This is a genomic window from Microbacterium cucumeris, from assembly GCF_058349845.2.
In genome coordinates, this window is record NZ_JBYRIZ020000001.1 from 1 (window position 1) to 113002 (window position 113002).

At 69.6% G+C, this 113002-nt stretch carries 111 protein-coding genes and 1 tRNA gene (1 of these 112 cut by a window edge); 74 read left to right on the top strand and 38 right to left on the bottom strand.

What is annotated here, in order from left to right:
* The coding region (locus tag AC3RXZ_RS00005) for a hypothetical protein (protein WP_491492781.1) at positions 1–1137 on the bottom strand (1137 nt) is incomplete at its 3' end.
* A gap of 6 nt (positions 1138–1143) precedes the next feature.
* Between AC3RXZ_RS00005 and AC3RXZ_RS00010 the strand changes: the two genes are divergently transcribed.
* From AC3RXZ_RS00010 to AC3RXZ_RS00090, 17 genes are all read left to right on the top strand, one after another.
* Positions 1144–1971 (top strand): hypothetical protein, encoded by an 828-nt coding sequence (locus AC3RXZ_RS00010; RefSeq protein WP_491492782.1) that lies wholly within the window; start codon positions 1144–1146, stop codon positions 1969–1971.
* Entirely contained in the window at positions 1971–3002 is a 1032-nt protein-coding gene (locus AC3RXZ_RS00015; protein WP_243226129.1) for an HAD-IIA family hydrolase, read from the top strand. Before AC3RXZ_RS00010 ends, AC3RXZ_RS00015 begins: the two co-directional genes overlap by 1 nt.
* A 9-nt stretch (positions 3003–3011) precedes the next feature.
* Positions 3012–3188, top strand: coding sequence for a hypothetical protein (locus AC3RXZ_RS00020; RefSeq protein WP_243226127.1), 177 nt, complete (start codon positions 3012–3014; stop codon positions 3186–3188).
* Positions 3185–3982, top strand: coding sequence for a TlyA family RNA methyltransferase (locus AC3RXZ_RS00025; protein ID WP_243226126.1), 798 nt, complete (start codon positions 3185–3187; stop codon positions 3980–3982). Before AC3RXZ_RS00020 ends, AC3RXZ_RS00025 begins: the two co-directional genes overlap by 4 nt.
* A complete protein-coding gene (locus tag AC3RXZ_RS00030) occupies positions 3979–4899 on the top strand; it encodes an NAD kinase (protein WP_243226125.1) in 921 nt (306 codons plus the stop codon). The genes AC3RXZ_RS00025 and AC3RXZ_RS00030 overlap by 4 nt, the downstream gene beginning before the upstream one ends.
* On the top strand, positions 4896–6596 hold the full coding sequence (recN, locus tag AC3RXZ_RS00035) for a DNA repair protein RecN (RefSeq protein ID WP_491492783.1): 1701 nt from the start codon (positions 4896–4898) through the stop codon (positions 6594–6596). Before AC3RXZ_RS00030 ends, recN begins: the two co-directional genes overlap by 4 nt.
* Before the next feature lie 9 nt (positions 6597–6605).
* A complete protein-coding gene (gene pyrG, locus AC3RXZ_RS00040; RefSeq protein ID WP_243226123.1) occupies positions 6606–8300 on the top strand; it encodes a CTP synthase in 1695 nt (564 codons plus the stop codon).
* A complete protein-coding gene (locus AC3RXZ_RS00045) occupies positions 8293–8916 on the top strand; it encodes an NUDIX domain-containing protein (RefSeq protein ID WP_243226122.1) in 624 nt (207 codons plus the stop codon). Before pyrG ends, AC3RXZ_RS00045 begins: the two co-directional genes overlap by 8 nt.
* 2 nt (positions 8917–8918) lie before the next feature.
* Complete coding sequence (gene xerD / locus AC3RXZ_RS00050; RefSeq protein ID WP_491492784.1) at positions 8919–9821, top strand: site-specific tyrosine recombinase XerD; 903 nt, start codon at positions 8919–8921, stop codon at positions 9819–9821.
* A gap of 88 nt (positions 9822–9909) precedes the next feature.
* Positions 9910–10800 carry a ParA family protein gene (locus AC3RXZ_RS00055; RefSeq protein ID WP_243226120.1) on the top strand — a complete coding sequence of 297 codons (891 nt, stop codon included), beginning with the start codon at positions 9910–9912 and terminating at the stop codon, positions 10798–10800.
* Entirely contained in the window at positions 10784–11650 is an 867-nt protein-coding gene (locus tag AC3RXZ_RS00060) for a segregation and condensation protein A (protein ID WP_243226119.1), read from the top strand. Before AC3RXZ_RS00055 ends, AC3RXZ_RS00060 begins: the two co-directional genes overlap by 17 nt.
* On the top strand, positions 11640–12239 hold the full coding sequence (scpB, locus tag AC3RXZ_RS00065) for an SMC-Scp complex subunit ScpB (RefSeq protein WP_243226118.1): 600 nt from the start codon (positions 11640–11642) through the stop codon (positions 12237–12239). Before AC3RXZ_RS00060 ends, scpB begins: the two co-directional genes overlap by 11 nt.
* Entirely contained in the window at positions 12236–13030 is a 795-nt protein-coding gene (locus tag AC3RXZ_RS00070) for a pseudouridine synthase (protein ID WP_491492785.1), read from the top strand. Before scpB ends, AC3RXZ_RS00070 begins: the two co-directional genes overlap by 4 nt.
* Positions 13027–14145 (top strand): prephenate dehydrogenase, encoded by a 1119-nt coding sequence (locus tag AC3RXZ_RS00075; protein ID WP_243226116.1) that lies wholly within the window; start codon positions 13027–13029, stop codon positions 14143–14145. The genes AC3RXZ_RS00070 and AC3RXZ_RS00075 overlap by 4 nt, the downstream gene beginning before the upstream one ends.
* Positions 14138–14824: a (d)CMP kinase gene (gene cmk, locus AC3RXZ_RS00080; protein WP_491492786.1), complete on the top strand. Its 687-nt coding sequence runs from the start codon at positions 14138–14140 to the stop codon at positions 14822–14824. The genes AC3RXZ_RS00075 and cmk overlap by 8 nt, the downstream gene beginning before the upstream one ends.
* Entirely contained in the window at positions 14814–16337 is a 1524-nt protein-coding gene (gene der / locus AC3RXZ_RS00085; protein WP_243226113.1) for a ribosome biogenesis GTPase Der, read from the top strand. Before cmk ends, der begins: the two co-directional genes overlap by 11 nt.
* Before the next feature lie 106 nt (positions 16338–16443).
* The gene (locus tag AC3RXZ_RS00090; RefSeq protein WP_491492787.1) at positions 16444–17520 is read left to right on the top strand and encodes a Glu/Leu/Phe/Val dehydrogenase family protein; all 1077 of its coding nucleotides are present in this window, start codon (positions 16444–16446) and stop codon (positions 17518–17520) included.
* A 22-nt stretch (positions 17521–17542) separates the two neighbouring features.
* Here AC3RXZ_RS00090 and AC3RXZ_RS00095 read toward each other — a convergent pair whose 3' ends face one another.
* A complete protein-coding gene (locus tag AC3RXZ_RS00095) occupies positions 17543–18097 on the bottom strand; it encodes a phosphorylase family protein (protein ID WP_491492788.1) in 555 nt (184 codons plus the stop codon).
* 77 nt (positions 18098–18174) lie between these two features.
* On the opposite strand from AC3RXZ_RS00095, the gene AC3RXZ_RS00100 reads away from it, so the two are divergent.
* On the top strand, positions 18175–19071 hold the full coding sequence (locus AC3RXZ_RS00100) for an NUDIX domain-containing protein (protein WP_491492789.1): 897 nt from the start codon (positions 18175–18177) through the stop codon (positions 19069–19071).
* A 28-nt stretch (positions 19072–19099) separates the two neighbouring features.
* Here AC3RXZ_RS00100 and AC3RXZ_RS00105 read toward each other — a convergent pair whose 3' ends face one another.
* The 3 genes from AC3RXZ_RS00105 to AC3RXZ_RS00115 are packed head-to-tail and all read right to left on the bottom strand — an operon-like array spanning position 19100 to position 20758.
* Positions 19100–19465 carry an RNA-binding S4 domain-containing protein gene (locus tag AC3RXZ_RS00105; RefSeq protein WP_491492790.1) on the bottom strand — a complete coding sequence of 122 codons (366 nt, stop codon included), beginning with the start codon at positions 19463–19465 and terminating at the stop codon, positions 19100–19102.
* A complete protein-coding gene (locus AC3RXZ_RS00110; RefSeq protein ID WP_491492791.1) occupies positions 19462–20139 on the bottom strand; it encodes a lysoplasmalogenase family protein in 678 nt (225 codons plus the stop codon). The genes AC3RXZ_RS00105 and AC3RXZ_RS00110 overlap by 4 nt, the downstream gene beginning before the upstream one ends.
* 40 nt (positions 20140–20179) lie before the next feature.
* The gene (locus AC3RXZ_RS00115) at positions 20180–20758 is read right to left on the bottom strand and encodes a GNAT family N-acetyltransferase (RefSeq protein ID WP_491492792.1); all 579 of its coding nucleotides are present in this window, start codon (positions 20756–20758) and stop codon (positions 20180–20182) included.
* Positions 20759–20864: 106 nt separating this feature from the next.
* Here AC3RXZ_RS00115 and AC3RXZ_RS00120 point away from each other — a divergent pair.
* A tRNA-Pro gene (locus tag AC3RXZ_RS00120) sits at positions 20865–20938 on the top strand.
* A gap of 1064 nt (positions 20939–22002) precedes the next feature.
* Positions 22003–22566, top strand: a complete 564-nt coding sequence (locus AC3RXZ_RS00125; protein WP_491492793.1) for a hypothetical protein — start codon at positions 22003–22005, stop codon at positions 22564–22566.
* A gap of 143 nt (positions 22567–22709) precedes the next feature.
* Here AC3RXZ_RS00125 and AC3RXZ_RS00130 read toward each other — a convergent pair whose 3' ends face one another.
* The 8 genes from AC3RXZ_RS00130 to AC3RXZ_RS00165 are packed head-to-tail and all read right to left on the bottom strand — an operon-like array spanning position 22710 to position 32692.
* Positions 22710–24185: a glycoside hydrolase family 5 protein gene (locus tag AC3RXZ_RS00130; RefSeq protein ID WP_491492794.1), complete on the bottom strand. Its 1476-nt coding sequence runs from the start codon at positions 24183–24185 to the stop codon at positions 22710–22712.
* Between the two features lie 52 nt (positions 24186–24237).
* Positions 24238–25869, bottom strand: a complete 1632-nt coding sequence (locus tag AC3RXZ_RS00135) for an FAD-dependent oxidoreductase (protein ID WP_491492795.1) — start codon at positions 25867–25869, stop codon at positions 24238–24240.
* Positions 25866–26951, bottom strand: coding sequence for a LacI family DNA-binding transcriptional regulator (locus AC3RXZ_RS00140; protein ID WP_491492796.1), 1086 nt, complete (start codon positions 26949–26951; stop codon positions 25866–25868). The genes AC3RXZ_RS00135 and AC3RXZ_RS00140 overlap by 4 nt, the downstream gene beginning before the upstream one ends.
* Positions 26948–28021, bottom strand: a complete 1074-nt coding sequence (locus AC3RXZ_RS00145; protein ID WP_491492797.1) for an ABC transporter ATP-binding protein — start codon at positions 28019–28021, stop codon at positions 26948–26950. Before AC3RXZ_RS00145 ends, AC3RXZ_RS00140 begins: the two co-directional genes overlap by 4 nt.
* Complete coding sequence (locus AC3RXZ_RS00150) at positions 28021–29058, bottom strand: ABC transporter ATP-binding protein (RefSeq protein WP_243226096.1); 1038 nt, start codon at positions 29056–29058, stop codon at positions 28021–28023. The genes AC3RXZ_RS00145 and AC3RXZ_RS00150 overlap by 1 nt, the downstream gene beginning before the upstream one ends.
* A gap of 1 nt (position 29059) precedes the next feature.
* Positions 29060–29968: an ABC transporter permease gene (locus AC3RXZ_RS00155; RefSeq protein WP_243226095.1), complete on the bottom strand. Its 909-nt coding sequence runs from the start codon at positions 29966–29968 to the stop codon at positions 29060–29062.
* A gap of 4 nt (positions 29969–29972) precedes the next feature.
* Positions 29973–31052, bottom strand: a complete 1080-nt coding sequence (locus tag AC3RXZ_RS00160) for an ABC transporter permease (protein WP_243226094.1) — start codon at positions 31050–31052, stop codon at positions 29973–29975.
* Positions 31049–32692 carry an ABC transporter substrate-binding protein gene (locus tag AC3RXZ_RS00165; RefSeq protein ID WP_243226092.1) on the bottom strand — a complete coding sequence of 548 codons (1644 nt, stop codon included), beginning with the start codon at positions 32690–32692 and terminating at the stop codon, positions 31049–31051. The genes AC3RXZ_RS00160 and AC3RXZ_RS00165 overlap by 4 nt, the downstream gene beginning before the upstream one ends.
* A gap of 226 nt (positions 32693–32918) precedes the next feature.
* On the opposite strand from AC3RXZ_RS00165, the gene AC3RXZ_RS00170 reads away from it, so the two are divergent.
* On the top strand, positions 32919–33356 hold the full coding sequence (locus tag AC3RXZ_RS00170; protein ID WP_491492798.1) for a hypothetical protein: 438 nt from the start codon (positions 32919–32921) through the stop codon (positions 33354–33356).
* A gap of 54 nt (positions 33357–33410) precedes the next feature.
* On the opposite strand, the gene AC3RXZ_RS00175 is transcribed toward AC3RXZ_RS00170, so the two are convergent.
* Together AC3RXZ_RS00175 and AC3RXZ_RS00180 are read right to left on the bottom strand one after the other, a co-directional pair.
* On the bottom strand, positions 33411–33776 hold the full coding sequence (locus tag AC3RXZ_RS00175; protein ID WP_491492799.1) for a nuclear transport factor 2 family protein: 366 nt from the start codon (positions 33774–33776) through the stop codon (positions 33411–33413).
* A 54-nt stretch (positions 33777–33830) separates the two neighbouring features.
* Positions 33831–34133 carry an antibiotic biosynthesis monooxygenase family protein gene (locus AC3RXZ_RS00180; protein ID WP_491492800.1) on the bottom strand — a complete coding sequence of 101 codons (303 nt, stop codon included), beginning with the start codon at positions 34131–34133 and terminating at the stop codon, positions 33831–33833.
* A 185-nt stretch (positions 34134–34318) separates the two neighbouring features.
* Here AC3RXZ_RS00180 and qcrB point away from each other — a divergent pair, with 185 nt between their 5' ends.
* Together qcrB and sigJ are read left to right on the top strand one after the other, a co-directional pair.
* Positions 34319–35941 carry a cytochrome bc1 complex cytochrome b subunit gene (gene qcrB, locus AC3RXZ_RS00185; RefSeq protein ID WP_491492801.1) on the top strand — a complete coding sequence of 541 codons (1623 nt, stop codon included), beginning with the start codon at positions 34319–34321 and terminating at the stop codon, positions 35939–35941.
* 126 nt (positions 35942–36067) lie between these two features.
* Positions 36068–37024 (top strand): RNA polymerase sigma factor SigJ, encoded by a 957-nt coding sequence (gene sigJ / locus AC3RXZ_RS00190; protein WP_491492802.1) that lies wholly within the window; start codon positions 36068–36070, stop codon positions 37022–37024.
* Between the two features lie 5 nt (positions 37025–37029).
* Here sigJ and AC3RXZ_RS00195 read toward each other — a convergent pair whose 3' ends face one another.
* Positions 37030–37194 (bottom strand): hypothetical protein, encoded by a 165-nt coding sequence (locus tag AC3RXZ_RS00195; RefSeq protein ID WP_243226086.1) that lies wholly within the window; start codon positions 37192–37194, stop codon positions 37030–37032.
* 143 nt (positions 37195–37337) lie between these two features.
* Between AC3RXZ_RS00195 and AC3RXZ_RS00200 the strand changes: the two genes are divergently transcribed.
* Positions 37338–37982 carry a UdgX family uracil-DNA binding protein gene (locus AC3RXZ_RS00200; RefSeq protein ID WP_491492803.1) on the top strand — a complete coding sequence of 215 codons (645 nt, stop codon included), beginning with the start codon at positions 37338–37340 and terminating at the stop codon, positions 37980–37982.
* A gap of 9 nt (positions 37983–37991) precedes the next feature.
* Positions 37992–38303, top strand: a complete 312-nt coding sequence (locus AC3RXZ_RS00205; RefSeq protein ID WP_243226083.1) for a DUF7882 family protein — start codon at positions 37992–37994, stop codon at positions 38301–38303.
* 9 nt (positions 38304–38312) lie between these two features.
* Here AC3RXZ_RS00205 and AC3RXZ_RS00210 read toward each other — a convergent pair whose 3' ends face one another.
* The gene (locus AC3RXZ_RS00210) at positions 38313–38822 is read right to left on the bottom strand and encodes an O-acetyl-ADP-ribose deacetylase (RefSeq protein WP_491492804.1); all 510 of its coding nucleotides are present in this window, start codon (positions 38820–38822) and stop codon (positions 38313–38315) included.
* A gap of 43 nt (positions 38823–38865) precedes the next feature.
* Positions 38866–39507: a DedA family protein gene (locus AC3RXZ_RS00215; RefSeq protein ID WP_491492805.1), complete on the bottom strand. Its 642-nt coding sequence runs from the start codon at positions 39505–39507 to the stop codon at positions 38866–38868.
* A 122-nt stretch (positions 39508–39629) separates the two neighbouring features.
* On the opposite strand from AC3RXZ_RS00215, the gene AC3RXZ_RS00220 reads away from it, so the two are divergent.
* Positions 39630–40256 carry an SGNH/GDSL hydrolase family protein gene (locus AC3RXZ_RS00220; protein ID WP_243226079.1) on the top strand — a complete coding sequence of 209 codons (627 nt, stop codon included), beginning with the start codon at positions 39630–39632 and terminating at the stop codon, positions 40254–40256.
* Positions 40257–40259: 3 nt separating this feature from the next.
* Here the strand turns inward: AC3RXZ_RS00220 and AC3RXZ_RS00225 are convergent, their stop codons facing one another.
* Entirely contained in the window at positions 40260–41378 is a 1119-nt protein-coding gene (locus tag AC3RXZ_RS00225) for a baeRF2 domain-containing protein (protein ID WP_491492806.1), read from the bottom strand.
* Positions 41371–41574 (bottom strand): hypothetical protein, encoded by a 204-nt coding sequence (locus AC3RXZ_RS00230; protein WP_491492807.1) that lies wholly within the window; start codon positions 41572–41574, stop codon positions 41371–41373. Before AC3RXZ_RS00230 ends, AC3RXZ_RS00225 begins: the two co-directional genes overlap by 8 nt.
* A gap of 147 nt (positions 41575–41721) precedes the next feature.
* On the opposite strand from AC3RXZ_RS00230, the gene AC3RXZ_RS00235 reads away from it, so the two are divergent.
* A complete protein-coding gene (locus tag AC3RXZ_RS00235) occupies positions 41722–41928 on the top strand; it encodes a hypothetical protein (protein ID WP_491492808.1) in 207 nt (68 codons plus the stop codon).
* A 3-nt stretch (positions 41929–41931) separates the two neighbouring features.
* Here AC3RXZ_RS00235 and AC3RXZ_RS00240 read toward each other — a convergent pair whose 3' ends face one another.
* From AC3RXZ_RS00240 to fepB, 6 genes are read right to left on the bottom strand one after another with little or no spacing between them, the layout of a single operon-like run.
* On the bottom strand, positions 41932–43077 hold the full coding sequence (locus AC3RXZ_RS00240) for an enterochelin esterase domain-containing protein (RefSeq protein ID WP_491492809.1): 1146 nt from the start codon (positions 43075–43077) through the stop codon (positions 41932–41934).
* Positions 43077–44153 (bottom strand): LLM class flavin-dependent oxidoreductase, encoded by a 1077-nt coding sequence (locus AC3RXZ_RS00245; protein ID WP_491492810.1) that lies wholly within the window; start codon positions 44151–44153, stop codon positions 43077–43079. Before AC3RXZ_RS00245 ends, AC3RXZ_RS00240 begins: the two co-directional genes overlap by 1 nt.
* The gene (locus AC3RXZ_RS00250; protein WP_491493484.1) at positions 44153–44956 is read right to left on the bottom strand and encodes an ABC transporter ATP-binding protein; all 804 of its coding nucleotides are present in this window, start codon (positions 44954–44956) and stop codon (positions 44153–44155) included. Before AC3RXZ_RS00250 ends, AC3RXZ_RS00245 begins: the two co-directional genes overlap by 1 nt.
* Positions 44957–44972: 16 nt before the next feature.
* Positions 44973–46016: a FecCD family ABC transporter permease gene (locus AC3RXZ_RS00255; protein WP_491492811.1), complete on the bottom strand. Its 1044-nt coding sequence runs from the start codon at positions 46014–46016 to the stop codon at positions 44973–44975.
* Positions 46013–47080, bottom strand: a complete 1068-nt coding sequence (locus tag AC3RXZ_RS00260) for a FecCD family ABC transporter permease (protein ID WP_491492812.1) — start codon at positions 47078–47080, stop codon at positions 46013–46015. The genes AC3RXZ_RS00255 and AC3RXZ_RS00260 overlap by 4 nt, the downstream gene beginning before the upstream one ends.
* Entirely contained in the window at positions 47077–48075 is a 999-nt protein-coding gene (gene fepB, locus AC3RXZ_RS00265; RefSeq protein WP_491492813.1) for a Fe2+-enterobactin ABC transporter substrate-binding protein, read from the bottom strand. Before fepB ends, AC3RXZ_RS00260 begins: the two co-directional genes overlap by 4 nt.
* A gap of 107 nt (positions 48076–48182) precedes the next feature.
* Here fepB and AC3RXZ_RS00270 point away from each other — a divergent pair, with 107 nt between their 5' ends.
* A complete protein-coding gene (locus AC3RXZ_RS00270) occupies positions 48183–48563 on the top strand; it encodes a hypothetical protein (RefSeq protein WP_491492814.1) in 381 nt (126 codons plus the stop codon).
* Between the two features lie 25 nt (positions 48564–48588).
* Here AC3RXZ_RS00270 and AC3RXZ_RS00275 read toward each other — a convergent pair whose 3' ends face one another.
* From AC3RXZ_RS00275 to imuA', 3 genes are read right to left on the bottom strand one after another with little or no spacing between them, the layout of a single operon-like run.
* Positions 48589–51978 carry an error-prone DNA polymerase gene (locus tag AC3RXZ_RS00275; RefSeq protein ID WP_491492815.1) on the bottom strand — a complete coding sequence of 1130 codons (3390 nt, stop codon included), beginning with the start codon at positions 51976–51978 and terminating at the stop codon, positions 48589–48591.
* Positions 51978–53504: a DNA polymerase Y family protein gene (locus AC3RXZ_RS00280; protein ID WP_243226066.1), complete on the bottom strand. Its 1527-nt coding sequence runs from the start codon at positions 53502–53504 to the stop codon at positions 51978–51980. Before AC3RXZ_RS00280 ends, AC3RXZ_RS00275 begins: the two co-directional genes overlap by 1 nt.
* Positions 53501–54259 (bottom strand): DnaE2-dependent mutagenesis accessory factor ImuA', encoded by a 759-nt coding sequence (gene imuA', locus AC3RXZ_RS00285; protein ID WP_243226065.1) that lies wholly within the window; start codon positions 54257–54259, stop codon positions 53501–53503. The genes AC3RXZ_RS00280 and imuA' overlap by 4 nt, the downstream gene beginning before the upstream one ends.
* 133 nt (positions 54260–54392) lie before the next feature.
* Between imuA' and AC3RXZ_RS00290 the strand changes: the two genes are divergently transcribed.
* The 6 genes from AC3RXZ_RS00290 (at position 54393) to AC3RXZ_RS00315 (ending at position 58784) form a co-directional block, all read left to right on the top strand.
* A complete protein-coding gene (locus tag AC3RXZ_RS00290; protein WP_243226064.1) occupies positions 54393–54869 on the top strand; it encodes a prepilin peptidase in 477 nt (158 codons plus the stop codon).
* Positions 54870–54887: 18 nt separating this feature from the next.
* Positions 54888–55103 (top strand): response regulator, encoded by a 216-nt coding sequence (locus tag AC3RXZ_RS00295; RefSeq protein WP_243226063.1) that lies wholly within the window; start codon positions 54888–54890, stop codon positions 55101–55103.
* Entirely contained in the window at positions 55096–55746 is a 651-nt protein-coding gene (locus AC3RXZ_RS00300) for a CYTH domain-containing protein (RefSeq protein ID WP_491492816.1), read from the top strand. Before AC3RXZ_RS00295 ends, AC3RXZ_RS00300 begins: the two co-directional genes overlap by 8 nt.
* Before the next feature lie 75 nt (positions 55747–55821).
* Positions 55822–56979: a type III polyketide synthase gene (locus AC3RXZ_RS00305; RefSeq protein ID WP_491492817.1), complete on the top strand. Its 1158-nt coding sequence runs from the start codon at positions 55822–55824 to the stop codon at positions 56977–56979.
* Positions 56972–57679, top strand: a complete 708-nt coding sequence (locus AC3RXZ_RS00310; protein ID WP_491492818.1) for a methyltransferase domain-containing protein — start codon at positions 56972–56974, stop codon at positions 57677–57679. Before AC3RXZ_RS00305 ends, AC3RXZ_RS00310 begins: the two co-directional genes overlap by 8 nt.
* Positions 57672–58784 (top strand): FAD-dependent oxidoreductase, encoded by a 1113-nt coding sequence (locus AC3RXZ_RS00315; protein ID WP_491492819.1) that lies wholly within the window; start codon positions 57672–57674, stop codon positions 58782–58784. The genes AC3RXZ_RS00310 and AC3RXZ_RS00315 overlap by 8 nt, the downstream gene beginning before the upstream one ends.
* A gap of 76 nt (positions 58785–58860) precedes the next feature.
* Here the strand turns inward: AC3RXZ_RS00315 and lpdA are convergent, their stop codons facing one another.
* Both lpdA and AC3RXZ_RS00325 read right to left on the bottom strand, forming a co-directional pair.
* Positions 58861–60258, bottom strand: coding sequence for a dihydrolipoyl dehydrogenase (lpdA, locus tag AC3RXZ_RS00320; RefSeq protein WP_491492820.1), 1398 nt, complete (start codon positions 60256–60258; stop codon positions 58861–58863).
* Between the two features lie 9 nt (positions 60259–60267).
* A complete protein-coding gene (locus tag AC3RXZ_RS00325; protein WP_491492821.1) occupies positions 60268–60921 on the bottom strand; it encodes a copper resistance CopC family protein in 654 nt (217 codons plus the stop codon).
* Positions 60922–61024: 103 nt separating this feature from the next.
* Here AC3RXZ_RS00325 and AC3RXZ_RS00330 point away from each other — a divergent pair, with 103 nt between their 5' ends.
* From AC3RXZ_RS00330 to AC3RXZ_RS00340, 3 genes are all read left to right on the top strand, one after another.
* Complete coding sequence (locus AC3RXZ_RS00330) at positions 61025–61510, top strand: FHA domain-containing protein (RefSeq protein WP_243226056.1); 486 nt, start codon at positions 61025–61027, stop codon at positions 61508–61510.
* A complete protein-coding gene (ftsR, locus tag AC3RXZ_RS00335; RefSeq protein ID WP_491492822.1) occupies positions 61510–62202 on the top strand; it encodes a transcriptional regulator FtsR in 693 nt (230 codons plus the stop codon). Before AC3RXZ_RS00330 ends, ftsR begins: the two co-directional genes overlap by 1 nt.
* Positions 62203–62301: 99 nt before the next feature.
* Complete coding sequence (locus AC3RXZ_RS00340; RefSeq protein ID WP_283818074.1) at positions 62302–62847, top strand: MerR family transcriptional regulator; 546 nt, start codon at positions 62302–62304, stop codon at positions 62845–62847.
* A gap of 183 nt (positions 62848–63030) precedes the next feature.
* On the opposite strand, the gene AC3RXZ_RS00345 is transcribed toward AC3RXZ_RS00340, so the two are convergent.
* Positions 63031–63843, bottom strand: coding sequence for a ParA family protein (locus tag AC3RXZ_RS00345; RefSeq protein WP_243226054.1), 813 nt, complete (start codon positions 63841–63843; stop codon positions 63031–63033).
* 92 nt (positions 63844–63935) lie between these two features.
* On the opposite strand from AC3RXZ_RS00345, the gene AC3RXZ_RS00350 reads away from it, so the two are divergent.
* From AC3RXZ_RS00350 to AC3RXZ_RS00360, 3 genes are read left to right on the top strand one after another with little or no spacing between them, the layout of a single operon-like run.
* Entirely contained in the window at positions 63936–67343 is a 3408-nt protein-coding gene (locus tag AC3RXZ_RS00350; RefSeq protein WP_491492823.1) for a pyruvate carboxylase, read from the top strand.
* A 39-nt stretch (positions 67344–67382) separates the two neighbouring features.
* Positions 67383–69479 (top strand): MinD/ParA family ATP-binding protein, encoded by a 2097-nt coding sequence (locus AC3RXZ_RS00355; protein WP_491492824.1) that lies wholly within the window; start codon positions 67383–67385, stop codon positions 69477–69479.
* A complete protein-coding gene (locus AC3RXZ_RS00360; protein WP_491492825.1) occupies positions 69479–69970 on the top strand; it encodes a peptide deformylase in 492 nt (163 codons plus the stop codon). The genes AC3RXZ_RS00355 and AC3RXZ_RS00360 overlap by 1 nt, the downstream gene beginning before the upstream one ends.
* Before the next feature lie 244 nt (positions 69971–70214).
* Here the strand turns inward: AC3RXZ_RS00360 and AC3RXZ_RS00365 are convergent, their stop codons facing one another.
* Positions 70215–72044: an AMP-dependent synthetase/ligase gene (locus AC3RXZ_RS00365; protein ID WP_243226050.1), complete on the bottom strand. Its 1830-nt coding sequence runs from the start codon at positions 72042–72044 to the stop codon at positions 70215–70217.
* A 118-nt stretch (positions 72045–72162) separates the two neighbouring features.
* Between AC3RXZ_RS00365 and AC3RXZ_RS00370 the strand changes: the two genes are divergently transcribed.
* Together AC3RXZ_RS00370 and AC3RXZ_RS00375 are read left to right on the top strand one after the other, a co-directional pair.
* A complete protein-coding gene (locus AC3RXZ_RS00370) occupies positions 72163–72861 on the top strand; it encodes a lysophospholipid acyltransferase family protein (RefSeq protein ID WP_243226049.1) in 699 nt (232 codons plus the stop codon).
* A gap of 38 nt (positions 72862–72899) precedes the next feature.
* A complete protein-coding gene (locus tag AC3RXZ_RS00375; RefSeq protein WP_491492826.1) occupies positions 72900–74240 on the top strand; it encodes a class II 3-deoxy-7-phosphoheptulonate synthase in 1341 nt (446 codons plus the stop codon).
* A gap of 39 nt (positions 74241–74279) precedes the next feature.
* On the opposite strand, the gene pknB is transcribed toward AC3RXZ_RS00375, so the two are convergent.
* Together pknB and AC3RXZ_RS00385 are read right to left on the bottom strand one after the other, a co-directional pair.
* Positions 74280–76220, bottom strand: coding sequence for a Stk1 family PASTA domain-containing Ser/Thr kinase (gene pknB / locus AC3RXZ_RS00380; RefSeq protein ID WP_491492827.1), 1941 nt, complete (start codon positions 76218–76220; stop codon positions 74280–74282).
* Between the two features lie 79 nt (positions 76221–76299).
* Complete coding sequence (locus AC3RXZ_RS00385; protein ID WP_491492828.1) at positions 76300–77469, bottom strand: LysM peptidoglycan-binding domain-containing protein; 1170 nt, start codon at positions 77467–77469, stop codon at positions 76300–76302.
* Positions 77470–77591: 122 nt separating this feature from the next.
* On the opposite strand from AC3RXZ_RS00385, the gene AC3RXZ_RS00390 reads away from it, so the two are divergent.
* Positions 77592–77951, top strand: a complete 360-nt coding sequence (locus AC3RXZ_RS00390) for an Rv2175c family DNA-binding protein (RefSeq protein WP_491492829.1) — start codon at positions 77592–77594, stop codon at positions 77949–77951.
* Here AC3RXZ_RS00390 and AC3RXZ_RS00395 read toward each other — a convergent pair whose 3' ends face one another.
* Complete coding sequence (locus tag AC3RXZ_RS00395) at positions 77952–79040, bottom strand: polyprenyl synthetase family protein (protein WP_491492830.1); 1089 nt, start codon at positions 79038–79040, stop codon at positions 77952–77954.
* 102 nt (positions 79041–79142) lie between these two features.
* On the opposite strand from AC3RXZ_RS00395, the gene AC3RXZ_RS00400 reads away from it, so the two are divergent.
* From AC3RXZ_RS00400 to AC3RXZ_RS00525, 26 genes are all read left to right on the top strand, one after another.
* Positions 79143–79526 carry an SCO2097 family morphological protein gene (locus AC3RXZ_RS00400; protein ID WP_491492831.1) on the top strand — a complete coding sequence of 128 codons (384 nt, stop codon included), beginning with the start codon at positions 79143–79145 and terminating at the stop codon, positions 79524–79526.
* Between the two features lie 283 nt (positions 79527–79809).
* Positions 79810–80241 (top strand): division/cell wall cluster transcriptional repressor MraZ, encoded by a 432-nt coding sequence (gene mraZ, locus AC3RXZ_RS00405; protein WP_243226042.1) that lies wholly within the window; start codon positions 79810–79812, stop codon positions 80239–80241.
* Positions 80242–80341: 100 nt separating this feature from the next.
* A complete protein-coding gene (gene rsmH, locus AC3RXZ_RS00410; RefSeq protein ID WP_491492832.1) occupies positions 80342–81280 on the top strand; it encodes a 16S rRNA (cytosine(1402)-N(4))-methyltransferase RsmH in 939 nt (312 codons plus the stop codon).
* On the top strand, positions 81277–81858 hold the full coding sequence (gene ftsL, locus AC3RXZ_RS00415) for a cell division protein FtsL (RefSeq protein ID WP_491492833.1): 582 nt from the start codon (positions 81277–81279) through the stop codon (positions 81856–81858). Before rsmH ends, ftsL begins: the two co-directional genes overlap by 4 nt.
* A 13-nt stretch (positions 81859–81871) precedes the next feature.
* Positions 81872–83668 (top strand): peptidoglycan D,D-transpeptidase FtsI family protein, encoded by a 1797-nt coding sequence (locus AC3RXZ_RS00420; RefSeq protein WP_491492834.1) that lies wholly within the window; start codon positions 81872–81874, stop codon positions 83666–83668.
* A gap of 30 nt (positions 83669–83698) precedes the next feature.
* Positions 83699–85114 carry a UDP-N-acetylmuramoyl-tripeptide--D-alanyl-D-alanine ligase gene (locus AC3RXZ_RS00425; RefSeq protein WP_491492835.1) on the top strand — a complete coding sequence of 472 codons (1416 nt, stop codon included), beginning with the start codon at positions 83699–83701 and terminating at the stop codon, positions 85112–85114.
* Positions 85111–86223, top strand: coding sequence for a phospho-N-acetylmuramoyl-pentapeptide-transferase (gene mraY / locus AC3RXZ_RS00430; protein WP_243226036.1), 1113 nt, complete (start codon positions 85111–85113; stop codon positions 86221–86223). Before AC3RXZ_RS00425 ends, mraY begins: the two co-directional genes overlap by 4 nt.
* A complete protein-coding gene (murD, locus tag AC3RXZ_RS00435) occupies positions 86216–87751 on the top strand; it encodes a UDP-N-acetylmuramoyl-L-alanine--D-glutamate ligase (protein WP_491492836.1) in 1536 nt (511 codons plus the stop codon). The genes mraY and murD overlap by 8 nt, the downstream gene beginning before the upstream one ends.
* Positions 87720–88922: an FtsW/RodA/SpoVE family cell cycle protein gene (locus tag AC3RXZ_RS00440; RefSeq protein WP_491492837.1), complete on the top strand. Its 1203-nt coding sequence runs from the start codon at positions 87720–87722 to the stop codon at positions 88920–88922. Before murD ends, AC3RXZ_RS00440 begins: the two co-directional genes overlap by 32 nt.
* Complete coding sequence (locus AC3RXZ_RS00445) at positions 88919–89998, top strand: UDP-N-acetylglucosamine--N-acetylmuramyl-(pentapeptide) pyrophosphoryl-undecaprenol N-acetylglucosamine transferase (RefSeq protein WP_243226033.1); 1080 nt, start codon at positions 88919–88921, stop codon at positions 89996–89998. The genes AC3RXZ_RS00440 and AC3RXZ_RS00445 overlap by 4 nt, the downstream gene beginning before the upstream one ends.
* Before the next feature lie 12 nt (positions 89999–90010).
* The gene (murC, locus tag AC3RXZ_RS00450; RefSeq protein WP_491492838.1) at positions 90011–91411 is read left to right on the top strand and encodes a UDP-N-acetylmuramate--L-alanine ligase; all 1401 of its coding nucleotides are present in this window, start codon (positions 90011–90013) and stop codon (positions 91409–91411) included.
* Between the two features lie 3 nt (positions 91412–91414).
* A complete protein-coding gene (locus tag AC3RXZ_RS00455; protein ID WP_491492839.1) occupies positions 91415–92350 on the top strand; it encodes a cell division protein FtsQ/DivIB in 936 nt (311 codons plus the stop codon).
* Positions 92351–92539: 189 nt separating this feature from the next.
* Positions 92540–93685, top strand: a complete 1146-nt coding sequence (ftsZ, locus tag AC3RXZ_RS00460; protein WP_243226029.1) for a cell division protein FtsZ — start codon at positions 92540–92542, stop codon at positions 93683–93685.
* A 19-nt stretch (positions 93686–93704) separates the two neighbouring features.
* On the top strand, positions 93705–94382 hold the full coding sequence (locus AC3RXZ_RS00465) for a YggS family pyridoxal phosphate-dependent enzyme (protein ID WP_243226027.1): 678 nt from the start codon (positions 93705–93707) through the stop codon (positions 94380–94382).
* A 45-nt stretch (positions 94383–94427) separates the two neighbouring features.
* A complete protein-coding gene (locus AC3RXZ_RS00470; protein WP_243226026.1) occupies positions 94428–94904 on the top strand; it encodes a cell division protein SepF in 477 nt (158 codons plus the stop codon).
* Positions 94905–94907: 3 nt separating this feature from the next.
* Complete coding sequence (locus AC3RXZ_RS00475) at positions 94908–95219, top strand: YggT family protein (protein ID WP_491492840.1); 312 nt, start codon at positions 94908–94910, stop codon at positions 95217–95219.
* Between the two features lie 157 nt (positions 95220–95376).
* Positions 95377–95967 (top strand): DivIVA domain-containing protein, encoded by a 591-nt coding sequence (locus AC3RXZ_RS00480; protein ID WP_243226022.1) that lies wholly within the window; start codon positions 95377–95379, stop codon positions 95965–95967.
* A gap of 8 nt (positions 95968–95975) precedes the next feature.
* The gene (gene lspA / locus AC3RXZ_RS00485) at positions 95976–96656 is read left to right on the top strand and encodes a signal peptidase II (protein ID WP_491492841.1); all 681 of its coding nucleotides are present in this window, start codon (positions 95976–95978) and stop codon (positions 96654–96656) included.
* Between the two features lie 2 nt (positions 96657–96658).
* Positions 96659–97579, top strand: a complete 921-nt coding sequence (locus tag AC3RXZ_RS00490; RefSeq protein WP_491492842.1) for an RluA family pseudouridine synthase — start codon at positions 96659–96661, stop codon at positions 97577–97579.
* A 189-nt stretch (positions 97580–97768) separates the two neighbouring features.
* Positions 97769–98449, top strand: coding sequence for a DUF4287 domain-containing protein (locus tag AC3RXZ_RS00495; protein WP_491492843.1), 681 nt, complete (start codon positions 97769–97771; stop codon positions 98447–98449).
* Positions 98450–98500: 51 nt separating this feature from the next.
* Positions 98501–99088, top strand: a complete 588-nt coding sequence (locus AC3RXZ_RS00500) for a GNAT family N-acetyltransferase (RefSeq protein ID WP_491492844.1) — start codon at positions 98501–98503, stop codon at positions 99086–99088.
* Positions 99089–99097: 9 nt separating this feature from the next.
* On the top strand, positions 99098–102616 hold the full coding sequence (dnaE, locus tag AC3RXZ_RS00505; RefSeq protein ID WP_491492845.1) for a DNA polymerase III subunit alpha: 3519 nt from the start codon (positions 99098–99100) through the stop codon (positions 102614–102616).
* Between the two features lie 126 nt (positions 102617–102742).
* The gene (locus AC3RXZ_RS00510; RefSeq protein ID WP_491492846.1) at positions 102743–103942 is read left to right on the top strand and encodes a hypothetical protein; all 1200 of its coding nucleotides are present in this window, start codon (positions 102743–102745) and stop codon (positions 103940–103942) included.
* Between the two features lie 4 nt (positions 103943–103946).
* Complete coding sequence (gene hisD, locus AC3RXZ_RS00515) at positions 103947–105266, top strand: histidinol dehydrogenase (protein WP_491492847.1); 1320 nt, start codon at positions 103947–103949, stop codon at positions 105264–105266.
* 18 nt (positions 105267–105284) lie between these two features.
* Entirely contained in the window at positions 105285–105761 is a 477-nt protein-coding gene (nrdR, locus tag AC3RXZ_RS00520; RefSeq protein WP_243226011.1) for a transcriptional regulator NrdR, read from the top strand.
* A 10-nt stretch (positions 105762–105771) separates the two neighbouring features.
* Positions 105772–106797: a quinone-dependent dihydroorotate dehydrogenase gene (locus tag AC3RXZ_RS00525; RefSeq protein WP_491492848.1), complete on the top strand. Its 1026-nt coding sequence runs from the start codon at positions 105772–105774 to the stop codon at positions 106795–106797.
* A 253-nt stretch (positions 106798–107050) separates the two neighbouring features.
* Here the strand turns inward: AC3RXZ_RS00525 and AC3RXZ_RS00530 are convergent, their stop codons facing one another.
* Positions 107051–107614, bottom strand: coding sequence for a DUF3043 domain-containing protein (locus AC3RXZ_RS00530; RefSeq protein WP_491492849.1), 564 nt, complete (start codon positions 107612–107614; stop codon positions 107051–107053).
* A gap of 46 nt (positions 107615–107660) precedes the next feature.
* Here AC3RXZ_RS00530 and AC3RXZ_RS00535 point away from each other — a divergent pair, with 46 nt between their 5' ends.
* The 5 genes from AC3RXZ_RS00535 to AC3RXZ_RS00555 all read left to right on the top strand — a co-directional run bounded on the left by AC3RXZ_RS00535 (position 107661) and on the right by AC3RXZ_RS00555 (position 112696).
* On the top strand, positions 107661–109076 hold the full coding sequence (locus AC3RXZ_RS00535) for a dipeptidase (RefSeq protein WP_243226008.1): 1416 nt from the start codon (positions 107661–107663) through the stop codon (positions 109074–109076).
* A gap of 74 nt (positions 109077–109150) precedes the next feature.
* The gene (gene erpA, locus AC3RXZ_RS00540) at positions 109151–109513 is read left to right on the top strand and encodes an iron-sulfur cluster insertion protein ErpA (RefSeq protein WP_243226007.1); all 363 of its coding nucleotides are present in this window, start codon (positions 109151–109153) and stop codon (positions 109511–109513) included.
* A gap of 95 nt (positions 109514–109608) precedes the next feature.
* Entirely contained in the window at positions 109609–110514 is a 906-nt protein-coding gene (gene ctaC, locus AC3RXZ_RS00545) for an aa3-type cytochrome oxidase subunit II (RefSeq protein ID WP_243226006.1), read from the top strand.
* Positions 110515–110517: 3 nt separating this feature from the next.
* A complete protein-coding gene (gene ctaD, locus AC3RXZ_RS00550; RefSeq protein WP_243226005.1) occupies positions 110518–112260 on the top strand; it encodes an aa3-type cytochrome oxidase subunit I in 1743 nt (580 codons plus the stop codon).
* A 1-nt stretch (position 112261) separates the two neighbouring features.
* The gene (locus tag AC3RXZ_RS00555; protein WP_243226004.1) at positions 112262–112696 is read left to right on the top strand and encodes a cytochrome c oxidase subunit 4; all 435 of its coding nucleotides are present in this window, start codon (positions 112262–112264) and stop codon (positions 112694–112696) included.
* A 69-nt stretch (positions 112697–112765) separates the two neighbouring features.
* Here AC3RXZ_RS00555 and AC3RXZ_RS00560 read toward each other — a convergent pair whose 3' ends face one another.
* Positions 112766–113002, bottom strand: partial view of a rhodanese-like domain-containing protein gene (locus tag AC3RXZ_RS00560; protein WP_243226003.1) — the 3' portion only. Its footprint extends 183 nt past the window's final position; the window shows 237 of its 420 coding nt (coding positions 184–420); its start codon lies beyond the right edge, outside the window; its stop codon occupies positions 112766–112768.

The window sequence follows — 113002 nt, forward strand, 5'->3', positions numbered from 1 at the left end:
TGGCCACCCAACGTTGGGTGGCCATTTCGCGTTAACGGGAAGTGGGAGAGAGCAGAGATCATGCCGGAAGAGGAAGAGCGTCGTTCGCGACGCCAGAACGACGACCGTTCCACTGGTTCGAGAGACGATCGTCGAGACCGTCCGCGCACGGACCGATCCGGCTCGCGCCCCACCTACCGAGACAGCTCTTCGCGTGATCGAGGGCAGCGTCGCGAGGGCGATCAGCGTCGTGACGAGGATCGCCGCGGTTCCGGCTACCAGGGCAGGGATGCCGGGCAGCGTCGCGAGGGCGGCTACCAGAAGCGCGACGGAGACCGTCGGGATGGCGCCTCCCCGCGCCGCGATGGAGGCCCGCATCGTGACGGCGCTCGGCGTGACGGGGATCGCCGCGGCGGTGGCTACCAGAGCAGGGATGCGGCTCCGCGTCGTGAGGGCGGTTACCAGAAGCGCGACGGAGATGGTCAGGGCGGCGGATATCAGCGCCGGGACGGCGATCGTCGCGAAGGATTCCGGCCCCGCGAGGGTGGTCACCCCCGCCGAGATGGCGGCTTCGACCGCCGTGACGGAGGTGACCAGCGTGCCGACGGACGCCGTCGCGAAGGCGGGTACCAGCGGCGCGACGATGAACGCCGTGACGGCGGATTCCGGAACAGCGACGGCGGATACCAGCGCCGCGATGGTGACCGGCAGGGCGCTGGGTATCAGCGTCGTGACGGCGACTCCCGCGATGGTGGGTACCAGCGTCGTGACGGTGACCGCCGAGGCGGTGGGTATGAGCGCCGTGAGGGCGGTTCCCGAGACAGCGGGTACCAGCGCCGGGACAGCGGGTACCAGCGCCGCGACGGAGCCCCACGCGAAGGCGGATATCAGCGTCGCGACGGCGACCGCCGTACGAGCGGGTACCAGAACCGCGACGGCGGTGCGCCGCGCCGCGACGCGCGTGACGACCGCCGCAGCTCCTTCCCTCAGCGCGGTGGCGCAGATCGTCCGCGGGGCGACCGGCTGTACGACGACCGGCCGCGCCCCGAGCGCGGCCCGGACATCCCCGAGGAGATCACCGCTCGCTCCCTTCCCGCGGCGGCCCGCAACGAACTCAAGACCCTGAGCAAGGAGAACGCCGAGCAGGTCGCGCGCCATCTGGCGATGGCAGCGCAGCTCATCGATGAGGATCCCGCACTGGCCCACGAGCACGCTCTCGCGGCATCCCGTCGCGCCGGCCGTATAGCCATCGTGCGGGAGACCCTGGGCATCACGGCGTATGCCACCGGGGACTTCGCTCTGGCGCTGCGCGAACTGCGCACTTATCGGCGCATCTCCGGCAAGGAGGACCAGATCGCTCTGATGGTCGACAGCGAGCGCGGCGTCGGTCGTCCCGACCGTGCCCTCGAGACCGGCCGCGCCGTCGACCGGGACGCTCTTCCCGTCGAGGTCCGCGTCGCGCTGGCCATCGCCATGTCCGGTGCTCGTCTGGACCAGGGAGAGCTGGAGCTCGCGCTGGGCGAACTGGAGATCCCCGAGCTGGATCCGGACCGCGCCTTCAGCTGGAGCCCCGCGCTCTTCGCGGCCCGCGCGGCCGTCCTCGAGGACCTCGGCCGCGACGAGGAGGCGGAGTTCTGGACCCACCGCGCCGAGGTGGCTCTCGAAGCGCTCGGTCTCGACGAGTCCGGCGACGAGGAGATCATCGTCGAGGACGGACTCATCGAGGACGACACCGACGACTCCGCGTCGAGCGAGGCATCCGCTGCCGAGAACGCACCGGACGAGACGGAGCTGGCCGCGGACGAGCCCGGCGATCAGCAAGCCGACTCCGCCCCGGAGTCCGCGCCCTCCGAACCGCGCGCGGACGCCGCCGACGAGTCCGTCGAAGAGCACCCGAACTCCGCCCCCGAGCCCTCCGAGCACGACGCCATCGCACAGGAGGTCGCCGAGCTTCTGGGTGAGGACGAGGCGGACGAGGAGGGCCGCGCCTGATGGGCCTGTTCGCCAAGAAGCGTCCGACCCCGCTCGACGGCATCGACGTCGTGCTGGCGGATCTCGACGGTGTGGTCTACGCCGGACCTGGCGCGCTGCCGCACGCCGTCGACAGTCTCAACGCGGTCGCGGGCGAGCGTCGTCTCGGCTACATCACGAACAACGCCTCCCGCACCGACGCCTCCGTCGCCGAGCACCTGACCGAACTCGGTCTCTCGGTCGCGCCCGATGAGGTCGTCACGAGCCCGCAGGCGGCCATGCGCCTGCTCGCTAGCGTCGTCCCCGCGCCGGCCACCCTCCTCATCGTGGGCGGCGAAGGGCTCGTGGTCGAAGCGGAGAAGGCCGGGTACACCGTGACGCGCAGCGCCGAGGATGCTCCCGACGCCGTCGTTCAGGGCTTCGCGCCCGACGTCGCCTGGACCGACCTCGCCGAAGCCGCCTTCGCCCTGAAGGTGCCGGAGGAAGAGGGCGGGATCCCCTGGATCGCGACCAACAACGACTGGACCATTCCCCGAGAGCGCGGTGTGGCCCCGGGAAACGGGACCCTCGTGTCCGCGGTCCACACGGCGATCGGTCGTCTCGCGACGGTCGCAGGCAAGCCCGAGGTCCCGATCTTCGAAGAGGCGATCGCGCGATTCGGCGGTCGGCGCGCACTGTTCATCGGGGACCGGCTGGACACCGACATCCTCGGCGCGAACCGCGCGGGCATCGACTCCGCACTCGTGCTCACCGGCATCGACCGTCCCAAGCACGTCCTGGCCGCGCCCGAGGGCTCGCGCCCCACGTTCGTGCTCTCCGACCTCCGTGAGCTCCACGAACCGTATCCGCAGGCCGTCCGCAAGGACGGAGCGGTCACGGTCGGCGCATCGACCGTCCGCGTGAACGGGGGCGACGTCGAGATCCTCGCCGAGGGTTCGCGTCAGATCGATCTGCTGCGCGCCGGAGCCCTGGCGATCTGGGAGTCCGGCACGCCGATCTTCGTGCTGCGGGTGCCCGAGCGCCTCTACGAGGATCCGTTCCATCGGCCGTAGGCTGGTGGGGTGAGCGACGACAGCACCACCGGCCCCACGGACGGGCTCTGGAGCCGCCTGCGCCTGATCGAGGGTCAGCCCCTCGCGGCGAGGGCCGACGCGTATTCCAGCCTGCACGATGAACTGTCGCGCCGTCTCGAGGCCGGCGCGCGCCTGGATCAGCGAGAGAAGCCGTCGGAGCGGTGACCCGACTCGACGCCGCCCTCGCGGAGCGCGGACTGGCCCGTTCCCGGACGCATGCCGCGACGCTCATCTCCGACGGCCTCGTCCAGGTCGCCGGCCGCACGGTCGTCAAGGCCTCGACGCCGGTCGCGGATGACACCGAGATCACGGTGGCGGGGTCCGATCACTACGTCAGCCGAGCCGCGCACAAGCTGATCGCCGCACTGGATGGATTCGACGTCGACGTCTCGGGGCGCCTCGCTCTCGACATGGGAGCCTCCACCGGGGGATTCACGCAGGTGCTGCGCGAGCGCGGCGCCGAGCGCGTCCTCGCCGTCGATGTCGGGCACGATCAGCTCTCGCCGACGGTCGCCGCCGACCCCGGAGTGACGGTCGTCGAAGGGTTCAACGTGCGGCACATGACCGCCGAGAACCTCGCCCAGGCGACGGGGGAGCGGCGCCGCCCTGACGTGATCGTCGGCGACCTGTCCTTCATCTCGCTGGAGCTCGTCTTCGGGGCGATCGCGCTGGTCGCGGCATCCGACGCCGACATCATCCTGCTCGTCAAACCCCAGTTCGAGGTCGGCCGCACCGCAGTGCGGGGCGGTCTCGTGACCAATCCCGTCATCCGTGCCGACGCGGTCGCCCGCACGGTGTGGAGCGCCTGGGATGCCGGATTCGGGATGCAGGGGATCCTGCCCTCCCCGATCCTCGGAACCCACGGCAACGCCGAGTACCTTGTCCACATGGCGCCCGGCCGCGGGACCTCTCCGGCAGAATGGACGCAGCGGATCGACGAACTGGCAGGAGGACGATGAACGAGCGCAGCATCCTGGTCGTCGCCCACGCCGGCCGGGACGATACGGTCGCCGCCGCCCGTCGAGTCGTCGAGGCGCTCCGAAGCGCCGGAGCCCGTCCCGTGCTGGCCGGTGACGACCGGGCGGAGCTCTCGGCGGTCGATCCGGGATTCGCCGACGTCGATGTGCTCGGCGACACGATCCCGGTCGACGATCTGGAACTCGCGATCGTGCTCGGCGGGGACGGGACGATCCTGCGGGCCGCCGAACTCGTCCGCGACAGCGGGGCACCCGTGCTCGGCATCAACATGGGCCACGTCGGCTTCCTCGCCGAGATCGAGCGCGACGACATGGACGACGCCGTGCGACGGGTCATCGAGCGCGACTACGCGGTCGAGGAGCGCCTCGCTCTTGCCGTGCGCGTGAAGGACGTCGCCGGCGATGTCGTGTACGAGACCTGGGCGCTCAACGAGGCGACCGTCGAGAAGGCGAGCCGCGAGCGCATGATCGAGGTCGTCGTCGAGATCGACGGGCGTCCGCTCACGAGCTACGGATGCGACGGCATGGTGGTCTCCACCCCGACCGGCTCGACCGCGTACAACTTCTCGGCCGGAGGCCCGGTGATCTGGCCCGGCGTCGAGGCGATCGCCGTGGTGCCGCTGTCCGCGCACGCGCTGTTCGCCAAGCCCCTCGTCGTCAGCCCGCACGCCTCCGTCGCGATCGAGATGCTCGAGCGCACGAGCGGAACCGGCATCCTGTGGTGCGACGGCCGCCGCTCCCACGAGCTTCCTCCCGGAGCCCGCGTCGTGGTGCGCCGCTCCTCGCGCCCCGTGCGCCTTGCTCGGCTCCACCCCGCACCGTTCACGGACCGCCTGGTCCGCAAGTTCCGCCTGCCGGTGGCCGGGTGGCGCGGCAACGGGACGGAGGCGACGGCATGATCGAGGAGATCCGGATGCAGCACCTCGGCGTGATCGCCGACGCCGTGCTGCCCCTGGGCAAGGGCTTCACCGCGATCACCGGCGAGACCGGCGCGGGCAAGACCATGGTCGTCACCGGCCTCGGGCTGCTGCTCGGTCAACGCGCCGACTCCGGCGCCGTCCGTGCCGGAGCGCCCCAGGCCTCGGTCGCCGGCGTCTGGGTCGTTCCCGAGGAGGGCGCCGTCGCCGACATCGTGGAGGATGCCGGAGGGGAGCTGGAGCCCGCGGGCTCGGGACAGGCCGAGCTCTACGTCTCGCGAACGCTCAGCGCGGAGGGCCGCAGTCGCGCCAGCGTCGGCGGGCGGGCCGCGCCCGCCGGAGTGCTGTCGGCCCTCGCCGAGGAGCTCGTCGTCGTCCACGGCCAGTCCGAGCAGCTGCGGCTGAAGTCCGCCGTCGCGCAGCGGGACGCGCTCGATCGCTTCGGCGGCGAGCCGGTGGCGGATGCCCTGCGCGCATACACCGGTGCCTGGGAGCGGTGGCGCATCCTCGACGCCGAACTGCGCGAGCTCACCGAGAACCGCGACCGGCGCGCCGAGGAGGCCGCGCGGCTGCGTGAGGCTCTCGCCCTGATCGAGGCGACCGCGCCCGAGCCCGGTGAGGACGAGGCCCTCGCCGAGCGCGCCGAGCGCCTCGCCAACGCCGAGGAGCTGCGGCAGGCCGCCGCGCTCGCGCACGGTGCGCTGTCCGCCGAGGACGGGGACACCGACGCCTCGGCTCTCGTCGCCGATGCACGGCGTCAGCTCGAACGCGCGTCCGATCCGGCGCTCTCCGGCATCGCGGAGTCGCTCGCGGACCTCGGCTACCGCATCACCGACATCGCCGGTCAGCTCGCCGGTTACCTCGCCGACCTCGACGAGGCGGGTCCGCACGAACTGGCCGCGGTCGAGGAGCGCCGGGCCGCTCTCGGAACGCTGGTGCGCGCACACGGCTCGCTCGACGAGGCACTCGCCCTGTGGGAGACCGGCTCCGCGCGACTGGCCGAGCTGGACGACGACACGGACCGCGTCTCGCGGCTCGACGCCGAACGCGAGCAGGCCCGTGCCGAGCTGGACTCCGCGGCCGAGACTCTCACCGCGGTGCGCACCGAGGCCGCGGCGCGGCTGGGCGCAGCGGTCACCGAGGAACTGCACGCGCTCGCGATGCCCGACGCCCGGCTCGAGGTCGCGGTGACGGCCGGCACGGAGAGCGCGCACGGGCGCGACGACGTCGCCATCCTGCTCGCTCCGCACCCCGGAGCAGAGCCCCGATCCGTCGCCCGGGGCGCCTCGGGAGGCGAACTGTCGCGGGTCATGCTGGCGATCGAGGTCGTCATCGCGGGCACCGACCCGGTTCCGACCTTCGTCTTCGACGAAGTGGATGCCGGGATCGGAGGCGCCGCCGCGATCGAGGTGGGCAGGCGACTTGCTCGACTCGCTGAACGGTCCCAGGTGATCGCCGTCACGCACCTCGCCCAGGTCGCCGCCTTCGCCGGGAATCACCTGTCCGTCGTCAAGGCCAGCGACGGCGCCGTCACGGCATCCAGCGTCCGACGCCTCGAGGGCGCCGAGCGCGAAGCCGAGATGGCGCGCCTGCTGTCGGGCCTCGCCGATTCGGACGCCGCGCTGACGCATGCCAGAGAACTGCTCGACCTCGGGGTCTCCCGCGAACTGTTAGGATAGAAGCCCGTGATGAACTCTTCTTCTGCGGGGCCCAAGAACGACACCACCAAGCACATCTTCGTGACCGGCGGTGTCGTTTCGTCTTTGGGCAAGGGGCTCACCGCCGCGAGCCTCGGCAATCTCCTCACCGCCCGCGGACTGCGCGTCGTCATGCAGAAGCTCGACCCGTATCTCAACGTGGACCCGGGCACGATGAACCCGTTCCAGCACGGCGAGGTGTTCGTCACCGACGACGGCGCCGAGACGGACCTGGACATCGGCCACTACGAGCGCTTCCTCGACATCAACCTGTCGCAGGCCGCCAACGTCACGACCGGGCAGATCTATTCGCAGGTCATCGCACGCGAGCGGCGCGGCGAGTACCTCGGCGACACGGTGCAGGTCATCCCGCACATCACCGACGAGATCAAGCGGCGCATGCGGCTGCAGGCGGACGAGACGCCCAAGCCCGACGTCATCATCACCGAGGTCGGCGGCACGGTCGGCGACATCGAGTCCCAGCCGTTCCTCGAGTCCGCCCGTCAGCTGCGCCACGAGCTCGGCCGCGACAGCGTCTTCTTCGTCCACGTGTCGCTGGTGCCGTTCATGGGCGCGTCGGGGGAGCAGAAGACCAAGCCCACCCAGCATTCCGTCGCGGCCCTGCGCCAGGTCGGCATCCAGCCGGATGCGCTCGTGCTCCGCAGCGATCGTCCCGTCAGCGAGTCGAACCGCAACAAGATCGCCCTGATGTGCGACGTGGACGCCGAGGGCGTCATCAACACGGTCGACCTGCCGAGCATCTACGACATCCCGTCCACGCTGAACGAACAGGGCCTGGACTCCTACATCGTGCGCCGGCTCGGGCTCGACCAGAAGGCCGCCGACGTCGACTGGACGCGCTGGAACAAGGTCCTGCACGCCGTGCACAACCCCAAGCATGAGGTCACGATCGGACTCGTCGGCAAGTACATCGACCTGCCGGACGCCTACCTCTCCGTGACCGAGGCGCTCAAGGCCGGCGGTTTCGCGCAGGAGACGAAGGTCAACATCCGCTGGATCCCGTCCGACCTGTGCGAGACGCCGGAGGGCGCCAAGGAGCAGCTCGGACAGCTGGACGGCATCTGCGTGCCTGGCGGCTTCGGCATCCGGGGCATCGAGGGAAAGCTCGGTGCGCTGACCTTCGCCCGCGAGCAGGGCATCCCGACGCTCGGACTCTGCCTCGGCCTGCAGTGCATGGTCATCGAGTACTCGCGCAACGTCGCGGGGATCGACGGCGCCTCGTCGAGCGAGTTCGACCCGGAGACGCCGGCTCCGGTCATCGCGACGATGGCCGAGCAGGTCGACATCATCGACCACGGCGACCTGGGCGGCACGATGCGTCTGGGACTGTACCCCGCTCGCCTCGCCGAGGGCTCGATCGCGGCTGAGGTCTACGGCTCGACGGAGGTCGAGGAGCGTCACCGTCACCGCTACGAGGTCAACAACGCCTACCGCGACCGCATCGCCGAGGCCGGCCTGGTGTTCTCCGGCATCAACCCCGAGCTCGACCTCGTGGAGTTCGTCGAGCTGCCGCGCGACGTGCACCCGTACTACATCGCCACGCAGGCGCACCCCGAGCTGCGTTCGCGTCCGACCGATCCGCACCCGCTGTTCCGCGGTCTCGTGGGGGCGGCGATCGACCGTCATCGGGCGAGCGAGCTGTTCGACGTGGAAGCCGATGCCTGATCTCACGTCCGCTCAGGACGTCGGCCCCCGCTCCGGGGAGGGGGCCGACGCGGCCGCCCTGCGCGATGAGCGGTTCGATCCGGAGATCCTCGCATCGGAGCTCGCGTTCCGCGGTGCGGTGTGGGACATCCGCGACGACCGACTCCGGTACGGCGACGGCGAGCTGCGACGTCAGTACGTCGATCACCCCGGGGCTGCGGCGATCGTCGCGATGGACGCCTCGGACCGGGTGCTGCTGATCCAGCAGTACCGGCATCCGATCCGGCATCGCGACTGGGAGCTGCCCGCGGGACTCCTGGACGTCGAGGGGGAGGACCCGCTCGACGCCGCGCGCCGTGAGCTCGCCGAGGAGGCCGACCTGGTCGCCGGGGCGTGGGAGCCCCTGCTTTCGACGTTCACGACGCCGGGCGGCAGCAACGAGATCGTGCACTTCTTCCTCGCAACGGAGCTCTCGGATGCTCCGGACGTGCATGCCCGTGAGGACGAGGAGGCCGACATCTCCCTGGTCTGGGTTCCGCTGCAGGATGCCGTGGACGCCGTGCTCGCCGGACGACTGCGCAACGCGCTGCTCGCCAACGGGCTGCTGGCCGTGGCGGCGAGGCGCGCCAGGGGCTGACCGTGCAGGTCGAGCGCGCGGTCGACGCCTATCTCCGGCACATCACGATCGAGCGGGGCCTCTCCACGCACACGGTCGGCGCCTATCGCCGTGATCTCGAGGTCTATCGCGCCTGGCTCGCGGACGTCGGGGTCGACGACACGGCGGCGATCAGCAGCTCGATCGTCAGCCGGTTCATCGCCGACCGATCCGCGCTCGTCCCGCCGCCGGCGGCCACGAGCCTGGCCAGGCTCCAGTCGTCTGTGCGCGGCCTGCACCGGTTCCTCGTGCGGGAGGGGATCGCGCCGGAGGACCCGACGGGTCGGCTCCGCCCGCCGAAGACGCCGCAGCGACTGCCCAAGGCGCTGACGATCGACCAGGTCGAGGCGCTGCTGGCCGCCCCCTCGCCGGATGAGCCGATGGGGATCCGGGATCGCGCCCTGCTCGAACTGCTCTACGCCACGGGTGCGCGCGTGTCCGAGGCGATCGGGCTGGACGTGGACGATCTGTCGCACGGCGAGGTGCTGCGGTTGCGGGGCAAGGGTGCGAAGGAGCGCATCGTGCCGATCGGCTCGTACGCGCGCTCTGCGGTCGACGCCTACCTCACGCGGGTGCGGCCCGATCTCGCGGCGAAGGGACGCGCGACCGCCCGGCTCTTCCTCGGGGCCCGCGGCGCGCCCCTGTCCCGGCAGAGCGCCTGGCTGATCATCCGGCAGGCCGCCGACACCGCACAGATCACGGCGGACGTGTCTCCGCACACGCTGCGCCACTCCTTCGCCACGCACCTGCTGCAGGGCGGAGCCGACGTGCGCGTCGTGCAGGAGCTTCTGGGGCACGCGTCGGTCGCGACGACCCAGATCTACACCCACGTCTCGGTCGACGCGCTGCGCGACATCTACGCGACGTCGCATCCGCGCGCCCGGTAGCGCGATTCCCCGGGATCGCCGGGTGCGGGCCGCGCGTTCGCGCCCCTGGTGACTAGAATCGAGCGAGCACGAGGGAGCAGGAGAACCGGTGGCTGACAAAGCGGCGAAGTCCAAGGGCAGGGCGTCGAAGGGCGACGAGACCCCGATCGGACCCACCGGTCGTCCCTATCACGGCTTCCCGACGCCAGCGCCGCTCGAATCCCACGGGCCGGCGCGGATCATCGCGCTGTGCAACCAGAAGGGCGGGGTCGGCAAGACCACGACGTCGATCAATCTCGCCGCCGCTCTCGCCGAGTACGGCCGCAAGGTGCTCGCGGTCGATTTCGACCCGCAGGGTGCGCTCTCCGCGGGCCTCGGCATCCAGACGCACGACGTGCCGACGATCTACGATCTGCTGCTGGACACCAAGCGCGACGCGCACGAGGCGATCGTGCACAGCTCCGTCGACGGCCTCGACGTGATCCCGGCGAACATCGACCTCTCCGCGGCCGAGGTGCACCTCGTCAACGAGGTGGCGCGCGAGACCATCCTGTCGCGCGTGCTCCGTCAGGTCGCGGGGGAGTACGACGTCATCCTCATCGACTGCCAGCCGTCGCTGGGGCTGCTGACCGTGAACGCGCTCACCGCCAGCCACGGCGTCCTCATCCCGCTGGAGTGCGAGTTCTTCGCTCTGCGCGGCGTCGCGCTGCTCATCGAGACGATCGACAAGGTGCGCGATCGCCTGAACCCCGCCATCCAGCTCGACGGCCTGCTCGCCACGATGTACGACCCGCGGACGCTGCACTCCCGTGAGGTGCTCGAGCGCGTCGTAGAGGCGTTCGGAGACGACGTCCTGGAGACCGTGATCGGCCGCACCGTGAAGTTCCCGGACGCTTCGGTCTCCGGCGTCCCCATCACCGAGTTCGCACCGGAGCACGCCGCCGCACAGGCGTACCTGCGGCTGGCGCGGGAGCTGGTCGCCCGTGGCGCCGTCGCCTGACGAGACCGATCCGTCGGTCGTCGAGCAAACCGATCCCTCACCCGCGCTCGATGAAGGAGGGCGGGACGACTCCGGTTTCCGCGTGTCGCTCGGGAACTTCGACGGACCGTTCGACCTGCTGCTGAACCTGATCTCCAAGCACGAGCTCGACATCACCGAGGTGTCGCTGAGCAAGGTCACGGACGAGTTCATCGCGTATCTGAAGGAGCTCGGACCCGAGGAGGAGCTGGATCAGGCATCCGAGTTCCTCGTCGTGGCAGCGACGTTGCTGGACATGAAGGTGGCCGGCCTCCTGCCGCAGGGCGAGCTGGTGGATGCCGAGTCCGTCGCGCTCCTCGAGGCGCGGGACCTGCTGTTCGCGCGTCTCCTGCAGTACCGCGCGTTCAAGGAGGTCTCCGCCTGGTTCGCGCGGAGCCTGCAGCGGGAGGATCGTCGTCACGTGCGCAGCGTGAGGCTGGACGAGAAGCACCGCCGTCAGACACCCGAGCTGGTCTGGACGCTCAGCGCCGACGACTTCGCGGCGCTGGCCCTCCTCGCGTTCGCGCCGAAGGAGATCCCGCACGTCGGGCTGGACCACCTGCACGCGCCGCTCGTGAGCATCCGGGAGCAGGCTGCGATCGTGGTGACGCTGTTGCGCGGCACGGAGTCGCTGACGTTCCGCGAGCTCGTCTCCGGTGTGACCGAGCCGGGCATCGTGGTGGCGCGGTTCATCTCGGTGCTCGAGCTGTACCGGCACGCCGCGCTGTCCTTCGAACAACTGGAACCGCTCGGCGAGCTGACGCTGCGCTGGGCCGCCGACACCTGGTCGGATGAGATGCTCGCGACCCTGGGGGCCGACTATGACCGATGACATGACCGAGACCATCGACGAGCGGGCGATCGACGCTCCGCTGACCGAGAAGCTCGAGGCGATCCTGCTGATCCTCGAGGAACCGCTGGGCCTCGTCGCGCTGGCGGCCGCGGTCGGCGCCCCGGTACCGGCGGTGCGCCAGGCGATCGAGACGCTCGTGGACGACTACGACGGACGCGGCAGCGGCCCGCGGCGCGGCTTCGAGCTGCGCGAGGTGGGCGGAGGCTGGCGGCTGTACGTCCGGGACGACCACGACGACCTCGTCGCCGAGTTCGTCGGCGGTCAGGCGCCCGCGCGGCTGTCGCAGGCGGCGCTGGAGACGCTCGCCGTGATCGCGTACAAGCAGCCGGTCACGCGCGGCCAGGTGGCCTCGATCCGCGCCGTGAACGTCGACTCGGTGGTGCGCACCCTCCTGGCGCGCGGGCTGATCACCGAGCTGTTCGCCGACTCGGAGACGGGCGCGATCAACTACGGCACCACGGATGCCCTGCTGCAGAACCTCGGCATCAACTCCCTCGACGAGCTGCCTCCCATCTCTCCGCTGCTCGACGACGGTTCGAACGGCTTCGACGAATCGAGCATCCGATGACCCCCGAGACAGACTCTTCGCCCGAGGGCGTCCGGCTGCAGAAGGTCCTCGCGAACGCGGGCGTCGCCTCGCGGCGCGTCATCGAGCAGTACATCGTCGAGGGGCGCATCCGCGTCAACGGGCAGATCGTGACCGAGCTCGGCACGCGCATCGACCCCGACAAGGACCTCGTCGACGTCGACGGCACCGCCGTGCAGCTGGACGTGTCCAAGCGCTACGTGATGCTGAACAAGCCGACCGGCGTCGTCAGCACGATGCGCGACGAGAACGGCCGCCCGGATCTGCGGCGCTTCACGAAGGACTACCCCGAGCGCCTGTACAACGTCGGCCGCCTGGATGCCGAGACCAGCGGCCTGCTGGTGCTCACGAACGACGGCGAGCTGGCGCACGTGCTCGCGCACCCGTCGTTCGGCGTGACGAAGGTGTACATCGCCAAGGTCGACGGCACGGTCACGGCCCAGACCATCGCGAGGCTGACGGCGGGGATCGAGCTCGAGGACGGGCCGATCGCGGCCGACAAGGCCCGGCTGCTGGACACGTCCCGCGGCTCGAGCCTGGTGGAGCTCACGCTGCACTCCGGGCGCAACCGCATCGTGCGCCGCATGATGGCGGCGGTCGGCCACCCCGTTCTCGAACTCGTCCGCCGGCAGTTCGGCCCGCTGCACCTGGGAACCCTCCCGGCGGGGAAGTCGCGGGAACTGACTAAAATCGAACTCGGCGCGCTGCTGACTCTGTCGCGCCAGGATTCCCCTGCGGATACGACGCCGGGAGACGTGCAGGAGAAGCAGTGAGCGAACAGTCCCGTGGTGCCGCGGTGCCCCCGCGGCTGTCGGGGACCGTCCGGATCGTCGGGTCCGGCCTGCTCGGCGCCAGCATCGGACACGCGCTGCGGGTGAAGGGCGTGGACGTGGTCCTCGCCGACGCGTCACCCGCGCAGCTCCGGCTCGCGATCGACTACGGCGCCGGGCGCGCCGAGAAGGACGACGATCGACCCGTCCTCACCGTCGTCGCCGTTCCGCCGGACGTCACCGCCGATGTCATCCAGGCGGAACTGGATCGCTACCCGGATGCGGTGGTCACGGATGTCGCGAGCGTCAAGCTGGAGCCGTTGAACGCCCTGCGCCGGCGCGGCGTCGATCTCACGCGCTACATCGGCTCCCATCCGCTCGCGGGACGCGAGCGCGGCGGAGCGATCTCGGCGCGCGCCGATCTGTTCGTCGGGCGCCCGTGGGTCGTGTGCCGCGACGAGGAGACGCGTCCGGCCGACCTGGCGCTCGTCGAGGCGCTCGCGCTGGATGTCGGGGCGATGCCGCTCGAGATGACGCCCGAGGAGCACGACCGCTCGGTCGCCCTGACCTCGCATGTCCCGCAGGTCGTGGCGAGCCTGCTCGCGGGCCGGTTCGCGTCGGCGGACGAGGGATCCCTGCGCCTGGCAGGTCAAGGCGTGCGGGACACCACGCGCATCGCCGCCTCCGCCCCCGAACTGTGGGTCCAGATCCTGGGCGCCAACGCTCAGCCCGTGGTCGACATCCTCGACGCGCTGGCGGACGACCTCCGCGACGTGGCCGCAGCGCTGCGGGATCCGGCCGCGCCCGGTGCGCGCCGCACGGTCGCCGACGCCATCCGGCAGGGCAACGAGGGAGTCGAGCGGCTTCCCGGCAAGCACGGGCAGAACCGCCGCTACGAGCAGCTGGTCGTCATGGTCGACGACACTCCCGGTCAGCTCGGGCGGCTCTTCGGCGAGCTCGGTGAGCTCGGCGTGAACGTGGAGGATCTGCGCCTGGAGCACTCGCCGGGCGCGCAGTTCGGCCTCGCCGAGATCAGCGTGGCCCCGGCCGCGCTGCACGGCGCGATCACCGGTCTGCAGGAACGCGGGTGGCGGATTGCAGGGACCACGAATGACTGACGCGCACAAGTTCATCGCGATCGACGGGCCGGCCGGCTCCGGCAAGTCCAGCGTCTCCAAGGCCGTCGCGCGCAGCCGGGGATACGGCTATCTCGACACGGGAGCCGCGTACCGCGCGCTCGCCTGGCACGTGCTCGACCGCGGGGCCGACACGGCGGACGCGGATGCGGTGCGCGCCGCGGCATCCGACTTCGATCTGCGCATCGGACTCGACCCCGACGACCGATCCGTGCGGGTCGGAGACGTCGACGTGACCGCGGCGATCCGCGAACCGCGCGTGTCGGGCGCCGTGAGCGGTGTCGCGCGCGTTCCCGAGGTGCGGACGGGCGTCAACGAACTGTTCCGGTCCCTCGTCGCGGAGGCCGCGTTCGACGCCGTCGTCGTGGAGGGCCGCGACATCACCACAGTCGTCGCGCCCGACGCGCCGGTGCGGATCCTGCTCACCGCGGCCCCCGAGGTGCGCGCCGCGCGACGCGCCGGCGAACTCGCCGGCGAGAACGCCGCCGCGGTCGCTGAGGCGCTGCACCGGCGCGACGCCGCCGACAGCACGGTCGTCGACTTCCTCAACGCCGCGGAGGGCGTGGAGGTCGTGGACTCGACCGCGCTCGATTTCTCTCAGACCATCGACGCCGTGCTCGCGGTGATCGACCGAAAGCAAGGAGCGGAACATGCCCGCTGAAGACGAGTACGAGGGCGGCCCTGACCACCTCGAGGAGAAGCTGAACGACCTCGACGAGGCGCTCGCGGACCAGAGGGCCGAGGCGCTGCGCGCCGGTCTCGCCGAGTACGACCTGGACGAGGAGGATGCCGCGCTCCTGGCCGGTCTCTCCGGCGGCGAGGACGGCATCGAGTTCCTCCCGGCGCTGCCTGTCGTCGCGATCGTGGGGCGCCCGAACGTCGGCAAGTCCGCGCTCGTGAACCGCATCCTGGGCCGCCGTGAGGCCGTGGTCGAGGACACTCCCGGCGTGACGCGCGACCGCGTCACCTACAAGGCGGAGTGGAACGACCGGCGCTTCTCGCTGGTCGACACGGGCGGCTGGGAACCGGACGCCAAGGGCATCGACCGCTCGGTCGCCGCTCAGGCCGAGGTCGCGATCGACCTGTCCGACGTCGTCCTGTTCGTCGTCGACGCGATGGTCGGTGCCACCTCGACCGACGAGCACGTCGTGCGCCTGCTGCGCAAGAGCGGCAAGCCGGTGTTCCTCGTCGCCAACAAGATCGACGACACGCGTCAGGAGCCGGAGGCGGCGGCGCTGTGGAACCTCGGCCTCGGCGAGCCGTACCCGACGTCCGCGATCCACGGACGCGGCGTCGCCGACCTGCTGGATGCCGTGCTCGCGAAGCTTCCCGAGGTCTCGGCCGTCGCGAAGCAGGAGATCGGCGGACCGCGCCGCGTCGCGATCCTCGGTCGGCCGAACGTCGGCAAGTCCTCGCTGCTGAACAAGGCGGCGGGGGAGGAGCGCGTGGTCGTGAACGATCTCGCCGGCACGACCCGCGACCCCGTGGACGAGGTCGTGGAGCTCGGCGGCAAGCTGTGGCGCCTGGTGGACACGGCCGGCATCCGTCGCCGCGTGCACCTGCAGCAGGGCGCGGACTTCTACGCCTCCCTGCGCACGTCCGCGGCGCTGGAGAAGGCCGAGGTCGCCGTCGTCGTGCTCGATGTGTCCGAGAAGATCAGCGAGCAGGACATCCGCATCATCGACCTCGTGCTGGAGTCCGGCCGGGCGCTCGTGCTGGCGTTCAACAAGTGGGACCGCCTGAACGACGACGACATGGAGAACCAGGATCGTCGCCGCTACCTCGAGCGCGAGATCGAGCAGGACCTCGCGCATGTGGCGTGGGCCCCGCGCGTCAACATCTCCGCGAAGACCGGGCGGCACCTCGACAAGCTCGTGCCGGCGCTGGAGACGGCGCTGGAGAACTGGGACCGCCGCATCCCGACCGGGAAGTTCAACGCGTTCCTGTCCGAGCTCGTCGCCGAGCATCCGCACCCGCTGCGCGGCGGCAAGCAGCCGCGCATCCTGTTCGGCACGCAGGCGTCCACGCGCCCGCCGACGTTCGTGCTGTTCACGACCGGCTTCCTGGACCCCGGCTACCGCCGGTTCATCCAGCGGCGCCTGCGCGAGCTGTACGACTTCGAGGGCACGCCGATCGTCATCAACATGCGGGTGAGGGAGCGGCGACAGCGCTGAGCACCGCTCACCGCTCGTGAGGCGGCGGAGGTACCATGGAAGGTGGATGCCGCAACGCCGTGGCATCCACCGAGCACGCCCACAAGGCCCGCCGAAAGAGGATGCGATGACGCACACCCTGCCCCTGCCCGATTTCACCCACGAGCGCGTGGAGGTGATCACGGGACGGCGCAGCGGTCTGTTCATCGCGGTCGCCCTGCATTCCTCCGCGCTCGGCTCCGCCCTCGGCGGGGCGCGGCTGTGGACGTATCCGCACTGGAGCGACGCGCTCGGCGACGCACTGCGGCTGTCGGCCGCCATGACGCTGAAGAACGCGGCCGCGGGTCTGGACGCCGGGGGCGGGAAGTCCGTCATCGGCCTGCCGGAGGGGACAAGTCTGGATTCGGAGCGCCGCCGCGCGGCCTTCCTCGATCTCGGGGACGCCGTCGAGGCGCTCGGCGGCCTGTATCGCACGGCCGAGGACGTCGGCTCGACCACTGAGGACATGCTGACGGTCAGCGAGCGGACGGCGCACGTGGTCGGCCTGCCGGACGCGGTCGGAGGATCCGGTGAGCCGGCCGGGCCCACCAGCCTGGGTGTGTACGAGTCGCTGCGCGCCGTGCTGGAGCGCGTGACGGGATCTCCGGACGTCGCCGGCCGCCGGATCACGATCTCGGGCCTCGGTCAGGTCGGCGGACGCCTCGCCGTCCGGCTGTCCGCAGAGGGCGCCGTGCTCACCGCCACCGACGTCAACCCGTCGCGGCGTCAGCTCGCCGCCGATCTGGGGATGACGTGGGCGGAACCGGGAACGGAGCACCTGATTCCCTCCGACGTGTTCGTCCCCGCGGGGATCGGCGGTCTGCTGACCGACGAGGTCATCGACCAGCTCGACACCCGCGCGGTGTGCGGTCCGGCGAACAACCCTCTCGCGGCGCACGACGGCGCGGACCGGTTGGCCGGCCGTGGCATCCTGTACGCGCCGGACTTCGTCGTCAACGCCGGCGGGGTGATCTACCTGGATCTCGAGGCGAAGCGGCTGGGGACGAAGCAGGAGATCATGCAGCGCGTCTCTCAGATCGGCGGCACGCTGCGCGGCATCCTGGACGCCGCGCAGGAGCGTGCGATCACGCCGCTGCAGGCCGCGGAGGAGCTCGCCGAAGCGCGGCTGCGCGCGGCGCAGGCGTCGGAGAGCGTACTGTCCTGACCTCCGCCGGCGCGGGGAAGGGTCAGTCGAGCTCGGACTGCAGACGCTCCCAGAGCTGACGGCTGCAGTCCGCGACGGCCGCTTCCCAGGTCTGGTTCGCGCCGTCCTGGGCGGTGTCCGACACCGCCTTCCAGATGCGGATGGGGACGCCGAACTCGCCGGCCACCCAGGTGTACACGTACGCCTCCATGTCGACGAGGTGACCGCCGAGCGCGTGGATGGCACGCACGGTGTCGGCGTCGTCGACGAAGCTGTCCCCGGTGGCGATGACGACGTCGCCGTCGCCGAGACGCAGATTCTGCGGCATCGAGACGTGGTGACCGGCGACGCCCTTGTCGTCGATGACGTCGTACTGGAACACCCGGTCTATGGCGTGGATGCCGGGGGCGATGTCGGGGTCGATCGCGCCGGCCGTGCCGACCACGAGGATCTCCTCGTAGGCGGTGGTGCACAGGGCGCGCGTGAGCGCGGACGCGGCCATGATCTTCCCCGGTCCGGTCACGAGCCGGTCGTACCCGGGCACCTGCTCCGGGAACGCGACGAGTTCGGATTCGAGGGCGGCGACGAGAAGCTTCACGGGACCATCTTCGCAGAGCCGTGACGTCCGAGGTCGCGTCGCGCACGACGGCGCGGATGCTGTGACAGGGTGGAGGGGTGACCATCGTTCCCCCGACACCCGGTGAACCGCGTCGCCCCGAGGGCCCGCGGGACCCGGGAGACGCGTGGGTCGTCGCCGAGACGGGTGAACGGTACTGGGGGCGGTTCGGCGCGGCCGGGCTGCTCGCCGTAGACCCTGACCGCGGTGTGCTGCTGCAGCACCGGGTCTCCTGGAGCCACTTCGGCGGCACCTGGGGGCTGCCGGGTGGCGCGCTGCACGAGGGCGAGTCCGCGATCGTCGGTGCCGAGCGCGAGGCGACCGAAGAGGCCGGGGTGCCGGACGGGGCCGTGCGGTCGCGGTTCACGAGCGTGCTCGACCTGCGCATCTGGTCGTACACGACGGTGGTCGCCGACGTGCTCGTGCCGTTCGATCCGGTCATCAGCGATCCCGAGAGCATCGCGCTCGAATGGGTGCCGGTGGAGGACGTGGATGACCGGCCGCTGCATCCCGGATTCGCCGACGCGTGGCCGCGACTGCGCGCGCTGCTGGATGCGCGTCCTGCGCTCGTGGTGGATGCCGCGAACGTCGTCGGCTCCGTGCCAGACGGCTGGTGGCGCGATCGCGCCGGTGCCGCCGGACGGCTGGCTTCGGCGCTGGCCGGGCTGGCCGTCCCGGCCGGGGAGCTCGGCCTGGGCGGAGACGAGTGGTTCCCCGAGATCTCGTTCGTCGTGGAGGGGCAGGCGAAGGCGATCGCCGCGGATGCCGGGGGAGAGCGCGTGCGGATCGTGCCGGCTCCAGGGGAGGGCGACGACGCGATCCTCGCGGAGGCCGAGCGCCTCGTGCGCGACGGCAGGGCGGTGATCGTGGTCACGAGCGATCGCGGGCTGCAGGAGCGTGTGAATGCGTCGGGCGCGGACGTGCGTTCGGCGGGGTGGCTGCGCGGCTTGATCTGACGTGTCGTGACGCGCGCCGTGCGGCGGATCAGGCGTCCCGGCCTCGGAGTCGGTCGATCTCGCGCCGTTCGCGCTTGGTCGGCCGACCGGCGCCGCGGTCGCGGACGGCGAGAGCGGCCGTCGGCTCGCGGGGCGGCGTGCGCTCCTCGTAGGCGAGTGCGGCGAGGGGCGCCCCGACGCGTTTGACGAGGGTCTGGCGCACGATGAGGATGCGGTCGAAGCCGCTGATGCGGACCCGCAGTTCGTCTCCAGGCCTGACGGTCTGCGCCGCCTTCGCCTTGTCTCCGTTCACGCGCACGTGCCCGGCCCGGCAGGCCGTGGTGGCGGCGGAACGCGTCTTGTACACCCGGACGGCCCACAGCCAACTGTCCACGCGGACCGGTGAATCGCTCATCGTGGTGTCTTCCCTTCGCGGAGGGTCGCGAGCGCGCCGGCCACGATCAGGCCCTGACCCAGCGTGTAGGTCGCCATCACGGCGGGGCTCGTCCAGTCCGGCATGGCGTCGGGGAGGAAGAGGCGGAAAGCGAGGATGGTGTCGCTCACCAGGAAGAAGGCGCCGCCGACGGTGACGAGCGGGCGGCAGCGGGTGGCGAGCGCCGCGGTGGCGCCCAGGACGAGTCCGTAGGCGCCGACGGCGAGCAGGAGACCGCCGGTGTGCGGGCCGAGGATCACGATCATGGCCACCCACCAGACGGCGTAGACCAGTGCCCACCACGGCATCCCTCGGCGGCGACGGAGGACCCGGAGGAACAGCACGATGTAGGCGATGTGCGCGAGTCCGAAGAATCCGAGCATGAGCGGAAGCTCCGGTGCCGCCGGGAAGAGGAAGCCTGTGCCGTCGCCGAGCCACGAGAACAGCAAGGCGGCGAGCAACAGGACGATCGCGAGTCTCGGCTTCAGACGTGCGGAGATCAGCACCGGGATCGCCAGTAAGGGCATGAGCCAGAGCTTCGTGGGACCGGCGAGATCGCTGCCGACGGCCAGGGCGCCGACGTGCAGGACCGACATCAGGGCGAAGGGGACGAACGTCCACCAGATGGTGGGGCGACCGAAGACGCTTCGTTGCATCCCTCCATCGTAGGTTCGCGCGCGCGGTGTCGCGCCGCGGTCAGAGGGCGAGTGCGACGATCGGGCGCCCCGGCTTGGGGGCTGCTGATTCGGAGAATCCGACCGAGAGGAAGGTCGACAGCGCGCCGTGGAAGAGGTCGTTCGATCGGACGCGCCCCGGGGAGGTGTCGACGGGATACCCCTCGACGACCCGGGCTCCGGATGAGCGGGCGAAGGCCACCGCGGCATCGAGGAGGCGGGCGTTCAGGCCGAGGCCGCGATACTCCTTCCGCACGACGAAGCACGTGATGGCCCAGACGGACTCGTCGTCGAGCGGCTCCGGGGTGCTCGTGACGATCGCGCGGGTACGGGCGATGCGCCGCTGGACGGTGCGCGGACCGACGCGGACCCAGCCGGCCGGCTCGCCGTCGACGTACGCGATGAGGCCGGGAGGGGGACCGGCGTCGACCTCGTCGTGCAGGAGCTCGCGTCGTTCCTCGGCCGTGGTCCGGTTGAATTCGGCGTTCGTGAGCGTGAACCACGCGCACTGGCAGCTGCGTCCGTCGCCTCCGCCGGAGAAGGTGTGCTGCACGTCTTCCCAACGCTGGGGCGTGGCCGGCTCGGTGGTGATCTCGGGCATGTGGGCACGGTACGCCACGGTTCCGACACGGGCAAGGGATGCTGGTTCGCGAACGCGTGATCGTGCGGCTAAGATAGGGGAGTTGCCTGCGCGAGAGCGGAGGCGGCGGGCTGTGGCGCAGCTTGGTAGCGCACTTGACTGGGGGTCAAGGGGTCGCAGGTTCAAATCCTGTCAGCCCGACCGAGAGGTCCCGGAAACTCAAGGGTTTCCGGGACTTTTCTGTAGGTGGATGTGATCCGGTCATCGAGAACCCATCACTTACACGCCCTTCTGGGAGGCCGGACGCTCGGTCTCCGGTCCGAAGCCCGACTGCCAGCTCGGCGCGATCGTCGAGGTCATGCTCGGCACCTCCGCCCGCATCGGCGAGGTTCTCGCCATCCGCCGCCGTGACATCGACGTCACCAGCCCGACACCATCGATTCGTATCGCGGGCACGATCGTCAGCCACCGCGGAGAGCCGACCAATCGCGGATGTCAGCGCCCAACATGCCGTTGTTCGCGAGTCGGTCGCTGAACGTGCGTGGGCTCATTTATGTTACGGGTTCGTCAGCCGCAACCTCGGCTCGGTCGACGAGTGGCGGGTGCTCGTATATGGCGCCCGATGCAGTGCACGATCTTCGCCCCTCATTCGTATAATGGCTAGCCTTCTACCGGAGGTCTCGCGAGCGTTCGGCAGTCGACGGGTGCGTCACGGAATCTAGGGACGCTCGAACGGCCGTGATTTGGACCAGATTAGTGACCAGAAACCCCCAGATTGGCCGACATCAGCCGGTGGTTACCGGTAGTATCGTTGCCGTGAGAACCGCAGAATTCCGCGGATTCTCGCCCGATCGGCGCCGTGGCGCCCCCTGGTCCGAGCCCGTCAGTTGTTTCTGGTTCGGGTCGTGCGCCCGGCCTATCAGGAACCCACCTAAATCACCTCCCACAGACCGCAATCGACCGGCTACACTCGGACCAAGCGAACCGCTCGGTTCCCTGTAAACACAAGGGAATCCGCGAGTTCCCGAGACGATCGGCGGAGACCGGAGATTGCCCGGACCCTCCAAGGGGTCGCAAGTTCAAATCCTGTCAGCCCGACAGAACAGCACGACAAAGGGACCGGCCCAACGCTGGTCCCTTTGACGTTCCGAAAAGCTCGCAGTGGGGCAGGGCATGTCACCCGCGTCGTGCCCGTCCGAGACCTAGTCGGCGCAGTGGTTCCTGACCGCGCAGCAACGGCAGCGCCGCTGGCTACGCTCGGAGTCATGGAAGCCTTCGAGCAGTTCGTCGCCCTCGCCCTGGAAGCCGAGGGGCTGGTCGTCTCGAGTGCGCTCAAGTTCCCCGTCAAGCGCCGCACACGAAAGGTCGCATATGAGGAGTGGCAGACACACGGATTCGAGGTGGACCTCGTCGCGGCTCGCGCCGACAAGCTCGTGCTCGCGACCGTGAAGTCCTTCTTCGGCTCGCGTGGAGTCGTGGCTGCACACGTCAGGGGAGAGAGCGAGAATCGCACCTGGAACGCCGCATACGCGCTCCTCAACGATGAACAGATCCGTTCCACTGTCGTGACGGCCGCCGCAGAGCGGTTCGGCTTCGAGCTCGACCAGGTCGAGCTGCGGCTCTACGTCGGCAAGTTCGCCGGGGGCGGGAGCGAGGCCGCCGTGCGCGAGTGGTGTGCACGACAGGTCGTCGGAGTCGGACCGATCGCGGTAATCGGTGCCGCTGAAGTCGTGGAGACCGTGCGCGAGGTGGCGGGCTCGAAGCAGTATCGCGACAACGCCGTACTGGCGACGATGAAGGTGCTGGACGCAGCGGGTGCGCTCGTCTAGTCATGCCAACGCCCGGCACGCCCATTCCTGTACGCCCCGATCAGTAGACCTGACCGGAACCAGCGGACCCGGTGAAGAACGGCACGGCCCGGAGACTCGCAGGTCTCCGGGCCTGACCAGTCCCGGGGCTCACCCGAACAGGATCAACCGCGCACCGCCACTTCGTAGACGCGCGCGATCTTCGCCTCTGTGGTGGAAGCGGACGGGTTCGTGACGAGGAGGCGGATCTGGTCCACGCCGCTCACACCGACCGGCACGTCACGAGCAGCTTGCGTGTTGCCTGTGATCGCCGCTACCTGCTGCCATCCGGCCGACGTGTGGACCTCGACCGTGAAGTCCACGAGCACGACGCCGGTCCCGCCACTGTAGCCGCTGTAGACCCCGACGGACGAGACGTCCTGGGCCGTCGCCAGCGTGACGGTCGCCGTCGGTGTCGTGTCGCCGACCGCTGAGATCCAGCGCCCGGCATTCGTGCAGTCTCCGTCGGTGAGGTTGTCGCCGGTGAAGGTCTGGTACACCGAGGACACCTGAACGCTCGCGCCGACCGCGTCATGGGTCTGACACGGTGACACATTCGGATCACCGGCGAGCCAGGACTTGATGAACTGGCCCTGGTGCTCACCGCCCATGAGGTTCCAGTCGTAATCGAACATCTGCGGTTTCCAGAAGTTGTCGAGGATCCACGCCTGCCACCCGATCCACGGGTGCGCGTCCACGTACTCGCGGAACGGTACGCCCCAGTTGGACGTCGTGCCGCGCGTGACGGCATCGGAGAACTCGCCTTCGGGGTTCCACCCGAACTCGGTGATGACCACAGGGATCTGGTCGGCGGCGTTGCCGAACTTCGCGTCGAGCAGCGCTTCGGTCGGGGAGCCCTGGTTGGGGTAGATGTGGTACACGTAAGCGAGGTTGTCGTCCTCGACGGGGTTCGCGATCGCCCCGTTGAGCATGGTGCTCCATTGCGGCGAGCCCATCAGCAGCAGCGTGTCCGGGGCGGTCGTGCGGATCGAGTCCACCACCGGCTGGATGTAGTTCTTCCAGGTGTTCCAGTCGGCGGGATTGATGGGCTCGTTGAACACCTCGAAGATCACGTTCGACGTGCTGCCGTAGATCGGAGCGATGTAATCCCAGAACCGCTTCACCATCGACTGAGGGACTGCGCCGGCCGCGTCCCCGTAGTCTCGCACGAGGTGCAGGTCGATGATGATGTAGATGCCGAGATCCACGGCCTGATCGACGTACGGCGCGATGTACTGCGCGTCGTACGCGGCGAGGTCTGTCGTCGAGCTGATCTCGGTGACCGGAAGGCGCACCACATCGGAGTTCCAGCCGGCCTCGGCATCAGCCGCCAAGTCGATGAGCTCGGAGGTCGGCCGGGAATTGCAGTACTCGCACACGTCGTTCTGTTCGGGTGCGAGGACGGAGACGCCCTGGAGCGTCACGCCGTCGCCGTTCGCATCGCGGATCCAGTTGCCATCCACCTGAAGTGCCGGCGCGCTCCCGAGCGCGGCTTCCGGTACCGCGGCCGCCGCCGCGGGGATCGCCGCGAGTGCGAGCGCCGCCGCGACGAGGCCAGTCAGCGCGATGGCCGTCCGGCGAGACCGATGTGGTCTGAACATTGTTCTCCCTCTCGTCCGTCCGCCGCCTCGTTGCGGCGGACGAGTCCCGGTCTCAGCGGACCGGAACGTCCTCGGCATCCACCGGATCGGGTCTCCAGTGATGCGTGCGCACCTCCTCGGGCCACCGCAGCGTGACACCGAGACGATCGGTGAGCAGTCGTCGATAGTCGTCCAGCAGATCGGCGTCCGCGCGTACGGCGCGCGGCGGAAGACCGCGTTCGAGTGCGAACGACGCGAGCGCACCCACGGCCTCGCCGATGGCCCACTCGACGGGATGCAGCCGGTAGCAGCCGTTCGTGATGTGCGTCGTGCCGATGTTCTTCGCAGTCGGCAGCAGGTTGTCCACCCGCACAGGCAGGAGCGCGCCCAGTGGGATCTGGAAGGGGTAGGCCTCGATGTCCACATAGGTGCGCCCCGAAGTGCTCGGGTGCAGGTCGATGCGGTAGTGGCCGATTCCGACGCTGTCGGCGAAGATCTCGCTGCCGATCCCGGGACCCCGCGCTTCCACGCCCACGTGCTGCTCGAGGACACGGAACTCCGTGATCGCTCGACGCGCTTCGCGGATGTACGGCGCCTTGGCATAGCCGTCGTCGGTGCCGGTCACATCGCCACGCAGGCGCAGGCCCCGGTATCCGGTGCCCCCGTCTTCGCGGGGAGCCTCTGTCTGCATCCAGTAGAGGAACGACGCGGACAGCTCCCGGCTGGCCGTCAGCGCACGTGCGGCGGCGTCCTCATCGACCCCGAGGATCGGCGCCTCCCAGTAGTCGATCTGCGGCCAGTTCACGATGGTGACATCCGCGTCGATCGTCCCCTCGCGGAAGTTCTCTGCCGCGAGGATCCGACGGAAGCGCCAGAGGTCGAACGGCACGTCCGGGGTCGGCCGCAACTGGAAGAGCGGGCGCGTGTTCACGCGCAGGCTGATCGGATTCACGTCGGTCCACGAGAGCTGCGGGCCCGGCCAGAAGGGGGACACATGCGTGCGCCAGTGCTCGTACCGTGCCGGGCGATCGCCGACGTGGTCCTCGCCCGGGCGGTGCTCGAGTGCGAAGCACCAGGAGATCGCCTGCTGATCGAGAGGATCGGCAGCCTCGGGCGCGTGCAGCTCGCCGGTGTCGCCGCGCCCCTCCGCACCGATCACGTGCTCGACGTCTCCGAGCGCCAGGAGATCACCGAGTTCCGTCGCGTCGACGATGATCGGAGCAGACAGCTCCCGCTCGGTTCCGTCGGCGCGGCGGACGATCACGGACCGTGCCCGGTCGCCATCCACCTCCACGGCGACGGGACGATGCCGCAACAGCACCTCGAGTCGGCCCGATGCGATCCAGGGTGCGAGCATCTCCTCGATCACAGCCAGAGCCACGCGCGGCTCATGGCACAACCGGCTGACGACGCCGAGCCCCGGATTGAGGATCGGCGCTGCCGCGGCGGCGGACGTGAGGGGATAGTTCCGGCGATAGTAATCGCGGATGCGTCGGCGGAACTCGGCGTAACCCGGGCTCGTGGACGGCTCTTCGATCCACGCGTTCTCGTCCGGAGGGACGGCTTGGCTCGTCAGCTGCCCGCCGAGCCAGTCGGTCTCCTCCGTCAGGATGACACGGCGACCCAGCCGGGCAGCGGTGAGTGCGGCAGCGACACCTCCGACGCCGCCGCCGACGACGAGGAGGTCGGGTACGGCCGGGGTCATCGTTGCGTCCCATCAGACGTAGACGGTGCGGTTCGCAGCACCGAGCCGCGAGGGGCGGCGATCGTCTCGCCCGGCATCACGGTGCACGCCACGAGCACGCTCTCCCGCGGAGCATCCGGATCATCGACCATCTCGATCAGCCGTTCGACCGCGATCCGTCCGATCTCCTTACGCGGGATGCGCAGGTCGTCCCATCGCACGCCGGCGCCGGAGGTGTCCTCGAGGACCGCGACGGACACATCGGCTGGAATCGACAGGCCGAGGGCGGTGAGCTTCCCGCGGAGAGTCTCCGCGATCCGCTCGCTCTCCACGACGGCGGCCGTGACGGTGCCGTCGACGAAGCTCTCGATGACGGCATCCGACAGTCCGCTCTCGTCGGAGACGAATCCGGGAGAGGAATCGTGGATGCCGAGCTCGGCGACTGCAGAACGATAACCGTCGCGACGGTCCTCGTACGGTTCGCCCTCGATCGACTCGCGGATGAAGGCGAAGGATCGGTGTCCATGGTCGTGCAACCGGCGGACGATCTCGGCGGACGCTCGTCGGTAATCCGGAATGATGCACGGGAACGGGGCGCCGAGCACTTCGCGCCGACCGATGTGGACGAAGGGATAGCCCTCGTGCCAGAGCCGGGCGAGCTCGTCGCGATCAGGGGACATGCCCAACAGCACGCTGCCGTCGGCGATCGTGAGTCGATTGGTCTCGTCGCGGTAGATCTTCCGCGCCCCGCCGCCGTCACCGGTCGAGCTGAACAGCACGAGGTCGTGCCGGGTCTCCTCCGCACGCTCTTCGATGCCGAGGAGGAACTCGAAGTAGAAGCTCTCGCGAGCGTTGGGGAAGAGCGCCTCGAACGTGTGCACACCGAGCAGTTGTGTGCGCTTCCCACGCAGGTTCCGTGCGATCGGATTCGGCACGTACCCGAGCGTCGCGATCGCGTCGAGGACCCGACGGCGCGTCTCCTCGGGGATCCGGGAGTCGGCGTCACCGCTGATCACGCGGGACACGGCCGATTGGGAAACCCCGGCGAGCGCCGCGACATCCGATTGCCTGGCCGCGCGTTGGCGTCCGTTCGTGCTGGTCATCGGGGTTCCTCCGTCAGTCTTCCTGTGATGCGTTCCGTCATCGTGGCCTGGGCGAGTTCATCGGCCCGTCCCTCTTCGTGAAGCCAGCAGTCCGCCCACCGGCCGTCGGCGAGTCCCGTGCGTGGCGGGGGAGTGGTGCGGCACTTCTCCATCGCGAAGGGGCAGCGCGGATGAAAGCGGCAGCCCGACGGCGGATCGATGAGGCTCGGCGGCTCGCCGAGTTCGTCCGCGGCCCCGAAGATCTCGTCGCGGTCCACGGCGGAGCTGCGGTGCGGATCGGGCGAGGATTCGACGAGCAGCTTCGTGTAAGGATGCTGCGGGTTTGAGATGACCGCGTCCTTCGGTCCTGCTTCGACCATCTGGCCCGCATACATCACGACGATGTCGTCGCAGAGGTAGCGCGCGCTGGCGATGTCGTGCGTGATGTACAGGAGTGCGAGTCCGTCCTCGCGCCGCAGCTTGTCGAGCAGGTTCAGCATCTCGAGCCGGATGGACACGTCGAGCATCGAGATCGGCTCGTCCCCGAGGAGGACGCGCGGCTCGACCGCCAGGGCGCGTGCGATGACGACGCGTTGGCGCTGACCGCCGGAGAGCTCGTGCGGGAACTTGTCCAGATACTCGCTCGCCGGCGTGAGGCTCACGCGTTCGAGCAGGCTCGCCAGTCGCCGATCGATCTCCGTCCGGCCCAGACCCCGGTGGTGCAGGCGCACGGCGCGCTCCAGGTTGTGGCGCACGCGATGGAGCGGGTTCAGCGACCCGAACGGGTCCTGGAAGATCAGTTGAACCGCCTTCCGATACGACTTCGGCACCGTCTTGGCGCGGATGCCGTCCCCGACGACGGGCACGCCGTCGAGTCGGATCTGTCCGGAGGTCGGTTCGTAGAAGCGGGCGAGCAGGCGGGCCAGGGTCGTCTTGCCGCTGCCGCTCTCGCCGACGACGGCGGTGATGCGCCCCGGCTCGAGCCGGATGCTGGCACCCTCCACAGCCCGCACGACGGAGGAGTCGCCGACGGAGTTGGAGACGGCGAAGTGCTTCGCCACGTCGACGGCTTCGAGGACGGGCTCGGTCATCAGATGAACTCCTCGTCATGGAGATGGCAGGCGACCGAGCGGTCGCCATGCGCGGTCAGGCGGGGGAGCGCTTCGTGGCATCCATCCATCACCGCGGGGCAGCGCGGTGCGAAGGGACACCCCGAAGGCAAGGCACGGAGGTCGGGCGGCGTCCCAGGGATGCCTTCAAGGCGCTCGAGCCGCGCGTGCAGGGGAGGGAACGAGTCGCGCAGGCCCTTCGTGTACGGGTGCATCGGCGTCCGATAGAGGTCCTCGGCCGAGGCGAGTTCGACGATCCGTCCGGCGTACATCACCGCGATCCGATCTGCCAGTTCGAGGAGCAGCGACAGATCATGCGTCACGAAGACCACGGCGAAACCGAACTCTCGTCGCAGCCGCAGCACCTGGGCGAGAATCTGCCGCTGCATGACGACGTCGACGGCGGTCGTCGGCTCGTCCATGACCACGAGCTCGGGGCGGCACGCCAGCGCGAGCGCGATCGTGGCGCGCTGGCGCATGCCGCCGGAGAGCTCATGCGGGTAGCTCCGGGCGCGGTCGGCGGAGATTCCGACGAGGCCGAGCAGCCGTCTGGCCTCCGTCCACGCGGCTGCGCGGCTCATCGAGCGGTCGTGGACGCGGAGAACATCGACGAACTGCTCGCCCACACGCATGACGGGGTTGAGCGCGTCCATCGCACTCTGCAGGACGATCGAGAGGCTGGTCCAGCGCAGCGCTCGCAGTGCGTGCGGCGGGAGCTTCAGGAGGTCGATGCCGGGACGCCCTGATTGGGGATGGAACACGATCCGACCGCTCGTCGTCACTGCCGGCGGTCGTTGCAGGCGGGTCAGCGCGGTGATGAGTGTGGACTTCCCCGAGCCGGACTCGCCGACGACGCCGAGAATCTCCCCGCGTCGCAGCTGGAAGGTCACGTCGGTGCATGCGAGTACGGGCGCCCCGGCGCTCGCGTACTCCACGGACAGGCCGTCGACTTCGAGCACGATCTCGGATGCCGTCGTGAGGGCGGGCTCGTCGTCGCGCATCGTCTGAGCGATCGTCACGTCAGACTCCTTCCGGTACGAGGGCGGCGCGACGCACGGCGGCCGTGCGCTTCACGACGCGGCGGGATGCAGAGCGGAGCTTCGGGTTCGCGAGCTCGTCCACACCGAAGTTGATGAGTGCCGCTGCGGTTCCGACCAGTGCGATGCACAGGCCCGGCGGCACGAACCACCACCACAGCCCGCGAAGCACGGCGCTCTGCTGCTGTGCGGCCTGGATCATCGTTCCCCAGCTGATCGCGGATGAGTCGGAGACGCCGAGGAATGCGAGGCCTGCTTCGGCCATCACGGCTCCGATCAGCCCGCCGAGGAACATCGAAGCGATCCAGCCGTACAGGTGCGGCATCACCTCGGTGAAGATGAGGCGGCGGTCGGACTCACCGAGCATGCGCATGGCCTGCACGAAGTCACGATTGCTCACGCTCATGGCCTGAGCGCGCAACGTGCGCGCTCCGCCGGCCCAGCCGAAAACGCCGATGATGAACGCGATCATGACAAGACCGGTTCCCTGCAGGTAGCCGGCGAGCACGAAGATGAGTGGCAGCACGGGCATCACGAGGAAGAGGTTCGTCAGGAAGTTCAGGACGTTACCGGTGGTGCCGCCGAAGTAACCGGCGGGAACACCGACGAGCACCGCGATCGCGGTACCGATGATCGCCCCGAGGAAGCCGACGAACATCGAGCCGCGCGCACCTTCGATCACCTGCGCGAGCACGTCCTGGCCGAACTGCGTCGTGCCGAACGGATGATCGGCGCTGGGCGGAGCCGCGATGGCGGAGATGTCGTTGGCGCGGGCATCCAGACCCAGCACGGAACTGGTGAACCACGGACCGAGGACCGCGAGGAGCACGAAGAAGGAGAGCAGGGCCACACCGAAGGCCACCTTGCCGTTTCCGAAGATGTTGTACTTCATGACCTCAGCGCTCCTCTCGGACACGGGGATCGAGCCAGACATACACGGAATCGGCGATGAGGTTCGCGACGAGCACAGTGAAAGTGACGAGCAGGAACACACCTTGCATCACGGGATAGTCGCGTTTCTGCAACGCGGAGAACAGCAGGTACCCGATGCCGGGATAACTGAAGACGATCTCCGTGAGGAGCGCGCCGCCGACCACTCCGCCCAGCGCCATCGCGAAGCCGGTGAACTGGGGCAGCATCGCGTTGCGGGCGGCGTAACGCCAGCGCACTCGGGCCGGCGAGAGACCCTTCGCCTGGGCGAGGAGGACGTAGTCCTCTCCCACGGTCGTGACGGTCATGTTGCGCATCCCGAGCATCCAGCCGCCGAAGGCGGAGAACACGATCGTCGCTGCAGGCAGGGCGCCGTACTGCAGCACGCTCGCGAGGAAGGCCGGGTCGAACGAGATCGGGATGTTCGGGTCGTAGCCGCCGGCGAGCGGGAACCACCCGAGGACGAAGCCGAACGCCCAGAGGGCGAGCAGGGCCACCCAGAAATAGGGGACGGACGAGAGGAACGTCGTCAGCGGGGTGACGATCGCGTCGAAGCGTGTGCCGGCACGCCATCCCGCTGCGACCCCGAGGGCGGTTCCGAGCACGAACGCGACGACCGTGGTGGTGCCGACGAGCAGGAGCGTCCATGGCAGACCCGCCGCCACGAGCTCGGCGACGGGCACCGGGAAGTTGACGATGGACACGCCGAGATCGAAACGGGCCAGCTGGCCGAGGTAGGCCACGTACTGCTCGAACAGATTGTCGTCCGGGTTGCCGAAGAGACTCTGAATCGAGACGAGTGTCTCCGGTGGCAGCGACTGCCCGCTCACCCGCTCGAGCTGATCGATGATGGCGGCCGACGGATCCCCGGGCATGAGGCGCGGGATCACGAAGTTGAGGGTGATCGCGGACCAGGCTGCGACGAGGTAGAAGCCGAGGCGGCGGGCGAGGAACCTGCCCCGCTTGCGTGCTTTGGGCTTCCCGGATGCCGGCGTGGGCGCGACGTCGGCTGCCCCCACCCCGGCCTCGCTGGCGGTCGTCGTCATGATGCGGGCTCGAGCGAGAGCAGCGTGAGGATCGTGTCGGGGCCGAGACTGGGGAAGGGGACGGCGGTGAAGTCCTCCGGGGTTGGCCAGCCCGTCCAGTTCGAGGCGTTCACGTCGACGAACCAGTAGGAGTTGTAAAGCGGGGTGAAGGGGACCTCGTTCACGACGATCCTCTGCATCTCGAGTGCGAGCGACTTCATCGTCTCCTCATCGGCGGCCTGAGTCATGCCTGCGAGGACTTCGTCGGTCTCGGGGTCGTTCCAACGGCCGATGTTCGTCGCGGCGGGCGTCCCGATCGGCTCGACGTAGCGGCTGTCGAGGAAGCTGTAGACGCCGTACACGCCTGCACCGCCCGTCGTTGCGATCGTGAGATCGAAATCGCCTGCCTTCTGCTGCTCGTAGAGCGTGGCGCCCGGAGCGCCGGCGGGGGTCACCGTGATGCCGAGGACCTTCTTCCAGCTGTTGATCATGATGTCCGCATAGGCGTTCCAGCCGAAGTCCTGATTGAAGGAGAGACGCGGCGTGTAGGTCTTCCCGTCCTTCACGAGGGCGCCGTCGACCACGTCGTAGCCGCTCGCGGCAAGCGCGGCCTGGGCGGCATCTTCGTCCACCTCCTGCACGACGCCGAGGTACTCGGGGGCGATCCAGTCCTTGTAGATCTGATCGACGAGACCTGTCGGACCCGCTTCGGTGCCGGGGCGGTTGAGCGTCGCGGTGATGTCGGAGCGTGGGATCGACAGCGCGAGCGCCGTCCGGAGATCCGCGTCGTCGAAGGGCGCCTGTGCGGTGTTGTACATCATCGAGTACGCGCCGCCGGTGGCATAGAGCTGGTAGAGGTTGGTCTCCGGGTTCTTCGCGACGAATTCGTCCTCGGCGCCGGGCCAGCCGGTGGGTGCCCAGTCGACGTCGCCGCGGAGCAGCTGCGCCTTCACGGTCTCGCCGTTCGTCGCGAGGATCTTGAAGTACGTCATGGGCATCTTGCCTCCCCAGTACCCGTCGCGCGCCTTGAGCGTGACCTGCTGCGCCGCGAAGGCGTCGAGCGTGAACGGCCCGGTCCCGATGGGATCGGGATTCGTCCAGGTCATGAGGTCCTGCTCTTCCCAGATGTGCTTCGGCACCATCGGCAGCGAACTCGACGCGAACTGGTTCAGTGCGGCGAAGGACGGCGAGTCGAACGCGACGGCGACGGTGTGTTCGTCGACCTTCTCGACTGACGTGTACGTGACCCCGGCGAGATTCAGTGCGGGGTTGTCGAGCGGGAGGGAGAGAGAGTACGCGGCGTCGTCGGCATCGAACGCCTCGCCGTCGGAGAACGTCACGTCGTCGCGCAGGGTGATCGTGAGCGTGGTGCCGGCGGCGTCGAAGTCGAGCGACTCCGCGAGCCACGGTTTCACGAGGGCGCCGTCGCTGTAGTCGACCCGCGCGAGCGGCTCGTAGATGAGCTCGGCGTTCGGAGCCTTCTCCGTGGCCGGGCCGAGCACGTTGTAATTGCGGACGTAGGTCGTACCGCCGTCTGACTTGCCGTAGACGATCGTGTCGGTCCGGGCGCTCGAGTTGGCTGTCCCGGGCGAGCACGCGCTCAGTCCCACGACGAGTGCAAGCGCTGCGGCCACGGCGAGGGTGCGTGACGTTCTGGACATTCCTGTCTCCCTTGACTGGATGCGGTGCTGTCGGCGTTTTCGGGTCGTGCTCATACGTATGAATAGCAAGGCTCAGAGAAAGTCTCGGATGCTTCTACGTATGAGCACGACGATAGCCAGCGCCTTCCCGCGGTGTCAAGAGTGGAATCGATCAGGAATGAAGAAGACGTCCCCGGCTGTGATTCGTAGCCTGGGAGGACCGGTCTCCGACAGAAAGGGAAGGGCCATGGCCGACAACGGAACGGGCGGATTCAGCGATGCGGAGCGCGCCGCGATCAAGGAGCGCGCTGCCGAGCTGCGCGCGGAGAAGGGTGGCAAGAAGGCGGCTGCCGGCCTCGAGGACCTGCTGACGAGCATCGCTGCGATGCCCGATGATCAGCGCGTCATCGCCGAGCGCATCCACGCGATCGTCACCCGGGTCGCCCCGGCACTGACCGCCAAGACCTGGTACGGGCAGCCGGCCTGGGTCAACGCCGACGGCAAGGTCGTCGTCTTCTTCCACTCCGCCCAGAAGTACGGCACGGCCTACAACACCCTCGGTTCGGAAGCGGGGGCGAAGCTCGAAGACGGCGTCATGTGGCCCAGCTCGTACTCCATCAAGGGCCCTCTCGGCATCGAGGAGGAGAAGCTGATCGCCGCCTGGGTGGCCAAGGCCGCCGGCTGACCGCCCCTGCGCGTGGGACGCGACGAGGCGGGTGAGCGCCGGTCGGCGTGACTCCTATGGGGCGGGAACAGGCGTCTGCTGATACAGGGCGAGTCGCCAGTTCCCGTCCCGGCGGGTGTAGACGCTGGACATGAGCGCGACGAACGCCGGTTCCTCCCCGTCGCGATACGCGCGACCGGTGTAGACGAGGATCGCGTGATCGTCGCCCAGCCCGATGAGTCGCGCCTCGGCGATGTCGTACGTCCGCCACGCCGGAGCGTCGTTCAGCGAGTCGACGACGGCGCGGCGATCCAGGATCTGGCCGTGGGCCAGCACCATCACGCCGTCACTCGTCATGATGTCGCCGTAGAACTCCGCTCCTGTGCCGTCGCAGAGTGATCTCCAGCCCTGGTGTTCGAGGTCGAGCAGCTCATCGAGCACAGTCTTCTCCTTCGGTCGCTGGGCATTCCACCCTACGAAAGGACCCGGCGGTCGTCACGCGGTGACTTCGCCCACCACCGCGAAGAGCCCGGGCCGCGGCTGCGCGATCGCAGCGGTCCGTGTGGCGTAGGCGGCCGCTTCCGGATCGGCCTGGGTGGCTTTCACATCGTCGCTGCTCTCCCAGCGCGCGAGGGTGACGACCCGTGTCTTGTCGAGACTCGCGAGCAGCGTCGCCGAGATGAATCCGGGACGTCGGGAGATCACCAGCTCGGTGCCTTCGACCAGCAGGTCCACCAGCTCCTGGTGGCGGGCGGGGTCGACGTCGACGACGTTGATGAATGTGACGGGGTGGGACATTTCTTCCTCCTTCTGTTGAGCGACGCACGATCAGACGCGATCGGCGGTGCTGCGGAGGAGACGAGACAGGGCAGTGATCTGTCAGGCGATCAGCCGGTGCCGACTCCCGCCTGACGCTCGGCGGGTCTGCGTCGTCCTCCTCCCGAGCCGGTCGAGACGACCGGCCGTGCGAGGAAGGGACACCGGTGATTCGCTCGGAGCATCGAGGAACGCAGCGCATAGACCAGCTGGCGCAGTGGTGGGAGCAGCGCACCGGGCTCGGCACGCGCGTCCTCGCCTGGCGGCAACGGGTGGTCCCGGATCACTGGTCGCTGCTGTTCGGGCAGATCGCCGTGGCGAGCCTCGTCGTGTGCATCCTCACCGGTGTCTTCCTGATGCTCTTCTACACCCCGTCCACGGCGACGGTCACGTATCAGGGGATCTACGAGCCTTTACGAGGCATCGAGATGTCGCGCGCGTTGGAGTCGACTCTCGCGATCTCCTTCGAGATCCGCGGTGGCCTGCTGATCCGCCAGCTTCACCACTGGAGCTCTTCGGCGATGGTCGCCGCCATTATGCTGCACCTCCTGCGCCTGTTCTTCACCGCCGCGTTCCGACGTCCGCGCGAACTGACATGGCTGCTGTGGTTCGGCGTCCTCCTCGTCACGATGGCCGCCGGGCTGACCGGCCACCTCCTTCCCGACGATGCCCTGTCCGGCACGAGCCTGATGGTCATGGACGGGTTGCTCAAGGCCGTGCCCGTCCTCGGAACCTGGCTCTCCTTCCTCGTCTTCCAGGGGCGTTTCCCCAGTGGTGCGATCGAGACCTTGTATCCGCTGCACGTGATCATCCTCCCCGCCGTCACCGTGCTGATGATCGTGGTGATCGGCCTGCTTCACGTCGTCCAGCGCCCCGCCCAGTTCCCCGGGCCGGGGCGGACCGAGCACACTGTCGTCGGTCGACCGGTCACGGTCGCCGCCGTCCGGTCCGGTGGTCTGTTCGCGGTCGTGTTCGGCGCGCTGACCGTGACCGCGGCCACCGTCACGGTGAATCCGATCTGGCTGTACGGCCCGTCCGATCCTGCCGTCGCCTCGGCAGGCGGCGGGGCCTTGTGGTACCTCGCCGCGCTGGACGGTGCGCAGCGCCTCGTGCCGCCGGGCTGGGAGGTCGTCCTGTTCGGCCGCACGTGGACAATCGCGGTCCTGGTGCCGATCGGGCTCGTGACGCTGTTCTTCCTCACGGCGATGATCTACCCCTTCATCGAAGGATGGATCACAGGGGAGAGGAAGGATCAGCACTGGCTCGCGCGACCACGGAACGCGCCGACGCGCACCGGACTGGGCGTCGCCGGAATGGTGTTCTACGGGGTCCTCTGGACAGCCGGTGGGAGCGACGTGATCGCGCTGCACCTGTCGCTGAGCAACGAGGGCCTGATCATGGCGCTTCGTGCGGCCCTCTTCCTGGGCTCCGTCGTCGCATTCCTGCTGACGAAGCGGGTCTGCCTCGGCTTGCAGCGCCGGGACCGCGACATCCTGCTGCACGGCTACGAGACCGGCAGAATCGTCCGCATTCCGGGAGGCCGGTACGTCGAGGTGCACGCGCCGGTCAGCTCCTACGAGCGGTGGAGGCTGCTTGACCACGAATCGCCCATGCCCGCGATGGTCCGTCCCGACGCGCACGGCAGGATCCGGTGGAGCGAGCGTGCGCGTGCGCGCCTGTCCCGCTGGTTCTTCGAGGACCGCATCCTCCCCGTCACGACATCCGTCTCCGGCTCCCCGGCGTCGGAGGCGCCGCGCGACATCGCGACGATGCCGGCGGAGCACCGATGATCGCCCCCCGGTCCGGTTCGCGCACCGCCACCTCACACTTCGCCAGGACATCTCGTCCTCCTTTCGACGTACCGTGATCTGGTCGGGTCTCCAGCCACGGATGCTCCGACGACAGGAACGAGGACGATGTCGGAAATCGCACCACGCCCCGGCGAGCCGCCGGAGATCGGAGACGCCATCCGTGAACGAAGCGTCCTTCTGGGCCTGAGCTATCGTCTCCTCGGCTCCCTCGCGGATGCCGAGGATGCGGTGCAGGAGACCTACATCCGGTGGTATCGACTCAGCGACGAGGAGCGTCGCAGCATCGCGCATCCGCGTGCCTGGCTCATCAAGACCGCCAGCAGGGTCGGTCTGGACATGCTCGGCAGCGCTCGCGCCCGTCGTGAGCAGTACGTCGGCGAATGGCTCCCCGAACCCGTCCCGGCGGCGAACCGATGGAGCAGCCAAGACGGATCCACGACGCTCGATCCGGCCGAGCGCGTCACCCTGGACGATTCGGTGTCCATGGCCCTGCTGATCGTCCTGGAGTCCATGACGCCCGCCGAGCGGGTCGCGTTCATCCTCCACGACGTCTTCCGCTACACGTTCGGCGAGATCGCGGAGATCGTCGGTCGGTCGCCCGCCGCGTGCCGGCAGCTCGCATCGTCGGCACGTCGGCGCGTGCGCGAGCAGCAGCGGACTCCTGTCCCACGCGCCGAGCACGCGGCGGCCGTGCAGTCCTTCAAACTCGCGTGGCAGACCGGAGATCTCGCCGGACTCATCGAGGTGCTCGATCCCGACGCCACCGCCATCACCGACGGCGGTGGTCTGGTCTCCGCGTCGCTCGAACCGCTGCACCGCCCTGAGGCGATCGCGACCTTCTTCCTGGGCGTTCTCGAGCGACAGCCCGACGTCGTCATCCGCGAGGAGGTCGTCAACGGCGAGCTCGGACTGGTCGCGGCCGACAGTCGGGACCGCACGCTGGCCGTCGTCAGCTTCGTGACGACGGAGGACGGGAGGATCAGTCGGGTGTGGGCCGTGCGCAACCCGCGGAAACTGGACCGCTGGCGTCCGCCGTCACCTCCGTCAGTGCCCGGACGATGACCCGCTCACGGCAGGTCCTCGACCTCGATCCGGTCGTCGTCCTCGTCCTCCTCTTCGCCGGGTGACGTGTCGTCCGGGTCGGGACGGCCGCCCGTCGTCGGGATGTCGGGATCGACGCCCTCGGCGTCCACGCGCCGCTCGTCGTCCGGGAGGGCCTGGGGGTCGGACATGATCGTCTCCTCTCGTGGATGGCTTCAGCCTGGACGCTCCGCGAGGATCCGTCTCGCCCGTTGACACCGCGGGCGCCGGCCAGGAGAATCCTCGCCGGCGCAACCCCCTGGTCGAAGCCGGAGCGTGTGAGCAGGGTGGCGTCATGGCTGAGGATCCCGAGCGCCCAGGCGCCGAGCACTGGCTGCCGCGCTCCACCGAGATCGATGAGCTGCGCTCAGCGGCGTCCGAGTGCCGCGGGTGCGAGCTGTGGAAGGACGCCACGCAGGTCGTGTTCTCCGAGGGAAGCTCCTCCGCACGGATCATGCTGGTCGGCGAGCAGCCCGGTGACCGCGAGGACCTCGCCGGAGAGCCCTTCGTCGGTCCCGCCGGCCGCGTCCTCGCCGATGCCCTGGAGGCCGCCCGCATCGACAGGACGGAGACCTACATCACCAACGCCGTCAAGCACTTCCGCTTCGAGCCGCGCGGGAAGCGCCGCATCCATCAGAAGCCCGGTGTCGCGCACATCGTGGCGTGCCACCCCTGGCTGGACGCCGAGATCCGCGAGGTGAAGCCCGAGATCATCGTCGGCATGGGCGCGACCGCGGCCCGTTCGCTGTTCGGTCGGAGCGTCACGATCGGGGATGCCCGAGGGCACGTCATCGAGGAGCCCGAGCGCCTCCTCGCCCCCGTCGTCGTGACCGTGCATCCGTCCAGCATCCTGCGGGTGCGGGACTCCTCGGCGAGGGAGGCCGCGTTCGACGCGTTCATCGCCGATCTTCGGGTCGCGGCCAGGGGGCCGAGGGCGTAGCGTTCCTGCATGGGCAAGCTCATCTACGACAGCGAGGACCACCCGATCGTCCTCGACGATCGGGCACTCGCGCACCTCAAGGTCGTCATCACCACGAAGCTGCGTCGTCAGGAGGGGTTCACGCTGTCCTGGCGGCATCCGGACGGCCAACCGCCCGGGCGCTCGACGATCTGGCTGCACCCGTCGATCCCTATGCAGTTCATCTTCGACGAGCCCGAGCCGCCCGAGCTCAACGCCCGCTGGATCCAGGACCTGATGAACTCCGCCAACACCTCGGGAGGCATCGCCCTGGTCGACGAGGTCATCGACGGGCCGGAGTGACGCCGAGCCTCAGCCGGTCTGTGCGGAGAGCTCGCGTTCGATGAGTGCCCGCGCCGCGTCGTCGAACGCGACGAGGCGCGCTTCGCTCACGCGCGTCGGCGTGCCCAGGATGGTCCGGACGGCGATCGCCGCAGCATCCTGACGGGGCCATCCGAAGATCCCCGCGCTGATCAGCGGGAAGGCGATCGTGCGCACGCCCAGCTCGTCGGCCATCGCGAGCGCGCGTCGATAGCACGACTCCAGCAGCGCCGGATCGGTCTGCCCCGCACGCGTATCCGGCCCGACCGTGTGGATCACCCAACGCGCCGGCAGCTCGCCCGCCGTGGTCCATCCGGCGTCTCCCGTTCGCAGTCCGTCGGGAAACCGCCGGATGCAGTCCGCCAGGATGCCGGGGCCGCCGGCACGATGGATCGCCCCGTCCACGCCTCCACCACCGCGCATCGCCGTGCTGGCGGCGTTGACGATCGCATCGACATCCTGGGTCGTGATGTCGCCGAGAACCGCCGTCAGATGGACCACGGCCTCATTCTGCCGCGTTCGCGGCGCGAGCGGTGGGGAGCGTTCAGACCGCGGCGCGGTCGCGCCGGATCTGGCGGACACGCAGCACGACCCAGACGACGACCGCGATCACGACAGCCGCGATGACGACTTTCTGGAAGATGCCGGCGTAGTCCTCGACGATGTGCCAGTTCGCGCCCAGCAGGTACCCGGCCATCACGAAGATCGTGTTCCAGATGGCGCTGCCCGCCGTCGTGAGCAGGGTGAAGCGGATCAGCGGCATCCGCTCGATGCCGGCCGGGATCGAGATCAGGCTGCGGAAGATCGGGATCATGCGCCCGAAGAACACGGCCTTCGAGCCGTGCTTGAGGAACCACGCCTCGGCACGCTCCACGTCCTCGATCTTGATCAGCGGCATCCGCTCGGCGATCGCGTACAGCCGGCGACGACCCAGCCACGCCCCGAGGCCGTAGAGGGCGAGGGCACCGACGATCGAGCCGACCGTCGTCCAGATGAGCACCGCGACGAGACTCAGCGACCCCTGGTGCGCCGTGAACCCTGCGAGCGGCAGGATGATCTCACTCGGCAGCGGCGGGAACAGGTTCTCCAGGGCGATCGCGAGGCCGGCTCCGGGGCCGCCCAGCGTCTCCATCAGCGAGACCGCCCACGCGGCGATGGCGTTGAGGTTCTCGGCGCTCGACGTCATGTCGACAACGCTAGGGGAGCCAAGCTGAGTGATCGCAGAGCGCCGCCGGTGAATCGATAGGATGGCGCGCGGTGCCTGTGCCGGCACCGAAGCGAATCCCGACAGGAACGGAATCCCCAGACATGAGCAGCGACGCTCGCCCCCGCACCATCCTCTTCTACGGCGACAGCATCACGGATGCCGGCCGCCGCACGGACCCGCAGGAGCTGGGGGACGGCTACGTCCGCGTGATCGCGGAGCACCTGGCGCAGGAGCACCCCGAGATCCGCGTCGTCAACCGCGGGATCGGAGGCAACCGCACGGGAGACCTCATCGACCGCCTCGACGCGGACTGCATCGACGAGAACCCGGACGTCGTGACCATCATGATCGGCATCAACGACGTGTGGCGCCGCTACGACGACGACGACGCGACGAGTCCCGAGCAGTTCGAGGCGAACCTGCGGACGATCCTGACCGGCATCCGCGACCGCGCGGGGGCATCGCTCGTGATCCTCGAACCGTTCCTGCTCCCCGTCGCCGACAAGCTGCGCTTCCGCGAGGATCTCGATCCGAAGATCGCGATCGAGCGGCGCCTCGCGGCGGAGTTCGGCGCGACCTTCATCCCGCTCGACGATCTGCTGGCCCGCCACGGCGAGCAGAGCAGCCCCGAGGCGATCGCCGGCGACGGCATCCACCCGTCGCCGGACGGTCACCGCATCATCGCCGAGGCGTGGCTGGACGGGGCCTCCGCCCTGCTGCGGGCCTGACGCTCACGCGGCGGGCCGGCGCAGCACGGCGAGAGGCTCCCTGACCGGCCGCTGCTCGCGCGCCTCGTCCTCCGCCGCGTACTCGTCCTGTTCGACGAGCACGTCGGCGTCGGTCAGCAGGGCGGCACGGGCCAGCGCCTCGGCCGCGGGAACGCGGCCGAGAGAGCCGACTCCCAGCGCATCCCCGTCGTCGACCCACGGGACATCCGCCAGAGCATCCAGCGTCCGCTCGTCGTCCCACATCCGCTCATCCAGCACGAGCGTGTCGACCGCGGCCTCCTGGAGAGCACGCAGGACCGGCTCAACCCCTTCGACCCCGTGGCTGCCGTGATCGACGCGCGCCCGGCTCCTGGAGGTCGAGAGATCCTCCGTCTCGAGCTCGGCCAGTCGCCGGGCGATCGCATCCTCGAGGGCGGAGTCGTCGGCGCCGTCGGCCCGCGTGTGCGCGTCGACGTCGAGGACGAGCGCCCTGCTCGCGTCGGCGAGGTCGTCCCGAAGGAGCTGCCGTGCGCGGACGTCGCCGGCGAGCGCGACGAACGCGGGCTGACGCTCGCGGACGACGGTGTCGACGGCCTCGGCCACCTCGCGCTGATTGAGCTTCCAGATCTCCTCCGAGGCGCGCTGGTGCTTCGCGTGCGACCACCCGCCGGCCTGCACCTTGGGTAGAGCGTCCGTGCGGCCCTCCACCTCCTGCGGTGGCTCGGGGGAGCGCTCCGCGCGCTCCCAGCGCAGCTGAGCGCCTTCTCGTCCCGCCTCGACCACGAGGTACCCGACATCGGCCGAGCCGTGCAGCAGGAGCGGTCGCAACGGCGGCACGGGGCCGTGGGTCAGGATCTCCTCGCCGTGACGCCGTCCGCTCAGCGCGCTGTCCAGGACCACGGCTCCATCGACGACCACGATGTAGCGCGACGACGGCGACGGCAGACCCGCCCCGTCGCGCAGCGCCGTCGCGACCGCCTCGACGTCCGCGGGCGGGGCGCCCTCTTCGTCCAGCCGGCGTCGGACCGAGTCCTGCTTCTTCTCCTCGATCACCTGCGGCTCATCGCCCGCCCCGTCCACGTAGGCGACCGTCCATGGTCCCGAATCCCGCAGCAGAGAGGCCATCCGCGTGAGATCAGTCATGCTCGGCATCCGGATCCTCGTGGGTGAAGGCCCGCTCCACGTCGTCGCGATCGGTGTCGTCCGGGAGGGGCTCGGTCCCGCGGAACTCCTCCGCATGAGGCCGGCCGTGTCCTTGAACGAGTCCGCGCGTCTCCTGCTCCATCTGGTCATCGAGGGCGGGACCGTGCTTCGTGTTCCCGCGTTCTGCGTCACTCATCTCTGCTCCCTTCATCGTCTCCGGCAACCGTAGGTCGGGCTCCGTCGAAAACGGACCCGGTTGACGCCGCCGCCGGTCCGCGCTACCCCTCGCGGATCCCGTCGGCACGGGGCATCCTGGAAGCACAGACCGTGAGGGGAGGAAGCGATGCGCGATCCATATGACTCCATCGACGAGGAGGCTCCGCTGCCGGACCGCTGGGAGCAGGAGCGTGAGCTGGTGGACGACCCGGAGGATGCCGAGGAGCCGGTCGACGACCGGTATCCGGATGCCGCGAGCACCGATGCGGACATCGTCGACGCCCTGGAGCAGTCCATCGACGTTCCCGACGAGGAGCGCTGGGACGACGACTGAGCGTCAGCGCGGCAGCAGGTGCCGGATGCCGTCCGCCCACAGAACGCGCCACCACGCGATGTCGTGGCCGCCGTTGAACTCGAGGAAGACGTGCTCGTGCGCGAGCGAGCCCAGGTGCGCGACGAGGACGCGGTTCGGCTCGATCAGCCCGTCCTCGTGACGTCCGGCAGTGAGGAACAGACGCACGGGCGTCGCGTTCGTCGCCCGCTCGAGCATGTCGTGCATCCACAGCGAGGAGGACTGCGCCAGTGCCGCACCCGCGACGTCGGGGTGATCGAAGACCGTCTTCAGCGCGGTCAGACCTCCCAGGCTCTCACCCGAGACGATCACATCGGAGGGGTCATCACTGACCGGCACCGTCGACCGCGCCCAGGGCACCAGCACCTCGGCGATCTCGGTGCTCATGTCCCCGTCGATGTGCAGATCCGTCATGCGGCGCGCACCCTCGGCGTCGACGAGCAGCAGATACGGCGTGCGGATCGACCCAGCCGCGTGCAGCGCGTCCACGGCGGTAGCCGCGTCCCCACCGCGCTGCCAGATCTCGCCGTCCAGCATCACGACGAGCGGGCGAGCCACCGAGCCGTCGTCGCCGGCAGGACGGTGCAGCCATACCCGGCGGCCGTTGGGCAGCCGATGCTCGGTGGACGTTCCGCGACGGTCGGGCACGGCATCCGTCCACTCCGCCGCCCGTGCCTGCGGGAGCTCGGCGACGGACGCCGCCCCGCCGTGCGTGCCGATCGTGAGCGGGTTGCGCGGATCTGTCCGGCCCTGCTCGCGCACGGTGCGCATCGCCCACCGCGATTCCATCTCCTCGAGCTCTGCGAGCCCCGCGGCATCCAGCGGCAGGATCGTGTAACTGCCGTGCCAGTCCGAGCCGAGCCGGAAGGTGCGGAACCACACGTCGGTGCCGTGGATGCGCTCCATCAGCCCGTCCGCCGCGCTCAGGGTGATCTTGTTCACCGTCAGCAGCACTGCGTGGGCGTCGGCGTCCCGCCACAGGAAGGTGACCTGCCGTTCGTCCGGATGCTCGGGCACCTCCTCGACGATCGGCGTGCGCCGTGCGGGGCCGGCCCAGAACGCGTCGACGAGGGCCGATCGGTCTCCGGGCGCCGCTGCGACGGCTGAGCGCAGGCTGTCGAGGGTGCTCATCATCGGTTCTCCTGAAGGTGGCCGCGCAGTGTCGTCGCGGAGTAGTGCGTTCGGAATGCCCCGGCTGCGGCGAGCTCGGGCACGACTTCTCGGCAGAACAGCTCGAGTGACCGCCATGATCCGGTCGGCAGCGCGATGAATCCGTCGATCGCGCCGGTTCCGTGCCAGCGCAGGATGGCATCGACCGCGTCCTGCGGCGTGCCGACGATGCTCCAGTGCCGCACGTGAGCGGGGGAGTCTCCCGTGTCCTCGGCGAGCGCTCGGGCCCGAGCGCGGGTGTCGGCGAGGCACAGCGAGAGCCCCGGGAGGATGCGGACCTTCCGATCGGCGTCTCCTGCGTTCAGCGCGGCGCGGAGAGCGGCCGCCTCGGCGGGGTACGCCGTCATCGCGAACACCGCGTCGGCGTGCGCCCGTGCGAAGGCGTGGGAGGACGGCGACCCGCCGGCGTGCAGCAGCGGCCACGGGGCGTCCCCGACGGCCGCCACGGTCAGGGGACCCGCCGAGTCGTACCGGCCCCGCGGGGCGACGCGGGACAGGCGCTCCGGATCGGCGAAGCGGCCGTGCTCCCGGTCGATCAGCAGAGCGTCGGCGGGGAAGGTCTGCCGCAGCTGCTCCACCACGGCGACGAAGTCCGCGGCGTTCGCGTAGACGTCGTCCGGTCGTGCCTGCTCCCCGAAGTTCTCCGCGCCGCCGAGCGAGGTCACGACGTTCCATCCGACGCGCCCGCCGGTCATCCGGTCCAGAGACTGCAGCTGACGCGCGACGGTGTGCGGGTGCGCGTAGGTCGCCGAGACGGTCGGCACGAGCCCGATGCGCCGGGTCGCCGACGCGATCAGCGCCAGGAGGACGACCGGGTCGAGCGAGCTGAATCCGGGGCCGTTCTCGACCGTCGCCGGGTCGAGGCTGAGGGCGTCCGGCTTGAACAGGAAGTCCAGGTGGGCCTCTTCGGTCAGACGGGCGGCGTCGAGGAAGGGACCGGCGGAGAACAGCTCCTCGGCTCGGCTCGACGCCGCCCGCCACGCCCCGCCGCGCAGCCACGTGGCCGACAGGGAGAGACCGATCGTGAGCGGCGGCATCAGCGGTGCTCCGCGGAGCTGGAGATGGGGATGACCATCGGCGTTCCGAAGACCGGGTCCGCCAGCACGCGGGCGGTGAGCCCGAAGACGTCGGCGAGGAGCTCCTCGGTCAGGACGTCGGCCGGTCGACCGGATGCCGCGAGCGCGCCGTCCTTCATGACGACGAGGTGGTCGGCGTACCGCGCCGCCTGGTTCAGATCGTGCAGGACGAGCACCATCGTCCGGCCCTCCTCGCGGTTGAGTCTGCGGCACAGCTCGAGGACGTCGAGCTGATGCGCGATGTCGAGGAAGGTCGTCGGCTCGTCCAGCAGCATGACCGGGGCGTCCTGCGCCAGCAGCAGCGCGATCCACACCCGTTGGCGCTGGCCTCCGGAGAGCTCCTCGACGGCGCGGTCGGCGAGATCCGCCGTCCCGGTCGCCGCCATTGCTCGGCGCACCGCCTCCTCGTCCTCGAGCGACCACTGCTGCAGCATCCGCTGATGCGGGAAGCGGCCGCGGCCCACGAGGTCGGCGACCGTGATCCCGAACGGCGCGGTGGAGGACTGCGGCAGAAGCCCCAGCCGCCGGGCCAGCTCCTTCGGCGAGAACGAGCGGACGTCCGCGTCGCCGAGGAGCACACGGCCTGTCGAGGGCGTGAGCAGATGCGACAGGGCACGCAGCAGCGTGGACTTGCCGCACGCGTTCGGCCCGATGATGACGGTGACCTCGCCTGCCGGGATCTCGACGTCGAGGCCCTGCGACACGCGCCGCGAATCGTAGGAGAGCGTGATGTCCTGCGCGTGCAGGGCGGATGCCGTGGTCATGTCGTCCTTTCGCACGTCACACCTGCTTCGAGCGGGTGAGCAGCCAGATCAGATACAGGCCGCCGATGATCCCGGTCATCCGGCCGATTGGGACGGACGCCGTGATCGGCAGCACCTGGGTGAGGATGTCCGCCAGCACCAGGAGGCACGCCCCCATCGCGGCGGCGCTCAGCACCGGCATCCCGCGCGACGCGGTCAGCCGGATGACGAGCTGGGGAGCGGCGAGCGCGATGAACGCGATCGGGCCCGCGGCTCCCGTGGCGAGGCCCGCCAGCGCGACGGCGGCCAGCATAAGCAGCACCCGCGTGCGCTCCACGCGCACCCCGAGCTGCTGGGCCAGGTCGTCGCCCATCTCCATGAGGGAGGCACGGCGCGCCAGCGCCCCGACGAGCGGGACGATCACGAGAGTGCCGATCATGACCGGGAGGGCGTGGCCCCAGTTGCGGGCGTCCAGCGATCCGGAGAGCCACAGGTTGGCGGCGATGGCGTTGTCCAGGTCACCGGTCACGAGCAGCAGCCCGTTCAGCGCGCCCAGGACGGCGCCCACGCCGATGCCGATCAGGATCAGCCGATAGCCGCCGGTGACTCCGCCCTTGCGGGACAGGACGTAGACCACGGCCGCGGTCAGCAGCCCGCCGATCACGGCGCCGAAGGACACCTGCAGCGGCGGGGCCTGGAACACGACGATCTGCACGATGGCTCCGGTGGCGGCTCCCGTCGTGAAGCCGATCACGTCCGGGGATCCGAGCGCGTTGCGCGACACCGACTGGAACACGGCGCCGGAGACGCCCAGCGCCGCCCCCGCGAAGATCGCCGTGATGACGCGGGGGAGACGCAGGCCTCGGACCACCTGTTCCTGCTGCACGGTCTCGGCGCCGCCGAACAGGGCGGCGACGACGTCCCCGAACGGGATCGGCAGGGTGCCCACGGTCATCCCGACGACGCCGAGAACGAGTACGAGCGCGATCAGCGCCGACGTGACGGCGATCGCCCGGGGCTGCAGGACGATGGACAGCCGGCCGAAGCGCCGCACGCGTCCGGCGATCACGGGGGCGCTCACAGCTGGACCATCCGGCGACGACGGACGAGGAAGACGAAGAACGGACCGCCGAGCAGCGCCACCATGATGCCGACGCTGATCTCGCCGCGCGGCGGGATGATGCGGCCCAGCGTGTCGGCGACGACGATGAGGAGCGAGGCGATGAGAGCGGAGTACGGCACCACCCACCGGTGATCCACCCCGGCCACGAGACGCGCGAGGTGGGGCGCGGCGAGTCCGAGGAAGGCGATCGGTCCTGCGGCGGCCGTGGCCGTGCCGGCCAGGACGATGACCACGATGCCGGCGAGCGCCCACACCCGTCCAGGGCTGCCGCCGAGGGAGCGGCTGAGATCCTCGCCGAGCAGGGCGGAGTCCAGCGGGCGCGCCAGCACCAGCGCCAGCAGGAGTCCGGCGGCGGCGAGCAGCCCGATCGAGGCGAGCACCTCGTACCCGCGGCCCGCGAGCGAGCCGACCATCCAATGCCGGTAGCGGTCGAAGACCTGATCGGGACTGTTGACGAGCACAAGCTGGGTGAGCGCTCCCAGCACGACCGTGAGCGCGGCGCCGGCGAGCACGAGCCGGACCGGGTTCGTGCCGCGGCGCACGCCGCCCAGGAGGTACACGGCGACGCCGGCGACGGCGGCTCCGACCAGTCCGAGCCACATGTACCCGGACACGTCGGTGATCCCGAAGAAGGCGATCCCGACCGCGATCGCCACCGCGGCCCCGGCGTTCACGCCCAGGATGCCGGGTTCGGCCAGCGGATTGCGGGTCAGCGCCTGCATGACGGCACCGGCGACGCCGAGGCACAGGCCGACGACGACGGCGAGCAGTGCGCGCGGGATGCGCTGGTGCACGACGAGCAGGTGCTCCGAGTCGGTGGGGTCGAACGAGAACACGGCGTTCCAGGTGCTCTCGAGAGAGATGTCGCGGGTGCCGACGCACGCGCTGACGAAGACGCCCACGGTGATGAGGACGAGAAGGACGATGAGGCCGATCCGGCGTCGGGCGGATCGAGGGGATTCGGGGCGCATGACAGCGCGGACGGCACCGGGCAGAGGACCCGATGCCGTCCGGTGGATCACTTCGCGAAGGTCGCGACGATGCCGTCGACGATCTCGGTGGCCGAGTACTTATCGATGCGGAACGAGTTCAGGCCGAGCCCGTGCACCTGTCCGGCCTGAACCGACGGCAGGTTCGCCAGCACCGGGTCATCCGCGAACGCCTGGGCGCCCGCGTCGTCCTGACTGAGGATGAAGGTCGTATCGGCGGTCAGCTCGGTGAGGTTCTCGTAGGAGGCCCACACGAAGTCCTCGCGCAGGGCGTCCTGCGTGTGCCACGCAGTGTCGGGGTCCTCGATCGTGAAGCCGAGGGAAGCGAGCAGCTCGCCCTGTGCCGAACCGGCGCGCGCGATCGGGTTGCTCTCGCCGGCGCCGTTGTAGGAGATCACGTTGGCGAGTCCCTCGGGGACGGTGATCCGATCCGCCGCGTCCGCGACGTAGGCGTCGAAGTCGGCGACCGTCTGCTCCGCCTCGGCCTCGAGTCCGGTGGCCTCACCGAGCTCGGTGGCGAGCTCCTGCCAGGTCTGCCCGCCGTAGTCGACGACGATGGTGGGGGCGATCTGCTGCAGCTCGGCGACCTGGTCGGCGACGGAGTCGGCGCCCGAGGCCGAGACGACGATGAGGTCCGGCTCGTAGGCGTAGACGGCCTCGAGGTCGACATCGCCCGCGGTCCACAGGTTCGCGACCTCGCGCTCCTCGGCGACGTCGGCCCACTGGGCGAAGAACTGGCCGTTGCCGGCGGAACCGGACGCCACGACGGGCGCGTCGAAGGCCAGCAGCGTGCCCGCGACCGACACCGATGTGGACACGATGCTCTCGGGCTGCGCCGGGATCTCGGTGGTGGTGCCGTCGGCGTTCTCGAAGGTGCGCGGCCAGCCGGAGTCGGACGACTCCGACTCGGACGGCGCGCTCTCCTGCGCCTCGGTGGCGGACGTGCAGCCGGCCAGGGCGATGGCGCCGGCGGCGAGCAGGGCGGCGCCGGTGAGAAGGCGGGAGCGCTGGGCGAACGCGTGAGGCATGGGTGTTCCTTTCGGGAGCAGGAGGGGATGGTGGTAAGCCTAACCTAACCATTGTCTGATCTGTCAATCCGAGTGCGCTCCTCGGGTGGAGTTCCTAGAGTGGTGTCATGGACAGAACGCTCGTGCTGGCGGCATCCGCACCGATCCCGGTCGGCCACCGTGTCGAGGTCGCCGAACAGCTCGATCTCGTCGGCGGGACGAGCGCGGTGGTCGCGATCACCGATCTCGAGACCGGCGTGCGGTATCAGCGCGCCGAGGAGCCGTCCGGAGAGCTCTCGGTCTGGCAAGGGGTCGTGCTCACCACGACCGTCACCTCGACGGCGGACGGTCCGCGCACGGCCATGAAGATCGATGCCGTGCGCAGCGGTGCGGCGGGCGCGGACATCGCTCTGCGCGATGCGGATGCCGCAGCGGACGCGGCCAGGGCGGAAGCCGACCGCTGGGGGTCGGACCCGTTCCCGGAGAGCGAGCCGGATCGCTTCTGGTGAGGTGACGCAGCGCTTCTCCTCGACGTCACCGGAAGTCGCGCGAGCGGTGCTCGATGCCGGTGCGGAGGTCCTCGAAGGCGTCGGCGAGCACGTTCACGACGCCCTCGGTCGACCGTTCCAGGATGCCGCGCACGATGAGTGCCGGCGAGTCGCGGGCGATGCGCTGATACCTCTTCCAGACCCCCGGCGAGCAGACCACGTTGACCAGACCGTGCTCGTCCTCGAGGTTGAGGAATGTGATGCCGGATGCCGTCGCGGGGCGCTGCCGATGGGTGACCAGGCCGGCCACCTCGATGCGGCGACCGACCTCGTGCTCGGGCAGCCGTGCCGAGGCGAGGACCCCCCGTTCGTCCAGCTGCGCGCGGAAGTGCGCCAGAGGGTGGTCATCTGTGGCGATGCCGGTGGCCCAGAGATCGGCGGACAGGCGCTCGTACCCGGTCTGGTCGGGGAACAGCGGCGGCTGCACGGCGATCACGGTACCGGGGAGATAGCGGGCGCGGTCCTCGGCGGCGTTCCCCGCCAGCCACACCGCCTCCCGGCGCTTCAACCCCATGCTCTCGAAGGTCCCGGCCGTCGCCAGCGCCTCCACCTGCGCCGCCGTCGCATCCGTCCGGCGCACCAGGTCGTTGAGGTCGCGGAACGGACCGTTCTCCTCGCGTTCGCGCACGATCCTCTCGGCGAACGGCACCCCGATGCCGCGGACGTCGGAGAGTCCCAACCGGACGGCCGACCCGCCGTCACGGCGATGGGCTGCCGACTCGTCCGGCGCCGAGCGGTCGAAGCGCACCGCGGCAGCCGGATCCCCGTCGATCAGGCACGACGCCAGGCCGGTGGGCCCACGGTCATCGCCGAGGGGCTCGAGCGACGCCTGCGCCTCAGAGGCGTGCAGGTCGGGCCTGCGCACCTCGACGCCGTGCCGGCGCGCATCCGAGGTGAGCGTCGCCGCCGAATAGAAGCCCATCGGCTGGGAGCGCAGGAGTCCGGCCAGGAAAGCGGCCGGATAGTGCAGCTTCAACCATGAGCTCGCGTACACGAGCAGCGCGAACGACAGCGAATGCGATTCGGCGAAGCCGAAGTTCGAGAACGCCTGGATCTGCGCGTAGATCCGATCGGCGCTCGCCTCGTCGAGCCCGTGGCGCGCCATGCCGGCGTACAGCTTCTCGCGAATGCGCTCGATCTTCTCGAGTCCGCGCTTGGACCCCATCGCCCGGCGCAGCAGGTCGGCCTCATCGGCCGTGCAGTCGCCGAGGGTCGTCGCCATCTGGATGAGCTGCTCCTGGAACACCGGGATGCCCAGCGTGCGATGCAGGATCGGCTCGAGGGCCGGGTGGGCATAGGTGACCTCTTCGTCCCCGAGCTTGCGGCGCACGAACGGGTGCACCGCGCCGCCCTGGATCGGGCCGGGACGGATGAGGGCGATCTGGATGACGAGGTCGTAGAACTCCCGCGGCTGCAGACGCGGGAGCAGTCCCATCTGCGCCCGGGACTCGACCTGGAACACGCCGATCGAATCGGCCCGGCACAGCATGTCGTACACCGCAGGCTCCTCCTTCGGGAGGGACTGCAGCGTCCATCGCTCCCCGGTGGCCGCGGCGACGAGGTCGAAGCAGTGCTGCAGAGCGGCGAGCATCCCCAGGCCGAGCAGGTCGAACTTCACCAGCCCCATCCACGCCGCGTCATCCTTGTCCCACTGGATGACCGTGCGGTTCTCCATCCTGGCGTGCTCGACCGGCACCACCTCCCCGACCGGACGCGCGGTGAGCACCATGCCGCCGGAGTGGATGCCGAGATGCCGGGGAGCCTTGAGCAGGTCCGCCGCGTACGCCAGCACCGGTGCGGGGATGTCATGCCCCTCGGCAGGCTGCAGATCGGCGCCCCAGCCCTCGACCTGCTTGGACCAGGCGTCCTGTTGACCGGGGGAATGCCCCAGCGCTCTCGCCATGTCGCGCACGGCGTTCTTCGGACGGTACTGGATGACGTTCGCCACCTGCGCGGCGCGCTCTCGTCCGTACTGGTCGTACACCCACTGGATGATCTCCTCGCGGCGGTCGGAGTCGAAGTCCACGTCGATGTCCGGCTCCTCCTCCCGCGTGGTGGCGAGGAAGCGCTCGAAGGGGAGGCGGTACAGGATCGGGTCGACGGCGGTGATCCCGAGCAGATAGCAGACCGCGCTCGCCGCGGCCGATCCCCGTCCCTGGCAGAGGATGCCGCGCCGTCGCGCCTCGGTCACGATGCCGTGCACGATGAGGAAGTACCCCGGAAAGTCCTTCTCCTCGATCACGTTCAGCTCCCGCTCGATGCGTGCGCGGCCGTCGTCGTCCAGTCGGGGATAGATCCGGGGGACGGCTCCCCAGACCAGCTCGCGCAGGTGACCCATGGGGGTCTGCCCGTCGGGGAACGTCATCCGCGGAAGAGCGGGCCTGGCGCGGCGCAGCTCGAACGCGCTGTCGCGGGCGATGGCGAGCCCGTGGCTGATCGCGCCGGGGAATCGGCGGAAGCGCTCGGTCATCTCCGCCCCGCTGCGCAGATGCGCCGAACCGTGCACGGGCAGCCAGCCGTCCAGCTCGTCCATGCCTCGGGTGGCGCGCACCGCGGCGACGGCCTCGGCCATGCCGACGCGCTCGGGCACCGCGTAATGCACGTTGTTCGTCGCGACCACCGGCAGCCGCTCGGCGCGGGCGAGGTCGGCCAGGGCGTCGTTGCGGCTCGAGTCCCTCGGGTCGCCGTGGTCGATGAGCTCGACCGCCACATGATCCCTGCCGAACAGATCGACGAGGCGGCGAACCGGGGTGACGGCGTCACCGGCGGCGAGTCCGCGTCGCACGGCGCCCTTGCGGCATCCGGTGAGGATCGTCCAGTGCCCGTCGGCGCTCGCGGCGAGCTCGTCGAGGTCGTAACGGGGACGACCCTTCTCGCCGCCTCGCAGCTGGGCGCGGGTGATCGCTCCGGAGAGACGGTGGTACCCGTCCATCCCGCGGGCGAGGACCAGCAGATGCTCGCCGACCGGGTCCGGGGCACCCGTGCGCGGTGCCGTGAGGTTCAGTGAGAGCTCAGCGCCGAACACGGTCTGCACGCCGAACCCGCCGACGTCGGCGGCCTCCGCGAAGCGCGCCGCACCGTAGAAGCCGTCGTGGTCCGTGATCGCCAGGGCGGTGAGCCCGAGCCGCTCGGCCTCGAGGAGCAGATCCTCGGGGGAGGAGGCGCCGTCCAGGAAGGAGAACGTGGAGTGCGCGTGCAGCTCGGCGTAGGGAACGGCGTCCTTCGGACGGGTGACCGCGATCGGCGGGTCCGTCCGCCGCTTCCGGCTGGTCGGACCGGGATCGGGGCGAACCGGGACGCCCGCGGGCGGCTCGCGGGCGCTCAGGGTCTCCTCCAGCTCGCGCCAGCTCATGCCCGGATGGTTCTGCCAGCCCATCAGGCGTACCTCCCCTCGGCCCACCAGGCCTGGTCCTCCCACAGCACGAGCCAGGCGCGCTGCGCCTCGTCGACGATCTGGAAGCGGTGCGCGCTGTGCGCGGCATCCGGATCCCAGCCGTGCTCGCGCAGCGGCCAGGGACCGGCCCAGGACAGCACAGGGGAGTCCGCGATGAACGCCGGTGCCGCCGACATCCGCCCCCGCGCGTCGACGGAGGGGATCGAATGGTCCGCCGCCGCGACGGCGATGGGGCGCGGCGGAGTGAAGACCTCGGCGGGGTGCGGGGCAGGCAGGCTTCCCGGCCAGGGCAGGGCAGGGTCGCGTTCGAGCGGAGCCCGATCTCCCCAGGGCTGCAGCTGCTGACGATCGGCCATCCGCCTCCCGCCGATGATCATCGGCGTCACGACGCCGCGGTGGCCGAGCAGTGCCTGGACGCGGGAGACCGCATGGTGCAGCCGCTCTTCGGGCCCCTGGCCGAACAGGCCGGGCTGGTGGTTTCGGGAGTCGTCCGTGCGGGTCGGGATGATCCGCACGGACACGATCCCGGCGGGGACGCGATCGGAGTCATCCGGTCGCGCGGGGCGGAGCGTCTCCAGCTGCCAGCGGACCCGGTCGACGAGGTCGGCCGCCTCGAAGCAGGTCGGATGCATCCACACCCGGGACGAGACGGCGCCGTCGTCGTCGGTGAACTCGATGCGCACCTCGGTGCAGACGAGGGAGGCGTCGGCCAGACCTGCGAAGACGGCGTCCGCGGTCTGCCGCACGGCGAACGCCACCTGGTCGGCCTGGCCGAGCGGCGTCTCGAACACCACCTCGCGCGAGAGCTCCGGTGGAGGGGAGCCGGTGGGGAGGGGACGGGAGTCCGCTCCCGCCGCGAGGGCGTGCAGGCGCACGCCGCGCTCGCCGAAGCGGTCGCGGATCATGCCCTCGTCGAGCCGGGCGAAGTCGGCGAGCGTGCGCACTCCGAGCCGGTCGAGCAGGGCGGTGATCTCTCCGTCTCCGAGGACCTGCACCGGCAGCGGTGCGAGGAAGGAACGCGCGCCGCCCGGAGGCACGACGAAGGCGGGGTCGGCCAGTCGCGCCGCCTGTTCGGCGGTGAACAGGCCGTCGGCGACGCCCGCCCTCGCCCCGGGATGCCCATGGTCCGCGAGCACGCCGATGAGCACGCTCGCGGCCTCGACCTCTCCGCCGTAGTACCGGGCAGCTCCGCGAGCGCGGAGGGCGGCGAGTCCGGGGCGCAGCGGCTGGACACCGGGGACCTGCTCCTCGAGCAGCCGCAGCACGGGGAGGAAGGCGCTCTCATCGCGCAGCGGATCCGCGTTCAGCAGGCGCAGCGCAGGGGAGCGGGACTGGGCCAGGCGGCGGCGCTGACCGCGGCGCACCCCCTGTGCGCGCGCCTCTGCGGAGCAGGCGACGATCGTGTTCGCCTGCACGACGGCCACCGGACCGTACGGCGGTGGGGCGCCGACCGCCGCGCGCACCGGCCAGTCCGGCAGCCACAGCACGAGATGTCGGGGAGGCATCATCCGGCGACCGCCCAGTGCTCGGTGCCGGTGCCCTCGTCGGCCGGCAGACGCAGCGGCGCCACCGGACGCAGCGCGGCGGGGGCGGCATCCACCCGCCCCAGCGCACCGGGAAGCCGCACCCGGATGCGCCGGGGCGTCTCCAGTCGGCGGGATGTGGAGCTGAGCGTGACCGTGCGGTCGGCCAGCAGACCCCAGCCGTCGCCGAGGCCGTGCCATTCGGTCTCCTCCACCCGCAGCGTCGCCTCGCTCTGCGGCCATCGGGCGGTGACCAGGAGCGTGCAGGCGCGATCGCGCAGGCGTGCGTTCATGCGCTGGATGTCGGCATCCGACACCCGGCTGCGCGGATGGACGGCGATGAGGGGGACGACCTCGGACAGCGCAGAGGCCACGGTGAGCCAGCGCGGACCGGGATCCGGCACGAGGATGAGCCGCGACAGCTCGACGCCGAAGCCCGCCATCGCCTCGATGCCGAGGGTGGGCATGCCGATGACGGCGCACCAGGACCCCTTCTGCGACGGAGCGGAGAGCAGGGCGCCCAGCAGGCTCGGAGACGGCATGAGGGAGTAGGCGGCGCCGGTGCGCAGCCCGTCGTCGGGCAGCAGCCCCTCCAGTGCGGGGTCGATGGGGAGGAGGGGGACGTCGCTGCGCCGACGCTGCATGCGCGAGATCTCGCTGCGCAGGCGGTGCAGCTCCTGCGCGCGGGAGGGGGTGCTCTCGGCGTGCAGAGCGGTCGGGGCGGAGAGTGCGATGCCCATGGAACCATCCTCGAAGATATCTACTAATAAATCAAGTGATGCCCTGAGGCTAATTCGGACATCGGACATCCGGGTGCCCGGAGTTGTCCACAGGCCGGAAACGCCCGGCTCCCCGATCGAATAACCTTCGGACATGTCTTCGCCGTCCGTGCACGATGCGCTCGTCGTCGTGGCGCACGCGGGGCTGATCGGCGTCGGCATCTGGCTGATCGTCGTCGACGCGCGCACCCACCGCCTGCCGAACCGGATCGTCCTTCCCACCGGCGGCGCACTCCTCGTCCTCGTGGGCATCGAGGCGCTCGTCACGGGGGAGGCATCGGTGCTCCTGCGCTCCCTCGCCGGCCTCGTGATCCTCGGCGGCGTCTACGCCGTCATGCATCTCGCCGGCGGAGGCGTCGGCGGCGGCGACGTGAAGCTGGCGGCCGTGATCGGACTCGTCCTGGCGTGGCACGGCTGGCAGACGCTCCTGATCGGCGCGGCGGCGGCCTTCGTCCTCGGCGCGCTCTACGTGCTCGTCCTGATGACGCTGCGCCGGGCGCAGCGCAGCACCCGCATCGCCTTCGGCCCGTGGATGATCGTCGGGGCGGCATTGGGCGTCGCCGTGGGGTGAGGGGTCTATGGTGAACTCATGGCACTCGCACGACTCCACGGCGGCCCGCTGGACGGGCAGATCCTTCCGCTCGAGGCGGACGCCGACGACAAGCTGATCGTCCCGTACAGCGAGACCCAGGTGGTCTACACCCGGCGCGGCCAGCCGCAGAACACCGGCCAAGACGACGGGCCCACCGAGGTGGACTACTGGTACGAGGAGTCCCTCGAGGACCTCAATCCGTCGGATGACTGAACCACGGCGGACGGCCGGCGCCTCGGCCGGATCCGAGCCTTCGCGCGCCGTCGAGGTCGAGCGCAAGTACGACGTCGACCCGGGCACGCCGCTGCCCGCCTGGGAGGACATCCCCGGCGTCGACGTCGTCACGGCGGGGGAGCATCGCGCCCTCGACGCCCGCTACCTCGACACCGCGGATGCCGCGCTCGCGCGCGCCGGCGTCGCACTGCGCCGCCGGACGGGCGGACCCGACGCGGGCTGGCACATCAAGGGTCCGCGCGACGGCGACGGGAGAGTGGAGATCGGCTGGCCGCTGGGCGAGGGCGACGAGGTCCCGGACGCCGTGACCGCGGCTCTCGCACGCTGGACCACCGAGCCGCTGATTCCGCTCGCCCGGATCGAGAACGCGCGCACGGCCTACCTGCTGACCGGACCGGCCGGAGTCGTCGCCGAGTTCGTCGACGACGACGTCCGCGCGACGGATCTGCGGCAGGGCACGCAGCGCTCCTGGCGCGAGTGGGAGTTCGAACTGGGACCCGCTGCGCCCGCCGATCCGGCGGGGAGGGAGCTCCTCTTCGCGGCGGCCGAGCGGGCGATCTTCGCCGCGGGCGGACGGCACGCGGCATCCGGATCCAAGCTCGCGCGCGCCCTCGGATTCTGACGCGGCCCGATAGTCGCACCGGGAAGCGCTGACAAGCCCCTGGTGCTGGGCGGCCCGACGTGCCAGCGTGTGCTCATGAGCGCCTACCTCCGAGTGCCGCAGACCGTCCTTCCGCAGACACCGCTGGATCAGGAGCAGGTGCGCGACGTCTTCGCAACCCAGCCGGAACGGGATCGCCGTGCCGTGCGGATCGTGAACGCCTCGTTCACCGGCTCGGGCATCGACACCCGTTACACGGCGATCGCCGAGCTGGGCGCCGAGTACGACGGAGAGGCCACGTTCTACGATCGCTCGTCGAACCTGCTCCTCTCGCCAGGCACGGCCGAGCGCAACGAGCTGTACGTCCGCGCGGCCACGCCGATGTTCGTCGAGGCCGCCCGGCAGGCGCTGGACGCCTCCGACGACATCCGGCCGGAGGACGTCACGCACCTCATCACGGTGTCCTGCACCGGCTTCCACGCGCCGGGGCCGGACTTCCAGATCGTGACGCAGCTGGGCCTGCGCCCCGGCGTCGAGCGGTACCACTTCGGGTTCATGGGCTGCTACGCGTCGATCCCTGCTCTGCGGGCCGCAGCCCAGTTCTGCCACGCGGACGCCGCGGCGGTCGTCCTCGTGGTCAGCGCCGAGCTGTGCACGTTGCATCTGCGCTCGTCCGACGACCCGGACACGATCATCGCGTCCTCGCTCTTCGCCGACGGCGCCGCGGGCGCACTCGTGACGGGGCGTCCGCCGGCTCCCGGCGTCCCCGGTGCGGAACTGGACTCCTTCGCCACGGCCATCGCACCGGACTCCGTGGAGCACATGGCGTGGACGATCGGCGACCACGGCTTCGAGATGATCCTCTCCACCGCCGTGCCGAAGGTCATCGAGGCGAACATCGACGACGCGCTCGGAGCGCTCTGCGCGGCGGACGAGGAACTGGCCTTCGCCCGCTCCTGCGACGATCTCGCCGGTACGGTCACGCACTGGGCCGTGCATCCCGGAGGCCGGGACATCCTCGATCGCGTGCAGCACAGGGTCGGGCTGGCGGACACCCAGCTGGATGCCGCCCGCGAGGTGCTGCGCACATGCGGCAACATGTCCAGCGCAACGGTCCTGTTCGTGATCCGACGCATTCTGCTCGACCCGTCGTCGCGCACGGGGGAGCGGCTGCTCGCAATGGCGTTCGGCCCGGGGCTCACGATGGAGGGCGGCGTCATGACCGTGCTCGGCGGTACGGAGGGCGGTGCCTGACCTGAGCTCGCGCGACACCGGGGCGCGCGAGCTCATGGATGCCTCCGACGCCGATCGCGTCGCGCTCGAGCGCACCTACGAGCTGTTCCGCCTGGTCAATCCTGTCGTCGGCGGCTGGCGCCGCATCTACCGGCAGCGTCTGCGACCGCGGGTACGGGGTGGGGATGTGCGGATCCTGGACATCGGCTCGGGAGGCGGCGACGTCACCCGCCGGATCGCGCGGTGGGCGGCACGGGACGCCTCGCGGGCCCGCGTGGTCGCCCTGGACGCCGATCCGAGGGCGACGGCCTGGGCGGCGAGACACCGTGCTCAGGCGAACGTCGAGTACCGCACCGGCACCTCCTCCGAGCTCGCAGCGGACGGCGAGCGCTTCGATGCGGTCGTGTCGAACCATCTGCTGCACCACCTCGACGACCTGCCCGGACTGTTGCGCGACACGGAGACGCTGCTGGAGCCCGACGGTGTCGCTGTGCACGCCGACATCGCCCGAAGCCCTCGCGCCTACGCGCTCTTCGATGCCCTGACGCGGCCGTTCCAGCCGAATCTGCTCGCGGGGTCTTTCATCCGCGCGGACGGACTCACGAGCATCCGTCGGTCGTACACCGTCGCCGAGCTCGCCGAGCTGGCTCCGCCCGGCTGGTCCGCGAAACCGGCGGCTCCGTGCCGCGTCCTGCTGGTCCGGGGAGGCGGGCGTGCCTGAGTGCGATGTCGCCGTGGTCGGCGCGGGGCCTGCCGGACTCCTGCTGGCGTGCGTGCTCGCGCGACGCGGCGTCTCCGTGATCGTGCTCGAGAAGACGTCGGGGCGCGACGACCGGTCGCGGGCGATCGGCATCCATCCGCCCGGGGTCGCCGCCCTGAGCACAGCCGGCGTCGCCGATGCGTTCCGCGCCGAGGCGCTGGCGCTGACCGGGGGCACGGTGACCTCACGGGGCCGGGTCCTCGCCGACCTCGACTTCGTTCCGGGTCAGGAGGTGCTGACGCTGCCGCAGGCACGGACCCAGGCGCTGCTCGCGGATCGGCTGGCCGCGGTGGCTCCGGGCGCCCTGCGCACGGGCATCCTCGTGCGCAATGTGCTCCCCGAAGGGCACGCGGCGCGGGCGCTCATCGAGCGGGACGGCCGTGAGGACGAGGTCTCGGCGAGACGGATCGTCATCGCGGACGGCGTGCACAGCGGCATCCGGGACCTGCTGGCGTTCGGCTGGCGACGGGTCCCCGGGGAGGCCGACTACACGATGCTCGACGTCGGCGGAGCCGCCGGCGACGACAGGGCTCGACTTCACCTCGAGCCGGGCGGCGTCGTCGAGTCCTTCCCGCTTCCCGGGGGAGGGCGTCGCTGGGTGATCCGAGCCGACGCGCCGCTTCGTTCCACGGCGGCGTTCGCCGACATGGTCCGGCAGCGCACCGGCGAGGACATCGGCGACACCGGCGACGCCCTGCCGCAGAGCTTCCGTGCCGGCCAGCACCGCGCGGGTCGCCTCGTGTACGGCCCGCTCGTGCTCCTCGGAGACGCCGCCCATGAGATCAGCCCGATCGGCGGGCAGGGCATGAACCTCGCCTGGATCGCCGCCTGCCGCCTCGCTGCCGCGTTGACGCGGCCCGGCGATCGAGATGCCGCGCTCGAGGCCTACGCGCGCGTGTCGCTGCGGGCGGCCGCGACTGCGCAGCGGCGCGCGCGGTTCAACATGGCGATGGGGGCGCCGATGGACGCCGCGCGACGATCCGCCAGGGACGCCGCGATCCGGACTCTCGCCCGGGGCGGCAGCGGACGCCGGCTGTTGGGGACCATGACCATGAGCGGGCTGTGAACGACGACGGCCCGGCCGCCGAAAGGCGGACCGGGCCGTCGTGCGGAGGAGCCGGATCCCGGCTCGTCGCGTTCGATCAGAAGTTGATCATGTGCCCCGCGAGGCCGTGGAAGCCCTCCTGCAGAGCCTCCGACAGCGTCGGGTGCGTGTGGACGTTGCGAGCGAGCTCGAGAGCGGTGAGGTCCCACTTCTGCGCGAGCGTCAGCTCCGGCAGCAGCTCCGAGACGTCAGGGCCGATCATATGCGCGCCGAGGAGCTCGAGGTGTTCGGCATCCGCGATCATCTTCACGAAGCCGACCGGCTCGCCCAGGCCGTGCGCCTTGCCGTTCGCCATGAACGGGAAGGAGACCACCTTGATCTCGCGACCGGTCTCCTTGGCCTGCGCCTCGGTGAGGCCGAACGACGCGACCTGCGGAGAGCAGAACGTGGCGCGCGGCATCATGCGGTAGTCGCCCAGCGTCTGGGTCTCCGCCCCGCCGATCGTCTCGGCGGCCACGACGCCCTGCGCCTCGGCGACGTGCGCCAGCTGCAGCTTCGCCGTGACGTCGCCGATCGCGTAGATGCCCTCGACGTTCGTGCGCATGTGGTCGTCGATGTCGATGGCGCCGCGCTCGGTGAGCTTCACGCCGGTGTTCTCCAGACCGAAGCCCTCGACGTTCGGCGCGAAGCCGACGGACATGAGGACCTTGCCTGCCTCGATCGAGCCCGCCTGACCGTCCTTGCCGGTGTAGCTGACGGTGACCGAGGATCCGTTGTCGACGATCGTCTCGACCTTGGTGGAGGTGAGGATGTCGACGCCGTAGTTCTTGTACTGCTTGGTGATCTCCTTCGACACGTCCGCGTCCTCGTTGGGAAGCGCGCGGTCGAGGAACTCGATGATCGTGACCTTGACGCCGTAGTTGGTCAGGACGTACGCGAACTCCATGCCGATCGCGCCGGCGCCGACGATGACGATCGACTCGGGCAGCTCGCGCGAGAGGATCTGCTCCTCGTAGGTCACGACGTTCTCGCTGAGCGTGACGCCCGGCAGCAGTCGCACCTTCGAGCCGGTGGCGATGATGACGTTGTCGAACGTGACCTCTTCGGTCGTCCCGTCGGCCTTCGCGACCGAGATCGCCTTGGGGCCGGTGAAGGTGCCGCGACCGTTGTACTCGGTCACCTTGTTCTTCTTCATCAGGAAGTGGATGCCCTTGACGCGGCCGTCCGCGACCTCGCGCGACCGGTCCCAGGCCTTGCCGAAGTCGATCGTGAAGTCACCGGAGATGCCGAAGAAGTCGGCCTTGTGCTTCAGCGTGTGCGCCAGCTCCGCGTTCTTCAGCAGCGCCTTGGAGGGGATGCAGCCGACGTTGAGGCACACGCCTCCCCAGTACTTCTCTTCGATGATGGCGGTGGACAGCCCGAGCTGTGCACTGCGGACGGCGGCGACGTAGCCGCCGGGGCCCGCACCGAGGATGACGACATCGTAATGTGGCATGGCTCCAGCCTATCGCTCTGCGGGTGCGTCGGAATCGGAGTCGCCGGCACCTCGGCGACTGCGCAGGACCAGCCAGGTGACGATCCCTGCGGCGATGAGGACACCGGCGATCGAGAGCACCCAGATCCACACGGACGCCGCGGACGAGTCCTCCTCGTCAGGGGCCGGCGTGGCCGTCTCCTCGGGGCTCGCCGCCGTGGTGGCCTCGGTGGCGGTCTCCTCCGGTGCCGGAGCGGTGCTCGGCGTCGTGGTCGGAGTCGAGCCGCTCGCCACGGTGAACGTGAACTCCCCGTCGGTGGGGTGCCCGTCGCTGGAGACGACCTGCCACAGCACGGTGTACTCCCCGGCGATCGCGGCGTCGGGGGACAGCTTCTGGATCACCACGGCGCCGTCGATCTCGGGGGCGCCGTCGGCGACGTCGTTGCCCTCGGCATCCGTCACGACGACCGCCGTCCCACCCTCGGACGCGATGAGCGCCGCGCTGAAGGTGAGCGTGAGCTCCTCGGGCAGGGTCTCGACGGTCGAGCCGGCGGCCGGATCGGAGGAGACCAATTCGTCGTGCGCTGACGCACGGCCCGTCGGGACGAGAACCAGCAGGGCGGTCAGCAGGGCTGCGGCTATGGCGATGGGCAGGACAGGGCGTCTCAGGGCGGAGGCATGCACGTCCTCCACCCTACGCGTGAGCCCTCCGGGAGGTCCGAACGCGGATTCGCCCTCCCGGTGGACCCGCTCGATCGGTTAGGCTGGGACGTCTAGGGAGGGCACCGTGACAGACAGCGAGAGCCGACACATCGGGAACGCCGCGATCCACCGCGACGGAGAGCAGAAGAACGATGTGACGCAGACGTTCGGACATGACTCCGATCTGTCCTTCGTGCCCTTCGGCGTGGAACTGAGCGAGGCGGAGCAGGCGGCCATCGCGGCGCTGCCGTCCGGATCGGCGCTGCTCCTGGTGCGCTCCGGCGCGCTGGCGGGCGCACGGTACCTGCTGGACACCGACGTCACCACGGTCGGGCGCCACCCCGAGGCCGACATCTTCTTCGACGACGTGACCGTGTCTCGTCGTCACGCCGAGATCACGCGCAACGGCACCTCCTTCGAGATCATCGACCAGCGCTCGCTGAACGGCACCTATGTCAACGGCGAACGCGCCGATCGCAGTGCCCTCGCCAACGGCTACGAGGTGCGCGTCGGCAAGTTCCGCCTGAACTTCTTCGCCTCACCCGTCGACCTCGCGGCGGCGAACGACTGATGGCGGCTGCCACCCCCGCCCGGGAACGCACAGCGTCCCCGGGTCTTCTGAGCATCGGTCAGGTGCTGGCCAGGCTTACCCCCGAGTTCCCCGATGTGTCCGCGAGCAAGCTGCGCTTCCTCGAGATGCGCGGCATCGTCACGCCGGCGCGCACGGATTCCGGGTACCGCAAGTTCTCCGCGGCGGACGTCGAGCGCCTGCGCCTCGCGCTCACCCTGCAGCGCGATCACTACCTGCCGCTGAACGTCATCCGTGAGCAGCTCGACGAGGCCGAGGCGAACGGCGACCTGTCCGGAGCGCTCACTCCGCCGCCCTCGATCACGCCCGCCGCCCGACGCTATCGTCGCGACGAGCTGCTGGCGGCCGCCGGTGCCGGCCCTCAGCTGCTCAACGACGCCATCAGCACGGGGATCATCGCGGCGGGGGAGACCTATCCGGAGTCGACGGTCACCCTGATGCGCGGCCTGGTCGCGCTGGACCGGCACGGCATCGAGCCGCGTCACCTGCGTTCAGTGCGCCAGAGCGCGGAACGCGACGTCGCGCTGATCGAGTCGGCCATGTCCGCTCTGCTGCGACGCACGGATGCCGCCTCCCGCGGCAAGGCGAACGAGCTCGGACCGGAGCTGGCGGGCCAGATCGACGAGGTGCGCGCGCTGTTCATGAAGGACGCGCTCGGCCGCATCCTTTCGTAACGAACTGGTTGCGACACACCTTCGCCGCGGCGCGGATGTCGTTGCCGGGCGAGGGGCACTGCTCTAGCGTGGAAGTAAGCGCTCCAGGGAGGATTTCAGATGAATGCGGACGAGCTTGCAGGCGACCCGCGGTTCGTGACCGAACTCCTCTTCACGGACGGTCTGCCCGCCATGGACGACGAGGTCGGCTACCGCGGTGCAGTCGCCGCTCGCGCCGCGGGCATCACCTACCGGCAGCTGGACTACTGGGCCCGCACCGAGCTGGTCGTGCCGACCGTACGCGGAGCGAACGGGTCCGGCTCGCAGCGCCTGTACGGCTTCCGCGACATCCTGGTGCTCAAGCTCGTCAAGCGCCTGCTCGACACCGGCATCTCGCTTCAGCAGATCCGCACGGCCGTCGACCAGCTCCGCGCCGCCGGCATCCGCGACCTCGCCGGAACGACCCTCATGAGCGACGGTGCATCGGTGTACCTCTGCACATCCAACGACGAGGTCATCGACCTGGTGAGCCGCGGTCAGGGCGTGTTCGGCATCGCCGTGGGCAAGGTGCTGCGCGAGGTCGAGTCCACGCTGGTCGAGTTCGACCCGACCGCGCCGGACCCCGTCGACGAGCTCGCGGCCCGCCGCAGCAAGCGCTCCGCCTGATCCTCATCCGTTTCGTCTGGCGGCATCCTGACCCGCCGTCCCCGTCCGAGACCTCTCCTCACCCGCAGGAGACCTCTCGGAATTGACGAGACCCCGCATCATTCACGCGAATGACACGGGGTCTCGTAAGCAGGGAGAGGTCTCGGCGGTTGTGCGAGAGGTCTGGACGGATGTGAGAGGCGCTCAGGCCTGAGGGCCCTTCTCCGGCACCGGGATGCGGCCGGTGCGGACGATGCGGTCCAGCAGCAGGTCGAAGTCCGCGGCGAGCTCCTGGGCGGAGTCGCCCGGCCAGATGTGCAGGGGCTTGGCCGCGCCCTGCGCCTGCTGCAGGGAGGTGCGCTCCGGCAGCTGCGGCGACAGCACAAGGGGGCCGAACATGTCGCGCAGCTCCTTGATGCGGAACTGGTGCTCGATCGACTGCGGACGCACGCGGTTCACGACGATGCCGAGCGGCTGAAGGCGGGGGGACAGTCCGCGACGGATCTCCTCGATGGCGCGCAGGGCGCGGTCGGCGGCGGCGACCGAAAAAAGTCCCGGCTCGGTGACGACCATGACGCGGTCGCTGGCGGCCCACGCGGTGCGCGTGAGCGCGTTCAGCGACGGGGCGCAGTCGATCAGCACGAGGTCGTAGTCGGCTTCGACGGCGGCCAGGGCCTCTTCGAGCTTCCAGACGTCGCGCACGCTCGGGTGGGGGCCGTCGAAGTTGATGGCCGAGGGGCTGCCGATCAGCACGTCGATCGTCCCGGGGTGCACCTTCGCCCAGCCGCTGGCGGTGATCGCCTGACGGACCACCTTCTCCTTGGGGTTCGCCAGGACGTCGGCGACGTTGAGCCGCCCCGCGACCTGGATGTCCATTCCGGTGGAGACGTCGGACTGCGGGTCGAGGTCGACGACGAGGGTCCGGACGCCCCGGGCGAAGGCCGCGGAGGCCAGGCCGAGGGTCACGGTCGTCTTGCCGACGCCTCCCTTGAGAGAGCTGACGCTGAGTACGTGCACGGACTACACGTTACATTGCCCTAGTCTGGACAGACACTCAGCCCCGCCCTTGTGCGCGGATCGTCGCGCGCATCGAGCATCCAGAGGTGTGCATGTTCCAGAAGATCCTTGTGGCCAATCGTGGCGAGATCGCGATCCGGGCCTTCCGCGCGGCGTTCGAGGTGGGGGCTAGGACGGTCGCCGTCTTCCCGCACGAGGACCGCGGCTCGCTGCATCGGTTGAAGGCCGACGAGGCCTATGTGATCGGCGAGCGGGGTCATCCGGTGCGCGCCTATCTCGACGTGGACGAGATCATCCGCGTCGCTCTCGAGTCCGGCGCCGATGCGATCTATCCCGGCTACGGCTTCCTCTCCGAGAACCCGGAACTGGCCGAGAAGGCCGCGGCCAACGGCATCGTCTTCATCGGCCCGCCCGCCGCCGTGCTCGAGATGGCGGGAAACAAGGTCGAGGCCAAGCGCCACGCCATCGAGGCGGGGGTGCCGGTTCTGCGGTCCACCGAGGCCTCGGACGACGTGGACGCCCTGCTCGCGCAGGCGGACGAGATCGGATTCCCCCTGTTCGCGAAGGCCGTCGCCGGAGGCGGCGGACGCGGCATGCGCCGGGTCGAGACGAAGGCCGAGCTGGCCCCGGCCCTCGCCGAGGCGATGCGCGAGGCGGCCAGCGCCTTCGGCGATCCGCGGATGTTCCTCGAGCAGGCCGTCGTGCGCCCGCGCCACATCGAGGTGCAGGTCCTGGCAGACAAGACCGGCGAGACCGTGCACCTGTTCGAGCGGGACTGCTCGGTCCAGCGCCGCCACCAGAAGGTGGTCGAGATCGCTCCCGCACCGAACCTCGACGACGACATCCGCGAGGCGCTGCACGGATACGCGACGGCGTTCGCTCGCTCGATCGGCTACGAGAACGCCGGAACCGTCGAGTTCCTCCTCGAGACCGCGGGAGAACGCGCCGGCGAGGTCGTCTTCATCGAGATGAATCCCCGCATCCAGGTCGAGCACACGGTCACGGAGGAGGTCACCGACGTCGACCTCGTCCAGACCCAGATGCGCATCGCGGCCGGCGAGACGCTGGCCGACCTCGGGCTGACCCAGGACCGCATCCACCTGCGCGGCGCCGCCCTGCAGTGCCGCATCACGACCGAGGATCCGACGCAGGGCTTCCGCCCGGACACCGGCAAGATCACCACCTACCGCTCGCCCGGCGGCGCCGGCATCCGCCTCGACGGCGGCACGGTGCACCAGGGGGCACAGATCAGCCCGCACTTCGACTCCATGCTGTCGAAGCTGACGTGTCGCGGACGCGACTTCCCGGCGGCCGTCGCGCGTGCCCGGCGTGCGCTGGCGGAGTTCCGCATCCGCGGCGTCTCGACGAACATCCCGTTCCTTCAGGCGCTGCTCGAGGACGAGGCGTTCATCGCCGGGGACGTCAGCACGGCCTTCATCGACGAACGCCCGGAGCTGCTGAAGGGCCGCGTCTCGAAGGACCGCGGGACGAAGATCCTGAACTGGCTCGTCGACGTCACGGTGAACAAGCCGAACGGCGCGCACCCCGGCACGGCGGATCCGCGCACCAAGCTCCCGGAGCTCGACCTCTCGTCGGCGCCGCCGGCCGGGTCCCGGCAGCGCCTCCTGGAGCTGGGTCCGGATGCCTTCGCCGCCGAACTGCGCCGGCAGAAGGCCCTCGCGGTCACCGACACGACGTTCCGCGACGCGCACCAATCGCTGCTGGCGACCCGCGTGCGCACGCGCGACCTCGTCGCCGTCGCCCCGTATCTCGCGCGCCTGACGCCCGGTCTGCTGTCCGTGGAGGCCTGGGGAGGAGCGACCTACGATGTGGCGCTGCGCTTCCTCGGCGAGGACCCGTGGGAGCGGCTCGACAAGCTGCGTGCGGCGCTTCCGAACGTCGCCATCCAGATGCTGCTGCGCGGGCGCAACACCGTGGGGTACACGCCCTATCCCACGGCCGTCACCGACGCGTTCGTGCACGAGGCCGCCTCCAGCGGGGTGGATGTCTTCCGCATCTTCGACGCCCTCAACGACGTCTCCCAGATGCGTCCCGCGATCGACGCCGTCCGCTCCACAGGCACGGCCGTGGCCGAGGTCGCGCTGTGTTACACGGGCGACCTGCTGAACCCCGACGAGGATCTGTACACCCTCGACTACTACCTGCGTCTCGCCGAGCAGATCGTGGACTCGGGCGCACATGTGCTCGCGATCAAGGACATGGCGGGGCTCCTGCGTCCCGCGGCGGCGGCTCGTCTCGTGTCGGCGCTGCGCGAGCGCTTCGAGCTTCCGGTGCATCTGCACACGCACGACACCCCCGGAGGTCAGCTCGCCACGCTGCTCGCGGCCAGTGCCGCCGGCGTCGACGCCGTGGACGCGGCATCCGCACCGCTGTCCGGGACGACCAGCCAGCCCTCGCTGTCCTCGCTGATCGCGGCCCTGGCACACACCGAGCGCGACACCGGGATCGACCTCGCCGGAGTCAGCGACCTCGAGCCGTACTGGGAGGCCGTGCGCAACACCTACGCCCCCTTCGAATCGGGGCTGCCCGGACCCACCGGACGCGTCTACCATCACGAGATCCCCGGCGGCCAGCTCTCCAACCTGCGCCAGCAGGCCAAGGCGCTGGGCCTGGCGGACGACTTCGAGCTCATCGAGAACATGTACGCCGCTGCCGACCGCATCCTCGGGCGTGTTCCGAAGGTCACGCCCTCGTCCAAGGTCGTCGGCGATCTCGCGCTGCACCTCGCCGCCGTGAAGGCCGATCCCGCCGACTTCGAGGCGCATCCCGAGAAGTACGACGTCCCGGACTCGGTGGTCGGGTTCATGGCGGGCGAGCTCGGCGACCTGCCCGGCGGGTGGCCGGAGCCGTTCCGCTCCAAGGTGCTCGCCGGACGCACCGTGCGTCCGGCTCTCACCGACATCACGGCCGAGGACGAGCGCGAGCTCGCCGGCACGAGCGCCCAGCGCCGGGCACGCCTGAACACTCTGCTGTTCCCTGCTCCGACCCGCGAGTTCGCGCAGATGAGGGAGTTGTTCGGAGACCTCTCCGTCCTCGACACCGGGGACTATCTGTTCGGCCTCGTGCCCGGTCAGGAGCACCTCGTGGAGATCGATCGCGGTGTGCAGCTGTATGTCGGACTCGAGGCGATCGGAGAGGCGGATGAACGCGGCATGCGCACGGTCATGACGACGCTGAACGGTCAGCTCCGCCCGGTCTTCGTGCGCGATCGCTCCATCGCGGTGGAGGCGCACGAGGTCGAGAAGGCGGACACTTCCAAGCCCGGTCAGGTCGCCGCTCCGTTCTCGGGCGTGGTCACGCTCAAGACCGAGGTCGGGGCGTCCGTGCGCGCCGGGGAGCCGGTCGCCTCGATCGAGGCGATGAAGATGGAGGCTGCGATCACGGCGCCCGTGGACGGGGTGGTCGACCGCCTCGCGATCGCCGCGACCGCCCAGGTGGACGCCGGCGACCTTTTGGTCGTCATCCGCCCGGCCCAGTAATCTTGTCCGGCGTGCATTCCGCACGGCTGGGAGTGAGAAATGACCGCGAAGAACACCGCTCGACCCGACGACGATGATTCGCTCGGGGTGCTGGATGACGCCGCGTCCCTGGACACGGCGGGCATCGGCATCCTCGGCGGCACCGCCCAGGTCCGCGTGGCGATCCCGACCGGAGACGAGGACGACCTGCTCGACGACGGCGTCATCGACGGCGAGGTGGCGGCCGATCTGATCATCGAGCCCGCCCCGGAACCCGCGCCGGAGCCCGAAGTCGGACGCATCCAGGACGGCAGCATCGACATCGTGATCGAGGTGCCTGCCGAGGAGCGGACCTACGAGCCCGTCGCGGACTCCGAGGACGCGGTCACCGCCGAGGTGGTCCTCGACCAGGACGAGCTGGCCGAGCGGATCGCCGCGAAGGAGTCGGCGGACGCCGCCGAGGACATCATCGTCGAACAGGATGCTGTTCCGGCGACCCCCGTCGCGAAGAAGTCCGCGCCCGCCGGAGGTGCCAAGCCGGCGGCCCCGGTGAAGAAGGCCTCCGCCGCATCCAAGGCCGGCAAGGCGACGAAGACGACCGCGGCGAAGCCCGCGACGGCGAAGAAGGCACGGACGACCGAGCCCGTCGCCCCTCGATCCGCCGAGCCCGAGCCGATCGAGGATAGTGCACCTGCCGGACCCGCGGAGTCCGCCGAACCTTCCGTGCCGGAGTCGGCGACCGCCGAGCCGGCGGCCGAAGAGTCGGCGACTGTGCAGTCCGAGACTGCGAAGGCCGAAGCCGCGAAGGCCGAGACGATCGCGTCCGAGACTGAGACCGCAACCGAGGGCGCGTCCGAGACCGGGAACGCGGAGCCGGATGCCGAGGAGCTGACCGCGGCCGCTCAGCCGACGGCCTCCGCACAGCCGGCGGCCGCTCCGGCCGTCGGCGAGTCCGCATCCGCGGCCCCGCGGACAGAGCCTGCACGAACCGCCGTCGAGCGTTCCCGCTCTCCCTGGGTCGCCACGGTGGAGCGGGCGGCGGCCGGCGGAGCATCCGACCCCGCAGAAGAAGAGGACGAGACCGTGAGCACCGAGAAGGATGCCGAGAAGGCGTCGACCGACACCTCGCTCGCACCCCGGACGGCGGCCGCGCCGGCGAGGAGCGACGTCGAGCTGACCTCGAAGCGGCTCGGCGACCAGCTGGGACAGGCGTCCCGCGAGTCGGCGGACCTGCTGACCGCCGACCGCCTGCTGGATCCGCACCAGGTGACCAAGCCCGAGCCGGAAGGGGCCTGGAGCCACTTCCTGTACACCGTCTCGGGCCGCCGCATCAACATCGGCGACGGGAAGAAGGCCAAGGCGCGGAAGGCGCTGACCGCGAAGATCGCCTCGCCCTTGAGCGGCGGTGCGCGCTTCGTCCCGGTGCTCTCCCGCAAGGGCGGTGTAGGCAAGACGACCGTCACCGCACTGCTCGGCATGGCGCTCGCGGATGCCAGGGACGACCGGGTCATCGCCGTGGACGCGAACCCCGACCGCGGCACCCTGGCCGAACGCATCGTGCGCTCGCACACCCGATCCGTGCGCGACCTCGTCCGCATCCACGACGAGGTGCGCGGCTACCACGACATCTCCGCGATCGTCGCGCGGGACACGACGCGCCTCGACGTGCTCGCCTCGGACGCCGACCCGCGCATCGCCGACGCGTTCGGCGATGCCGACTACCGCGACGTCGCGGACGTCGCGGCGCACTACTATTCCCTCGTGCTCACCGACACGGGCACCGGCATCGTGCACTCGGTCATGGGAGCGACCCTCGAACTGGCCGATCAGCTCGTGATCGTGTCGGGGCTGAGCGTGGACGAGGCCCGCCTGGCCTCGGAGACGCTGACCTGGCTCGAGACCAACGGGTACGCGGCTCAGGCGCGCGACGCGATCGTGGTGCTCAACCAGTCGACGCCGGGAGCCCCGCTCGTGCGGCTGAACGAGCTCGAGGCGCACTTCGCGACCCGTGCACGCCACGTGGTGCGGATGCCGTACGACCCGCAGATCGCCGGCGGCGGACCGATCGTCTTCACCTCGCTCCAGCCGGAGACCAGGCAGGCTGCCAGGGAGCTGGCGGCTCTGCTCGTCGAAGGCCTGCGCGCGAGCGCCGCCTGATGGCCGTCCGCGACATCCGCCTGTTCGGCGACCCCGTGCTGCGCACGGTCTGCGCCCCGATCGAGGACATCGACGACGGCGTCCGTGCTCTGGTGACCGACCTGGTCGACACCGTGGAGCTCCCGGGCCGTGCCGGCGTCGCGGCGAACCAGATCGGTGTCGCGCAGCGCGCCTTCAGCTACAACATCGACGGCGACATCGGCTACGTCCTCAACCCAGTCCTGGTCGAGGTCCGCGGCGAGCCTGTGCCGACGGGGGAGGGATGCCTGTCCGTCCCCGGTCTCTGGCACGACGCCCTGCGCCACCCGTGGGCGCGCGTCGAGGGCATCGACCTCGACGGGAATCCCGTCGTCCTCGAAGGTGAGGGCCTGCTCGCGCAGGCGCTGCAGCACGAGACCGACCACCTCGACGGCATGGTCTACCTCTCGAGGCTGGCTCCCGAGACCCGCAAGGTCGCCATGCGCGAGGTCCGCGAGAGCAGCTGGTTCTGATACTGATGCGGACCGGATCAATGCCGCGAAGCGGCGTTGAAGCGGTCGCGCATCAGCGTTGAGCGACGAGCGGAGCGAGGAGTCGAAACGGCGTTCTGGAGGGAAACCGCGTTTCGACTCGCTCCGCTCGCTCAACGAGCGAGGTGGGGGACGATCGCTGAACGGACGGAGCGAGGAGTCGAAACGGCGTTCTGGAGGGAAACCGCGTTTCGACTCGCTCCGCTCGCTCAACGAGCGAGGGGGGTCAGCCGCCGAGGGCGACGTTGGTCGTCTGCACCGGCTCGTCGTAGATCGCGGAGATCTCCTCGGCGAAGTCCTGCAGGATCACGTTCCGCTTGATCGACAGCTTCGGCGTGAGGTGGCCGGAGGCCTCGGTCCATTCCGAGCCGAGGATCGTGAACTTCCGGATCGACTCGGCCCGCGAGACGGTCGCGTTCGCGGCATCCACCGCACGCTGCACCTCGGCGCGGACGGCCTCGTGCTTCGCGGCGTCGGCGAGGGACATGTCGCCGGACAGGCCGTTGTTCGCGAGCCACGTCGGCAGCATCTCGGGGTCGAGCGTGACCAGGGCCGAGATGAACGGCTTCTGGTCACCGACCACGACCACCTGGCCGACCACGGGGTTCGCACGGATCGGGTCCTCGAGGGCGGCAGGGGCGACGTTCTTCCCTCCCGCTGTGACGATGATCTCCTTCTTGCGCCCGGTGATCGTGAGGAAGCCCTCGCTGTCGAAGCTTCCCAGGTCACCGGTGCGGAACCATCCGTCGTCGAACGCCGCGGCCGTCGCCTCGGGGTTGTTCCAGTACTCCTTGAAGACGTTGATGCCCTTGACCTCGATCTCGCCGTCCTCGGCGAGTCGGATGCCGACGCCGGGCAGCGCCGGGCCGACGGTGCCGATCTTCGCCTTGTCGGCGAGGTTGACGGAGGCCGGAGCGGTGGTCTCGGTCAGGCCGTAGCCCTCGAGGATGACGACGCCAAGGCTGTGGAAGAAGTGTCCGAGACGCGCGCCCAGGGGTGCGGAGCCGGAGATCGCGTACACGACGTTGCCGCCCATGGCGGCGCGCAGCTTCGAGAACACCAGCTTGTCGAACAGTGCGAACTTGATCCGCAGGCCGAGCGGGATCCGGCGTCCCTCCTCGACGAGACGCGAGTGCTCGATCGCGGCTGCCGCGGCGGCGTGGAAGATCTTGCCCTTGCCGCCGGCCTCGGCCTTCTGCTCCGCCGAGTTGTACACCTTCTCGAACACGCGGGGGACGGCCAGGAGGAACGTGGGCTTGAAGGAGCCGAGGGCGGGGAGGAGCTGCTTAGTGTCCGGCTGATGCCCGGTGCGCACGCCCGCGTGGATGTTGAGGATCGAGATGAACCGCGCGAACACATGCGCGGTCGTGATGAACAGCACGGTCGACGCGCCGGGGGTCGTGACCACGGCGTCCAGCGCCTTGGCGGAGTTGCGCGAGAGCTCGACGAAGTTGCTGTGCGTCAGGACGCAGCCCTTCGGACGCCCCGTCGAGCCCGAGGTGTAGATCAGCGTCGCAATGTCGCTGCCGACGGCGATCTGACGGCGGCGTTCGATCTCGGCATCCTCGATCGCCTCGCCCTGCGCCGTCAGCGCGTCGATCGCGCCCAGGTGCATCTGCCAGACCTCGCGGACGAGCGGGAGATCACCGCGCACCTCGTCGAAGCGCTGGAAGTGGTCCGAGGACTCCACGATGATCGCGATCGCCCCGGAGTCCTCCATGATCCACTGGATCTGCGCGGGGGAGCTGGTCTCGTAGATCGGAACCATGACCGCGCCGGCGTAGAACAGCGCGAAGTCGATCAGCGACCACTCGTACGTGGTGCGCGCGATGAAGCCGACCTTGTCGCCGGGCTGGATGCCGGCAGCGGCGAAGCCCTTGGCCAGGGCGATCACGGCCGTCTGGAAATCGGCGGCGCTGATGTCGCGCCATCCTTCGCCCTGCGGGACGGAGAACAGGGCGAGATCCGGTGTCGCCTTCGCCCTCTCCACCAGCAGGTCGGTGACGTTCGCCTGCGGGTCGGCGGGGACGATCGCGGGAACTTCGAACTGGACCACGGCAGCTCCTTCGGTACCGGTCGGGCACGGTGTTGCGTCGAGTCTAAGGCATGGGATTCAGTCGCGCGATCACTGGTACTGCGTCGCAAGGCATGGCCGGGCGCTAGACTGCACAACGATGTTCTACTGGCTGATGAAGTACGTCGCGATCGGCCCCATCGTCAAGGCGATCTTCCGCCCCTGGATCGTGGGCCGGCGCAACGTGCCGACGACGGGAGCGGCGATCCTCGCCAGCAATCATCTCTCGTTCGCGGATTCGATCTTCCTGCCGCTCATGATCGATCGTCCCATGTCGTTCCTCGCCAAGAGCGACTACTTCACCGGCCGTGGGATCAAGGGGTGGGCGACGCGCTTCTTCATGAAGGCCACCGGTCAGCTGCCCATCGACCGCTCCGGTGGCAAGGCCTCGGAAGCGTCCCTGAACACGGGCCTGCAGGTGCTCGGACGCGGCGATCTGCTGGGCATCTATCCCGAGGGGACCCGCAGTCCTGACGGGCGCCTCTATCGCGGCCGCACGGGCATCGCGCGCATGGCGCTGGAGGCCAGGGTCCCGGTGATCCCCGTCGTCATGGTCGACACCGACACGGCGATGCCGATCGGGCAGCGCCTGCCGAACATCGTCCGGGTCGGCATCGTGATCGGAGAGCCGCTGGACTTCTCCCGCTACGCGGGCATGGAGAACGACCGGTACATCCTCCGCTCCGTCACGGACGAGATCATGATCGCCCTGCAGCGACTGGGGGAGCAGGAGTACGACGACGTCTACGCGTCGACCGTCAAGGACCGCCTCCCGGCCCGCGTCACACGACGGTCCTGACGGCTCTGGCGGGGAGCGCCGCCCAGTAAGCTGGGGAGATGCCGAACCCGCATGACGCCGCTCTCGACGCATGGCGCTCCCTCCCGATCAAGCAGCAGCCGCAGTGGCCGGACGCCGAGCGCGTCGCCGAGGTCTCCGGCCAGATCGCGGCACTGCCTCCGCTGGTGTTCGCCGGCGAGGTCGACAACCTGCGCGATCGGCTCGCCCGCGCGGCCTCCGGCCAGGCGTTCCTGCTCCAGGGCGGTGACTGCGCCGAGACGTTCGCGGGTGCCACCGCCGAGCAGATCCGCAACCGGATCAAGACCGTGCTGCAGATGGCCGTCGTACTCACCTACGGGGCGTCCATGCCCGTCGTCAAGATGGGACGAATGGCCGGGCAGTTCGCCAAGCCGCGCTCCAGCGACACGGAGACCAGGGGCGACGTGACCCTGCCGGCCTACCGCGGCGACATCGTCAACGGCTACGACTTCACCGAGGTCTCGCGTCAGGCGGACCCCGCGCGTCTGCTGCAGGGCTATCACACGGCCGCCTCGACGCTGAACCTCATCCGCGCGTTCACGCAGGGCGGCTTCGCGGACCTGCGCGAGGTGCACTCGTGGAACCGCGGCTTCGCCCAGAACCCGGCCAACCAGCGCTACGAGCGCATGGCGAACGAGATCGACAGGGCGATCAAGTTCATGGAGGCGGCCGGCGCCGACTTCGACGAGCTCAAGCGCGTCGAGTTCTTCACCGGGCACGAGGGTCTGCTCATGGACTACGAGCGCCCGATGACCCGCATCGACTCCCGCACGGACACGCCCTACAACACGTCGGCGCACTTCCTCTGGATCGGGGAGCGCACGCGCGACCTCGACGGCGCGCACATCGATTACTTCTCGCGCATCCGCAACCCCATCGGCGTGAAGCTCGGTCCCACCACGACCCCGGAGACGGCGCTGGCGCTGATCGACAAGCTCGACCCCGAGCGCGAGCCCGGCCGTCTCACCTTCATCACGCGCATGGGGTCGGGAAAGATCCGCGACGCGCTTCCGCCGCTTCTCGAGGCCGTGAAGGATACCGGAGCCGCACCGCTCTGGGTCACGGACCCGATGCACGGCAACGGCATCACGACGCCGACCGGCTACAAGACGCGCCGCTTCGACGACGTCGTCGACGAGGTGCGCGGCTTCTTCGAGGCGCATCGCGCGGTCGGCACGTTCCCCGGCGGCATCCACGTCGAACTCACCGGAGACGACGTCACGGAGTGCCTCGGCGGCTCCGAGCACATCGACGAGGCGGATCTCGCGACCCGCTACGAGTCGCTGTGCGATCCTCGCCTGAACCACATGCAGTCCCTCGAGCTGGCGTTCCTCGTGGCCGAGGAGCTCGAGTCCCGCTGAACCGACTGAGGACGTCCCGCCGTTCTGCGCAGGGACGTCCTAGAACGTTCCGCCGATCGTGAGCTCGATCGTGGCGCCCTTGCGCTGCGGTTCCGTGGGCGACTGCGCTTCGACGCGGGTGCTCTCGTTGGCGGGGAAGTCCCAGAAGCTGTTGTAGGAGTAGGTGAAGCCGGCGTCGTCCAGGGCCTTCTTCGCTTCGTCCCTGGTCATCCCGACCACATCCGGCACCTCGAACAGCTCTGGTCCCTTCGAGACGATCAGGGTGGCCTCGTCGCCCGGACGCCACAGGCCCTCCTCGGCCCGGTCCTCGATGCCGATGACGTCGCCGTCCGCGATGTCGTCGCTGAAGCGCAGGCTCGGCTCCTCGGTGACCACGAGGCCCTTGTCGGTGAGGGTCTTGGTCGCCTGGTTCACCGTCATGCCCGTGACGTCGGGGACCTCGCCCAGCGAGACCTGGATCGTCGCCGTGTCGTCCTCGAGGACCTCGCAGCCCTCTCCGCACGCGTACGCGTCGCCGCCGGCCCGGGGAGTGATGCGCACGTTGAGGACGGAGCCCTCCGGCACATCGCTGGAGAAGTACGTCTCGTCGTCGGTGACGTTGAGCTTCGCGCCGGTGAGGATGCCGCGGACGTCCTCGGCGCTCTGACCGGCGAGCGGGTCCAGCGTGTGCGCGGCCGGCCCGGTGGAGATCACGACAGTGACCTCGGTGCCCTTGTCCAGGCGCTGCCCCGGTTCGGGGTCGGTGCGGATGGTCTGACCGGCGTCGACGTCGATCGAATCCGCCTCGGCGCGGACCGCGACGAGATCGTGCTCGGCCAGTTCGGCCTCGGCGGCCTCGAAGGTAAGGCCCGCGACATCGGGGACGGCGACCAGCGACCCGGGTCCGGATCCGAACCACCAGCCCACGCCGCCGGCGACCGTGGCGAGCAGCAGGACGAGCGCGAGCAGGAAGGCTCCGCGGGCGCGGCGGCGCGACGCGCGCCGCCGCAGGAGCGTCGCGTTGTCGACCTGTTGGGCCACCGGGCCCGTCGGGTCCGCGATGACGGCAGTTCCCGGCAGGACCTTGGTCACGTCCCCGGAGTCCAGCTGCGAGCGCGCCGGAGGAGAGGTCGCCGCGGCGACCTGAGGGGCGATGCCGAGATCCTGTTCGATCTCGCGGAGCCGGTTCAGCATCGCCTGCGCGTCGTCGGGGCGCTCCTGCGGGGAGCGCTCGGTCGCCCAGAGCACGAGCTCGTCCAGCGGCTCGGGGACGCCGGGATTGCGCACGCTCGGTCGCGGCACCGATTCGGTCGCATGCTGGAACGCGATCTGCATGGGCTGCTCGCCCTTGTACGGCTGCTCGCCGGTGAGCATCTCGTAGAGCATGATGCCCAGCGCGTAGATGTCGCTGCGGGCGTCGGCGGTGCCGCGCGTCACGAGCTCCGGCGCGAGATACGCGATGGTGCCGAGGAGCTGCGCTCCCGTCGCGGTGTTCGCCGTGGTGGCCCTGGCGAGGCCGAAGTCGCCGATCTTGATCCGGCCGTCCTCGGCGAGCAGCACGTTCTCGGGCTTGACGTCGCGGTGCACGATGCCGGCGCGATGCGCGGCGGCCAGACCGGACAGCACCGCGTCCATGATCGTGATGGTCTGCGGGATCGTGAGCCGGCGCTGTTCGCGCAGCAGCTCACGCAGCGTGATGCCAGGCAGATACTCCATCACCAGGTAGGCCAGCTCGCCGTCCTGGCCCTGGTCGAACACGTTCACCACGTGAGGATCGGCCAGGCGCGCGGCCGCGCGCGCCTCCTGGATGAACCGGCTCTGGAAGTTCGAGTCGTCGCTGAGGTGCGCGTGCATGACCTTCAGGGCGATGCGGCGCTCCAGGCGCAGATCGGTGGCGACGTACACCGTGGCCATGCCGCCGCGGGCGATCCGGGCGCGGACACGATAGCGACCGTCGACAAGCCGCCCGATGAGGGGGTCGGCCTGCTGATTCGTCGTCACGAAGAAAGTCTACGGAGAACAGCCTGCAAGCCCGGGCAACGGCGCACCCCTGCGGCGATACGCGCGCGGCTCTGCGGGGTCACCCGTACTGGGCCAGCCATCGGTACGCGGCCTGCTCCCACTGCCCGTACCGCTCGGGGAAGGCGGAGTTCTGCACGGCCTGCGCCGCGTCCGTGAAGCGCATGGACTCCCAGCCGTCGATGTCGAGCAGTCCATGCGTCATCGTGCCGTCGGCGTTGGTCGTGCCGGTGTAGAAGGCGCGGATCGCGTAGTCGCGGTGCCGGATCTGCTCGGCGGTGCCCCACCCGGTGCTCGGCCGCTGCTGGAACAGGCCGAGCGAATCGCGATCGCCCCAGTCGAGGTTGCGCAGCCAGGATTCCACCATGCTGGTGGCGAGGGCGATGGCGATGCCGCGATCCGAGACGCCGAGGTCGCGGCCGATCCGGATGATCATGGCCGCGTTCTCGGCCTGAGGCGCGTTCAGCTCCGCCGTCTTCTGGCCGGTGTTCGAGGTCGCCGCCACGGTGGCGGGGCCGGGGATCGTGAGCTTCTGACCCGGATAGATGATCGACGAGCGGGACAGGCCGTTGGCGGCGAGGACGGCGCTGATCGTGGTGCCGTGCTTCGCCGCGATCCCGGTGATGGTGTCGCCCGCCGCGACCGTGTGGCTCGTCGACGAGCTGCTGGGCGCGGGAGCGGGGGCCGGGGTGGATGCCGGCGCCGATGCGGCCGAGCCCGCGACGCGGATCTTCTGACCGGGGTAGATGATGGAGGAGCGGGACAGGCCGTTGGCGGCCAGGACGGCGTCGATCGTGGTTCCGTACTTCGCGGCGATGCGCGTGATCGTGTCGCCGGCGACGACGGTGTGGGTCTGCGTCTGCGGGGCCGGGGCCGAAGTCGCCGGCGCCGCGGGTGCGCTGGGAGCGGTCAGCCGCAGCACCTGCCCCGGACGGATCAGCGCGTTCGCGCCGAGCCCGTTCCACGACAGCAGGTCCGCGGAGCGCAGGCCGTACCGCTTCGCGATCGCCCACACGGTGTCACCCGAGCGCACGGTGTGCGTGGCGGGGGTCGGAGCAGCGGCAGGAAGGGTGCGGGAGCCGAGGACATGGATCCCGTCGAGGGCTCCGGTCGCGGTCTCGGCCGCCGAGGCCGGTGCGGCGGTGAGTGTGCCCGCGAGCGTGCTCAGAAGCGCGGCCGGCACTCCCACCTGCAGGTGGCGGGTGCGGCGTCGCATGGTCTGCTGGATCAAGGTTCCCCCCTTAAATCGCCGAATCCACGCTGACACGGATGTATACGTAAGTCAACAGAAGTGGAGAATGTGACTGTTGTGACGAATGAGGCGACATGCATCTCCCGCCCCGAGGTGAGATAGTGAACAACGTGTCTGAGACTGCCCCCGAAGCGACCCCCACTGACTGGCTGACCCTGCCCGATCTCGTCGAGGTGCTGGGGGAGACCCAGAGCCGTGTGCGCCGCCTGATCGATGAGCATCATCTGATCGCCTCGCGTCGTACGGGCGTGCTCGCGGTCCCTGCGGTCTTCATCGTGGACGGGCATCCGCTCTCGTCCCTGCGGGGGACGATCATCGCGCTGCAGGACGCCGGATTCACGGACGACGAGATCATCGACTGGCTCCTCGCCGAGGAGGACACTCTGGGACGCGCCCCCATCGCCGCGCTGCTGGACGGGCACAAGAGCGAGGTACGGCGCATCGCGCGCACGCTCGCCTGATCAGGCGACGCGTGCCGTCGCGGCTCGTGCGAGGTCGCGCAGCTCTCCGACCGCCGCATTGTCGAGCTTCGCACCGCGGAGTGCGCGGTCTGCCGTCTGCGCATAGTCGGAGATCAGCGTCTCGACGCGATCCAGCGCGCCGCTGTCGCGCACGGTGGACTGCAGAGCCGCGATCTGATGGTCGTCGAGGTCGGGATCGCCGAGCATCTCGTCGAGCAGGGTTCGAGCCGGCGACGCCAGGCGCTCGCGCGTGAAGGCGACGAGCACGGTGCGCTTGCCCTCCCGCAGGTCGTCGCCGCTGGGCTTTCCCGTGAGAGCAGGGTCGCCGAAGACGCCCAGGACGTCGTCGCGCAGCTGGAACGCCATGCCGAGCGGCATGCCGAACCGCTCCAGCGCCTCCAGCTGAGGCAGGTCGGCGCCGGCGAGCAGCGCCCCGAGCAGCAGCGGCTGCGCGACGCTGTAGCGAGCGGACTTGAAGGACACCACGCGCAGTGCGCGCTCGGCGTGCTCGGCGAGCGGACTGACGCTCCACGCGGACTCCTCGGCGATGTCGAGGAACTGCCCGGTCGTGACATCCCGGCGCATCCGTCCGTACTCGGCACGCACGGCCGCCGCGTTCGGGTGCTGCGCCAGCGCCTGCTCGAGCAGGTCATCGCTCCACGCGACGAGGAGGTCGCCGAGCAGGATCGCGGAGGCGCGTCCGAAGTCCTCGGCGTCTCCGCTCCACCGCGCGGCGACATGCTCCGCCTCGAGCGCGCGGTGCGCGGCCGGCCGCCCGCGGCGCGTGTCGGAATTGTCGATGAGGTCGTCGTGCACGAGTGCCGCGGCCTGGAACACCTCGAGGGAGGCGCACAGCTGCCACAGCGCCTCGGGTTCCGCGGCCCGCCGATCGGCGGCTCGCGCGACCGCGCTCCAGCCGGCGTGGCAGAACCGGGCACGCAGTCGCTTGCCGCCGCTCAGCGTCCGTGCTGCGGCCTCGATGAAGCGGCGTCCTTCCGGTCCGTAGTCGCCGGCTTCGGCGCGCATCCGATCGAGGAAGAGGTCGAGGGCGCGCGAGACGGCGTCGGCGACGGAGGAGGTCGAGGGCACGGCTCCAGCCTACGGCGACGATGTGAAGACCTCTCAGCCGATCTCTAGCCTCCGGCCCTGCGCGCGAGTAGAATGAAGGACACGAAACCCGAGGGGGACGGAATGCCACTGTCCGAACAGGAGCAGCGTCTGCTCGACGAGATGGAACGCCATCTCCTCAAGAACGACGCAGACGTCGTCAGCGCGCCGTCCGGAGACCGCGTGCTGAGCTACCGGAACCTCGTCTACGGCGCGGTCCTGCTGCTCGTCGGCATCGGGGCGCTGGTCGTCGGCGTCGCCCTCGCCGGAGAACTCGGCGCCTTCGCCGTCGTCATCGGCGTCATCGGCTTCCTGGCCATGCTCGGGGGCGTCATGCTCGCGGTGACCCCGGTGCGTCGTGCGCCCGGGTCGACGCCCAAGGTGCCGCGGCGCAAGAGCGACGCCGCCTCGGGCGGGTTCATGGACCGCATGAACGATCGCTGGGATCGCCGCCAAGAGGGCCGCTGACCCCACTTCTCTCCACTTCGAAGAACCCGGATGCTCTGAGCATCCGGGTTCTTCGCGTTTCCGGGGCCGGTGAGCTCCCCGGGCCTCCACCTGCCCTCCACTGGCGCTCCACTTCCCTCCACCGCTGATTCCTCCCCGTGTTTCCGCGGATCCCTGGCGTTCGCGTTGGCGCGGATCGCTGCGGTCTGTCATGATCTTCGGGTTTGGTCGTAGGAATGTGGAGGAAAGTGGAGTAAAGTGGGGCACACCTCGAGTTGGCCGGACGAAGAGGGGGTGAAGGCCGATGCTGCTGGGGACGCACTCACCGAAGCTCGACGACAAAGGTCGGGTCATCCTGCCGGCGAAGTTCCGCGAGGATCTGGCCGGCGGCATCGTCGTCACCCGCGGACAGGAGCGCTGCCTGTACGTCTTCAGCACGGCCGAGTTCGAGCAGATGCATGAGCGGATCCGGCAAGCGCCGCTCAGCAACAAGCAGGCCCGCGACTTCCTGCGCATGTTCCTCTCCGGGGCGAGCGCCGAGATGCCCGACAGCCAGAACCGCATCACTATCCCGGCGCACCTGCGTCAGTACGCGGGGCTCGAGAAGGAGCTCGTCGTCACCGGTGTCGGCGCCCACGCCGAGATCTGGGATGCCGCGGCCTGGAACGCCTACCTCGAAGGAAACGAGGAATCGTACGCAGAACTGGAGCAGGAGGTGATTCCGGGATTGTTCTGACCTCGACTGTGATGCCCCGCCGCTCCCGCCCCGACACACTTCCCCGGTGCCGGGTCGAGAAGCGGAGGGGGATCAGAGTCGAAGGTCTCCCGAAGACATCATGAGCATCCGCGACATCCACACCCCGGTCCTCCTGGAGCGCTGCGTCGAGCTGCTGGCCCCCGCGCTGGCGCACGACGGCGCCGTGCTCGTCGACGCCACGCTCGGCATGGGCGGTCACGCCGAGGCGTTCCTCGAGCGATTCGAGAACATCCGCCTCATCGGCCTCGACCGCGACACGGATGCACTGCGCATCGCCTCGGAGCGCCTCGCGCGCTTCGGCGGGCGCGTGTCGTTCGTGCACTCGGTGTACGACGAGATCGGCCTGCATGCGCAGGGCGCGGACGGCATCCTCTTCGACCTGGGCGTCTCTTCCCTGCAGCTGGACGAGGCGGATCGCGGGTTCGCGTACTCCCAGGACGCCCCGCTGGACATGCGGATGGACCAGACCAAGGGCACGACCGCGGCGGAGGTGCTCGCCACGTACAGCGAGGGCAACCTGCGGCGCATCTTCGAGCGCTACGGCGAGGAGAAGCTCGCCGCGCGGTACGCCCGTTTCATCGTCCAGGCGCGGCAGAGCGCGCCGCTGGAGCGCTCCGGGCAGCTCGTCGACCTGCTGATCGCCGCGACGCCCGCAGCGGCCCAGCGGGCCGGTCACCCCGCCAAGCGGGTGTTCCAGGCGCTGCGGATCGAGGTCAACTCCGAGCTGAGCGTGCTGGCCGACGCGATCCCGTCGGCCATGGACGCCCTGAGCATCGACGGCCGCATCGTGGTGATGTCGTACCAGTCGCTGGAGGACCGCCTCGTCAAGCAGGCGTTCGCCGCGGCATCCGCCTCCACCGCTCCGGCAGGGCTCCCCGTGGAGCTCCCCGAGCACGCACCGCGGTTCCGGATGCTGACCAAGGGCGCCGAACTCGCGGGTGAGGAAGAGCGCGCGCGCAACCCGCGTGCGATCCCGGTGCGTCTGCGCGCCGCCGAGAAGCTGAGGGAGCGGTCATGAGCGCCGAAGCCACCGCACGTCTGCTGCCCGCACCGAGTGCTCCGGCCCGTGAGGAGCGCGGACGCCGCCTGCGTCCCGTCGAACAGCCGGCTCCTCGACGCCGGCCCAAGCTCGCCTACGCGCTCGTCGCGCTGGCCGGAGCTGCGGTCATCGCCGCCGTGCAGATGGGCCTGACGCTCGCGACGACGCACGACTCGTTCGTCCTCGCCGACCTGAAGTCCGAACAGCGCTCGCTGACCCTCGAGACCCAGGCGCTCGAGGAGCAGCTCGCCGGCACGACCTCTCCGCAGGCGCTCGCCACCAAGGCGAGCGAGCTGGGCATGGTCGTCGCCGGCAGCGCGTCCTACCTCCGCCTCAGCGACGGGGCGGTGGTCGGCGCGGCCGACGGAGCCGACTGGACCTCGACGGTCGATCCGAACGGTCCCGGTGCGGTCGCGAACTCGCTGCTGGTGGATCAGAAGGCGACAGAGGCTGCGGCATCGGCCGAATCCGCGACCTCGACCGAGTCCACGACCCCGCAGCAATCCGACACGCCGCCGGCGATCACCGAGGGGCTCCCGACCCCGAGCACACACTGAGACAGGAGAGATGATGACGACGCGAGCAACCCGTGGTCCCCGTCGGCGCACCGTCGTCGCCCTCGCCGTCGTCCTCTCCGTCCTCGCGGCGTTCGTGGTCCGGCTCGTGGACATCCAGGTGGTCAACGCCGATGACCATGTGGCCGACTCGCTCGACATCGGCAATCTGGGCCTGACGACCACGATCGAGGGCAACCGCGGGAGCATCGTCGACGCGAACGGCACCGTGCTCGCCGCGAGCACGCTCGTCTACGACGTGCAGCTGTCGCCGTCGCTCATCGCGATCGTCGACGACGAGGACAACAAGAACCCGCCGAAGTACCTGTGGGCCGAGGCCTCCGACCGGATCGCCGCGATCATCGGCACCACCGGCGAGAAGCTGCGCGCGGATGTCGCGGCTGATCTCGAGAAGAACCCCGAATCGCAGTACCTGCCGCTCAAGACCGGTCTCAACACCGCGCAGTACCTGGAGCTGAAGGAGCTCAAGGACGCGGGGCTGTCCTACCTCGCCATGAAGTCCCGGAGCGTCCGCGTGTATCCCAACGGCGCCGTCGCTGGGACCATGGTCGGATTCGTCAACGGTGCGGGCGAGGGCCAGTACGGCGTCGAGCGGATGGCCGCGGAGTGCCTGGCGGCGACGGACGGCGAGCAGACCTATCGTCGCGGCGAGGACGGCGTCGTGATCCCCGGCAGCGAGACGACGACGGAAGCCGTGGACGGCGGCGCCGTGCAGCTCACGCTCAACAGCGACCTGAACTGGTATCTGCAGCAGATGATCGCCGAGGAGGCCCAGCGGCAGGGCGCACAGAGCGCGACCGTGACCGTCGTCGAGGTGAAGACCGGCAAGATCCGCGCAGCGGCGGAGTGGCCCTCGGTGGACCCGAACAACGTCGACGGCACACCGCAGGACTACTGGAAGTCGCAGATCTTCTCCAAGCAGTTCGAGCCGGGATCCACGTTCAAGGCGGTCACGGCGGCAACCATCATCGATCAGGGCGTCGCGGACTGGTCCACCAGCGTCACGGCGGACAGCCGCGAGTACTTCGACAACGGCGCCGAGATCAACGATCCGTTCTCGCATCCGCGCTACGAGTACACCCTCGCGGGGGCACTGATCGACTCGTCGAACGTCGCGCTCTCGAAGTACGGGACCATGGTCTCTCCCGAGGTGCGACACGACTACCTGGAGAAGTTCGGCGTCGGCCAGAAGACGGCCGTGGACTTCTACGACGAGCTCTCCGGCGTGCTGCATCCCGCCAGCGAGTGGGACAACCAGTCGCTGTACACCACGACGTTCGGTCAGCACTTCACGATCACAGCGGCCCAGCTGGCGAGCACCTACCAGACCTTCGCGAACGACGGCGAGCGCATCGACCTGTCCCTCATCGAGTCCTGCACGAAGGCCGACGGCACGGTCGTCGAGGCGGACGCGCCCGAGCACGAGCAGGTCATCAGCGAGAGCACAGCGGCGCAGGTCCAGCGCATGCTCGAGAACGTCGCCGTGCAGGGCGGGCTGTCCGAGCGGATCGAGATCCCGGGCTACCGCATCGCCACCAAGACCGGTACGGCACAGACGCCGGACGGACACGGCGGATACAAGTCCGGCATCTTCGACGTGAGCATCGTCGGGTACGCTCCGGCGGAGGATCCTGAGTACGTCGTCGTGGTGACGATGGACGAGCCGACTAAGCTGAGGACGTCTGCCGCCACCGCCACAGCCTTCCAGAAGGCGATGACGCAGGTGCTCAAGACCTATCGGGTCAAGCCGTCCACCGAACCCATGGACGAGCTGCTGCCCAAGTTCAAGTAAGCCGGCCCACCCGCCGCGCGTGGAGAAGTCATGATCGCCCTGTCCCTCGCCGAGATCGCCGCTGTCCTGAACGGGGAGCTGCGCACGTTCGGCGAACACACGCCGGAGAGCATCGTCGACGGCGTCGTCGACACCGACTCCCGCCAGATGGGCCCGGGGAGCGTGTTCGTCGCCAAGCCCGGTGCCACGACCGACGGCCACGCGTTCGTCGGGCAGGCGCTGCAGCGCGGCGCCGTCCTCGCGATCGTCGAGAGCGCCGTCGACGAGCCGATCAGTCAGATCGTCGTCGCCGATGCGGTGGCCGCGCTCGCGGACCTCGCGCGCGAGGTGGTGGCGCGCGTCCGCGCCCTCGGACGTCTCCGCATCGTCGGCATCACCGGTTCCAACGGGAAGACGACCACCAAGAACATGCTCGCACGCATCCTCGAGGGCGAAGGGCAGACCGTCGCGCCGATCAACTCGTACAACAACGAGGTCGGCGCCCCTGTCACCATGCTGCGGGTGAACGAGGACACCCGGTTCCTGGTGAGCGAGTTCGGCGCCAGCGCGCCGGGGCGCATCGCCCACCTCGCCGGCCTCGTCGAACCCGATCTCTCCATCGTGCTCATGGTCGGCATGGCCCACGCCGGAGGCTTCGGCGGCATCGAGGAGACCGCCAAGGCCAAGTCCGAGCTCGTCGCGGCGACCCGCCGGGGCGGGACGACCGTCCTGAACATGGACGACCCCCGGGTCGCGGCCATGCGCGCCGTCGCCGACGAGCGGGACATCACCGTGATCGGCTTCGGGCAGACGGCGGCGGCCGACGTGCGCGCGAGCGAGGTCGACGTCTCGGCATCCGGAACCCGGTGCCTCGTGCATGCGGACGGCGAGGAGCCGCGGCCGCTGGAGCTCAAGGTCCTCGGAGCGCACCACGTGTCCAACGCCCTCGCCGCCGTCTCAGCGGCCCGCGCGCTCGGCGTCCCCACCGCCACCGCCGTCGCGCGGCTGGAGACCCTCGAGATCGCCGAGCGATGGCGCATGCAGCCGATGGGCAACGACGACGTCCGCATCATCAACGACGCGTACAACGCCAGCCCGGACTCGATGGCCGCAGCCCTGCGCACCCTTGCCCAGATCACCGGCCCCGCCGAGCGCACGGTCGCCGTCCTGGGTGCGATGAGCGAACTGGGCGAGAGCGCGGGGGAGGAGCACGACCGCGTCGGTCTGCTCGCCGTCCGGCTGAACATCCAGCGCATCGTCGTGGTCGGCCCCGAGGCGCGCCGGCTGTACATCTCCGCCATCGGGGAGGGCTCCTGGGACGGCGAGGCGGTGCACCTGCCGGATCAGGACGCCGCGTTCGAGTACCTGAAGAGCGAGCTGCGACCGGGGGACCGGGTGCTCGTCAAGTCGTCCAATTCCGTGGGGCTCCGGCACCTCGGTGATCGTCTGGGAGAATTGTTCTCGTGAGGTCCCTGCTTATGGCGGCGGCGATATCGCTCGCCTTCACGCTCTTCCTGACCCCCGTCTTCTTGCGGCTGTTCCGCAAGTGGGGCTGGGGGCAGGTGATCCGCACCCCCGACGCGATCGAGAACCCGAGTCACGAGGCCAAGCGCGGCACCCCGACGATGGGCGGCGTGATCTTCATCGTCGGTACCATCGTGGGTTATTTCACCGGCATCTACGCCGGCGGGAGCGAGCCGACGATCTCGGCCATGCTCGTGCTGTGGCTCATGGTCGGCTTCGGCGCGGTCGGGTTCATCGACGACTACATGAAGGTGCGGTCGCAGCGCAGCCTCGGGCTCTCCGGCTGGCGCAAGATCGTCGGCCAGCTCATCGTGATGATCCCGTTCGGCATCTTCGCGCTGAACTTCCCCAACGACTTCGGCAACACCCCGGCCAGCGGATTCGTCTCGCTGTTCCGCGACATTCCGTGGCTGAACCTCTTCGCGGGAGGCGTGATCCTGGGGTGGGCGCTGTACCTGCTCTGGATCTCGGTCATCGGCGTCGCGACGTCGAACAGCGTCAACCTCACCGACGGGCTGGACGGCCTCGCCGCCGGCGCCGGCGTCTTCGTGGTCGGCGCGTACAGCCTCATCACGTTCTGGCAGTTCAAGCAGGTGTGCGGCGAGGACATCGACCCCTCCGTGCTCTCGGCCTGCTACGAGGTGCGCGATCCGTTCAGCCTCGCCATCGTCGGGGCCTCGTTCGCCGCCGGCCTCATCGGATTCCTCTGGTGGAACGCGCCCAAGGCCAAGGTCTTCATGGGCGATGTCGGTTCGATGGCCATCGGCGGCGTCATCACGGCCATGGCGATCCTCAGCCGCACCGAGCTGCTGCTCCTCGTCATCGCGGGCATCTTCGTCCTGTCGTCCGGCTCGGTCATCCTGCAGCGGGGGTACTTCAAGATCACCCGCGGCAAGCGACTGTTCCTGATGAGCCCGTTCCACCACCATCTGGAGATGCGCGGCTGGCCCGAGGTCACGATCGTGGTGCGCCTGTGGATCATCGCAGGCCTCCTCGCGGTCTCGGCGGTGGGACTGTTCTACGTCGAGTGGTTGAGCCAGCTCGATGGCTGACGCGCGCCTGGACGCTCTGACCAGCTGGCACGCGGACTGGGCCGGTCTGCGCGTCGCCGTGCTCGGCCTGTCGGTGACCGGGTTCTCGGTCGCGGACACGCTCACGGAGCTCGGCGCCGAGGTCCTCGTGCTCTCGGAGAGCGCGACCGAGGAGTACGAGCGGCTTGTGCCGGTCATCGGAGCAGCTCTGGAGATCGGACCGCTCGACGCGGTGCCGGAGGCGCTCGTGGCCTTCAGTCCCGACGTGGTGATCGCGTCTCCCGGCTTCCCGCCATCGCATCCCGTGATCCGCTGGACGCAGCAGGAGGGCGTCGCCTTGTGGGGCGATGTCGAACTCGCCTGGCGCGTGCGCGACAAGGTCCTCCGCGAGGACGGCACGCCGGCGGACTGGGTGCTCATCACCGGCACGAACGGCAAGACGACGACGACGCAGCTCACCGCCGCGCTCCTCGTCGACGGCGGGCTCCGGGCCGCACCGTGCGGCAACATCGGCGTCCCCGTCCTGGACGCGGTCCGAGACCCCGGCGGCTTCGACGTGCTCGTCGTGGAGCTCTCCAGCCACCAGCTCTGGTATCTCGGACAGAGCGCGCCGGCGGCCGAGCTCTACCCGCACTCCACAGTCTGCCTGAACCTCGCCGACGACCACCTGGTCTGGCACGGCAGCGCGCAGGCCTATCGCGACGCCAAGGCGATCGTCTACCGCAACACCCGCGTCGCCTGCGTGTACAACAAGGCGGATGCCGCGACACGCGTCATGGTCGAAGAGGCCGACGTCGTCGAGGGCGCCAGGGCGATCGGATTCGACCTCGGCGTCCCTGGGCCGAGCGATCTCGGCATCGTGGATGGCATCGTCGTTGACCGCGCTTTCTTGGACGATCGCGCGCGCAGCGCCCTGGAGCTCACGACGGTCGCCGAGTTGGAACGTGCCGGGCTGTCCGCCCCGCACGTCGTGCAGAACATCCTCGCCGCGAGCGCGCTGGCGCGCTCGCTCGGTGTCGAGCCCGAGGCGATCGCCAGGGCGCTGGCGGCGTTCCGCATGGACTCCCACCGCATCCAGGTGATCGCGACGCATCGCGGCATCACATGGGTGGACGACTCCAAGGCGACGAACCCGCATGCGGCGGCGTCCTCCCTGCGCGCGTACCCCGGCGCCGTATGGGTCGTCGGCGGCGACCTGAAGGGCGTCGACATCGCCGAGCTCGTGGCCGATGTCGGGCCCACCGCGCGCGCGGCCGTGGTGATCGGCGTCGAGCGGGCGGAGGTCGTCGCGGCATTCGCACGACACGCGCCGGCGGTGCCCGTGTTCGAGGTCGTCACTGGCGACACTGGAGAGGTCATGAACCGCGTCGTGGAGATCGCGACCGGGATCGTCGATGGGGAGGGCACGGTCCTGCTGGCCCCCGCCGCGGCATCCTTCGATCAGTTCTCCAGCTACGCGGATCGCGGCCACCGCTTCGCCGAGGCGGTGCAGAGCTGGATCGATCGGGGGAGCGCCGATGACGCAGGTGGCTCGCCCGAAGCGCACTGAACCCGGAACCGCGGGCCTCGCGGCGCGCGTCTCGCTGGGGCGGCTGTTCACGCCGCCGTCCACCGAGTTCCTGCTGATCGCCTCCGCGGCGCTGCTGCTGACGGCGTTCGGACTCGTCATGGTGGTCTCCGCCACCGCCGCGGTCGAGAGCGGCACGATGGACACGGCCATCAAGCAGGGCCTGTTCGCGCTCGTCGGCATCCCGATGATGTTCCTGGTCAGCCGCATGCCCCTCGACTGGCTCAAGAGGCTCGCCTGGCCGGCGCTGATCCTCGCGACGCTCATGCAGCTGCTGGTGTTCACTCCGCTCGGTGTCGATTCCGGAGGAAACCGCAACTGGATCAAGGTCGCCGGCTTCACCCTGCAGCCCTCGGAGTTCCTCAAGCTCGCCCTCGCCCTGTGGATCGCCTATGTGCTGCTGCGCAAGCAGACCCGACTCGCGATCTGGCATCACGTCTTCATCCCGGTCGTGCCGGTGTCGTTGCTGGTGATCGGCTCGGTCATGGCCGGCGACGACCTCGGAACCGCCATGGTGCTCGTGCTCGTGCTGCTGGCCTGCCTGTTCTTCTCCGGCGTGAAGCTGCGCCTGTTCATCCTGCCGCTGCTGATCGGAGCCGGAGGCGTGCTCTTCTACGCGCTCTCCAGCGACAACCGCATGAAGCGCATCACGGCGCTGTGCGCGAACGTCGATCCGAGCGTGGACACCACGGCCTACACCGGTATCTGCTATCAGGCCATCCACGGCTTCTGGGGCATGGCGACCGGAGGCGTCTTCGGCCTGGGCCTGGGCAACTCGCAGGAGAAGTACGGCTGGCTGCCGGCCGCGGCGAACGACTACATCTTCGCCGTGGTCGGCGAGGAGCTCGGGCTCATCGGCTGCCTCGTCGTCATGGCGCTGTTCACGGTCTTCGCGGTGGGCGCCTTCCACATCATCCGCAAGACGGACGACCCGTTCGTCCGCGTCGCCGCGGGCGGGATCACGGTGTGGATCATCGGGCAGGCGCTCATCAACATCGGCGTCGTGATCGGCGTCTTCCCGGTCATGGGCGTGCCCCTGCCGTTCATGTCCCAGGGTGGAACGGCGCTGCTGTCCGTGCTCCTCGCGTGCGGCGTGCTGCTGGCCTTCGCGCGCACGATCCCCGCAGGCGAACGGGGTAAGGTCACCAGGTGACCACGTACCTGCTCGCCGGCGGAGGAACCGCCGGACATGTGAACCCCCTGCTCGCCGTTGCCGATGGACTGCGCGCGCGCGACGCCGCAGCGGACCTGCTCGTCCTCGGGACCGCCGAGGGGCTCGAGGCGCGGCTGGTCCCCGAGCGCGGCTACGAGCTGCTCATCGTCGACAAGGTGCCGTTTCCCCGCCGGCCGAACGCGCAGGCGCTGAGGTTCCCGTCCCGGTTCCGTCGCGCGATCCGCCAGGCGCGGGACCACATCCGCGCGCACGGCGTCGACGTCGTGATCGGCTTCGGCGGGTACGCCGCCGCTCCTGCGTACATCGCTGCGCGTCGTGAGGGAGTGCCGTACGTCATCCACGAGGCCAACGCCAAGCCCGGCCTCGCCAACCGGCTGGGTGCCGGACGCGCCGCGGCGGTCGGCGTCGCCTTCGACGGGACGCCGATGCGAGACGCCGATGTCGTCGGCATGCCTCTGCGCCGGGAGGTCATCGAGCTCGACCGTGCGGCCGCCAGGACCGAAGCCGCGCAGGCGTTCGGGCTGGACGCCGACCGGCCGGTGCTGCTCGTCTTCGGGGGCTCGCTCGGGGCCCAGCGCCTGAACGACGCTCTGGCGGACTCCTGGCAGGACGTGCTGGACGCCGGATGGCAGCTGCTGCACGTGACGGGGGAGCGCAGCGACCTCGCAGACCCGGGAGCACCGGGGTACGTCCTGCGCCGCTACGTCGACCGGATGGACCTGGCGTTCGCGCTGGCCGATCTCGTCGTCTCCCGCTCGGGCGCGGCGACGGTGAGCGAGATCAGCGCTCTGGGCCTGCCGGCGCTGTACGTGCCCTATTCGGTCGGCAACGGGGAGCAGCGGCTGAACGCGGCCTCCGCCGTCGCGGCCGGCGCCGCGGTTCTCCTGGATGACGCGACGTTCTCCGGGGACACCGTCCGCGAGGTCGTGGTGCCGCTGCTCGGCGATGCCGATCGCATCCGGGCGATGGCAGACGCCGCCGAGCGTGTGGGAACCCGTGCCGGCACCGAGAACGTCATCGCCCTCGTCGACCGGGCGCTGGCCACCGCGAACTAAACTGAGAACGACATGATCAGACCTGACCTCACCCTCCCGATCCCGGAGTCCATCACCGCCGCGCACTTCATCGGCATCGGCGGCTCGGGCATGAGCGGGCTCGCGAAGATGTTCCTGGATGCCGGGATCCGCGTGTCCGGTTCGGACCGGGCCGACAGCGACAACCTGCGTGCGCTGGCGGATGCCGGGGCCACCGTCCACGTCGGCCACGACGCCGCGCACCTGGGCGACGCGGACACCGTGATCCACACCGGGGCGATCTGGCCGGAGAACCCCGAGTTCCTCCTGGCCAAGGAGCGCGGACTGCATGTCATCCACCGCTCTCAGGCGCTGCACTGGCTGATCGGCGCGCGCCGGCTCGTGTCGGTCGCTGGTGCCCACGGCAAGACGACCTCCACGGGCATGATCATCACGGCCCTCCGCGAGCTCGGCGCCGACCCGAGCTTCGTCAACGGCGGCGTGATCGAGCAGCTCGGCGCCTCCAGCGCGACGGGATCGGACGACCTCTTCGTCATCGAGGCGGACGAATCCGACGGCACGTTCCTGCTGTACGACACGGCGGTCGCGCTCATCACCAACGTCGATCCCGACCACCTCGACTTCTACGGCTCGGACGACGCGTTCCACGACGCGTTCATCCGGTTCGCGGATGCCGCGACCGAGGCCGTCGTGATCTCCAGCGACGATCCCGGAGCGCTGCGGGTCACCGCCGGCCTGTCGCACCGGAACGTCATCACCTTCGGTCTCGCGGCGGACGCCGACCTGCGCATCACGGACATCGACACGCAGGGCCCCGTCAGCGCCACCCTGACGCGCGGCGCGGAGTCTGTTCGTCTCGTGCTCGCCGTTCCGGGCGCCCACAACGCCGTCAACGCCGCCGGTGCCGTCGCGGTGCTGATGGCGCTCGGGCACTCGCTGGCGGACGCCGCGCGTGCCCTGGAGGGCTTCGCCGGCACCGTGCGCCGTTTCGAGTTGCACGGGGTCGAGCGCGGCGTGCAGGTGTTCGACGACTACGCCCACCACCCGGCCGAGGTCAAGGTCGCGCTCGAGACCGCGCGCAGCGTCGCCGGCTCCGGACGCGTCATCGCGATCCAGCAGCCGCACACGTACTCCCGCACGCAGCACATGTTCCGCGAGTTCGCCGAGGTGCTCGAGCAGGGCGCCGACCACACCGTCATGCTCGACGTGTACGGCGCGCGTGAGGACCCGGTCCCCGGCGTGACCGGCGAGCTCGTCAGCGGCGCCTTCGCCGATCAGGGCAACGTCCATTACGTCGCCGACTGGCAGCAGGCCGCCGACTACACCGCGAGCATCGCACGCGAGGGGGACTACGTCATCACGCTGGGATGCGGGAACGTCTACCAGATCATCCCGCAGGTGCTCGACGCTCTCCGGCGGACCCCAGGGGACTGACGCATGCGTCGGCCTGCGCCCCTCCCGAGCACACCGGAGAAGCCCGAAGCGGCCGAGCAGCCGGTGCGCCGCCGACGCGCACCGCGCGACGAGGAGGCCGGGGCCGTCGTGACCCCGATGGCTCCCGCGGATGACGACGCCTCCGCCGAGGAGGCCGTCGACGGCATCCGGGACCAAGACGGCCGGCCGCTCACCCAGCGCGACGTCTGGCGTGCGGCGCGCGCACGGCGGAAGGCGCTCAAGAGCGAGATCCGGCGTTTCACGCAGCGCTCGCGCCGGCGGCGGATGATCTGGATCGGGAGTCTCGGCGCGCTCGTGCTTCTGGTCGGAGCGACGGCGCTGGCCGCGTACAGCCCGCTGTTCGCGGTCGAGAAGGTCACGGTGGTGGGGGCGTCGACGCTCGATCCCGCGGCGATCGAACAGGCGCTGGCCGATCAGGTCGGCACGCCGCTGGCGCTCGTCGACGCGAGCGAGGTGAAGGCCGCGCTGGTGGCCTTCCCGCTCATCGAGACGTACGCGCTCGAGGCCAAGCCGCCGCACGAGCTCACTGTTCGCATCGTGGAGCGCACCCCGGTCGGAGTGATCTCCTCCGACGCCGGCTACACGCTGGTCGATGCCGCCGGCGTCGCACTCGCGACGACGGACGCGCAGCCCGAGGGGCAGCCGATCCTCGACATCGACGGCGGTACCGGTACGCCTGCCTTCGAGTCCGCCGGGCTCGTGGTGCGCTCGCTCCCCGCGGACCTGCGCGGTCAGCTCACGCGCGTGCAGGCCTCGTCCCCCGACGACGTCACGCTCACGCTCGGGGACCGGACCGTCGTGTGGGGGAGCGCGGAGGAGTCCGCGCTCAAGGCGTTCGTGCTGTCCAAGCTCGTCGCGACGAACCCCGACGCCCGGACCTTCGACGTCACCGCGCCGAACGTCGGCATCGCCGGCTGACACCCCGTTCCCGTCCGCGCGGTGCGGGATTGCGAGACACGCGCGTGTCGTTGCGCGTGCACGCCGAACGGGCGCATACCTTCGATCAAGAGAACGCAATACCGGGAAATACTTTACACCTCTAGTTGAGGTTTAAGGTTCACATCCTCGCAGGACAGATTTCCAGGCTCGACATATCGGAGGCCGGCCATGAGCCAGAACCAGAACTACCTCGCCGTGATCAAGGTCGTCGGCGTCGGCGGTGGCGGCGTCAACGCCGTCAATCGCATGATCGAACTCGGCCTGCGCGGTGTCGAGTTCATCGCCGTCAACACCGACGCGCAGGCGCTGCTCATGAGCGACGCCGACGTCAAGCTCGACGTGGGACGCGAGCTCACCCGGGGTCTGGGCGCCGGAGCCGACCCGGAGGTCGGCCGCCGCGCCGCGGAGGACCACGCCGAGGAGATCGAGCAGGCGCTCACCGGCGCCGACATGGTCTTCGTGACCGCCGGCGAGGGCGGTGGCACCGGAACCGGTGGCGCTCCCGTCGTCGCGCGCATCGCGAAGTCGATCGGCGCCCTCACGATCGGTGTCGTCACCAAGCCGTTCTCCTTCGAGGGCCGCCGCCGCCAGAGCCAGGCCGAGGCGGGCGTCGCCAAGCTCAAGGAAGAAGTCGACACGCTCATCGTGGTGCCGAACGACCGGCTCCTGGAGATCAGCGACCGCGGCATCTCGATGATCGAGGCGTTCGCGACCGCTGACCAGGTGCTCCTCGCCGGTGTCCAGGGCATCACGGACCTCATCACCACCCCCGGCCTCATCAACCTCGACTTCGCCGACGTCAAGTCGGTCATGCAGGGCGCGGGTTCCGCGCTCATGGGCATCGGCTCGGCGCGAGGAGCGGATCGCGCCATCAAGGCCGCCGAGCTCGCGGTGGAGTCGCCGCTGCTCGAGGCCTCCATCGAAGGAGCGCACGGCGTGCTGCTGTCGATCCAGGGCGGTTCGAACCTCGGCATCTTCGAGATCCACGATGCGGCCGACCTCGTCAAGGAGGCCGCGCACCCCGAGGCGAACATCATCTTCGGTACCGTCATCGACGACACGCTCGGCGACGAGGTGCGCGTGACGGTGATCGCGGCCGGGTTCGACGGCGGCGAGCCGTCGCTGCGCCTCGACCCGACGTTCCTCTCCCGTCCGGAGCCGCTGCCCGAGCAGGCGGTCGCGGAGGAGAAGAGCATCGAGGTGCCGGTGGCCGAGGAGAAGAAGGAGCCCGTCGCTCCGATCTCGGCGACCAGCAGCTATGAGCCGGCGTTCGCCGACGACAGCGACCTCGACATCCCCGAGTTCCTCAAGTGATCCCGGGGACGACCGTACGATGACCCTGGCGGCACGGCTGTCGGCGATCGACGAGCAGATCGCCGACGCCGCGCGCCTGGCGGGTCGGGATGCCGCGGACATCACGCGCATCGTCGTGACGAAGTTCCACCCGGCCTCCCTTGTCCAGGAGCTCTCCGCCCTCGGCGTGACGGACGTGGGGGAGAACCGTCAGCAGGAGCTCACGGCGAAGCGCGCGGAGCTCGCGGATCTGCCGATGCGCTGGCACTACATCGGTCAGGCGCAGACGAACAAGGCGTCCGCCATCCGCCGCTCGGCGGACGTGGTGCACTCGGTGGACCGGGATCGGCTCGCCGATGCGCTCGACCGCGCGGCGGAGGGGGACGACGTGCTCGACGTCCTCGTGCAGATCAACCTGACAGAGGATCCCGGACGCGGCGGCGTGCAGCCCGACGGGGCCCTCGCCCTCGCGGACCGCATCGCGAACCTGCCGTCCCTGCGCCTGCGCGGAGTGATGGCCGTGGCTCCTCTGGACGAGGCGCCCGCCTCCGCGTTCGCCCGCCTGCGCTCCGTCGCGGATGCCGTGCGCGCGCAGCATCCCGACGCGTCCTGGATCTCGGCGGGCATGACGGCCGACTTCGCCGAGGCCATCGTCGCTGGCGCGACACACCTGCGGATCGGCTCCGCAATCACCGGTCCTCGCCCTGTGCGGGGATAACCTCGAATCAGACCAGCCCCAGACGTTCGAACACCGGAGGACACGATGGGAAACCCGCTGAAGAAGACCATGGTGTATCTCGGCCTCGCCGACGAGGAAGAGGTCTACCAGGAGGAGACGCCCCAGGCGCCCGCTCGTGCGCACCGCGAACGCGACCGCGAGGTCGAGGAGCAGGCCCCGGCGCCCGTCACTCCGCTGCGTCGTCCCGTGGCGGTGCGCCAGCCCGCCGCCGGCGCGGTGAACGAGATCCTCACGGTGCACCCCAAGCAGTACCGCGACGCGCAGCTGATCGCCGAGAGCTTCCGCGAGGGCGTTCCCGTGATCATCAACCTGTCGCAGATGTCGGATGCCGAGGCACGCCGCCTCATCGACTTCGCGAGCGGTCTCTCCCTGGGGCTGTACGGTCGGATCGAGCGCGTCACCTCGAAGGTGTTCCTGCTCTCGCCGGAGAACATCGCGGTCTCCGGTCACGGGGGCATCGCGCACGCGGACGCCGAGTCCGCAGCCTTCGACCACGCGTAACCCGTGGGCTCGCTGGTCTCCGTCATCGCCGGCATCGTTCATCTGGTGCTGCTGCTGTACATCTTCGTGCTGTTCGCGCGGCTGATCCTCGACTACATCCCGCTCTTCAACCGGGAATGGCGTCCCCGCGGATTCGGGCTGATCGCGGCCGAAGCCGCCTACACCGTCACCGATCCGCCGATCCGGTTCTTCCGCCGGATCATCCCTCCGCTGCGCATCGGCGGGCTCTCGCTGGACTTCGGATTCGCCCTCACGATGTTCGTCGTGCTCATCCTCATGGCGATCGTCCGCGCCATCGGCGGCGCGGCCGCCTGATCCCCATATCAGCGCCACGCGGAACGCGCACCGTCGCGACGCACAGGCACGGGGACTATGCTTGGCTCCCAGGTGCGCGCCCCGGGTACGCGCCGGAAACACACCGCGCCATCGTCGAAGTACTGGCAACCGAACTCATCGAAAGAGGAGCCACCCCATGGCACTGACCCCGGATGACGTCGTCACCAAGCAGTTTCAGCACGTCCGCTTCAAGGACGGCTTCGACCCCGACGAGGTGGACGACTTCCTCGACGAGATCGTCGTCGAGTGGCGCAAGGCCCTCGAGGAGAACGCGGAGCTGAAGGCCAAGCTCGCCGCCTACGAGTCCGGCGAGAAGGCGCCCGCCGCCGCTGTCGTCTCCGAGGTCCCGGCGCCCGTCGTCGCGACGCCGGCACCCGCGGCTGCGGGCGAGCCCGCCGCCACCACGACCACCGCCGGCATCATCGAGCTGGCGCAGCGCCTGCACGACGAGCACGTCGCGGAGGGCGAGGCCAAGCGCGCCCAGCTCATCGCCGAGGCGGAGACCGAGGTCGAGAAGATCCGCAGCGAGGCCGCGGCCAAGCAGCGCGAGGAGTCGGCCCGTCTCGAGCGCGAGCGCAACACGCTCGAAGCCCGCATCACGGAGCTGCGCAACTTCGAGCGCGACTACCGCACGCAGCTGCGCGGCTACATCGAGGGTCAGCTGCGCGACCTCGATGAGAAGTCGGCGTCGAACGACTCGACGCCGGTCTCGGCAATCGGCCTCTGAGGCGCCCCTTGTCAGGACGTCGTCCCCTTCGTCGGTCGGCGGCCGGCGCGATCGTCGCGGTTCTCGCGATCATCGTGCTGGCCGCCGATCAGTACGTGAAGCACCTCACGGTCGAGAACCTGCCCTACGCGGAGCCGGTTCCGGTCCTGGGGGACTTCCTCCAGCTCTACTTCGTGCGCAATCCCGGCGCCGCGTTCTCGATCGGCAGCGACTACACCTGGATCTTCACGATCGCGCTGAGCGTCGTGGCCGCCATCATCATCTGGAAGGCCTTCGGCCTGCGGTCGCGCCTGTGGGCGGTCGTCCTGGGCTGTCTTCTCGGCGGGGTGCTCGGCAATCTCACCGATCGCTTCTTCCGGGAGCCCGGCTTCGGCATCGGGCAGGTCGTCGACATGATCTCGATGCCCTGGATGATGCCCGCGATCTTCAATGTCGCCGACATCTTCATCGTCACGGGAATGATCTCCGTGGCGCTCCTGGTCGTCCTGGGCCTGCGCTTCGACGGCACGCGGGAACGCGATCACGAACAGGCGGCGAAGGAGGCCGCGGCAGCCGAGCAGCGCGCCGAGGCCGCGGAAGCGGATGCGGCGGACACGGCGGACGCCGAGGTCGTGGACGCCGCGGACGAGGCCGATCTCGATCGCCCCGCCGGTGCGGACCGGCCGGCGTCGTCCGGCACGGCCTCCTGATCGTGGAGTCGAGGAACCTTCCGATCCCTGACGGGCTCGACGGGGCGCGCGTCGACGCGGCGCTGGCCAAGATGCTCGGCTTCTCCCGCACGTTCGCGGCCGAGGTCGCCGAGGCGGGCGGCGTGAGCGTCGACGGAGTGACGCTGGGCAAGTCCGATCGCCTCCGCGCCGGCGGGTGGCTGAGCGTCGAATGGGCTCCCAAGGAAGAGCCCCGCATCGTGCCGGTGGAGGTGCCCGAGCTCGGTATCATCCACGACGACGACGACATCGTCGTGGTCGACAAGCCGACCGGCGTCGCCGCGCATCCGTCTCTCGGGTGGGAGGGACCGACGGTCCTCGGCGCTCTCGCCGGAGCGGGTTTCCGTATCGCGACGAGCGGCGCGGCGGAGCGCGCGGGCATCGTGCATCGCCTGGACGTGGGCACGAGCGGCCTCATGGTGGTCGCCAAGACGGAGCGCGCCTACACGCTGCTCAAGCGCGCCTTCAAGGAGCGCACGGTGGACAAGATCTACCACGCCGTCGTCCAGGGGCATCCGGATCCTCTCGCCGGCACCATCGACGCCCCGATCGGACGCCACCCGAACCACTCCTGGAAGTTCGCCGTCACACCCGAGGGCAAGGACTCGGTGACGCACTACGAGACGCTGGAGGCGTTCCCGGGAGCCTCGCTGTTGGAGATCCACCTGGAGACCGGCCGGACGCACCAGATCCGTGTGCACATGGCGGCGCACCGGCATCCGTGCGTCGGGGATCCGCTGTACGGCGCCGACCCGACCACCTCGGCCCGGCTCGGCCTCACTCGGCAGTGGCTGCATGCGCACCGGCTCGCCTTCGAGCATCCGGCGACCGGCGATCGTGTCGAGTTCGCGTCCCCGTACCCTGCGGATCTCGCCCACGCTCTGGAGATGCTCCGCGGCGATTGACGCGGATGCTACTCTGACCTCGGGCGGCGCGCTCCGCCCGACCTCCGTTCCGGCGCTCGCGCCGCCGGTGGCCCCGCAGGGCAGGAGGCAGAGGGGACCTCGAGTGCTCGGCGCAGGAAGGTGCATCGTTTTCCGATGCGCATCGCGGGCGCGGGCCGTCGATGCCGCATCGTGGAGAACGGAGACACCATGACCACGCAAGAATCCTTCAAGCGCCGCATCCGCGCCCGGATGTCGAAGACCGGTGAACGTTACGGCGCCGCGCGACGGGCTCTGCTGACCGCCCCTCGGGGGTCGGAGCGCCGCCGATGGGTCGCGAGCCCGACCGTGGACGACGCCAGGGTGACGGCGGAGACGGGCCGGAGCTGGGACGACTGGACGGACCTCATCCTGGCGGGTCCCGGCCGGGACGCCGGGCACACCGAGATCGCCACCTGGCTGCGCGAACAGCACGGGGTCGACGCATGGTGGGCGCAGTCCGTCACCGTCGGCTTCGAGCGGATCGTCGGGCTGCGGCTGCCGGGCCAGATGCCGGACGGGACGTTCACGCTGTCCCGGTCGAAGACCGTCGACGGAGACCTCGACACGATCCGGGACCTGTGGGAGAACGATGCGTCGAGGGATGCGATCCTGCCCGGACTCACGACCGAGCGACTCTCCCGTGACGGCGTCAAGGTTCCGCGGTTCGCTGCGCGCGGCGACGAGGGCGATGTCGGTGTCCTGAGTCTGGCGCTCGACGCGGTGAAGGGGCGGGTGAGGATCGTGCTGACTCACGAGCGCCTCGCCGACCCTCAGGCCGTCGAGACGTGGAAGGCCTTCTGGGAGACCTGGCTGGACGACGTCGCCGCCGCGAGCGCCGACGCCGACTGACGACGACAGGTGCGTGTGCCGGATGTCGCCGGCATCCGGCACACTGGCTCCATGAGCATCCAGGTGCGTCCGGCGACGGTGTTCGACGACGTCGCGACGCTGGTAGGACCGAAGAACCCGGGGTCCAACGTGTGCTTCTGCCTGAGCTACCGGATCGGCAGCGCCGAGAACGTCGCGCTGCGCGGCGACGCGCGAGCCGATCGTGTCCGCGAGCTGTGCGCCCAGGACCCGCCGCCGGGCGTGATCGCCTACCTCGACGATGAGCCCGTGGGCTGGGCGGCCCTGCAGCCGCGGAGAGACACGAGCTTCGCCCGGAGTCGGATCATCCCGCACGTCGACGACGCGGATGTGTGGTCGCTCTGGTGTCTTCGTGTCCGACCCGGCTACCGCGGGCAGGGGATCATGCACACGCTGATCGAGGGAGCGGTGGCGTATGCCCGCGAGCGCGGCGCGCCGGCGGTCGAGGGCTATCCGGTCGACAACCGGGGTGCGCGGGTCAACCAGACGATGATGTACGTCGGCACGCGCAGCCTGTTCGAGCGGGCGGGCTTCCACAAGGCGGCCGACACCTCCTCGGTGCTGGACGGCCACCCTCGTGTGCTCATGCGCCTCGACCTCGATGTCGGGGCCGCCTCGTAGACTCGAAGCATGGCATCCGACTCCTTCGTGCACCTTCATGTCCACAGCGAGTATTCGATGCTGGACGGTGCGGCGAAGATCGGCGCGATGACCCAGGCGGCCGCCGATTACGGCATGCCGGCGATCGCGGTGACCGACCACGGCAACACCTTCGCGGCGTTCGAGTTCTACAACGCGGCCCGCAACGCGGGCGTGAAGCCCATCATCGGTCTCGAGGCCTACGTCACGCCCGGCACGCATCGCAGCGACAAGTCGCGGGTCCAGTGGGGATCGCCGGATCAGAAGAGCGACGACGTGTCGGGTTCCGGCGCCTACACCCACATGACCATGTGGAGCCAGAGCACCGAAGGCATGCACAACCTGTTCCGGCTCAGCTCGCTGTCGAGCATGGAGGGGTACTACTTCAAGCCCCGAATGGACCGCGAGCTCCTGCAGACCTACGGCAAGGGCCTGATCGCGACGACGGGCTGCCCGTCGGGCGAGATCCAGACCCGGCTGCGCCTGGGGCAGTACGACGCGGCGCGTGCGGCCGCGGCCGAGTTCCAGGACATCTTCGGCAAGGAGAACTACTTCGCCGAGATCATGGATCACGGGCTGTCGATCGAGCGCCGGGTGATGACGGACCTCCTGCGCCTGGCGAAGGACCTCGGCATCCCGCTCGTCGCCACCAACGACTCGCACTACACGCATCAGCACGAGGCGGACGCGCACGCGGCCCTGCTGTGCGTTCAGTCCGGTTCGACGCTGGACGACCCGAACCGGTTCAAGTTCGACGGCGACGGCTATTACGTCAAGACCGCGGCCGAGATGCGCCAGATGTTCCGCGATCACCCCGAGGCGTGCGACAACACGCTGCTGATCGCCGAGCGCTGCGAAGTGGAGTTCAACACCTCCGCGAACTACATGCCGCGCTTCCCCGTGCCGGACGGGGAGACCGAGGACAGCTGGCTGATCAAGGAGGTCGAGAAGGGGCTGCACTACCGCTATCCGAACGGCATCCCCGACAGGGTCCGCAAGCAGGCCGAATACGAGACCGGAATCATCCTGCAGATGGGCTTCCCCGGCTACTTCCTCGTCGTCGCCGACTTCATCAACTGGGCCAAGGACAACGGGATCCGTGTCGGTCCCGGTCGAGGTTCCGGCGCCGGCTCGATGGTCGCGTACGCCATGAAGATCACCGATCTCGATCCGCTTGAGCACGGTCTGATCTTCGAGCGCTTCCTCAACCCCGACCGCGTCTCGATGCCCGACTTCGACGTCGACTTCGACGACCGTCGCCGCTCCGAGGTGATCGACTATGTGACCGAGAAGTACGGCTCGGAGCGCGTCGCGCAGATCGTCACCTACGGCACCATCAAGTCGAAGCAGGCCTTGAAGGATGCCGGACGCGTGCTGGGCTTCCCGTTCAGCATGGGGGAGCGGCTCACCAAGGCGATGCCGCCGCCCGTCATGGGCAAGGACATGCCCCTGGACGGCATGTTCGACTCGGCGCACCCGCGGTACAAGGAGGCCAGCGAGTTCCGTGCGCTGATCGAGACCGATCCCGAGGCGAAGACGGTCTTCGACCGCGCACTCGGGCTGGAAGGGCTGAAGCGCCAGTGGGGCGTCCACGCCGCCGGCGTGATCATGTCCTCCGAGCCGCTGCTGGACATCATCCCGATCATGCGTCGCGAGCAGGACGGGCAGATCGTCACACAGTTCGACTATCCGTCGTGCGAGACCCTCGGCCTCATCAAGATGGACTTCCTGGGGCTGCGCAACCTCACGATCATCTCGGATGCCCTCGACAACATCCGGATGAACAGGGGAGAGGAGCTCGACCTCGAGCACCTGCAGCTGGAGGACCGCGCCGCGTACGAGCTGCTGGCCCGCGGCGACACCCTCGGCGTCTTCCAGCTCGACGGCGGGCCGATGCGATCGCTGCTGCGGCTCATGAAGCCCGACAACTTCGAGGACATCTCGGCCGTCATCGCCCTGTACCGCCCGGGCCCCATGGGCGCGAACTCGCACACCAACTACGCCCTGCGCAAGAACGGGCAGCAGCCGATCACCCCGATCCATCCCGAGCTCGAGGAACCCCTGAAGGACATCCTCGACACGACCTACGGTCTGATCATCTATCAGGAGCAGGTCATGGCCATCGCGCAGAAGGTCGCCGGGTTCTCGCTCGGTCAAGCCGACATCCTCCGCCGCGCGATGGGCAAGAAGAAGAAGTCCGAACTGGACAAGCAGTACGAGGGCTTCTCCGGCGGCATGAAGGAACGCGGCTTCGGCGAGGGCGCGATCAAGGCGCTCTGGGACATCCTGCTGCCGTTCTCCGACTACGCGTTCAACAAAGCGCACTCGGCCGCCTACGGCCTGGTGTCCTACTGGACCGCCTATCTCAAGGCGCACTATCCCGCCGAGTACATGGCGGCGCTGCTGACCAGCGTCGGCGACTCCAAGGACAAGATGGCGCTGTATCTCAACGAGTGCCGCCGCATGGGCATCCGCGTGCTCCCGCCGGACGTGAGCGAGTCCATCAACTTCTTCGCCGCCGTCGGCGAGGACATCCGCTTCGGCCTCGGCGCCGTCCGCAACGTCGGCGGAAACGTGGTCGACGGGATCGTCGAAGCGCGCAAGAACGAGCCCTTCGGCTCCTTCCACGACTTCCTGAACCGGGTGCCGCTGCACGTGGCCAACAAGCGCACGGTCGAGTCGCTGATCAAGGCCGGCGCGTTCGACTCGATGGGCGACACCCGTCGCGCTCTCATCGAGATCCATGAGGATGCGGTGGAGGCCGCGGTCGACCGAAAGCGCAACGAGGCCCAGGGCGCGATCGGGTTCGACTTCGACAGCCTGTACGACGAGATGGAGGAGGCTGCACCGGCCAAGGTGCCCGAGCGGCCGGAGTGGACCAAGAAGGACAAGCTGGCGTTCGAGCGCGAAATGCTCGGCCTGTACGTGTCCGACCATCCGCTCGCGGGTCTCGAGGTGCCCCTGGCCAAGCACGCCTCGATCTCGATCCACAACCTGCTGGCGTCCGAGGACCTCCAGGACGGCGATCAGGTGACCGTCGCGGGACTGGTCACGAGCGTCCAGCACCGCGTGGCCAAGGCCAGCGGCAATCCGTACGGCATGATCACGGTCGAGGACTTCAACGGCGAGGTCACGGTCATGTTCATGGGCAAGACCTACACCGAATTCCAGCACGTGCTGCAGCAGGACGCGATCCTCGCGGTCCGGGGCCGCGTGTCGCGTCGCGACGACGGACTCAACCTGCACGCGCAGTCGGCGTTCGCCCCCGACGTCGGATCGTTCGACGCGGCAGGACCTCTGTCGCTCGTCGTCGCGGAGCAGCGTGCCACCGAGCGGGTCATGAACGATCTCGCCGACGTGCTGCGACGCCACACCGGCGACACCGAGGTCGTGCTCCGGGTCCACCGCGGTCGCACGGCCAAGGTGTTCGAGGTGCCGATGCCGGTCACCGTCTCCGCGGACCTGTTCGGGGATCTGAAGTCGCTGCTCGGTCCCGCCTGCCTCGGGTGACGGGCTTCATGAGAAAGTCATGACGGTTACGCCCTCGATAGGGGGAGTCCGCGCCGCCGCAGGTAATATCGGGACGCGTTAGGGGCGCGGCCGAGCACGGTCACGCCCCGTGACGAAAGGAACAGGATGAGCACGCAGCACCCGTTCGAGGACGTCCCCGAGTCCACGACCCCCGACATCGCCGACGAACACGCCATCGGCGAGGACGGATCCGTCCTGTACGAGGACCAGGTGACTCCGGAGTACGGCATCCTCGGGTTCACATTGCGCGAGCTCCTCATCGCGGGCGTGTGGCTGATCGCCTTCGTCGTCTCGTTCTTCCCCGTGGTCGGCGGCTCCGGGTCCGTGTGGGCCCAGGGGATCTCCTGGATCCTGCCGATCGGACTCCCCACTGCGGCCGTCTTCCTGATCGTGCTGCGCCGATTCTCTCCCGAGGGCATCCGTCGCGTCGGATCGCTCGGCATCGACCAGTTCGCATCGGTGACCTTCACGGTGGCGGCGATCTGGTGGGCGCAGGTGCTCTGGTCGCTCATCGGCGGCTGGATCGCCACGGGCATCGCTCCCGCGGCGTGGGTGCCCTGGGTGGCACTCGTCGCGTCGCTGGCTCTTGTCGCGCTGACCGTGTTCGCGCCGCTGATCCCCGGTGTGCGCGAGGACTTCCACGGACGACTGGAGACGCTCGCCCACCGCAACGCGAACCCGGTCCGCCCCGTGATCGCACGGCCGCGCGAGCCGAAGGCGGTCGACGCAGTCGCCTCGCCGGCATCTGCCGAGGCGGCACCCCTCGATGTCGAGCTGTCCGGCCAGCACAGCACCGACGAGATCGCGCGCCTGGATCTCGCCGGCCAGGTCCCGCTGTCCGCACACGCCTCCGGAGGCGACACCGGCTCTGCCCTGGCCGAGGACGAGTACGTTCCGGGCTACGCGCGTCGGTCCCGACGCCACGAGGATGCCGAGGATGCCGGTCTCGCCGAGGACGGCGACCTCGAGCCGATCCTCGAGCTCGGGCTGGATCCTGCGGCGATCGTGTCGGATCAGGACGAGCCCGAGGCCGTCGAGGTCGACGTCGTCGAGGAGATCGTGCCGGGGGAGACCGTAGTCGATGTGGATGCCACCAACCCGCGGTTCGCCCCGACCGCACAGCCGTTCTGGGCGCTCGCGCCGAGCGAGCGCGACGTCGTCGATGAGCGCGGTGAGCCGCTGTTCCGCATCGGCCCGGACGCGTGGGCTCTCGTGATCGAGGACCGCGGTGGCGCCTACGTCGTGCGACATGACGATGGCCGCATCGGCTATCTGCACGACATCGACGACATCACGAAGGGCTGAATCGGTGAGGACCATCGATCTGCGGGGGCGCGAGCTCTCGCCATCCGAGATGCTCGCGGCCGTGCCGCGGGCCACGCAGGCACGCGCTGAGGCGCTCGACACCGCCGCGCGCATCGTGGAGGACGTGCGCCAGCGAGGCGAGGAGGCGCTCCGCGAGCAGGCGGAGCGCTTCGACCGCGTCACAGGTCACGACCTCCGGGTGCCGTCCGAGCACATCGCCGAGGCGCTCGCCTCTCTCGATCCCGCGATCCGCGCGGCTCTCGAGGAGGCGATCCGGCGGGTGCGCATCGGGTCGGCGGCGCAGGTCCCGGCCGAGCGCACCACCGACATCGGACCCGGTGCCCGCATCCTGCAGCGCTGGCAGCCGGTGCAGCGCGTCGGCGTCTACATCCCCGGCGGCAAGGCGGTCTACCCGTCGAGCGTCATCATGAACGCGGTGCCGGCGCAGGTGGCTGGCGTCGCGCACATCGCCCTCGCCTCGCCCCCTCAGGCCGACCAGGGCGGCCGTGTCCACCCCACGATCCTCGCCGCCGCCGGACTGCTCGGCATCGACGAGGTCTACGCGATGGGCGGCGCCGGCGCGATCGGAGCCTTCGCGCATGGCGTCGAGGGCATCGGTCTGGATCCCGTGGACGTCGTCTCGGGTCCCGGCAACAACTATGTCGCGTCCGCCAAGCGCGCGGTCGCGGGAGTCGTCGGCACGGATGCAGAGGCCGGTGCCACCGAGATCCTGATCGTCGCCGACGCGTCCGCCGATCCGCGGCTCGTCGCGGCCGACCTCGTCAGCCAGGCCGAGCACGACGAGCAGGCGTCCGTCGTCCTCGTGACGGATTCCCCGGACCTCGCCGACAAGGTGGCGGATGCGCTCGAGGGCCTCGCCGCGGCGACACGGCACTCCGAGCGCGTCGCGACCTCGCTGGCCGGCGAGCAGTCCGCGATCGTGCTCGTCGACGATCGGGCGATGGCCGTCGCGTTCAGCAACGCATACGCACCGGAGCACCTGGAACTGCACCTCGAGGACGCGGATGCCGCGGCGTCCTCGTTCACCAGTGCAGGCGCCGTCTTCGTCGGTGACCAGACGCCTGTGAGCCTGGGTGATTACATGGCCGGGAGCAACCACATCCTCCCGACGGGCGGTCAGGCGCGCTATGCGCCCGGCCTCGGTGCCTACACCTTCCTGCGCCCGCAGCAGGTGATCCGCTACGACCACGACGCCCTCGCAGAGGTGCGGCAGGGCGTGGTGGCGCTGGCTGACACCGAGGTCCTTCCCGCGCACGGCGAGGCGATCGAAGCGCGGTTCGCCACCGGGCCCGTCGCCGACTGACCGAGTACGCTGAGGAAAATGCACTGTCCGTTCTGCCGGCATCCGGATTCCCGCGTCATCGACTCGCGCACCAGTGACGACGGTCTGTCGATCCGTCGCCGCCGGCAGTGCCCGGAGTGCGGAGGACGGTTCTCGACGACCGAGACCGCGAGCCTGAACGTCATCAAGCGCAGCGGCGTGATGGAGCCGTTCAGCCGGGACAAGGTCATCTCGGGCGTCCGCAAGGCCTGTCAGGGGCGGCCGGTGACCGATTCGGACCTCGCCGTACTCGCCCAGCGCGTGGAGGAGAACGTCCGCGCCACCGGGGTCTCGCAGCTCGACGCCAACGAGATCGGACTGGCCATCCTCGGGCCGCTGCGCGAACTCGACGAGGTCGCCTACCTGCGCTTCGCCAGCGTGTACCAGGGCTTCGACTCGCTTGAGGACTTCGAGAGCGCGATCAGCGACCTGCGCGCCGACCACGAGCGGGCAGGGAAGGCTTCCGGCGACCGGTAATCTGGCAGGGATGTATCCGCTGCTCTTCCGCGTCGTCCTGTCGCGCCTGGACCCCGAGTTCGCACACCACGCCGGCATGGCGGTGATCCGCGTGCTCGGCGTTCCGCCGTTCTCCTGGGCGACCCGCGCGCTGACCGCTCCCGCCGCCGATCAGCGGGTGCACGCGCTCGGGCTGGAGTTCCCGTCGCCCTTCGGCATCGCCGCGGGCTTCGACAAGAACGCCGTCGGGGTCCGGGGCCTGGCGGCTCTCGGGTTCGGGCACGTCGAGGTCGGGACGATCACCGCGATCCCGCAGGACGGCAACCCCAAGCCGCGGCTGTTCCGGCTGATCCCCGACCGTGCGGTCATCAACCGGATGGGCTTCAACAACGCCGGAGCGGATGCCGCGGCTCAGCGCCTGACGAAGCTGCGGCGACGCCGGCCGGACACCGTCATCGGCGTGAACATCGGCAAGAGCCGCGTCGTCGACGTCGAGAACGCGACGGCCGACTACGTCGCCAGTGCGACGAAGCTCGCTTCGCTGGCGGACTACCTCGCGGTCAACGTGTCCTCGCCGAACACTCCCGGTCTGCGGGGGCTCCAGGCCGTCGAGACGCTCGCGCCGCTGTTGCGCGCCGTGAAGGAGGCCGCGGGAAGGACACCGCTGCTGGTGAAGATCGCCCCGGACCTCCCGGATGACGAGATCGCGGCGATCGCGCGGCTCGCCGTCGCGGAAGGGCTCGCCGGCATCATCGCCCACAACACGACCATCGGCCGCGACGGCCTGAAGACGGATGCCGCCAAGGTCGAGGCCGCCGGAGCGGGTGGCCTCTCCGGCGCGCCGCTGCGTGCGCGCTCGATGGAGGTGCTGGCGGTCGTCCGCGAGGCCGTCCCCGCCGACTTCTGCGTGATCTCGGTCGGGGGAGTGGAGACCGCGGCCGACGTGCAGGCGCGCCTGGATGCCGGAGCCACCCTCGTGCAGGGCTACACGGCGTTCCTCTATCGCGGCCCGTTCTGGGGACGCCAGATCAACCGCGGCCTGCGCTCCGCGCGCTGAGCGCTCACCCTTCCGCCCCGCGCCCGCGTCCGTCCCATTCGCCGGGCTCTACCACACCCGCTCGCCCTGTTCTGTCCCACCGACGTGTTCTGCCACACTTATCGGCAAATGCGACAGCTGTTTTCTGGCGCATAAGTCGAAAAGTGGCGCAGAAGTCGGGGAAGCGCGCGAACCGGGGATGCCGGGGAACGGAACCCGAGGGATGCCGGGGAAACGGGCCCGAGGAAACCGGGTCCGGAAGGGGAGCCGAGGGTCAGGCGGGGTACTGGCCGCGCTTGACCTGGGGCTTCGGCAGGCGCATGAAGCGCATCTGCAGGGCGCGCATCGCGGCGTACAGGCCGAGGCCCTTCTCGAGCTCGTCCTTGCCGAACTTCGCGGCCGCCTTGCGCTTGACCCGCGCGGAGAGCAGCACCATGTCGAGCACCGAGATGAGCAGGTACGCCCAGAGACCGACGAACGCGTAGAACGACACGACCGCGTTCGGCACCAGCGAGACGAGGATGACGACGAGCATGAGCGCCATGATCCACTCGGACAGATGCCAGCCGGCATCCACGTAGTCGCGCACCCAGCGGCGCTGCGGACCCTTGTCCCGGATCGGGAGGTACTTGTCCTCGCCGTTGGCCATGCCGACGCGGGCGCGCTCGCGCTGCTCCTGCAACTGCGCCTTCGCCGCCGCCCTCGCCTCTTTGGTGTTCGCCACCAGGGGGCGACGGCGCGCCGCTTCCTGCTCGGCGCGCGTCGGCGTCGCGCGCCCCTTTCCGACGGCGGGCGTCTCTGCGGCGTCGTCGTTCGTCTCGGGGGTCGGATTGGCCACGGGGCTCCTCGGTCACGTGAAGGGGTTCACCCTTAAGATTACCCGCATGACCTCTTCCGATTCGCAGACTCCCGACGACCTCGCCCGCGAAGAGGCGGTGCTCGAATCCGTCGCGACCGGCCTGCCGCGCGCGCTCGGCGATCTCGGCGACCTCGTGCGCATCCCGGGCATCGCCTGGCCCTCGTTCGACCAGACTCAGCTCGAGCGCAGCGCCGAGGCGATCGCGGCGCTGGTCACCGACACCGGAGTCTTCGACGAGGTGCGCGTGCTCCGCGCCGCCATCCCCGGCACGGACGAGATGGGGCAGCCGGCGATCCTCGCGACCCGCGCTGCGCGACACGGACGCCCGACGATCCTCCTGTACGCGCACCACGACGTGCAGCCCCCCGGGGACGACGCGCTGTGGGAGACACCGCCGTTCGAGCCGACGGTCCGCGACGGACGCCTGTACGGCCGCGGTGCCGCTGACGACAAGGCCGGGATCGTGGCGCACATCGCGTCGCTGCGGGCGGTCGCGGATGCCGTCGGCGAGGACCTCGATCTCGGCGTCGCCCTGTTCATCGAGGGGGAGGAGGAGTACGGCTCGCGCTCCTTCGCACAGTTCCTGAGTGACAACGCCGACGCGCTGCGCGCGGACGCCATCGTCGTCGCGGACTCGGGCAACTGGGACTCGAGCACTCCGGGGCTCACGGTGTCGTTGCGGGGCAACGCCCGTTTCACCCTGACCGTGCGGACCCTCGAGCACGCCTCGCACTCCGGCATGTTCGGCGGTGCCGTCCCCGACGCCATGCTCGCGACCATCAAGCTCCTGAGCACCCTCTGGGACGAGGACGGATCCGTCGCCGTCGAAGGCCTGCAGCAGCGGGATGCCGCGACACCCGAGTACTCCGAGGAGACCCTGCGCGACGAGGCCGGGCTGCCGGACGGCGTCGCGCCGATCGGTCGTGACAGCATCCTCAGCCGGATCTGGAACAAGCCGGCGGTGACGGTGATCGGCGTCGACGCGACGAGCGTCGCCGCCGCCTCCAACACGCTGTCGCCCGAGGTCACCGTCGTGATCAGCGCGCGTGTGGCGCCTGGCCAGAGCGGAGCCGACGCCTACGCGGCCCTGGAGAGCCATCTGCGCGCTCACGCGCCGTTCGGGGCGGAGCTGACGTTCTCGGACGTGGATCTCGGAGACGGGTTCCTCGTCGACACGAGCGGATGGGCCGTCGCCCTGACCAGGGAGGCCATGCGGGACGGCTACGGCGTCGCCCCCGTGGACCTCGGCGTGGGCGGCTCTATCCCGTTCATCGCGGACCTGGTGCGGGAGTTCCCCGAGGCGCAGATCCTCGTGACCGGCGTCGAGGACCCCCACGCCCGCGCGCACAGCCCGAACGAGTCACTGCATCTGGAGACCTTCCGCAACGCCGTGCGCACGGAGGCGCTGATGCTGACGCGGATGAACCGGATCACGCGCTGACACGCCCGGCCGTCGCACCCGGCGGTAGAATCTGAGCAACGCCGTGCTGCGCGCGGCCCGTCCTGAGGAGTGAGATGAGCGACACCACACTGACCACCGAGACCGCCACCGCCCACGGTGTGAAGCTGACCGACGCCGCCGCGCAGAAGGTGAAGAACCTGCTCGAGCAGGAGGGGCGCGACGATCTCCGTCTGCGCGTGGCCGTGCAGCCCGGCGGCTGTTCCGGCCTGATCTACCAGCTGTACTTCGACGAGCGCTACCTGGACGGCGACGAGACGGTCGACTTCGACGGCGTCGAGGTCATCGTCGACAACATGAGCATCCCGTATCTCGACGGCGCGTCCATCGATTTCAAGGACACGATCTCGGAGCAGGGCTTCACGATCGACAACCCGAATGCAGCGGGCAGCTGCGCCTGCGGCGACAGCTTCCACTGATCCGCGGACCCCGCCAACCTGCGTGGTTGGCGTGAATCAGGTGTGAGGTTGCCCTAGACTGGGGTGTGCCCTGTCCGCGATCTGAAAGGTGCATCGTGCCCTCGAAACGCCGCCTTCGTTGGGCCGCCATTCCCCTGGGAATCGCGGCAGCCGTGGCCCTGGCGGGATGTTCTCCCACCGAGCTGAACGGCTTCCTTCCTGGCTTCGTCGAGGACGGTACCGCCGCGACCAACCAGACCGAGCGGGTCTCCGGTCTGTGGGTGAACTCCTGGATCGTCCTGTTGGTCGTCGGCGTCGTCACCTGGGGCCTGATGGCCTGGGCCGCGATCGCGTACCGCCGCCGCAAGGGCCAGACCGGCCTTCCGGTGCAGATGCGCTACAACATGCCGATCGAGATCTTCTACACGGTGGTGCCGCTGCTGCTGGTGCTGGGCATGTTCTTCTTCACGGCCCGCGATCAGGCCGCGATCGAGACGCAGTGGGAGGACCCCGACGTCGAGATCACCGCGATCGGCAAGCAGTGGGCCTGGGACTTCATGTACGCCGGCGAGGACGACGACCTGTCGGATGCCGTGTGGACCATGGGCATCCAGGCTCAGCCCGACGAAGAGGGCAACATCGACCAGGAGCAGCTGCCGACGCTGGTGCTGCCGGTCGACCAGGACGTCACGATCCACCTGCAGTCGCGTGATGTCATCCACTCGTTCTGGATCATCGACTTCCTCTACAAGAAGGACATGTACATCGGGAAGGACAACACCTGGTCCTTCACCCCGACGCGTGTCGGCGAGTACGAGGGCAAGTGCGCCGAGCTCTGCGGCGAATACCACTCGATGATGCTGTTCAACGTCAAGGTCGTCGAGCAGGCCGAGTACGACGCCTACGTCGAGGAGCTGCGCGAGAAGGGCAACACCGGCGACATCGCCGACGCCTACGACCGCCTGTCGAACCTCCCGGGTACCGGAGCCTCCGACGAGGCCTCCGAGGGAGAAGAGGAGTAAGTCATGTCGACCACAGCTGAACCCCGGATCGACGAGACCGCCGGCTCCCGCCCGACGACGCTGCCGGCCCGCCAGGCCGCTCTGATGAGCTCCTCGCGCGTCGAGCAGAAGGGAAACATCGTCGTCAAGTGGATCACCTCCACCGACCACAAGACCATCGGGTACATGTACCTGATCGCCTCCGTGCTGTTCTTCCTCCTCGGCGGCGTGATGGCGCTCGTCATCCGTGCCGAGCTTTTCGCTCCCGGGATGCAGATCATCCCGACCAAGGAGCAGTACAACCAGCTGTTCACGATGCACGGCACGATCATGCTGCTGATGTTCGCGACGCCGCTGTTCGCGGGCTTCGCGAACGCCATCCTGCCGCTGCAGCTGGGCGCTCCCGACGTCGCGTTCCCGCGTCTGAACGCGTTCGCCTTCTGGCTGTTCCTGTTCGGCTCCACGATCGCCGTCGCCGGCTTCCTCACCCCGCAGGGTGCGGCCTCGTTCGGATGGTTCGCCTACCAGCCGCTCGCGAACGCCTCGTTCTCGCCGGGCGCCGGCGGGAACCTGTGGATGGTGGGCCTGGGCATCTCCGGTTTCGGGACGATCCTCGGCGCCGTGAACTTCATCACCACGGTCATCACGATGCGCGCCCCGGGCATGACGATGTGGCGCATGCCCATCTTCAGCTGGAACACGCTCATCACGAGCCTGCTGATCCTGATGGCCTTCCCCGTGCTGGCCGCCGCGATCTTCGCAGCCGCGGCCGACCGCATCCTCGGTGCGCACATCTACGACCCTGCCAACGGCGGCGTGCTCCTCTGGCAGCACCTGTTCTGGTTCTTCGGTCACCCTGAGGTGTACATCATCGCGCTGCCGTTCTTCGGCATCGTCTCCGAGATCTTCCCGGTCTTCAGCCGCAAGCCGATCTTCGGATACAAGACCCTCGTCTACGCGACGATCGCGATCGCCGCCCTGTCCGTGGCCGTGTGGGCGCACCACATGTACGTCACCGGATCGGTGCTGCTGCCGTTCTTCGCCCTCATGACGATGCTCATCGCGGTTCCGACCGGCGTGAAGATCTTCAACTGGATCGGAACGATGTGGCGGGGATCCGTCACGTTCGAGACCCCGATGGTCTTCGCCCTCGGCTTCCTCGTCTCGTTCGTCTTCGGCGGTCTGACCGGCGTCATCCTGGCGTCGCCGCCGCTGGACTTCCACCTGAGCGACTCGTACTTCGTCGTCGCCCACTTCCACTACGTGGTGTTCGGTACCGTCGTCTTCGCGATGTTCGCCGGCTTCTACTTCTGGTGGCCGAAGTGGACGGGCCGGATGCTGAACGAGCGACTGGGCTACGTGCACTTCTGGATGCTGTTCATCGGCTTCCACATGACGTTCCTCATCCAGCACTGGCTCGGCGTCGACGGCATGGTGCGTCGCTACGCGGACTACTCGGCGGCCGACGGCTGGACTTGGCAGAACCAGGTCTCGACCATCGGGGCGATCATCCTCGGCGCGTCGATGCTGCCGTTCTTCCTGAACGTCTGGATCACCGCGCGCAAGGCTCCCAAGGTCACGGTCAACGACCCGTGGGGCTATGGAGCCTCGCTCGAGTGGGCGACCAGCTGCCCGCCGCCGCGTCACAACTTCACGTCGATCCCGCGCATCCGCAGCGAGCGCCCCGCGTTCGACCTGAACCACCCGGAAGCAGCAGAGCACCCGGTCGCGGCCCCTGAGCCGGCGACGGCTGGAAAGGCCAAGTAACATGCGCGACAACGTCATCCTGTGGTGGGTGCTGACCGCCTTCTTCGCCGTCGTGGCCGTCGTCTACACCGGCTGGAACATCCTCGAGCACCAGGACCGCGAGCTCGTCCTGGCGATCGAATGGGTCGGCACGGTGGCCCTGCTGTTCACCGCGTTCATGGCCGCGATGATCGCCTGGTACCTGCACCGCACGCACCGCAACCAGGGCGGTGAGCTGCCGGAGGACATCCTGACCAGCGACATCGACGACGGCGACCCGGAGCTCGGCGAGTTCAGCCCGTGGTCCTGGTGGCCGATCGTCCTCGCGGGATCGGCGGCGATCTTCGTGATCGGCCTCGCCGTCGGGCAGTTCCTGCTGCCGATCGGTCTCGCGATCTTCGTGGTCGCGATCGTCGGCTGGGTGTACGAGTACTACCGGGGCAACTTCGCCCGCTGACTCCAGCTCAGAAGAGGCCCCCGGAGATCGACCGATCTCCGGGGGCCTCTTCGCGTGGGCAAACAGAATTCAGGCGCGTGTGCGGATTCGGGGTACGCCCGTGAGGGGATCGATCGGGCGGCGATGCACGCCGTCCGCGTTCTCGACCGGGTATCCCTCGCGCACCCAGTACTCGAAACCGCCGATCATCTCTCGGACGGCGTAGCCGAGCTTCGCGAACTCCAGAGCGCCCTTCGCTCCGGCATTGCAGCCGGGACTCCAGCAGTACACGACGACCTCTGCGCCGGACGGGATCTCCTGCGGAGC

Coding starts and splice junctions, on each gene's coding strand:
- AC3RXZ_RS00010 (WP_491492782.1), top strand. CDS start 1,144: ATGGCAGCGCAGCTCATCGATGAGGATCCCGCACTGGCCCACGAGCAC.
- AC3RXZ_RS00015 (WP_243226129.1), top strand. CDS start 1,971: ATGGGCCTGTTCGCCAAGAAGCGTCCGACCCCGCTCGACGGCATCGAC.
- AC3RXZ_RS00030 (WP_243226125.1), top strand. CDS start 3,979: ATGAACGAGCGCAGCATCCTGGTCGTCGCCCACGCCGGCCGGGACGAT.
- recN (WP_491492783.1), top strand. CDS start 4,896: ATGATCGAGGAGATCCGGATGCAGCACCTCGGCGTGATCGCCGACGCC.
- pyrG (WP_243226123.1), top strand. CDS start 6,606: ATGAACTCTTCTTCTGCGGGGCCCAAGAACGACACCACCAAGCACATC.
- AC3RXZ_RS00045 (WP_243226122.1), top strand. CDS start 8,293: ATGCCTGATCTCACGTCCGCTCAGGACGTCGGCCCCCGCTCCGGGGAG.
- scpB (WP_243226118.1), top strand. CDS start 11,640: ATGACCGATGACATGACCGAGACCATCGACGAGCGGGCGATCGACGCT.
- AC3RXZ_RS00070 (WP_491492785.1), top strand. CDS start 12,236: ATGACCCCCGAGACAGACTCTTCGCCCGAGGGCGTCCGGCTGCAGAAG.
- cmk (WP_491492786.1), top strand. CDS start 14,138: ATGACTGACGCGCACAAGTTCATCGCGATCGACGGGCCGGCCGGCTCC.
- der (WP_243226113.1), top strand. CDS start 14,814: ATGCCCGCTGAAGACGAGTACGAGGGCGGCCCTGACCACCTCGAGGAG.
- AC3RXZ_RS00090 (WP_491492787.1), top strand. CDS start 16,444: ATGACGCACACCCTGCCCCTGCCCGATTTCACCCACGAGCGCGTGGAG.
- AC3RXZ_RS00105 (WP_491492790.1), bottom strand. CDS start 19,465: ATGAGCGATTCACCGGTCCGCGTGGACAGTTGGCTGTGGGCCGTCCGG.
- AC3RXZ_RS00110 (WP_491492791.1), bottom strand. CDS start 20,139: ATGCAACGAAGCGTCTTCGGTCGCCCCACCATCTGGTGGACGTTCGTC.
- AC3RXZ_RS00115 (WP_491492792.1), bottom strand. CDS start 20,758: ATGCCCGAGATCACCACCGAGCCGGCCACGCCCCAGCGTTGGGAAGAC.
- AC3RXZ_RS00125 (WP_491492793.1), top strand. CDS start 22,003: ATGGAAGCCTTCGAGCAGTTCGTCGCCCTCGCCCTGGAAGCCGAGGGG.
- AC3RXZ_RS00130 (WP_491492794.1), bottom strand. CDS start 24,185: ATGTTCAGACCACATCGGTCTCGCCGGACGGCCATCGCGCTGACTGGC.
- AC3RXZ_RS00135 (WP_491492795.1), bottom strand. CDS start 25,869: ATGACCCCGGCCGTACCCGACCTCCTCGTCGTCGGCGGCGGCGTCGGA.
- AC3RXZ_RS00140 (WP_491492796.1), bottom strand. CDS start 26,951: ATGACCAGCACGAACGGACGCCAACGCGCGGCCAGGCAATCGGATGTC.
- AC3RXZ_RS00145 (WP_491492797.1), bottom strand. CDS start 28,021: ATGACCGAGCCCGTCCTCGAAGCCGTCGACGTGGCGAAGCACTTCGCC.
- AC3RXZ_RS00155 (WP_243226095.1), bottom strand. CDS start 29,968: ATGAAGTACAACATCTTCGGAAACGGCAAGGTGGCCTTCGGTGTGGCC.
- AC3RXZ_RS00160 (WP_243226094.1), bottom strand. CDS start 31,052: ATGACGACGACCGCCAGCGAGGCCGGGGTGGGGGCAGCCGACGTCGCG.
- AC3RXZ_RS00165 (WP_243226092.1), bottom strand. CDS start 32,692: ATGTCCAGAACGTCACGCACCCTCGCCGTGGCCGCAGCGCTTGCACTC.
- AC3RXZ_RS00170 (WP_491492798.1), top strand. CDS start 32,919: ATGGCCGACAACGGAACGGGCGGATTCAGCGATGCGGAGCGCGCCGCG.
- AC3RXZ_RS00180 (WP_491492800.1), bottom strand. CDS start 34,133: ATGTCCCACCCCGTCACATTCATCAACGTCGTCGACGTCGACCCCGCC.
- sigJ (WP_491492802.1), top strand. CDS start 36,068: ATGTCGGAAATCGCACCACGCCCCGGCGAGCCGCCGGAGATCGGAGAC.
- AC3RXZ_RS00195 (WP_243226086.1), bottom strand. CDS start 37,194: ATGTCCGACCCCCAGGCCCTCCCGGACGACGAGCGGCGCGTGGACGCC.
- AC3RXZ_RS00200 (WP_491492803.1), top strand. CDS start 37,338: ATGGCTGAGGATCCCGAGCGCCCAGGCGCCGAGCACTGGCTGCCGCGC.
- AC3RXZ_RS00205 (WP_243226083.1), top strand. CDS start 37,992: ATGGGCAAGCTCATCTACGACAGCGAGGACCACCCGATCGTCCTCGAC.
- AC3RXZ_RS00215 (WP_491492805.1), bottom strand. CDS start 39,507: ATGACGTCGAGCGCCGAGAACCTCAACGCCATCGCCGCGTGGGCGGTC.
- AC3RXZ_RS00220 (WP_243226079.1), top strand. CDS start 39,630: ATGAGCAGCGACGCTCGCCCCCGCACCATCCTCTTCTACGGCGACAGC.
- AC3RXZ_RS00225 (WP_491492806.1), bottom strand. CDS start 41,378: ATGACTGATCTCACGCGGATGGCCTCTCTGCTGCGGGATTCGGGACCA.
- AC3RXZ_RS00230 (WP_491492807.1), bottom strand. CDS start 41,574: ATGAGTGACGCAGAACGCGGGAACACGAAGCACGGTCCCGCCCTCGAT.
- AC3RXZ_RS00235 (WP_491492808.1), top strand. CDS start 41,722: ATGCGCGATCCATATGACTCCATCGACGAGGAGGCTCCGCTGCCGGAC.
- AC3RXZ_RS00240 (WP_491492809.1), bottom strand. CDS start 43,077: ATGAGCACCCTCGACAGCCTGCGCTCAGCCGTCGCAGCGGCGCCCGGA.
- AC3RXZ_RS00245 (WP_491492810.1), bottom strand. CDS start 44,153: ATGCCGCCGCTCACGATCGGTCTCTCCCTGTCGGCCACGTGGCTGCGC.
- AC3RXZ_RS00250 (WP_491493484.1), bottom strand. CDS start 44,956: ATGACCACGGCATCCGCCCTGCACGCGCAGGACATCACGCTCTCCTAC.
- fepB (WP_491492813.1), bottom strand. CDS start 48,075: ATGCCTCACGCGTTCGCCCAGCGCTCCCGCCTTCTCACCGGCGCCGCC.
- AC3RXZ_RS00270 (WP_491492814.1), top strand. CDS start 48,183: ATGGACAGAACGCTCGTGCTGGCGGCATCCGCACCGATCCCGGTCGGC.
- AC3RXZ_RS00275 (WP_491492815.1), bottom strand. CDS start 51,978: ATGGGCTGGCAGAACCATCCGGGCATGAGCTGGCGCGAGCTGGAGGAG.
- AC3RXZ_RS00280 (WP_243226066.1), bottom strand. CDS start 53,504: ATGATGCCTCCCCGACATCTCGTGCTGTGGCTGCCGGACTGGCCGGTG.
- imuA' (WP_243226065.1), bottom strand. CDS start 54,259: ATGGGCATCGCACTCTCCGCCCCGACCGCTCTGCACGCCGAGAGCACC.
- AC3RXZ_RS00290 (WP_243226064.1), top strand. CDS start 54,393: ATGTCTTCGCCGTCCGTGCACGATGCGCTCGTCGTCGTGGCGCACGCG.
- AC3RXZ_RS00295 (WP_243226063.1), top strand. CDS start 54,888: ATGGCACTCGCACGACTCCACGGCGGCCCGCTGGACGGGCAGATCCTT.
- AC3RXZ_RS00300 (WP_491492816.1), top strand. CDS start 55,096: ATGACTGAACCACGGCGGACGGCCGGCGCCTCGGCCGGATCCGAGCCT.
- AC3RXZ_RS00305 (WP_491492817.1), top strand. CDS start 55,822: ATGAGCGCCTACCTCCGAGTGCCGCAGACCGTCCTTCCGCAGACACCG.
- lpdA (WP_491492820.1), bottom strand. CDS start 60,258: ATGCCACATTACGATGTCGTCATCCTCGGTGCGGGCCCCGGCGGCTAC.
- ftsR (WP_491492822.1), top strand. CDS start 61,510: ATGGCGGCTGCCACCCCCGCCCGGGAACGCACAGCGTCCCCGGGTCTT.
- AC3RXZ_RS00340 (WP_283818074.1), top strand. CDS start 62,302: ATGAATGCGGACGAGCTTGCAGGCGACCCGCGGTTCGTGACCGAACTC.
- AC3RXZ_RS00350 (WP_491492823.1), top strand. CDS start 63,936: ATGTTCCAGAAGATCCTTGTGGCCAATCGTGGCGAGATCGCGATCCGG.
- AC3RXZ_RS00355 (WP_491492824.1), top strand. CDS start 67,383: ATGACCGCGAAGAACACCGCTCGACCCGACGACGATGATTCGCTCGGG.
- AC3RXZ_RS00360 (WP_491492825.1), top strand. CDS start 69,479: ATGGCCGTCCGCGACATCCGCCTGTTCGGCGACCCCGTGCTGCGCACG.
- AC3RXZ_RS00370 (WP_243226049.1), top strand. CDS start 72,163: ATGTTCTACTGGCTGATGAAGTACGTCGCGATCGGCCCCATCGTCAAG.
- AC3RXZ_RS00375 (WP_491492826.1), top strand. CDS start 72,900: ATGCCGAACCCGCATGACGCCGCTCTCGACGCATGGCGCTCCCTCCCG.
- AC3RXZ_RS00400 (WP_491492831.1), top strand. CDS start 79,143: ATGCCACTGTCCGAACAGGAGCAGCGTCTGCTCGACGAGATGGAACGC.
- mraZ (WP_243226042.1), top strand. CDS start 79,810: ATGCTGCTGGGGACGCACTCACCGAAGCTCGACGACAAAGGTCGGGTC.
- rsmH (WP_491492832.1), top strand. CDS start 80,342: ATGAGCATCCGCGACATCCACACCCCGGTCCTCCTGGAGCGCTGCGTC.
- ftsL (WP_491492833.1), top strand. CDS start 81,277: ATGAGCGCCGAAGCCACCGCACGTCTGCTGCCCGCACCGAGTGCTCCG.
- AC3RXZ_RS00420 (WP_491492834.1), top strand. CDS start 81,872: ATGACGACGCGAGCAACCCGTGGTCCCCGTCGGCGCACCGTCGTCGCC.
- AC3RXZ_RS00425 (WP_491492835.1), top strand. CDS start 83,699: ATGATCGCCCTGTCCCTCGCCGAGATCGCCGCTGTCCTGAACGGGGAG.
- murD (WP_491492836.1), top strand. CDS start 86,216: ATGGCTGACGCGCGCCTGGACGCTCTGACCAGCTGGCACGCGGACTGG.
- AC3RXZ_RS00440 (WP_491492837.1), top strand. CDS start 87,720: ATGACGCAGGTGGCTCGCCCGAAGCGCACTGAACCCGGAACCGCGGGC.
- murC (WP_491492838.1), top strand. CDS start 90,011: ATGATCAGACCTGACCTCACCCTCCCGATCCCGGAGTCCATCACCGCC.
- AC3RXZ_RS00455 (WP_491492839.1), top strand. CDS start 91,415: ATGCGTCGGCCTGCGCCCCTCCCGAGCACACCGGAGAAGCCCGAAGCG.
- ftsZ (WP_243226029.1), top strand. CDS start 92,540: ATGAGCCAGAACCAGAACTACCTCGCCGTGATCAAGGTCGTCGGCGTC.
- AC3RXZ_RS00465 (WP_243226027.1), top strand. CDS start 93,705: ATGACCCTGGCGGCACGGCTGTCGGCGATCGACGAGCAGATCGCCGAC.
- AC3RXZ_RS00470 (WP_243226026.1), top strand. CDS start 94,428: ATGGGAAACCCGCTGAAGAAGACCATGGTGTATCTCGGCCTCGCCGAC.
- AC3RXZ_RS00480 (WP_243226022.1), top strand. CDS start 95,377: ATGGCACTGACCCCGGATGACGTCGTCACCAAGCAGTTTCAGCACGTC.
- AC3RXZ_RS00495 (WP_491492843.1), top strand. CDS start 97,769: ATGACCACGCAAGAATCCTTCAAGCGCCGCATCCGCGCCCGGATGTCG.
- AC3RXZ_RS00500 (WP_491492844.1), top strand. CDS start 98,501: ATGAGCATCCAGGTGCGTCCGGCGACGGTGTTCGACGACGTCGCGACG.
- dnaE (WP_491492845.1), top strand. CDS start 99,098: ATGGCATCCGACTCCTTCGTGCACCTTCATGTCCACAGCGAGTATTCG.
- AC3RXZ_RS00510 (WP_491492846.1), top strand. CDS start 102,743: ATGAGCACGCAGCACCCGTTCGAGGACGTCCCCGAGTCCACGACCCCC.
- nrdR (WP_243226011.1), top strand. CDS start 105,285: ATGCACTGTCCGTTCTGCCGGCATCCGGATTCCCGCGTCATCGACTCG.
- AC3RXZ_RS00525 (WP_491492848.1), top strand. CDS start 105,772: ATGTATCCGCTGCTCTTCCGCGTCGTCCTGTCGCGCCTGGACCCCGAG.
- AC3RXZ_RS00535 (WP_243226008.1), top strand. CDS start 107,661: ATGACCTCTTCCGATTCGCAGACTCCCGACGACCTCGCCCGCGAAGAG.
- erpA (WP_243226007.1), top strand. CDS start 109,151: ATGAGCGACACCACACTGACCACCGAGACCGCCACCGCCCACGGTGTG.
- ctaD (WP_243226005.1), top strand. CDS start 110,518: ATGTCGACCACAGCTGAACCCCGGATCGACGAGACCGCCGGCTCCCGC.
- AC3RXZ_RS00555 (WP_243226004.1), top strand. CDS start 112,262: ATGCGCGACAACGTCATCCTGTGGTGGGTGCTGACCGCCTTCTTCGCC.